This window comes from Nocardiopsis sp. CNS-639 (genome assembly GCF_000381685.1).
Taxonomy (GTDB): Bacteria; Actinomycetota; Actinomycetes; order Streptosporangiales; family Streptosporangiaceae; genus Nocardiopsis; species Nocardiopsis dassonvillei.
The window spans coordinates 285770-401112 of record NZ_KB906858.1 but is presented as its reverse complement, the minus strand read 5'-3'; the positions used below and the strand labels follow the sequence as shown (position 1 = coordinate 401112).

At 72.3% G+C, this 115343-nt stretch carries 97 protein-coding genes (2 of these 97 running past the window's edge); 47 read left to right on the top strand and 50 right to left on the bottom strand.

The features are described 5' to 3' along the window. Window positions 1-89, top strand: partial view of a hypothetical protein gene (locus G011_RS0111015; RefSeq protein ID WP_019608528.1) — the 3' portion only. 1474 nt of this gene lie to the left of the window's left edge; only the last 89 of its 1563 coding nucleotides appear in the window; its start codon lies off the left edge, out of view; the stop codon is at window positions 87-89. A 54-nt stretch (window positions 90-143) separates the two neighbouring features. Here the strand turns inward: G011_RS0111015 and G011_RS0111010 are convergent, their stop codons facing one another. Next, the gene (locus tag G011_RS0111010) at window positions 144-599 is read right to left on the bottom strand and encodes a GNAT family N-acetyltransferase (RefSeq protein ID WP_019608527.1); all 456 of its coding nucleotides are present in this window, start codon (window positions 597-599) and stop codon (window positions 144-146) included. Between the two features lie 230 nt (window positions 600-829). On the opposite strand from G011_RS0111010, the gene G011_RS30560 reads away from it, so the two are divergent. Further along, complete coding sequence (locus tag G011_RS30560; protein WP_019608526.1) at window positions 830-3022, top strand: hypothetical protein; 2193 nt, start codon at window positions 830-832, stop codon at window positions 3020-3022. Here the strand turns inward: G011_RS30560 and G011_RS31075 are convergent. From G011_RS31075 to G011_RS0110990, 3 genes are all read right to left on the bottom strand, one after another. Beyond that, on the bottom strand, window positions 2986-3324 hold the full coding sequence (locus tag G011_RS31075; RefSeq protein WP_231391425.1) for a hypothetical protein: 339 nt from the start codon (window positions 3322-3324) through the stop codon (window positions 2986-2988). The two genes, G011_RS30560 and G011_RS31075, sit on opposite strands and share 37 nt — an antisense overlap. Before the next feature lie 107 nt (window positions 3325-3431). After that, window positions 3432-4634 carry a CaiB/BaiF CoA-transferase family protein gene (locus G011_RS0110995; RefSeq protein ID WP_019608524.1) on the bottom strand — a complete coding sequence of 401 codons (1203 nt, stop codon included), beginning with the start codon at window positions 4632-4634 and terminating at the stop codon, window positions 3432-3434. A 57-nt stretch (window positions 4635-4691) separates the two neighbouring features. After that, on the bottom strand, window positions 4692-6185 hold the full coding sequence (locus G011_RS0110990) for a carboxyl transferase domain-containing protein (RefSeq protein WP_019608523.1): 1494 nt from the start codon (window positions 6183-6185) through the stop codon (window positions 4692-4694). Between the two features lie 197 nt (window positions 6186-6382). On the opposite strand from G011_RS0110990, the gene G011_RS0110985 reads away from it, so the two are divergent. Next, window positions 6383-7087, top strand: coding sequence for a FadR/GntR family transcriptional regulator (locus G011_RS0110985; protein ID WP_026338210.1), 705 nt, complete (start codon window positions 6383-6385; stop codon window positions 7085-7087). A gap of 169 nt (window positions 7088-7256) precedes the next feature. Here the strand turns inward: G011_RS0110985 and G011_RS0110980 are convergent, their stop codons facing one another. Both G011_RS0110980 and G011_RS0110975 read right to left on the bottom strand, forming a co-directional pair. Beyond that, window positions 7257-8630, bottom strand: coding sequence for an SLC13 family permease (locus G011_RS0110980; RefSeq protein WP_026338209.1), 1374 nt, complete (start codon window positions 8628-8630; stop codon window positions 7257-7259). Window positions 8631-8766: 136 nt separating this feature from the next. Continuing rightward, a complete protein-coding gene (locus G011_RS0110975) occupies window positions 8767-9363 on the bottom strand; it encodes a histidine phosphatase family protein (RefSeq protein WP_019608520.1) in 597 nt (198 codons plus the stop codon). A 116-nt stretch (window positions 9364-9479) separates the two neighbouring features. Between G011_RS0110975 and G011_RS0110970 the strand changes: the two genes are divergently transcribed. Beyond that, window positions 9480-10679, top strand: a complete 1200-nt coding sequence (locus G011_RS0110970; RefSeq protein ID WP_019608519.1) for a hypothetical protein — start codon at window positions 9480-9482, stop codon at window positions 10677-10679. Between the two features lie 48 nt (window positions 10680-10727). Here G011_RS0110970 and G011_RS0110965 read toward each other — a convergent pair whose 3' ends face one another. The 5 genes from G011_RS0110965 to G011_RS0110945 form a co-directional block, all read right to left on the bottom strand. Then, the gene (locus tag G011_RS0110965; RefSeq protein ID WP_019608518.1) at window positions 10728-11372 is read right to left on the bottom strand and encodes a M15 family metallopeptidase; all 645 of its coding nucleotides are present in this window, start codon (window positions 11370-11372) and stop codon (window positions 10728-10730) included. A gap of 140 nt (window positions 11373-11512) precedes the next feature. Further along, window positions 11513-15814, bottom strand: a complete 4302-nt coding sequence (locus G011_RS0110960) for a TIGR02680 family protein (RefSeq protein WP_019608517.1) — start codon at window positions 15812-15814, stop codon at window positions 11513-11515. Continuing rightward, window positions 15814-17256 (bottom strand): DUF2398 family protein, encoded by a 1443-nt coding sequence (locus G011_RS0110955; RefSeq protein ID WP_019608516.1) that lies wholly within the window; start codon window positions 17254-17256, stop codon window positions 15814-15816. The genes G011_RS0110960 and G011_RS0110955 overlap by 1 nt, the downstream gene beginning before the upstream one ends. Continuing rightward, a complete protein-coding gene (locus G011_RS0110950) occupies window positions 17256-18785 on the bottom strand; it encodes a TIGR02677 family protein (RefSeq protein ID WP_019608515.1) in 1530 nt (509 codons plus the stop codon). Before G011_RS0110950 ends, G011_RS0110955 begins: the two co-directional genes overlap by 1 nt. 251 nt (window positions 18786-19036) lie before the next feature. Further along, window positions 19037-20521: a sodium/glutamate symporter gene (locus G011_RS0110945; protein ID WP_019608514.1), complete on the bottom strand. Its 1485-nt coding sequence runs from the start codon at window positions 20519-20521 to the stop codon at window positions 19037-19039. Window positions 20522-21060: 539 nt separating this feature from the next. Here G011_RS0110945 and G011_RS0110940 point away from each other — a divergent pair. Together G011_RS0110940 and G011_RS0110935 are read left to right on the top strand one after the other, a co-directional pair. Next, entirely contained in the window at window positions 21061-21564 is a 504-nt protein-coding gene (locus G011_RS0110940; RefSeq protein ID WP_019608513.1) for a DoxX family membrane protein, read from the top strand. Between the two features lie 119 nt (window positions 21565-21683). Further along, entirely contained in the window at window positions 21684-22499 is an 816-nt protein-coding gene (locus G011_RS0110935; RefSeq protein WP_019608512.1) for a metallophosphoesterase, read from the top strand. 156 nt (window positions 22500-22655) lie between these two features. Here the strand turns inward: G011_RS0110935 and idi are convergent, their stop codons facing one another. From idi to G011_RS0110915, 4 genes are all read right to left on the bottom strand, one after another. Further along, the gene (gene idi, locus G011_RS0110930) at window positions 22656-23255 is read right to left on the bottom strand and encodes an isopentenyl-diphosphate Delta-isomerase (RefSeq protein WP_019608511.1); all 600 of its coding nucleotides are present in this window, start codon (window positions 23253-23255) and stop codon (window positions 22656-22658) included. Between the two features lie 82 nt (window positions 23256-23337). Then, on the bottom strand, window positions 23338-24198 hold the full coding sequence (locus tag G011_RS0110925) for a geranyl diphosphate 2-C-methyltransferase (protein WP_013153643.1): 861 nt from the start codon (window positions 24196-24198) through the stop codon (window positions 23338-23340). A gap of 104 nt (window positions 24199-24302) precedes the next feature. Then, complete coding sequence (locus G011_RS0110920) at window positions 24303-25631, bottom strand: family 2 encapsulin nanocompartment cargo protein terpene cyclase (protein WP_019608510.1); 1329 nt, start codon at window positions 25629-25631, stop codon at window positions 24303-24305. Between the two features lie 52 nt (window positions 25632-25683). Beyond that, on the bottom strand, window positions 25684-27087 hold the full coding sequence (locus G011_RS0110915) for a family 2B encapsulin nanocompartment shell protein (RefSeq protein ID WP_019608509.1): 1404 nt from the start codon (window positions 27085-27087) through the stop codon (window positions 25684-25686). Between the two features lie 758 nt (window positions 27088-27845). Between G011_RS0110915 and G011_RS0110910 the strand changes: the two genes are divergently transcribed. From G011_RS0110910 to G011_RS0110875, 8 genes are all read left to right on the top strand, one after another. After that, window positions 27846-28889, top strand: a complete 1044-nt coding sequence (locus G011_RS0110910) for a 2-keto-3-deoxygluconate permease (protein ID WP_019608508.1) — start codon at window positions 27846-27848, stop codon at window positions 28887-28889. Beyond that, window positions 28886-30085 (top strand): four-carbon acid sugar kinase family protein, encoded by a 1200-nt coding sequence (locus tag G011_RS0110905; RefSeq protein WP_019608507.1) that lies wholly within the window; start codon window positions 28886-28888, stop codon window positions 30083-30085. Before G011_RS0110910 ends, G011_RS0110905 begins: the two co-directional genes overlap by 4 nt. Before the next feature lie 336 nt (window positions 30086-30421). Continuing rightward, the gene (gene pdxA, locus G011_RS0110900) at window positions 30422-31450 is read left to right on the top strand and encodes a 4-hydroxythreonine-4-phosphate dehydrogenase PdxA (RefSeq protein ID WP_019608506.1); all 1029 of its coding nucleotides are present in this window, start codon (window positions 30422-30424) and stop codon (window positions 31448-31450) included. 327 nt (window positions 31451-31777) lie between these two features. Next, window positions 31778-32665, top strand: coding sequence for a GntR family transcriptional regulator (locus tag G011_RS0110895; RefSeq protein WP_013153649.1), 888 nt, complete (start codon window positions 31778-31780; stop codon window positions 32663-32665). A gap of 475 nt (window positions 32666-33140) precedes the next feature. Beyond that, on the top strand, window positions 33141-33437 hold the full coding sequence (locus tag G011_RS0110890) for a lactococcin 972 family bacteriocin (RefSeq protein ID WP_019608505.1): 297 nt from the start codon (window positions 33141-33143) through the stop codon (window positions 33435-33437). Window positions 33438-33510: 73 nt separating this feature from the next. Further along, window positions 33511-35580 carry a hypothetical protein gene (locus G011_RS0110885; protein WP_019608504.1) on the top strand — a complete coding sequence of 690 codons (2070 nt, stop codon included), beginning with the start codon at window positions 33511-33513 and terminating at the stop codon, window positions 35578-35580. Window positions 35581-35598: 18 nt separating this feature from the next. Beyond that, window positions 35599-36246 carry an ABC transporter ATP-binding protein gene (locus tag G011_RS0110880; protein WP_019608503.1) on the top strand — a complete coding sequence of 216 codons (648 nt, stop codon included), beginning with the start codon at window positions 35599-35601 and terminating at the stop codon, window positions 36244-36246. A 266-nt stretch (window positions 36247-36512) separates the two neighbouring features. Beyond that, entirely contained in the window at window positions 36513-41174 is a 4662-nt protein-coding gene (locus G011_RS0110875; RefSeq protein WP_019608502.1) for a hypothetical protein, read from the top strand. Between the two features lie 65 nt (window positions 41175-41239). On the opposite strand, the gene G011_RS0110870 is transcribed toward G011_RS0110875, so the two are convergent. Continuing rightward, window positions 41240-42490 (bottom strand): tetratricopeptide repeat protein, encoded by a 1251-nt coding sequence (locus G011_RS0110870; RefSeq protein WP_019608501.1) that lies wholly within the window; start codon window positions 42488-42490, stop codon window positions 41240-41242. Between the two features lie 192 nt (window positions 42491-42682). Between G011_RS0110870 and G011_RS0110865 the strand changes: the two genes are divergently transcribed. Further along, window positions 42683-42898: a hypothetical protein gene (locus tag G011_RS0110865; protein WP_019608500.1), complete on the top strand. Its 216-nt coding sequence runs from the start codon at window positions 42683-42685 to the stop codon at window positions 42896-42898. A gap of 88 nt (window positions 42899-42986) precedes the next feature. Here the strand turns inward: G011_RS0110865 and G011_RS0110860 are convergent, their stop codons facing one another. Beyond that, on the bottom strand, window positions 42987-43289 hold the full coding sequence (locus G011_RS0110860) for a hypothetical protein (RefSeq protein ID WP_231391418.1): 303 nt from the start codon (window positions 43287-43289) through the stop codon (window positions 42987-42989). Window positions 43290-43677: 388 nt separating this feature from the next. Between G011_RS0110860 and G011_RS0110855 the strand changes: the two genes are divergently transcribed. After that, window positions 43678-44019 (top strand): hypothetical protein, encoded by a 342-nt coding sequence (locus G011_RS0110855; protein ID WP_019608498.1) that lies wholly within the window; start codon window positions 43678-43680, stop codon window positions 44017-44019. 164 nt (window positions 44020-44183) lie between these two features. On the opposite strand, the gene G011_RS0110850 is transcribed toward G011_RS0110855, so the two are convergent. Next, complete coding sequence (locus G011_RS0110850) at window positions 44184-44579, bottom strand: hypothetical protein (RefSeq protein ID WP_019608497.1); 396 nt, start codon at window positions 44577-44579, stop codon at window positions 44184-44186. Window positions 44580-44883: 304 nt separating this feature from the next. Here G011_RS0110850 and G011_RS0110845 point away from each other — a divergent pair, with 304 nt between their 5' ends. Next, on the top strand, window positions 44884-45675 hold the full coding sequence (locus G011_RS0110845) for an SDR family NAD(P)-dependent oxidoreductase (RefSeq protein WP_051104350.1): 792 nt from the start codon (window positions 44884-44886) through the stop codon (window positions 45673-45675). Between the two features lie 159 nt (window positions 45676-45834). Then, on the top strand, window positions 45835-46128 hold the full coding sequence (locus tag G011_RS0110840) for a hypothetical protein (RefSeq protein ID WP_019608495.1): 294 nt from the start codon (window positions 45835-45837) through the stop codon (window positions 46126-46128). A 221-nt stretch (window positions 46129-46349) separates the two neighbouring features. Here the strand turns inward: G011_RS0110840 and G011_RS0110835 are convergent, their stop codons facing one another. Next, entirely contained in the window at window positions 46350-47630 is a 1281-nt protein-coding gene (locus G011_RS0110835) for a DUF5685 family protein (protein WP_026338206.1), read from the bottom strand. Between the two features lie 325 nt (window positions 47631-47955). On the opposite strand from G011_RS0110835, the gene G011_RS0110830 reads away from it, so the two are divergent. Together G011_RS0110830 and G011_RS0110825 are read left to right on the top strand one after the other, a co-directional pair. Further along, entirely contained in the window at window positions 47956-48924 is a 969-nt protein-coding gene (locus G011_RS0110830) for an NAD(P)-dependent alcohol dehydrogenase (protein ID WP_019608493.1), read from the top strand. A gap of 202 nt (window positions 48925-49126) precedes the next feature. Further along, window positions 49127-49615 carry a hypothetical protein gene (locus G011_RS0110825; protein ID WP_019608492.1) on the top strand — a complete coding sequence of 163 codons (489 nt, stop codon included), beginning with the start codon at window positions 49127-49129 and terminating at the stop codon, window positions 49613-49615. 72 nt (window positions 49616-49687) lie between these two features. On the opposite strand, the gene G011_RS0110820 is transcribed toward G011_RS0110825, so the two are convergent. Next, window positions 49688-50377, bottom strand: a complete 690-nt coding sequence (locus tag G011_RS0110820) for an SMI1/KNR4 family protein (RefSeq protein ID WP_036552485.1) — start codon at window positions 50375-50377, stop codon at window positions 49688-49690. A 148-nt stretch (window positions 50378-50525) separates the two neighbouring features. Here G011_RS0110820 and G011_RS0110815 point away from each other — a divergent pair, with 148 nt between their 5' ends. The 5 genes from G011_RS0110815 (at window position 50526) to G011_RS0110795 (ending at window position 55411) form a co-directional block, all read left to right on the top strand. Then, the gene (locus G011_RS0110815) at window positions 50526-51755 is read left to right on the top strand and encodes an AI-2E family transporter (protein ID WP_019608490.1); all 1230 of its coding nucleotides are present in this window, start codon (window positions 50526-50528) and stop codon (window positions 51753-51755) included. Window positions 51756-51953: 198 nt separating this feature from the next. Beyond that, on the top strand, window positions 51954-52766 hold the full coding sequence (locus G011_RS0110810) for an alpha/beta fold hydrolase (protein WP_019608489.1): 813 nt from the start codon (window positions 51954-51956) through the stop codon (window positions 52764-52766). Then, window positions 52763-54112 (top strand): PP2C family protein-serine/threonine phosphatase, encoded by a 1350-nt coding sequence (locus G011_RS0110805; RefSeq protein ID WP_019608488.1) that lies wholly within the window; start codon window positions 52763-52765, stop codon window positions 54110-54112. The genes G011_RS0110810 and G011_RS0110805 overlap by 4 nt, the downstream gene beginning before the upstream one ends. Beyond that, window positions 54109-54432 (top strand): STAS domain-containing protein, encoded by a 324-nt coding sequence (locus tag G011_RS0110800; RefSeq protein ID WP_019608487.1) that lies wholly within the window; start codon window positions 54109-54111, stop codon window positions 54430-54432. Before G011_RS0110805 ends, G011_RS0110800 begins: the two co-directional genes overlap by 4 nt. A 91-nt stretch (window positions 54433-54523) precedes the next feature. Then, the gene (locus tag G011_RS0110795; protein WP_019608486.1) at window positions 54524-55411 is read left to right on the top strand and encodes an isocitrate lyase/phosphoenolpyruvate mutase family protein; all 888 of its coding nucleotides are present in this window, start codon (window positions 54524-54526) and stop codon (window positions 55409-55411) included. A gap of 121 nt (window positions 55412-55532) precedes the next feature. Here G011_RS0110795 and G011_RS0110790 read toward each other — a convergent pair whose 3' ends face one another. Next, entirely contained in the window at window positions 55533-56225 is a 693-nt protein-coding gene (locus G011_RS0110790) for a DUF1028 domain-containing protein (RefSeq protein WP_019608485.1), read from the bottom strand. A 397-nt stretch (window positions 56226-56622) separates the two neighbouring features. Between G011_RS0110790 and G011_RS0110785 the strand changes: the two genes are divergently transcribed. Next, complete coding sequence (locus tag G011_RS0110785) at window positions 56623-58281, top strand: alpha/beta fold hydrolase (RefSeq protein WP_019608484.1); 1659 nt, start codon at window positions 56623-56625, stop codon at window positions 58279-58281. 176 nt (window positions 58282-58457) lie between these two features. On the opposite strand, the gene G011_RS0110780 is transcribed toward G011_RS0110785, so the two are convergent. Then, window positions 58458-59978 carry an SMI1/KNR4 family protein gene (locus G011_RS0110780; protein WP_019608483.1) on the bottom strand — a complete coding sequence of 507 codons (1521 nt, stop codon included), beginning with the start codon at window positions 59976-59978 and terminating at the stop codon, window positions 58458-58460. 355 nt (window positions 59979-60333) lie between these two features. On the opposite strand from G011_RS0110780, the gene G011_RS0110775 reads away from it, so the two are divergent. Further along, window positions 60334-60813, top strand: a complete 480-nt coding sequence (locus G011_RS0110775) for an NUDIX domain-containing protein (RefSeq protein ID WP_019608482.1) — start codon at window positions 60334-60336, stop codon at window positions 60811-60813. Between the two features lie 275 nt (window positions 60814-61088). Here the strand turns inward: G011_RS0110775 and G011_RS0110770 are convergent, their stop codons facing one another. The 7 genes from G011_RS0110770 to G011_RS0110740 all read right to left on the bottom strand — a co-directional run bounded on the left by G011_RS0110770 (window position 61089) and on the right by G011_RS0110740 (window position 69215). Continuing rightward, complete coding sequence (locus G011_RS0110770) at window positions 61089-61916, bottom strand: ABC transporter ATP-binding protein (RefSeq protein ID WP_019608481.1); 828 nt, start codon at window positions 61914-61916, stop codon at window positions 61089-61091. Next, window positions 61913-63061 (bottom strand): iron ABC transporter permease, encoded by a 1149-nt coding sequence (locus G011_RS0110765; protein WP_019608480.1) that lies wholly within the window; start codon window positions 63059-63061, stop codon window positions 61913-61915. The genes G011_RS0110770 and G011_RS0110765 overlap by 4 nt, the downstream gene beginning before the upstream one ends. Next, window positions 63058-63870: a trans-aconitate 2-methyltransferase gene (locus G011_RS0110760; RefSeq protein WP_019608479.1), complete on the bottom strand. Its 813-nt coding sequence runs from the start codon at window positions 63868-63870 to the stop codon at window positions 63058-63060. Before G011_RS0110760 ends, G011_RS0110765 begins: the two co-directional genes overlap by 4 nt. Further along, window positions 63870-64901: an ABC transporter substrate-binding protein gene (locus tag G011_RS0110755; protein WP_081642951.1), complete on the bottom strand. Its 1032-nt coding sequence runs from the start codon at window positions 64899-64901 to the stop codon at window positions 63870-63872. The genes G011_RS0110760 and G011_RS0110755 overlap by 1 nt, the downstream gene beginning before the upstream one ends. Before the next feature lie 196 nt (window positions 64902-65097). Beyond that, the gene (locus G011_RS0110750; RefSeq protein WP_019608477.1) at window positions 65098-65748 is read right to left on the bottom strand and encodes a bifunctional 2-polyprenyl-6-hydroxyphenol methylase/3-demethylubiquinol 3-O-methyltransferase UbiG; all 651 of its coding nucleotides are present in this window, start codon (window positions 65746-65748) and stop codon (window positions 65098-65100) included. Window positions 65749-66417: 669 nt separating this feature from the next. Continuing rightward, on the bottom strand, window positions 66418-68346 hold the full coding sequence (locus G011_RS0110745; RefSeq protein WP_019608476.1) for a S9 family peptidase: 1929 nt from the start codon (window positions 68344-68346) through the stop codon (window positions 66418-66420). A 128-nt stretch (window positions 68347-68474) separates the two neighbouring features. After that, on the bottom strand, window positions 68475-69215 hold the full coding sequence (locus G011_RS0110740; protein WP_019608475.1) for a MerR family transcriptional regulator: 741 nt from the start codon (window positions 69213-69215) through the stop codon (window positions 68475-68477). 265 nt (window positions 69216-69480) lie between these two features. On the opposite strand from G011_RS0110740, the gene G011_RS0110735 reads away from it, so the two are divergent. Both G011_RS0110735 and G011_RS0110730 read left to right on the top strand, forming a co-directional pair. After that, window positions 69481-69714, top strand: a complete 234-nt coding sequence (locus G011_RS0110735) for a (4Fe-4S)-binding protein (RefSeq protein ID WP_019608474.1) — start codon at window positions 69481-69483, stop codon at window positions 69712-69714. Between the two features lie 63 nt (window positions 69715-69777). After that, complete coding sequence (locus tag G011_RS0110730; RefSeq protein WP_019608473.1) at window positions 69778-70695, top strand: NADP-dependent oxidoreductase; 918 nt, start codon at window positions 69778-69780, stop codon at window positions 70693-70695. Between the two features lie 181 nt (window positions 70696-70876). On the opposite strand, the gene G011_RS0110725 is transcribed toward G011_RS0110730, so the two are convergent. Next, window positions 70877-73648, bottom strand: a complete 2772-nt coding sequence (locus tag G011_RS0110725; protein ID WP_019608472.1) for an AAA family ATPase — start codon at window positions 73646-73648, stop codon at window positions 70877-70879. Between the two features lie 202 nt (window positions 73649-73850). Between G011_RS0110725 and G011_RS0110720 the strand changes: the two genes are divergently transcribed. Then, complete coding sequence (locus tag G011_RS0110720) at window positions 73851-74264, top strand: helix-turn-helix domain-containing protein (RefSeq protein ID WP_019608471.1); 414 nt, start codon at window positions 73851-73853, stop codon at window positions 74262-74264. A gap of 78 nt (window positions 74265-74342) precedes the next feature. On the opposite strand, the gene G011_RS29705 is transcribed toward G011_RS0110720, so the two are convergent. Continuing rightward, window positions 74343-74954 carry a MarR family winged helix-turn-helix transcriptional regulator gene (locus G011_RS29705; RefSeq protein ID WP_019608470.1) on the bottom strand — a complete coding sequence of 204 codons (612 nt, stop codon included), beginning with the start codon at window positions 74952-74954 and terminating at the stop codon, window positions 74343-74345. 138 nt (window positions 74955-75092) lie between these two features. Here G011_RS29705 and G011_RS0110710 point away from each other — a divergent pair, with 138 nt between their 5' ends. The 4 genes from G011_RS0110710 to G011_RS0110695 all read left to right on the top strand — a co-directional run bounded on the left by G011_RS0110710 (window position 75093) and on the right by G011_RS0110695 (window position 79804). Then, window positions 75093-76064: an aldo/keto reductase gene (locus G011_RS0110710; protein ID WP_019608469.1), complete on the top strand. Its 972-nt coding sequence runs from the start codon at window positions 75093-75095 to the stop codon at window positions 76062-76064. 167 nt (window positions 76065-76231) lie between these two features. Further along, window positions 76232-77335: a Gfo/Idh/MocA family protein gene (locus G011_RS0110705; protein ID WP_019608468.1), complete on the top strand. Its 1104-nt coding sequence runs from the start codon at window positions 76232-76234 to the stop codon at window positions 77333-77335. Window positions 77336-77540: 205 nt separating this feature from the next. Next, entirely contained in the window at window positions 77541-78644 is a 1104-nt protein-coding gene (locus G011_RS32865; protein ID WP_019608467.1) for an NAD(P)-dependent alcohol dehydrogenase, read from the top strand. A 77-nt stretch (window positions 78645-78721) separates the two neighbouring features. Next, a complete protein-coding gene (locus G011_RS0110695) occupies window positions 78722-79804 on the top strand; it encodes an MBL fold metallo-hydrolase (RefSeq protein WP_019608466.1) in 1083 nt (360 codons plus the stop codon). A 134-nt stretch (window positions 79805-79938) separates the two neighbouring features. Here G011_RS0110695 and G011_RS0110690 read toward each other — a convergent pair whose 3' ends face one another. Beyond that, entirely contained in the window at window positions 79939-80265 is a 327-nt protein-coding gene (locus G011_RS0110690) for a co-chaperone YbbN (RefSeq protein ID WP_019608465.1), read from the bottom strand. Between the two features lie 338 nt (window positions 80266-80603). Here G011_RS0110690 and G011_RS32070 point away from each other — a divergent pair, with 338 nt between their 5' ends. Next, the gene (locus G011_RS32070; protein ID WP_196808505.1) at window positions 80604-80876 is read left to right on the top strand and encodes a hypothetical protein; all 273 of its coding nucleotides are present in this window, start codon (window positions 80604-80606) and stop codon (window positions 80874-80876) included. Between the two features lie 166 nt (window positions 80877-81042). On the opposite strand, the gene G011_RS32860 is transcribed toward G011_RS32070, so the two are convergent. Further along, complete coding sequence (locus G011_RS32860) at window positions 81043-82236, bottom strand: CdaR family transcriptional regulator (RefSeq protein ID WP_019608462.1); 1194 nt, start codon at window positions 82234-82236, stop codon at window positions 81043-81045. Between the two features lie 130 nt (window positions 82237-82366). Here G011_RS32860 and G011_RS0110670 point away from each other — a divergent pair, with 130 nt between their 5' ends. Next, the gene (locus tag G011_RS0110670; RefSeq protein WP_019608461.1) at window positions 82367-83707 is read left to right on the top strand and encodes an MFS transporter; all 1341 of its coding nucleotides are present in this window, start codon (window positions 82367-82369) and stop codon (window positions 83705-83707) included. Window positions 83708-83751: 44 nt separating this feature from the next. Next, a complete protein-coding gene (locus G011_RS0110665) occupies window positions 83752-85035 on the top strand; it encodes an ArgE/DapE family deacylase (protein ID WP_019608460.1) in 1284 nt (427 codons plus the stop codon). A gap of 117 nt (window positions 85036-85152) precedes the next feature. Here the strand turns inward: G011_RS0110665 and G011_RS0110660 are convergent, their stop codons facing one another. Continuing rightward, window positions 85153-85407, bottom strand: coding sequence for a glutaredoxin domain-containing protein (locus G011_RS0110660; RefSeq protein WP_019608459.1), 255 nt, complete (start codon window positions 85405-85407; stop codon window positions 85153-85155). Between the two features lie 195 nt (window positions 85408-85602). On the opposite strand from G011_RS0110660, the gene G011_RS0110655 reads away from it, so the two are divergent. Continuing rightward, the gene (locus tag G011_RS0110655; protein ID WP_019608458.1) at window positions 85603-86409 is read left to right on the top strand and encodes a DUF1684 domain-containing protein; all 807 of its coding nucleotides are present in this window, start codon (window positions 85603-85605) and stop codon (window positions 86407-86409) included. 55 nt (window positions 86410-86464) lie between these two features. Next, the gene (locus G011_RS0110650; RefSeq protein ID WP_019608457.1) at window positions 86465-86842 is read left to right on the top strand and encodes a nuclear transport factor 2 family protein; all 378 of its coding nucleotides are present in this window, start codon (window positions 86465-86467) and stop codon (window positions 86840-86842) included. 496 nt (window positions 86843-87338) lie between these two features. On the opposite strand, the gene G011_RS0110645 is transcribed toward G011_RS0110650, so the two are convergent. Together G011_RS0110645 and G011_RS0110640 are read right to left on the bottom strand one after the other, a co-directional pair. Further along, window positions 87339-89309: a hypothetical protein gene (locus G011_RS0110645; RefSeq protein WP_019608456.1), complete on the bottom strand. Its 1971-nt coding sequence runs from the start codon at window positions 89307-89309 to the stop codon at window positions 87339-87341. A gap of 259 nt (window positions 89310-89568) precedes the next feature. Continuing rightward, on the bottom strand, window positions 89569-90777 hold the full coding sequence (locus G011_RS0110640; protein ID WP_019608455.1) for a PLP-dependent cysteine synthase family protein: 1209 nt from the start codon (window positions 90775-90777) through the stop codon (window positions 89569-89571). Between the two features lie 342 nt (window positions 90778-91119). Between G011_RS0110640 and G011_RS0110635 the strand changes: the two genes are divergently transcribed. Both G011_RS0110635 and G011_RS0110630 read left to right on the top strand, forming a co-directional pair. Then, the gene (locus G011_RS0110635; RefSeq protein ID WP_026338204.1) at window positions 91120-91458 is read left to right on the top strand and encodes a hypothetical protein; all 339 of its coding nucleotides are present in this window, start codon (window positions 91120-91122) and stop codon (window positions 91456-91458) included. 14 nt (window positions 91459-91472) lie between these two features. Beyond that, window positions 91473-91973 (top strand): hypothetical protein, encoded by a 501-nt coding sequence (locus G011_RS0110630; RefSeq protein WP_019608453.1) that lies wholly within the window; start codon window positions 91473-91475, stop codon window positions 91971-91973. A 127-nt stretch (window positions 91974-92100) separates the two neighbouring features. Here the strand turns inward: G011_RS0110630 and G011_RS0110625 are convergent, their stop codons facing one another. Next, on the bottom strand, window positions 92101-92718 hold the full coding sequence (locus G011_RS0110625; protein WP_019608452.1) for a TetR/AcrR family transcriptional regulator: 618 nt from the start codon (window positions 92716-92718) through the stop codon (window positions 92101-92103). 84 nt (window positions 92719-92802) lie between these two features. Here G011_RS0110625 and G011_RS0110620 point away from each other — a divergent pair, with 84 nt between their 5' ends. Both G011_RS0110620 and G011_RS0110615 read left to right on the top strand, forming a co-directional pair. Beyond that, complete coding sequence (locus G011_RS0110620; protein ID WP_019608451.1) at window positions 92803-93552, top strand: SDR family NAD(P)-dependent oxidoreductase; 750 nt, start codon at window positions 92803-92805, stop codon at window positions 93550-93552. A 576-nt stretch (window positions 93553-94128) separates the two neighbouring features. Then, the gene (locus G011_RS0110615) at window positions 94129-95097 is read left to right on the top strand and encodes an HNH endonuclease (RefSeq protein WP_026338202.1); all 969 of its coding nucleotides are present in this window, start codon (window positions 94129-94131) and stop codon (window positions 95095-95097) included. A 175-nt stretch (window positions 95098-95272) separates the two neighbouring features. On the opposite strand, the gene G011_RS32065 is transcribed toward G011_RS0110615, so the two are convergent. The 4 genes from G011_RS32065 to G011_RS0110595 form a co-directional block, all read right to left on the bottom strand. Next, window positions 95273-95440 carry a hypothetical protein gene (locus G011_RS32065; RefSeq protein WP_196808504.1) on the bottom strand — a complete coding sequence of 56 codons (168 nt, stop codon included), beginning with the start codon at window positions 95438-95440 and terminating at the stop codon, window positions 95273-95275. Between the two features lie 216 nt (window positions 95441-95656). Beyond that, window positions 95657-97735, bottom strand: coding sequence for an Hsp70 family protein (locus G011_RS0110605; RefSeq protein WP_019608448.1), 2079 nt, complete (start codon window positions 97733-97735; stop codon window positions 95657-95659). Further along, a complete protein-coding gene (locus tag G011_RS0110600; RefSeq protein ID WP_019608447.1) occupies window positions 97732-98358 on the bottom strand; it encodes a hypothetical protein in 627 nt (208 codons plus the stop codon). Before G011_RS0110600 ends, G011_RS0110605 begins: the two co-directional genes overlap by 4 nt. Then, window positions 98355-99995 carry a hypothetical protein gene (locus G011_RS0110595; RefSeq protein WP_019608446.1) on the bottom strand — a complete coding sequence of 547 codons (1641 nt, stop codon included), beginning with the start codon at window positions 99993-99995 and terminating at the stop codon, window positions 98355-98357. The genes G011_RS0110600 and G011_RS0110595 overlap by 4 nt, the downstream gene beginning before the upstream one ends. A gap of 428 nt (window positions 99996-100423) precedes the next feature. Here G011_RS0110595 and G011_RS0110590 point away from each other — a divergent pair, with 428 nt between their 5' ends. Then, window positions 100424-100963, top strand: a complete 540-nt coding sequence (locus G011_RS0110590; RefSeq protein WP_019608445.1) for a hypothetical protein — start codon at window positions 100424-100426, stop codon at window positions 100961-100963. Between the two features lie 66 nt (window positions 100964-101029). Here the strand turns inward: G011_RS0110590 and G011_RS0110585 are convergent, their stop codons facing one another. Then, window positions 101030-102190, bottom strand: coding sequence for a hypothetical protein (locus G011_RS0110585; RefSeq protein ID WP_019608444.1), 1161 nt, complete (start codon window positions 102188-102190; stop codon window positions 101030-101032). 286 nt (window positions 102191-102476) lie between these two features. On the opposite strand from G011_RS0110585, the gene G011_RS0110580 reads away from it, so the two are divergent. Further along, on the top strand, window positions 102477-104522 hold the full coding sequence (locus G011_RS0110580; RefSeq protein ID WP_231391416.1) for an AIPR family protein: 2046 nt from the start codon (window positions 102477-102479) through the stop codon (window positions 104520-104522). Between the two features lie 50 nt (window positions 104523-104572). Here G011_RS0110580 and G011_RS0110575 read toward each other — a convergent pair whose 3' ends face one another. After that, window positions 104573-104932: a hypothetical protein gene (locus G011_RS0110575; RefSeq protein ID WP_019608442.1), complete on the bottom strand. Its 360-nt coding sequence runs from the start codon at window positions 104930-104932 to the stop codon at window positions 104573-104575. A gap of 115 nt (window positions 104933-105047) precedes the next feature. Continuing rightward, window positions 105048-105611, bottom strand: a complete 564-nt coding sequence (locus tag G011_RS0110570; protein WP_026338201.1) for an ATP-binding protein — start codon at window positions 105609-105611, stop codon at window positions 105048-105050. A gap of 228 nt (window positions 105612-105839) precedes the next feature. On the opposite strand from G011_RS0110570, the gene G011_RS0110565 reads away from it, so the two are divergent. Together G011_RS0110565 and G011_RS0110560 are read left to right on the top strand one after the other, a co-directional pair. Then, entirely contained in the window at window positions 105840-106700 is an 861-nt protein-coding gene (locus tag G011_RS0110565) for a helix-turn-helix transcriptional regulator (protein WP_026338200.1), read from the top strand. A gap of 3 nt (window positions 106701-106703) precedes the next feature. Next, window positions 106704-106943: a DUF397 domain-containing protein gene (locus G011_RS0110560; RefSeq protein ID WP_019608439.1), complete on the top strand. Its 240-nt coding sequence runs from the start codon at window positions 106704-106706 to the stop codon at window positions 106941-106943. A 67-nt stretch (window positions 106944-107010) separates the two neighbouring features. On the opposite strand, the gene G011_RS0110555 is transcribed toward G011_RS0110560, so the two are convergent. The 6 genes from G011_RS0110555 to G011_RS0110535 form a co-directional block, all read right to left on the bottom strand. After that, complete coding sequence (locus G011_RS0110555; protein ID WP_019608438.1) at window positions 107011-107544, bottom strand: hypothetical protein; 534 nt, start codon at window positions 107542-107544, stop codon at window positions 107011-107013. A 150-nt stretch (window positions 107545-107694) separates the two neighbouring features. Then, window positions 107695-108690, bottom strand: coding sequence for a tetratricopeptide repeat protein (locus tag G011_RS0110550; RefSeq protein ID WP_196808503.1), 996 nt, complete (start codon window positions 108688-108690; stop codon window positions 107695-107697). Next, window positions 108668-109450, bottom strand: coding sequence for an ATP-binding protein (locus tag G011_RS31065; protein WP_081642949.1), 783 nt, complete (start codon window positions 109448-109450; stop codon window positions 108668-108670). Before G011_RS31065 ends, G011_RS0110550 begins: the two co-directional genes overlap by 23 nt. 24 nt (window positions 109451-109474) lie before the next feature. Next, window positions 109475-111613, bottom strand: a complete 2139-nt coding sequence (locus tag G011_RS0110545; RefSeq protein WP_019608436.1) for a DEAD/DEAH box helicase — start codon at window positions 111611-111613, stop codon at window positions 109475-109477. Between the two features lie 54 nt (window positions 111614-111667). Then, window positions 111668-113254: a serine/threonine-protein kinase gene (locus tag G011_RS0110540; protein WP_019608435.1), complete on the bottom strand. Its 1587-nt coding sequence runs from the start codon at window positions 113252-113254 to the stop codon at window positions 111668-111670. A 154-nt stretch (window positions 113255-113408) separates the two neighbouring features. Further along, window positions 113409-115343 carry the 3' portion of a type I restriction endonuclease subunit R gene (locus tag G011_RS0110535; protein ID WP_019608434.1) on the bottom strand. It continues 1215 nt past the right edge of the window, so only the last 1935 of its 3150 coding nucleotides appear in the window; its start codon lies off the right edge, out of view; its stop codon occupies window positions 113409-113411.

The window sequence follows — 115343 nt, the reverse complement described above, 5'->3', positions numbered from 1 at the left end:
CGGTGCTGGACCTGCTGGCGGAGGGGGCGCTGGGCGCGCCCCTGGCCGAGGCCGCGCAGCGACTGCGCCCCGCCCCGGTCACCCCCTGAGCGGTGTCCCCTCCCCCGCCCCGGGCCGGGGCGGGAGGACGGGCGTGCGCCGGCTCAGGCCTTGACGACCAGTTCGTGGACGAGCGTCTCGACGCCGGGCAGCGGGACGCAGTCGCGCTCGGGCACCCGCTCGAAACCGCGGGCGCGGTAGACGTACTGGGTCGAGACCATCTCGGGCAGGGTGGCCACCAGCAGTCGGGAGACCCCCTCCTCACGGGCGCGGTCGACGAGCGCGTTGACCAGGTCGCGCCCCACGCCGCGCCCCCGTGCCTCGGGAGCGACGGCGAAGGCGCGGATCTCGGCCTCGTCGGCGTTGCGGGCGATCTCGCTCTCCGGAGACCAGGGCTCGAACACGGCCGTCCCCAGGAGCCGGTTCTCGTCGGCGGCGACCAGGATCTCGCCGCGGCCGTCCGTGCCCAGGAGCCGGAGCGTTTCGACGTAGGCCGGGTTCACGTCCATGAGGCCGTCGGCCGTGTAGGCCGTCAGGCGCAGCTCACTGACGGCGTTCATCTCATCAGGAAGTACTCGACGCACGATCATGGACGTCATTCAACATGATGGGAGGGCTCCCCGCCGTTGATCGCCGCACCACCCGGAGCGTCGAAAACGTCACCGTGAGTGACTCTTTACGGAGGTTTATCCCCCGCTCCGGACACGCCGGGCGCCCCGGGCGGAGTTGTCCACAGGCCTCCGGCGGCGCGGCCGCGATCGTGCCACCCTTCTGGTGAGGGGAGGTGCCCATGCCCGACCACACCAGCGGGGAACCCGTTCCGACACCGACCGTCCGCGTCTTCAGCGGCTCCGCGGCGCTGGCCGCTGGGGGATGCCCGGCGCACCGCCGGTTCAGCGCCGACCCGTCCCTCGGCGCGGACCCGCCTCCGCGCGACACTCCCGGGGCGGTTCTGGACGCCGTCCTGGACCTGGTCGAGCACGCGGGCATGGCGCTGGAGGAGGCCTGCGCACGCCTGTCCGCCCCGAAGGGGCCGGGTCGCGCCCTCCCGGGTGGGCGCCTCGCGCCGCCGCACCCGGGGCTGCTGGTCTGGGTCCGGCACGCCGCGCGGTGCTACCTGGAGGCCCTGGCCGGGGACGGCGGGCGCGACGGCCCGCACCGCGCGCCGGTGTTCGACTTCTGGGTCCGCCAGTACCTGCCCGTGCCCGGCTCCCCCAACTCCCGGCCCTACGAGCTGTGCGCCCGGGGCCGCAGGTACGCCTACGCACAGGGGTCGGAGCGGGTGCGGGAGCTGCGCATCCCGGTCGCGGGCGCGGCCGGTGGGCAGGCCCGACCACGGGCGGAGGTGGCGGTGGCCGCGTACGTGCTCGCCACCGGGACCCCGGTGGACCGCGACGCCTGCGCGGCACGGCCCGGGCGGTACCGGGGCGGCGCCCCCTACCCGATGCGCGGGCACCGCGGCGGCGCCGACGCCCGGCCTCCGGACCGGGTGCGCGTGGTGGAGACCTCCTGTCTGGACTCCTCCACCGCCGTCCTCTACGACGGTTCGGCCGCCGAGGCCGGGGAGGCCTTCGCCTCTACCGGCCGCGAGGGGCTGCGCTCGGCCCTGGTGGGCGGGGCCCGCTCCCCCGGCCGGGACTGCCTGGCCTGTGCGGGGCGCCCCGGATGCGGTCGGCTGCCGCGCGCGCCGGGGCTGCTCGGCACGGGCGGCGGACCGTGGCCCCGGCGCTCCTGGTCGGTCTCCCTGGGGCTGCGCCACCGGGACTGTCCCGCCCGGGCGCACTTCCACGCCCTGGGCCTGCCCGCGGACCCCGGTGCCGAACCGGCGCGGCTGCGGCGCGACCGCGCCGTGCGCGCCTGGCTGGAGCGACTGCACCGGCGCCTGCCCCGAAGGCCCTGCACGGCCGGGGACCTGCCCGGGGACCGTTCGTCCTGGTCCGCCGGGAGGTGGCGGTTGGAGGGCGGGCAGGCGCGTCTGGGGGCCGCCATGATCGCCGCGCACGTCGGGGTCTGTCCGCTGCGCGGGCTGGCCTCGGGCAGCCACGTGCGGGTGGGCCACAGGCTGGCCGCCGACGACACGCGGGCCGACGTCCTGGTTCTGGCCAGGGCCGAGGTGCTCCACCACCGGGGCCGGTCCTGGGTCCACCGCTCCGTCACCACCACCGACGACGACGTACCAGCCCCGGCGGGGGACGGATGCGCTCCGACGGGGGACGGGCCCGCTCCGGCGGAGGCCCGGCCTTCCCCGGGCGGGAACGCACTCCTCGGGGAGGAGGGCGCGCTCTCCCCAGGCGATCACGCACCCTCCCCGGGCGAAGGGCCACTGCCCCGGGACCACGGCACGTCCGGTCCGTGCGGGGGCGCCTCGCCCCCGCCGAACGGCGGCGCACCCGCTTCAGGCGAAGGCACGCCCTCCCCGGGCGATGACACGCTCCTCCCCGCCGGGGACACGCTGTTCGGAGACGGGGGTGCGGGCCCCGCGAGCGGCGGCAGGCCCCTCCCGGGCGGGAACGCTCCCTGCCGGAACGGGGGCGCTGCTCCCGCCCTCGCCGGAGGCGCGCTCTTCGGGGACGAGGAGGCGCTGCTGGCGGCGGAGCCCCGGCTGGCCCTGGCGGTGGGGCTCTTCGCCTGCGGCGCCCTGCCGGCGGGCCCGGACTCGGCCGTGGAACTGGAGGTCCTCAGTCCCCGGGGCGCGTCCGTACGGTCGCTGGACCCGGGGTCGGCACGGGTCCGGGCCCTGGCCCGGCGGGTGGTGCACGAACTCGCCGGACCCTGGCACGGCGACACCTCCCACCCGCCCGCTCCGGGCGGGGCCTGCCTGGACTGCCCCTACCGGCGCTGGTGCCCGGCGACCGGTGTTCCCGACTCCCTCCACACCCAGGGCGCACGGGCCCGGAACCCCCGAGACGGCGCCGGTCCCGGCCCCGTGCGCGACCCTCCGCCGGGTCAGGCCGCCGGTTCGCCCTCCTCGGCGAAGCGATAGGCGCTGGCCTGGAGCTCCCAGGGCTCACGGTAGAGCCCGTCGGCGGCCAGCAGGTCGGCGTGGCCGCCCTGTTCCACCACCCGGCCCCGGTCGAGCACGACGATGTGGTCGGCCGTGCGCAGGGTGACGAGGACGACGGCGGCACCGGTGCGTCCGGCGTGGGCGTGCGGGGAGGAGGAGAAGGCGTGCTCGGCGCGCGCGTCCAGCGCGACGGTGGGCTCGTCGGCGGTGTGCCGGACCGGCGCCGCGTCCAGCAGCACCAGGGAGGGCAGAGCGCCCAGGACACGTTCAGGGGTGGGCACGGCGGGAGAAGAGCGCGCCGAGGGGCCACGACGCCGGACGGCCGCGCCGGTGCCCGAGGGCTCCGGCTCGGCCGTCCGCATGGCTGTCGCGGTGGTCGGCGCGCGGTCTATCCGGCCGCTTGGGTCTCGACCTCGTCGAGCCAGGCCCGCACCGCGTCGTTGTGCTCGCCCAGGGCGGGCGGCGGCAGGTGGCCCGTGCCGGAGGGCTGCGGCGCCTCGTCGTCCACGGGGTCGAAGCGCAGCGCGGACCCGGGCAGCTCGATCGGGCCGAGCACCGGGTGCTCCACCTTCAGCAGCAGCCCCTGGGAGCGCGTCTGCTCCCACTCGTAGACCTGGTCGATGGTGCGCACCGCGCCGCAGGGCACCCCCACCTCACCGATCCGGCGCAGCCACTCGTCGCGCGTGCCCTGGCCCAGCACGGCCTCCACCTCGGCGATCAGCTCCTCGCGGTGCTCCACCCGGGAGGCGTTGTCGGCGAACCTGGGATCGCGGGGGTCCAGGCCGAGCAGTCCGGCGAAGCGCTCCCACTGCGCCTCGCCGCCCACCGCCACCTGGAGCATGCCGTCCATGCAGGCGAAGGCGCCGTAGGGGGCGATGGAGGGGTGCTGGTTGCCCAGGGCGGTGGGCACCTCGCGCCCGACCGTCCACCGGGTTCCCTGGAAGGCGTGCACGCCCACGATCGAGGACAGCAGCGAGGTGCGCACCACCCGGCCGCGCCCGGTGCGCTCGCGCTCCAGGAGCGCGGCGAGCACTCCCTGGGCACCGTTCATCCCCGCGAGCAGGTCGCCGATGGCCACGCCCGTCTTGGTCGGTTCCTTGGGCGAGGGGCCGGTCAGGCTCATCAGACCGGCCTCGCCCTGGGCGATCTGGTCGTAGCCCGCCCGTCCGCCCTCCGGGCCGTCGTGCCCGAACCCGCTGATGGAGCAGACCACCAGGCGGGGGTTGAGCTCCTCCAGGCGGCTGGCGGGGAACCCGAGCCGGTCCAGGACGCCGGGGCGGAAGTTCTCCACCAGGACGTCGGCGGCGCGCACGAGCCGGGTCAGCTGCTCCACGCCGTCCTCGGACTTCAGGTCCAGTTCGATGGACTCCTTGTTGCGGTTGCAGGACAGGAAGTAGGTGCTGACGCGCTCCTCCTCCGGCCCGACGAACGGCGGGCCCCACCCGCGCGTCTCGTCCCCCCTGCCGGGCTGCTCGACCTTGATCACCCGCGCGCCGAGGTCTCCCAGCAGCATGGCCGCGTGCGGTCCGGCCAGCGCCCGTGACAGGTCGATGACCACGATCCCCTTGAGCGGCCCTTGCGAGCGGTCCACGTTCCCTACCTCCTGGTGATTGGTACTGCTCCGGTGTTCGTGTCCTGGGCGGTGCGCTCAGGGCGCGGCGTACAGGCGGCGGTAGCGCGCGGCGCGTCCCGCGGGCGGTTCGGCGTCACCGCTCGGCTGCACCGCGGCGAGTTCGCGGGCGATCGCCTCCCCCATGCGCGCGCAGAACGCGCCGTCCTCGTCGGCCGCGTCGCCGAACTCGGGGACCACCCGGTCCACGAGTCCGCGGGCTCGCAGGTCGGCGGAGCCGATGCCCTGGGCCTCGGCCAGCTCCCCGGCGCGGTCGGGGGTGCGGTGGACGATCGCGCTGGCCCCCTCGGGCGGCAGCGGGGCGAGCCAGGCGTGCTGGGCGCACAGGACGCGGTCGGCGGGCAGGAGCGCGATCGCGCCTCCGCCGGTGCCCTCCCCCAGCAGGACCGAGACGGTGGGGGCGGCCAGGGAGGTCATCTCGGCCAGGCAGCGGGCGATCTGACCGGCCGTTCCCCGCTCCTCGGCGTCGGCGGAGAGCGCGGCGCCGGGGGTGTCGATGACGGTGACCAGGGGCAACCGCAGTTCGGCGGCCAGGCGCATGCCCCGGCGGGCCTCGCGCAGAGCGTCCGGTCCCATGGGCCGTTCGGCGCTCTGGCGGGAGCGGTCCTGGCCGACCAGGACGCAGGGCCTGCCGCCGAACCGGGCCAGCGCGGTGACCAGGGCGGGGGAGGACTCGCCCTCGCCGCTGCCGCGCAGGCGCACCACGTGGCTGGCCGCGTGCCGGAGGAGTTCGCGCACGCCGGGGCGCTCCTTGCGACGGGAGCGGGTCACCGAGTCCCAGACGGGGGCGGGGGAGTCGGGTTCGGCTGGCGGCGGCGGGGGCGTGGCGGGGGCCGGGCGGTCGAGCAGGACGTGGAGGGCGAGCCCGGCGGCGTCCCTGAGCTGGTCGGGGGGCAGGACGGCGTCGACGAGGCCGTGCCGCTGGAGGTTCTCCGCGCGCTGGACGCCCTCGGGGAACGGTGCGCCGTGCAGCGCCTCGTAGACGCGGGGGCCCAGGAAGCCGACGAGCGCTCCGGGTTCGGCGGCGGTGAGGTGGCCGAGCGACCCCCAGGAGGCCAGGACGCCTCCGGTGGTGGGGTGGCGCAGGTAGACAAGGTAGGGCAGTCCGGCGGCCTTGTGCGCGGTGACGGCGGCGGTGATCGCCGCCATGGCCACGAAGGCGGGGGTGCCCTCCTGCATGCGGGTGCCGCCCGAGGCCGGGGCGGCCAGCAGGGGGAGCCGCTCGGCGGTGGCGCGTTCGACGGCGGCGACGATGCGCGCGGCTGCGGCGAGCCCCACGGACCCGGCGAGGAAGCCGAACTCGCTGGCCACGACGGCGACCCGGCGGCCGTGCAGCCGCCCCTCCCCCGTCAGGGCCGCCTCGTCGCATCCGGTGGCGGCCCGCGCCCGGGTGAGCGCGTCGGCGTAGGCGGGGTCGGGGTCCACGTCCAGGGGCGCCTCGTCCCAGGAGACGTGGGATCCCGCGTCGAGCGTGCGGTCCAAAAGCTCCCGGGCGGTGTCGCGGGTCTCCACAGCAACCTCCAAATGGTTCAGTGGCTAGGCCACTAGGCCTCACGTCAGGGTGGCACGAAATCACACGTTTTGTGAAGCCCCCGTCGCACCCGATCGCGGGGAGGTCCGATGCGCCGATCCCGGGAGTCCGCCGACGGGATGCTCTAGCCTGGAAGTCCCTCAGCACAGTCAGATCCGAGGATCAGGAGCCAGCGAGCGTGCCTACCAAGCCCCGACCCCGGCCCCCGGCGCGCCCGCGCCTGTACGAGCAGCTCGTGGAGCGTCTCGTGGAACACATGCGGGACGCCGGTCTGGGCGTGGGCGACCGCCTCCCGCCCGAGCGCGAACTGGCCGTCGCGCTGGAGGTGAGCCGGGCCTCGGTGAGCCAGGCGCTGGTGGCGCTGGAGGTCCAGGGGGTCATCGAGGTGCGGCACGGGGACGGCGCGATCATCCGCCAGACCGTCTCCGAGCAGGGAGTCCTCGCCCTCCTGCGCGACCGGGCCAACCGGCGCGCGGAGATCATCGAGGCCCGTCAGGCGCTGGAGGTCAAGCTGACGGAGCTGGCCGCCGTACGCCGCACACCCGAGGACCTGGTCGCGATCGACGCCGCCCTGGAGCTGATGCGCCAGGAGGTGGCCAACGGCGACCGCGGTGTCACCGGCGACGAGCGCTTCCACGCGGCGATCACCACGGCCGCGCGCTCGCGCCTGCTGGCGCGGATGATGAACGAGATCGCCCCGATGATCCGGGAGACCCGCCTGGAGTCGCTGTCACAGCCGGACCGGCCCCGGGCCTCGCTCGACGGGCACGAGCGCATCGCCTCGGCCATCCGCTCGGGCGACCCCAAGGCGGCCGCCGACGCGATGCGCGACCACCTCCTGCTGGTCTCCGCCGTCAACGGGGCCGACCCGGTCACCCCCTGAACCGGCCCAGTGGCGCACAGGACAGGCCTTCGAGCCACCTGGGCGCCGCCGCCCCGGTCACGGGGTGACGGAGGCGGGCGCCGACGGGCGCGGAGGGGTCCGGCAGACCGGACCCCTCGCGTTCCCGGGGCCGCCGAGCGGCCCCAGCTGCCCTCGAAAGGCGCTGCCGTCACAGCAGTCCCGGCACCACCAGCACGCCCCAGGCGACCAGCGGGCCCACCACGACCACGATGCCGCTGTAGACGAGCATCTGGCGGTAGAAGCGGGACGGGTCCACCCCGGTCGCGTTGGCCAGCACCAGGGCGCCGTTGGTGGAGAAGGGGCTGACGTCGACGATGGTGGAGGAGATGGCCAGGGCCACGATCACGCCGGTCGCGCTGATGTCGCCCATGAGCAGGAACGGGATGGCCAGCGGGATGGTCGCGCCCAGGATCGCGGTCGAGGAGGCGAAGGCCGACACGACGGCGCCGATGTAGCACAGCAGCAGCGCCACCAGGAGCGGAGCGCCCAGGCTGGCCGCCCCGTCGCCGACGTACTCGATGGTCCCCGCGCTCTCCATGACGCCGACGAAGGTCAGCATGCCGGTGATCAGCAGGACCGTGGACCAGCTGATCTGGGAGAGTACGTTCTTCTGCGACTGCGGCGCGATCAGCGCCAGCACCACGCTGACGGTCAGGGCGACGAAGCCGACGTCCAGGCCCACGCCCAGGGCCAGGACGCCCAGCGCGACGATGCCCAGCAGGGTGGCGATCTGCTCGAACCGGACCGGGGTGCCCTCGGAGGCGGCCTCGCCGCTCCCGGCCGCCGCACTGCCGTCCGCCCCGCTCCCGGCGGAGGCGTCGGCGGGACCGCCGGTGGCCAGCGCGACCGATCCGGATCCCGAGCCGCCGGAGGTGCGGGCGGCCTCGGTGGCGGCCTCGGTCTCGTGCGCGCGGACGCCGAAGAGGCGGTTGCCGCCCAGCGAGACGAACAGGATCAACGCGATGCCCAGGTTGAAGACCAGGCTGCCGAGGAACAGCGTGATGGGGGATACCGAGAGCCCGCTGTCGGCGACGATCCCGTTCACCGTCACGCCGTAGACGCTGACCGGGGAGAAACCGCCCCCCTGGGCGCCGTGGACCACCATCATGCCCATCAGCAGCGGGTTGATCCGGTACCGGGCGGCGAAGCTCAGCGCGATCGGCGCGACGATCGCCACGGCCGCCGGACCGAGCGCGCCCACACCCGTCAGCACGGCGGAGATGCCGAACATGATCCACGGGATCGCGGCCACCCGGCCGCCGACCATGCGGGTGGCGCCGCGTACGAGCAGGTCGATCGTGCCGTTGTTCTTCGCGATGGCGAAGAGGTAGGTGACACCGACCAGGGTGAGGAAGAGGTCGGCGGGGAACCCGCCGAGGACCGCGTCGGCGTCCATCCCGAGGACCAGGAGCCCGACCATGAAGGCCGCGACGAAGGCCAGCGCGCCGATGTTGATCGGCAGGACGGTGGCGATGACGAACATCGCCAAAAGGACGAGGATGGTGAGAAGCTGAGGGGTCATGACATACCGATCAGAGGGACAGTTAGGACTGTGATCTGGGCCATAAGGCTAGTGGCCTAGCCAATAGGCCTTTAGGTCTCCTGTCAAGTCCTCCGGCCGTACGATCCCCGCTCCCGGCGCTGGAAACCCCCTCTATTCAGGTCGGCACGTTCCACGAGGTGAGCACCCGGCGGCCGTGCTCATGGCCCAGCGTGCTCACCGTGGCCGTCTCCAGCCGGAACAGCGCCCCCTCGGCGGGCGGCAGGCCCAGCCAGCGCGCGGTGAGCACCCGCAGGACGTGGCTGTGCGCCACCAGCACCACGTCGGCCCCTCCCCCGCCGTCGAGCAGGGGCGTCAGCCGGTCCAGGACCCGGTCGACGCGCTCCCCCACCTGTTCCACGCTCTCCCCCGGATGCCCCGGGCCGCCCGGCACGATCCCGTCGTGCCACAGGTACCAACCGGGTCGTCCGACCTGGATGTCGGCGGTGGTGATCCCCTCGTAGCCGCCGTAGTCCCACTCGGTCAGGTCGGGGTCGGTCTCGTCCACGCGCAGCCCGGCCAGTTCGGCGGTGCGCGCGGCCCGCCGCAGCGGGCTGGTCACCACCCGCCCGACCTCGCGCGCGGCCAGCAGTGGGCGCAGCGCCCGCGCCTGCCGCTCCCCCTCCTCGGTCAGGGGGATGTCGGTGAGTCCGGTGTGGCGCCGCGTACGGCTCCACTCGGTCTGTCCGTGCCTGATCAGCACCATGTCGCCCATGGCTCTCTTCCTGCCCCGGGAGGGGACGGCAAACTCCTGCGCCCCGGCCGTGAGCCCGGGGCGCGAATCCGCCGGACGCCGGACACGGCGGAGCTTTCGTCGCTACGCTCCTGACCATGACGCAGCACACCGCCACCAGCGACGTGCGGGATCCCCTTCCCGACGAGATCCCCCAGCCCCGTTTCCACCGGCCCAACGAGGACCTGGCCGCGGCCATGGAGTGCGCGCGCTGCAAGGAGCAGGGCATCAGCGTGCCGCCGGGGGGCGCGCCCGAGCGGCTGACCAACTCCGAGGCGAAGAAGGCCAAGAAGGCGAGGAAGCGCGCTCTGGAGGAGGCCAGGCGCAGGCCCCAGGAGAAGATCCCGGCCGACCGCAGGCGCGTGCCGCGGATGGGCCCCCACCACGCGGAGTTCTTCCGCGAGCTGTGGGAGCGCGTGGCCTCCGAGGGCGCGGGCTCCTCCCCCGACAGCCGCCTGCTCGCCCTCACCTTCACCCTGCGGGGCGCGCTGAAGGGCTGGGCGAACTTCACCGGCCAGGACCTGCGCATCCTGCGCCTGGAGGACGCCCACGCCGCCCTGAGCGACCTGACCTCCTCGGGGTGGCTGGGCACGACGCCGGAGACGGTGATCGAGTCCGACGCCGCGAACCCGGCCCGGTGCGCCCTGCCGAGCCTGGACGGCAACACCTGGAAGCTGGGCAACGGCGTCCGGTCGCGGGCCTCGGGCTGGCTCTCGCGCACCCTCGCCCACAAGAAGATGCGCAAGAAGCCCAACCGGCTCCGGCTCGTGGGGGCCTACCTGGCCCTGTGGGCCGAGCCCGACGGCCGGATCCGCGTCCCGGCCGCGGACATCGTGGACTCCTGCGCCCTGTCCGGCACCGACGAGCTGGCGGAGCTGCTGGCGTGGCTGACGGAGATCTCCTGGGTCGAGGGCCTGGGCGTGGACGGCGGCGCCGTGGTGGCCTCCCTCACCGAGGTCACCCTGCCGCTGGCCTACGTGCCCCTCCCGGAACCGACGCCGCCGGACACCGCACCGGCGACCACGCCGCTGGACGTGCCCGTGGCCGACCGCGCCCGTGAGCTGGTCTCGGGCCGCGGGGAGCGGGTGGCCCGCTGGGTGGACGGCTACCGGGAGGAGCACGGGCACGGCCCCAGCTGGTCGGCGGTGGCCGGGGCCTTCGGGTGGCCGCCGCGCCAGGCGCCCGACCACGACGTCACCCACGAGGCGTTCCGCCTGCTGGCCGAGGACGGCTGGCTGACCGGTTTCGGGGTGCCCTTCGGACTGCGCTCGGGGCCGGGCGGCCCGGCGGCGGGCTGATCCGGCGCGCGGGCGGGGCGTCGCGGGGCGCTCCGCCCGGGCCCGCCCCTAACCCGCGGCGTCGGACAGCAGGTCGGGGCAGTCGCCGCCGGGCTCGGTGAGCAGTTCGAAGTGCCACATCTCGTTGGCGTAGACCTGGCACAGCCCGTAGGCCGAACCGCGGCGGACGACCCAGTCGGCGGCGTCGGTGGGGCCGATGTCGATCGCCTCCCCGGTCACGTGCCTGGACTCCTCCGGGGTGCTGACCAGCCTCCTGGCCTCCTCGCGGGAGCCGTGGTCGAGGACGGCCTGGTCGAGCAGGTGCCGCTGGTACTCCCCGCTGCGCCAGCCCGACGTGACGTGGAGGACGATCCCGTCCTCCAGGGCGTCGCGGGACGCCTCCCGCACGGCCTCCAGCAGCGCGCCGTCCAGGCGGGCGATCGAGGGGTAGTGCGTGTCGAAGGCGGTGACCGACAGGTCGTCCGGAAGGGCGCCGTCCTCAGCGGTGAAGGCCGCCTCCTCCCGTTCCGGCACCAGCACGTTCACCGACCAGGCCGCCAGCGCGAGGGCCGCCGCGGCGCGCAGGGCCGCGGCCAGCCGGTACCGGGGCCGCCATCCGCGGCCGGGCGGACCGCCGCCGGGGGGCTCCCGGCCGGGTTCTCGGCGGGGAGGCCCTCCAGCGTCTCCCGTTTCGTCACTGCGCTCATCCTTCACCTTCCGGGCATCGCGTGCGCGATGTGTGGGGTCCTCGTCGCCCCCGAGTGAAGTACGAGCGGTGTTGCACGGATGTGTCGTTTTCCGGCACGGCCCCGGGGGCCTTCGGAAGAAGTCCACCGGGGCCGTGCCGGGGCCGCTCAGGCGTCGGCGTCCTCCAACAGGGTTCCGGCCGAGGACAGCGGGGCGAACCGGCTGGGGGTGATGCCCAGCAGTTGCGCGGCCAGCTCCTCGTTGCCGGAGAACCCGGCGTCGGCGTCGATGGTCTGGGCGCCGTCCCAGAGCATGAGCATCGCCGAGACGGTGTGCGCCCCCTTGTCGTGGTGCATGTCGTAGTGGGCGGCCATGGGCACGCTGTCGTAGTGCACCCACAGGTCGTGCCCGGTCATGAACATGTCCAGGTCGAAGGTGACCGTCAGCCCCATGAGCTCGGGCTTGTAGCGGTCGTCGATCCCGGCGAAGGCCTCGTCCAGGGCCACCATCCGGGGGCAGGTGGGCGCGGCCGAGGTGTACAGGGCGTTGGCGGCGGCGAACAGCGGCAGGTGGATCGCGGCGGACTTCTCGCCGCCCGACATCTGCTCGTGCTTGTTCCTGGTGAGCTTGACCTCCTCCTGGCCCGGCACGGCCAGACGCAGCTCGAACCGGTACCAGGTGCGGTAGTCCAGCACCGCCGACAGGACCTGCTTGTAGGTGGCGCGCGGGTGGGCGGCGTGGTGCTCGCGGATCATCTCCCGCAGGACCTCGCGCAACCGGGTCAGCCCCGAGGCGCCCAGCTCGTCGGTGTCGCGCCGGACCAGGCGGGCGGCGGTGGCCTGGTGCTCGGTGACGCGGTCGGAGCGGCTCCAGCGGATGCCGATCCGGGTGCCCGAGGACATGGGCCGCGAACGGGTGTCGCGGTCCATGCTGACGACCAGGTCGCGGGCCACCCGCACCCGCTCGTGGATCTGCTGGGCGATCCCGGTGAGCAGTTCGTCCTCCAGCACCCCGCGCTCCTCCTCGCGCAGGAGCGCGCCCTGCTCCTCGACGCGTTCGGCGATGACGCGGGCGAAGGCGGAGACGGGGTTGCGGCCGGTCTCGTCGTTGACGAACACGGTGATGACGCCGCTGACCCCGAGTTCGTGGTCGACCCGGTAGCCCTCGGCGTCGCCGCCCAGGGTGTCCTGGAAGGCGCGCAGGGCGTTGGAGATGCGCGTGGAGACGGACTTGAGGTCGCCGTCGGTGACCGCGGCCCCTGAGCCGACGGCGGCGGTGAACGCGTCGAGCAGCTCCGCGGCGCGGCCGGGCAGGACCGCGCGCACGGCGGCCTCCGGGTCGTCCGGGGCCGCGGCCAGGACCTGTTCGGCGGCCTCCTGGGGGGCGGGCCAGGAGCGCCGGTCCGGCCAGGCGTGCGCGGTGTCCACGCCCAGGGTGGCGCGCAGGTCGGGGTGGGTGAGGGCGGCGAAGGCGTCGGCCTGCTCGAACAGCGCGGCGAGGGAGTCGGTGAGGGCCCGCTGCCCGCCCTCCAGCTTCTCGTCGGCCCGGATCATGGCCTCGTGGGCGGCCGCGGCCTCCTTCTGGGCGCCCTGGTGCTCCTCACGGACCCGGTGCAGCTCCTCCTTGACCTGTTCGAGCTCGGCCATGAGCTCGCGGACCGGGGCGTCGATGCCCTCCTGCTTGGCGGCCAGCTCGGCCGCGGCGCGCTCGTGCTCGCGGGTGCGCTCCTCGTGGCGTTCGCGGTCCTCCTCCAGCCGTGCGCGCAGGCGGTCCAGGGTCTCCTTCCGGCCGTCCAGGTCGACGGTGTACCGGTCGACCTCTGCGCGGGCGGTGTGCAGGCGGCGCGCGGTCTCCAGGAAGTCGTCCACGGCGCGGGCGACCGCGTCCACCGCCTCGGGCTGGGCTGGCATGGCGCGTTCGGCGGCCACCGCGCGCACCTGGTGGCGGTGGGCGTCGACCTCGGCGACCGCGGCGTCCAGGTCGCGGCGGCGCTCCTCGCTCTCGGCCCGCGCCGAGGCCAGGAGGGTGGACTGCTGGTCGACCCGGCGCACGGCCCGGTCGATCGTGGCGGTCTCGGGCAGGGCGGCGCGGGCCCGGGTGAAGGCCTTGAGGAGTTCGCCCGCCCGGTCGAGCTGTTCGGCGACCCGGACACGCCGCTCGTCGAGTTCGGCGATGCGGGCGTCGCACTCGGCCAGGCGTTCGCGGCGGCGGTGGGCGCGGTTGGTGGCGCCGATGAACTCGGGGGCGGCCTTGGGGCTGACGCCCACCAGCATCCCCTGGGCGAACCGCGCGCCGGTGCCGACGGTGTGCACCGCCGCTCCCCCGGCCCCCGTGGCGTCGGCGGCGCCCCCGGCACCGGCCGCCCCGAGGAACTGGACGGTGTCCGCGGCCCCGGCCGAACCCTCGCTGTCGCGGACCAGGCGCACCGACGCCAGGACGCGGGCGATGACGTGCTCGGGGACCCGGTCCTGCCGCTCGGGCACCAGCACGTCGGCCAGGGTGGGCCCCTCGGGCGCGGCCGTGCCCTCGGCGGGCAGCAGGTAGGCGTCGGCCCCGCCCGAGGCGAGCGCGGCGCGGGTGGCGTCGGCGTCGGGGTGCACCCAGGCGGTGAGCAGGCCCGCACCGTACAGGGCGCCCTCGACGGCGGCGGCCTCGTCGTCGCCGACCGCGTCGGCGAAGCGGACCAGCTGCCACAGCGGGGCGCCGGGGCGCCCCTCGCGGGAGGCGGTGCGCAGCGCGTCGGCGGGCGGGGCGTCGTCGCGTTCGGCGGCGATGTCCGCGCGCTCGCGGGTGAGGCGGTCGATCTCGGCGCCGAGCCGGTCCCGGTCGGTCTCCAGGGTGCGCGTGTGCGCGGCGGCGTCCAAGCGCTGCTGGTCGGTGTGCTCGCCGTAGACCTCCGACACCGTGGGAGTGCCGGGGCGTCCCACGCCCTCCAGGGCCTCGGTCAGGGCCGCGACGCAGGCGGCGTCGGTGACCGGGGCGGGCCCCTCGACCCAGTGCGCGGCCCAGGCGGTGAGCGCGTCGGCGGCACCGGCGCGGGCCGCGGCCAGGTCGTCGGCCGCGCGGGCGCACTCCGCCTCGCCGCGTCCGAGCCTGTCCTCGGCCTGGGCGAAGGCCCGTTCGGCGGCGCCGCGCGCGGTCTCGGCGCGGGCGAGTTCGGCGAGGCGCTCGCGGACGGCGGCCACGTCGGCGCGGCGGGCGGTCGCGCGCGCCCGCGCGGTGGCGGACAGGTCGTCGCCGGTGTCGGCGGGACCCTCCCCGTCGTGGTCGAGCCCGGCCTGTGCGGCGTTCTCGGCCAGCTCCGCGGCCAGCTCACCGGTGCGCGCCCGCCCGTGTTCGAGGTCGGCGGCGACCCGGTCGGCCTCACGCTGGAGTGCGGTGACCTCCCCGGCCTGGTCGTCCAGTCTGGCCCGCTGTTCGGCCAGGGCGCGGGCGGTCTCGGCGCTGTGCGCGCGTTCGATCTCCAGGGCGGCGTGGCTGCGGAAGGCCTCGTGCGCCTCCAGACCGCCCCTGCGCGCGGCGAGCCGACGGATCCGGGCGTCGTGCTCCTCGGCCCGGCCGGTGGCGGCGGCGTGCGCGAGCGTGGCCCGCTCGCGGGTGTCGCGGGCCTCGGCGATGGCGCGGGCCTGCTCGGCGGTCTGCCCGGCGGCGGTGTGCACGCGGGCCAGGCGGTGGCGGGCGTGGGCGGTGAGGTAGGCGGCGTACTCCCCGACGAAGGCCGTGGTCGCGGCGTGCGCCGTGCTGGCCTGGTCGAAGCGGCGCTGGACGGCGGCCAGGTTGGTGAAGTCGCGGGCGGCCTGGTCGAGGAGTTCCTCGTCCAGGGGGCTCAGGCCGCTGGTGAGGGTCTCGGAGACCTTCTCGGGGTCCAGGTCCTTGGCCAGCAGCGGGCGGCGCAGCGCCAGGAGCAGGTCGAGCAGCTGGACGTAGCGCTCGCCCAGGCCGAACAGGCGCGCGTCCACGGCGCGGCGGTAGTCGGCCGCGGTGGAGCGGAAGGCGTCCTCGCCGAGCACCCCCTTGAGCTGCCGCTCGGTGAGCGGGCGGCCGTCGGTGGCGAGCAGGCCGAAGTCCACGCCCAGGCGCTGGTCGGTGACGAAGAAGGAGGGGGTCACGCCGTCGCGGTGGCGGTGCGCGCGCAGGCCGATGACCAGGGTGACCGTCTCGGTCCCCTCCCCCGGTCCGATGCGGGCGAACTCCATCCACACGTACCCGTACTCGGAGTCCTGGCCGCGGTAGAGCAGGTTGGACTTCATGGTGCGGTTCTGGCCGCTGAAGGGGTCCAGGCGGCGGGCGTCGGTGTACCCGTCCAGGATGAACGGGAAGAGCACCTCAAGCGCCTTGGTCTTGCCCGAGCCGTTGTGTCCGCGCAGGACGAGGCGCCCGTCGGCGAACACGAACTCCTCGTCGACGTAGTCCCAGACGTTGATCACGCCGGCGCGGCTGGGCCGGAATCGGTCGCTCCTGGGGGACATTACTTTCCTTCCGCGGAGGTGGAGGCGGCTACGGGGGCGGTGTCGGGCGAGGGGTCGGAGGAGACGGGTTCTCCCAGCAGGGGTCCGGGCAGCCCCAGGGGCAACTGCCCCCCGTCGGCGCGCTCGGGCAGCGCGCCCTGGATGTTGCGGTAGCGGGAGGCGGCGGGGAGCACCAGGGCGCCGCCGGGGACCGGTCTGATGAGGGAGAGTTCGGCGAGCAGGGTCAGGGCGGCGTCCAGCAGGCCGTAGGGGTCCTGCTGCCAGGCTCCGCCGAAGGAGGAGGCGCCGAACTCCGCGTAGAGCTCGTGGATCATGGTCTCCCACCGGCCGCGCTCGACCAGGGGGACCTCCAGCAGCGCCGCGGCCTCCTCCCGCTCCCCGGCGGGCTCCACGGTCCAGGCCAGGTCGGCCACGACGCCGTCGCGGGGCAGACCGGCGTCCACGAGCTGGACGAGTTCGGCCTGGTCGTCGGCGTGCGGGGGCACCTGGAGCCGGACCAGCGCGGCCAGGGAGGTCTCCAGCAGGTCGGCCACCTTGGCCAGCAGCAGCCCGGCGGTGCGGTTGACCGCCCCGCCCCGGCCCGGGAAGGGCCGGTCGGTGAAGGTGCCCGCCGGGTCGGCCAGCAGGACGCCCTCGGCGCGGCGCTCGACGCTGAGCCCGGTGGCGCGGACCAGGTCCTCGGCCACGCCCCGGCCGCGCAGGACCGCGGCCACGGCCGGTTCGACGTCGGCGTAGTACACGACCGGCCGTTCCACCAGGAGCCGCCGCGCCCGCCGGGCCGCCTGCTCGCGCGGCGAGGCCTCGGTGAGCGGGTCGGCGAGCAGCCCGGCGACGCTGCCCAGGTGCTGGACCGGGCGCGCCGGACGGAACAGCAGCTCGCACACCTCGTGGTCGATGTCGAACAGGGCGTCGCCCTGCTCGCCGCCCGCCGCCCACGCCTCCAGGGACCCGTCGGACAGGTGGAGCGCCCCGCGGTCCACCAGCCAGTGGGCGACGTCGACCAGCGCGGCCTTGTGGGCGCCGTCGGTGGGGTCGTAGCCCAGCCCGGCGACGGCGTTGGCCCCGGGGGTGAACCGGGCGACCAGATCGGCGAGGCTGATCTCGATCTGGGAGCGCTGGAAGGCGGCCAGGACCAGGCACAGGTAGGCGAGTCTGCGCCGGTCGAAGGGCTTGCCCCGGCGCGAGAAGGTCTGGCGCTGGGTGGGGTCCAGGGCGTCGAGTTCGCGGACCAGGCGCACGTGGTCGGTGGTGGCGACCAGGGTGTAGCCGAAGAGCCGCTCCAGGTCGGAGGCGAGTTCGTCGGCCCAGCGCAGCACCTGGTCCAGGACGCCGGGGCGCGGGCGCGCGGCGGTGATGAGGTCGCAGGTCAGGACGCGGCGCATGGCCTGCTGGTAGGAGCCCAGGTCGGCGGGTGCGACCGTGCGGGCGAAGAGTCGGGGCATCAGGTGTTCTTCGTTCGGGGCCGGTGGCCGGTGGCCTCCAGGCGCAGGCCCGGCAGGTGGATGCGGCCCTGGCTGGTGTGGACGGTGCTGCCCGCCGGGTCGGGGACCAGGCGGACCATGGTGCCGTCGCCCTCGCCGCTGGCCGAGGAAAGGCGTCCGGCGACGACGCTGCGCGACTCCAGGGCGCGGGTGACCAGGCGCAGCAGGACGCGGGTGTCGGTCTCGTCCAGGACCCGGCCGTGGGCGCCCAGGTCGACCAGGCGGGCCGCGGCCTCGCGTTCGGCGGTCCGGCCCGCGGCCTGCTGTCCGCGAAGGCGGGCCTGGGCGCCGGGGTTGCGCCGCACCGGCTTGGGCACGCCCGCGTTGGGGGCGTTGCCGCTGCGGAACAGGGTGACCGACACCTCCACGCCGGGGGCGTCCCACCAGGTCGTGTTGGGCGGGATCTGTTCCTCGTCGTCGTGGGCCGCGCCCAGGTGGCGGGCGGAGCGGACGTTGAAGGCGGCGCCCATGAGGGCGTGCGCGGCGCCGTCGTCGGGGGTGTGGAACACCCACTCGGCGAGGTGGCGCAGCTGGGTGGAGCGGTTGACCCCGCCGCGCTGGGCCTCGGTGATCTGGCGCAGCAGGGCGATGACGCCCGAGACGGCCGACCGGGTGGCCGCGTGGAGTTCGGCGGCCCGCGCGGGGATGGCGTCGTCGGAGGCGAACCAGGCGCGCAGGGCCCGCCAGCGGCGGCGCCAGTCGGCCAGGCGCTCGTCGCGCTCCATGAACAGGCGCTCGTCGGAGTCGGCGGCACGGGAGAGCAGCGTGGCCAGCCCGGTCTCCTCCACCTCGCGCACGGCGCGGTCCAGGCGGGGCAGGTAGCGGTCGAGTTCGGCCATGAAGTCGCTCATGTGCACCAGCAGGGCGTTCTTGTGGCGCAGGAAGATGTCCGGGGAGGTGTCGGTGGAGCGCAGGATCTCACCGAGGGTGACGTGGAACTGGGCGGAGCGGCGCCCCATGTCCTCCATGACCGCGTCCAGGCGCGCGAGCCTGCGGTAGACCTGTTCGGCCCGGCCGGTGCGGTTGGCCTCGGCCAGGGCGCGCAGGTCGTCCAGGACCTCGGAGAAGACCAGCCGGGACAGGTTGACGTCCTCGATGCGGGCGCCGAGCAGGTTCTCCACCGACTGGTAGGCGCGGTAGCCGAGTTCGCTGAACTGGTAGACCGACTGGCGGTTGCGGTAGCGCGCCAGGTTGCCCGCCCGCGAGGCGTCGTCGAAGCGGTGCACGACGCGGTCGGCGTGCAGCTCGTCCAGGCGGTCGCGCAGGCTCCGGTCGGGCACGGGCACCCCGTCGTGGGACCGGGCCAGCTCGCGCAGGGCCTCGGCGACGTCGTCGGGGGCCACCTGGACCTGGTGGACCTCGCGCAGGCGGTCCATGGCCCGCAGGATCCACAGGTAGGTGACGTGGTCGTCGCGACGGGTGAAGTTGAACAGACGGAACCGGTCGCTGACCGCGAGCGAGTCCATGTCGAGGGCTCTGCGTTCGACCACGGGCCGCCCCTTCGGTTGGTGTGCGCGTTGCCGGGGCGGACCTCGGACCGGTCGCGCCTCCCCCACTAACGCTAGGTGACCGAAGGGACGGTACACCCGTTTTCCACAGGCCCGGTTCGGGAGGAGGTCCGGTGCCCCGGCGAAAACCGCGTCCGGCGCCCGGACCGCCTCGCGTCACCGGAGCACCGGACCGGTCCCGGCCGCCGGGCCCCGCTCCGCCGCGGCCGGACCGGCGGGCGCGGTCGGCCGGGTCAGGACACCGTCTCGGCCTCCTCGGCCTCCCGTTCGGTGACGGCGTCCCCGCGCGACCTGCGACGGAGCACGAACAGGCCCGTGGCGAGGCTGGCCGCCAGGACCACGGCCATGATCGCCAGGAAGCCCACCGCTCCCACCTGCGGGCTGATGATCAGCGGGATGGCGGCCGCGGTGACCAGGCCGCCCCCGAAGAACGGTTCGAAGATCAGCTGCTTGTAGCCGAACGCCGGGTAGGCGGGCGACTTCATCTCCGGGTCGACGACGCGCATCAGCACCAGGCCCGTGGCGGTGACGCCGAGGGACTGGCCGAACTCGCCGATGCCCCGTTCGAACCAGTGGCTGGGCATCATCCGCGGCGCCAGGAACAGGAAGCCGCACAGCGACCACAGGATGCCCGCCACGGCGAGGACGGTGAAGGCGGCGAGGTTGTCGGCGATGGCCTGGAGCGAGAGGGTGGCCATCGCGGCGATGATGAGCACGTCCAGCGACAGGCCCTGGATCCGCTCGACGGTCCCGTGGTCCACCACGTCGTCGCGGTCGAAGCGGTCGATGAACACCTGGAGGACGATGCCGCCGATCATGGCCAGCGGGAACAGCGGCACGTAGGCCATGATCTCGATGGTGTCGGCCCACAGCATCCGCTCCAGCCACTGCAACCCCATGAGGATGAGCTGACCGATCAGCACGGCGAGGGCGACCAGCCCGAAGTGGAGCGTCATCGGGTCCATGGACGAGGGGTGGACGGTCATGGTCGAGCCCGCCGAGCGCTTGCCGGGTTCGACCAGCCCGGCCTGCTCGGTGTCGCTGCCGCGCGCGTCGTCGCTGATCACGTTGGACTTGCCGCGGCGCACGCCCCAGTTGATGAGGACGATGCCGACGATGATCCCCGACAGCAGTCCGACGGTGGCCATGCCCAGGGCCAGGTCCTGCCCCGCGGCCCAGCCCGCCTGCTCGAAGGTGTCGCCCAGCCCCGCCGCGGTCCCGTGCCCGCCGAGGAATCCGATCTCGATCAGGGCCCCGGAGACGACCGGCACGCCGAACAGGGGTGCGAGCACCAGCAGGGCGAGCACCAGGCCGATCACGTACTGGCCGCTGGCCATGGTGACGCCGAAGGCGAGGTTGGGGCCCGCCAGGGAGGCGGCCTCGCGCAAGCGCGGCAGGGGCTTGCCGAGGAAGAGGCTGGCGAAGACCACCGAGATCAGCAGGCCGGGCAGGGCCGACCAGACCGCCATCACGTCGGTGCCGAAGAGTCCGCCCTCGGCCGCGCGCTCGGCGAAGCCCCCACCGACGCCCCGGTCGGCCAGCCAGCCCATGAGGCGCCCGAACACGTCGGGGCCCAGGAGCAGTGCGACACCGCCGCCGATGATCGACGCGGGCAGGTAGAGCCTCTGCGTCAGCTTCCACCTGACCCGTACCAGCTTCGCTGTCAGCAGCAGCACTCCCAGCAGCAGGAGTGCGAGGCCGACGGTCTCAGGGCTCATCCTCTACCTCTCGTGTGTCGGTTCCGCGAGCGCGTGCGCACCCGGACACGAGCGGGTCGGGGGCGGCACGCCTCGGATCGGCGCCGTGGCGGGGAGGTAGGGGGCAGAGCGCCACGGCTCGGGTGACCGTGTCGTCACGATCACCCGCGGCATCCTACACACGCCGTAGTGGTGTCGAACACGGACTCAACGTGACCGAAGCGGACGCGGTACACGGGTGAGCTCACACCGCGCGGGCCGCGACGACCGGGGCCGCCGACGCTTTCCGCCTGCGACAGGACCCGAACACGGTTCACGGACGGCTCTGTGGCGGCCGCGGAGGCGGGGCGTCCACCGTCGGGGCCCGGTCCGCCCTATCCGAGCCGGCCCGCCCAGCGGTCCGCCGCCGGGATGGGAAGTGTCACCCGGAGTCCGCGGGCGGCCGCGAGCCCCGTCCGCCACCGCCCTTCCATCTTTCCATTGACAAGTTCCACCGGAAGGGGGAATATTGCCAGTGGAAAGATTGCGGGGACGGGAGAACACACCGGGAGGAAGCAACCATGGAACCGCTCATCGCCCTCGTCGGCGTCACGGCGCTGCTGCTCGCCCTCGGCGCGGCGGGCGTGCGTCCGCTGCGCTCCTGGCCGCTGGCCCTGCGGGGCGGGATCGCGGCCATGTTCACCCTGACCGGGGTGTCGCACTTCGTGGGCATGCGCGAGGACCTGATCGCGATGGTCCCGCCCGCGCTGCCCGCCCCCGCCCTGCTGGTCACCGTCACGGGCGTCCTCGAACTGGCCGGGGCGGCGGGGATCCTGTGGGCGCGCACCTCGCCCTGGGCCGCGGCCGGACTCAGCGCCCTGCTGGTGGTCATGTTCCCGGCCAACGTGTACGCGATCACCGCCGGGACGGTCGCCGGGACGACCGAGAGCCTGCCGGTGCGCACCGCCATGCAGGCGGTGTTCCTGGCGGCGACGCTCGCCGTGCTGGTCCACCACCTGCGCGCCCGGCGGCGCGCGGCGCCGGACGTCCCCGCGCGGGCGCCCCGCGCCGGGACCGCCGCGTGAGCCGCCCGGCGGCAGGGCACAGGTCGGCCCCCGCGTACGCCCCGGGGCGTACGCGGGGGCCCTCACGCGTTTGTGTGTAGGGTGGCCGCGGACCGGTGCCGACACGGGGAGACGGTGGGATGGGCCTGTTCGCCATCAGCGACCTGCACGTACGGCACGGTGACAACCGCGCCTTCACCGAGGGGCTGCGCCCGGAGTCCGACGACGACTGGCTCCTGGTGGCCGGGGACGTCGCCGACACCGGCGAGGAAGTCCTCTGGGCGATGGAAATGCTGGCCGACCGGTTCGCCACCGTGGTCTGGGTTCCGGGCAACCACGACCTGTGGACCACGCCCAAGGACCCCGTCCAGCTGCGCGGGGAGGCGCGCTACCGGCACCTGGTCGAGGGCCTGCGCGGACTGGGCGTGCACACCCCCGAGGACCCCTACCCGGTGTGGCCGGGGCCCCAGGGGCCGGTCGCGGTGGCCCCCCTGTTCGTGCTGTACGACCACACCTTCCGGCCCGAGGGGACGCACACCAAGGAGGAGGCGCTGGCGGTCGCCCACGAGGCGGGCGTGGTGTGCACCGACGAGTACCTGCTGCACCCCGACCCCCACACCGGGCGCGACGCCTGGTGCCGCGCCCGCCTGGAGTACACGCGCGAGCGGCTGGACGCGCTGGACGCCGACCTGCCCACCGTGCTGGTCAACCACTTCCCGCTGGTACGCGAACCCACCCGGATCCTGCGCCACCCCGAGTTCGCCCAGTGGTGCGGGACCGAGGCCACTGCGGACTGGCACGTGCGCTACCGGGCGCGCGCCGTGGTCTACGGGCACCTGCACATCCCGCGCACGATCGTGGTCGACGGCGTGCCCCACGTGGAGGTCTCGCTGGGCTATCCCCGCGAGTGGGGCGCCCGTCCGCACCCGCCCGAGGGGCCGCGCCGCATCCTGTAGGCCCCGGGCGCGACGGCGGGGCGCTCCGTCCGTCGGCCGTCGCCGCCCGACCGGGAGCCCCGTGCCGGTCCCGCCCGCCCGGCTCCGCGTCCGGACCCCCTGTCCGGCCCCCGCCCGGGTACGCGGGACGGAAGCACGGCCCGCGGCGGCCGGGGACTACCAGCCCGCGTCGGGCGCCAGCTCGCGCACCGCGGGCAGCGCGGCGTCGAACACGGTCGCGAACCACGCCGAGACCGGGTGCTCCCCGCGCAGCCGCGCGAGCCCGTCCGGGTCCACGAACGCGGTCCCGGCGATCTCCCCGGGGTCGGGACGCAGGTCGTCGCGCACCAGGCCGACGAAGAGGTGGTTGTACTCCTGCTCCACCAGCCCGGAGACCGGGTCGGGGTGGTTGTAGCGCACGGTCCCGGCCTCGCGCATCAGCACGGGGGCCGCGCCCAGCTCCTCGCCGGTGCGCCGGGCGGCGGCCGCGAAGGGCGTCTCGCCGGGGTAGGGGTGGCCGCAGCAGGTGTTGGACCACACGCCCGGAGAGTGGTACTTGCCCAGGGCGCGGCGCTGGAGCAGCAGGCGGCCCCGCCCGTCCAGCAGGAAGACCGAGAAGGCCCGGTGCAGCCGCCCGGGGGGCAGGTGGGCGGAGAGCTTCTCCGCGGTGCCGATCGTCGCCCCGTCCTCGTCGACCAGTTCGAGCATGACCGGCCGCGCGGCGGGGTCGTCCTGGTCGGCGGCGGAGCGGTGGTCGGTGTCCGTTCTGGCGGTCATCGGTGTCCTTCGTGTTCGACATCGGGGTGCGGACGCTCGGAGGGGCGGCGCGGACACTGGCCGCGCCGCCCCTCCGGGAGGTTCAGACGCGGTCGGCCGCGATGAGCAGGTAGTGGAAGCTGTTCTCCTTGTAGGCGGTGAGGAAGGGCTCCTCGATGCCGGTGGCCACGGAGGACTTCGCGCGCAGCTCCCAGTAGGGGATCGTGGCCGCGGTGAGGTCCACGACCTCCATGGGGACGAGGCCGTTGGCGGCCATCGCCCGGAAGTACTCGCTCCGGGGGTGGATGTTGCAGGTGTAGTGCTCGTCGATGCGGCTGACCGCCTTGGAGCGGCCGCCGGTGACGTCGTTGTAGCAGCCGGTGATGGTGACGTAGCGGCCGCCGTACTCCAGCAGGCGGGCGTGCTCGCGGAAGAGCTCGAACAGGTCCACGTACATGGTGGACTCGTTGTTCCAGCTGGCGCGCAGGGAGCCCGTCTCGAAGCCGGTGTCGAGCATGTTGCGGAAGTGGAAGCGCACGCGGTCGGACACGCCCCGCTCCTCGGCCTGGGCGTTGGCGAAGGCGACCTGCTGCTCGGAGATGCTGATCCCGTCCACGTGGCAGCCGAAGCGCTGGTTGGCCATGAAGCTGGTGCCGCCGCGGCCGGAGCCGGTGTCCATGATCCGGTCGCCGGGCGCGACCGGGCCCAGGTAGTCCAGCAGCACGTTGGCCTGCGCGGTCTCCAGGCGGTGCATCTCCTGGATGATGCGCTCGTCGCGGGTCTCCTCCGGCCCCTCCAGCACGGACGGGTCGTAGTCGCCGACCCCGTAGTGGTGGTGGTAGAGGCCGTCGACCTCGCCGAGGCGGATGTTGACGGGGTCCTTCTCGGCGTTCCAGTACGCCGCCACGGACTCCTGGTAGGCGGTGCGCAGGACGTCGGACGATCGGCTGAGGGTCTCGGTCATCGCGGAGGAACTCCTTGTCGTGGTGTGTCGGTCCGGACCGGCCCGTGCTCGGGGCCGGGCCGGTCCGCTGCGGAGGGAGGGGCCGCGCCGGGCGCGCGGCCCGTTCAGTCGGTGCCCGCCCCGTGGTAGCGGGGACTGCGGGCGTGCCATTCGCGGCTGCCGCCGAGCCAGGCCCACAGGCCCCACAGGAAGCGGCGCAGCTCCGGCGAGCCGGTGAGCGCCAGGGCGGCGGCCTCGGCCTCGAAGGCGTGCATCAGCTCGTCGTGGATGTCGACGGTGCGCCGCACCGCCTCACCCAGCGAGCAGCCGTCCTCGGTGGCGATCAGCCGGGGCAGGCTGAGGTCGGTGACGTCCTCCTTGCCCATGGAGTACAGGTCGTTGACGATCACGCTCGCGCTGCCCGCCAGGGTGAACACGCGGCGCACGCTGGGCTCGGAGAACACCTGGTGCGGCAGCTCGTACCCGGCGACCGCGTCGATGAGCGCCATGCACGGCACGAAGCTGTTCTCGTGCCGGTGCATGAGGAACTCCCAGACCGGCGGCCGGTGGCCGGTGGCCAGCCAGACGCCCTCCTGGTTGTAGGCCACGAACATGATCGCCAGCTCGTGGCGGAGCCTGCGCACCTGCGAGGCGGTGGCGTACAGGCCCAGGCCGTCCAGGCTGGAGCGCAGGGCCCGCATCACGGGGTCCGCGCGCACGACCTCCTCCAGCTGGGGCGCGTAGCGCAGCGGCAGGTGCGCCTGGTCGATGACCGAGTGGGCGATGGCCAGGCGCTGGCCGAGCAGCTCCGGCTGCGCCTCCTCGGCCTCGCCGTCGACGTAGTGGTCGTCCACGGACCACTCGGCCAGGGCGCACTTGGCCGCCGCCAGCAGCCGGTCGGGATCGTCGGTCTCGGGGTGGGCGAGCATGATGAGGCGTCCGAACCCGGCCGAGCGGACCCGGTCGAGCTGGCCGGGGTAGACCCCCATCTCCTCGGCCCACACCAGCAGCCGTTCGTCGACCTCGTCCCCCAGGGCGGGGTCGTCGCGGACGGCGGGCGGGCAGTACAGCGCCGGGATCCGCTCCCCGTCGACCTCGGGCCCCTCGGGTTCGGAGACGACGGTCGGCCCCTCGGGCGGGACACCGGTCCCCGGGCGCCCGGGCGCCGGGGCGGTGGGGCCCGGAGCGCCCAGGCCGCCGGGGTGGCCGGGGAGGCGGAGTCCGGTGCGCACGGCGAGGGCGCCGGGGCTCTGGTCGGCGACGTGGGAGTCGGGCAGCCGGAGCCGCAGCGCCGACGTGCCCACCTGGCGGGACCCCACGGGCAGCCGGGGCGCGGGAGGCGTCCGCGGTGCGGCCGGGGACGCCAGCAGGTCCGGTCTCCCGGGGCGCCGCGAATCACGGAGCAGGCGGTCCACCAGGGCCGCCACCTCGGGAGAGGCGGCGGAGGCGGACATCCTGGGCAGCGGTGGCACCGTCTAGACCTCCTTCCCTGACGGTGTCGGGTGCTCAGCCACGCGGGTGGACCTCGGCGTTCTCCAGGATTCCGATGGCGTCGGGGACGAGCACCGCGGCGGAGTAGTAGGTGCTGACGAGGTAGGAGATGACGGCCTTGTCGTCGATGCCCATGAAGCGCGCGTTGAGGCCGGGCTCGACCTCGTCGGGCAGGCCGGTCTGGTACAGGCCGATGACGCCCTCGTTGTCCTCGCCGGTGCGGACCGCGATGATCGAGGAGGTCTGGTGCTCGGTGACCGGGATCTTGCCGCAGGGCAGGAGGGGCACGCCGCGCCAGGCGGGCAGGTGGTGGCCGTTGACCTCGACGGTGCCGATGTTGAGGCCCCGGCTGTTGCACTCCTTGCCGAAGGCGGCGATGGCGCGGGGGTGGGCGAACATGTACTGGGTGTTGCGGCGCATGCTCAGCAGGTCGTCCAGGTCGTCGGGGGTGGGCGGCCCCGAGTGGGTCTGGATGCGCTGCTTGAACTCGGCGTTGTGGAGCAGGCCGAACTCGCGGTTGTTGACCAGTTCGTGCTCCTGGCGCTCGCGCAGGGCCTGGATGGTCAGCCGCAGCTGCTGCTCGGTCTGGTTCATCGGCTTGTTGTAGAGGTCGGCGACCCGGCTGTGCACCCGCAGCACGGTCTGGGCCACGCTCAGCTCGTACTCGCGCGGCCGCAGCTCGTAGTCCACGAAGGTGCTGGGCAGCTCGGCCTCGCCGACGTGGCCCGAGGACAGGGCGATCTCGGCCTCGCCGTGCTTGTTCTGCCGCTCGCCGGGCAGGGACAGGTACCGCTGGACGTGGGCCTGGAGGGCGGGCGAGTCGTCCAGGATCGCGATGAACTCGCGGCGGGGCAGCTCCAGCAGCGTGCCCGCCGTCGCGGCCTTGACGGTGTACTCCCACGCCGGTTCGGTGCCGAGCAGGTGCTGGTCGCCGAACCTGTCGCCGTCGGCCAGCACTCCCAGTCGGACGGCCTCGCCGTAGGGGCCGGTGCCGGTCTTGTGCACGCGCCCGTGCGCCAGCAGGAACAGGCTGTCGGCCGCCGTGCCCTCCTCCACCAGGACCTGGCCGTTCTCGAAGTCGCGCTGGACGAAGCGGTTGGCCAGGGCCGCCAGCACCTCCTCGTCGTCGAAGCCGCGCAGCAGGGCCAGCTCGCCGAGTTCGTGGGGGATGACCCGGACCCGGGCGCCGGTCTGCTCGAACTCGATCCGCCCGTCGCCGACGGTGTAGGTCAGCCGCCGGTTGACCCGGTAGGCGCCGCCGTCGGTGTGCACCCACGGCAGCATCCGGGTCAGCCAGCGGGAGCTGATGCCCTGCATCTGCGGCGTGGACTTGGTGGTGGTCGCCAGGTTCCGCGCGGCCGCGGTACCCAGGCTCTGCTGCTTGCTGCTCCGGACCTCAGGAGCCGAGTCGATCGACATCCGCCGTGTCTCTCCTCATGGTGGTGGCGAGCCCGTCCCGCGGGGCCGGGGGAGGTGGCCCCGCGGGCGGGAGCGCGCCGGGAAAGGTTGCGCGTATTCGGATACATGGCGTGACCCGGGCACGTCGGCGCACAGGCCAGCTTTCTCCGTAAACCGCTGATCACCCTAGGAGCACCCATTCGGGCTTCGCAGGGAAACGAGAATTTTTCTCGGAAGCGCCCGAGGGACCCCTGTCCCATATCCGTACCGCCTCGACCGGACCCGGGGGCGCACATCCCGACGAAAGGTACCTATCGATCACGCCACAAGCCCACGAACAGGGCGTACAACCCCAAAAACGCCCGCACTCCTCACGCCCGAGCACGAACAGATCTGCGAACAGAAACCACGAATTCATGACATTTCATGATGTGAATTTTCCATGAGGAAGGACCGGGCACACCGCCTCCCGGTCACCGAAGAGACGAATTACGGCCAACCGATGCCACGCCCGCACCGCGGCTCCGACGCGACCCGCGGGAGAACACCCGGACATTCAGTGGCACGGATCACACCGACCCGGCCGCACTCCCCCGCACACGCCCGCACACCGCCCCCGCGGCGCCTCCGCTCCCCGACCCGCCGACACCCCGGTGTGAATTCGTGTGCCCGGATCTGACATCATCCCAACTTGTACGTACACTCTGTACGGACAACATGTGTTCCGGCCTCCGACCTCCACGGGCCGCCCGCCGGGCCACCCCTGCGAACGGATACTTATGCGCGACGACCACGGGTCCCTGGTGCCCCTCTACCACTGGATGAACAAGATCCCCGGCGGGGCGATGCTGATCCCCCTGGTCCTGGGATCGGTCATCGGAACCTTCGCCCCCGGGGCGCTGGACATCGGCAGCTTCACCACCGCGCTGTTCAAGGACAGCGCGATGCCCCTGATCGCCCTGCTGATCTTCGCCACCGGCACCCAGGTCACGCTCCGCACGAGCGGACCCGTCCTGGCCACCACCGGTGTCGTGCTCCTGGGCAAGAGCATCGTCCCCGGCCTGCTGATCATCGCGCTCGCCGCGGTCACCGGCCCCGAGGGCCTCCTGGGCGTGTCGATCCTGGCGATGATCGCCGCCGCCACCAACGCCAACGGCGGACTGTGGCTGGCCATCACCGGCCAGTACGGGCGCGCCCGCGACCGCGGCGCCTACATCGCCGGAGCGGTCAACGACGGCCCCTTCTTCACGCTGCTGTTCATCGGCGCCTCGGGGCTGGGACAGATCCCGGTGACGACCCTGCTCGCCGCGATCATCCCGTTCGTGCTCGGCGTCGTCGTGGGCAACGTGGACTCCCAGTGGCGCGACGTGCTCAAGCCCGTGCCCGCCATCGTCATCCCGTTCTTCGCCTTCGCCCTCGGCGCGGGGATCAACCTGGCCGACGTGGCCCAGGGCGGGCTGACCGGCATCCTGCTGGGCGTGGTCATCACCCTGGTCACCGGCGGGTTCGTCTACCTCGGTTACCGGTTCCTGCTGCGGCGCGGCAAGGAGTCCGGCGTCGGCTTCGCCGCCGGCACCGCCTCCGGCAACGCCGTGGCCACCCCGGCCATCGTGGCCGCGGCCGACCCGTCGTTCGCCGCCTACGTGGGCACCGCGACCTCCCAGGTCGCCGCGAGCGTCCTGGTCACCGCCCTGCTGGCCCCGCTGGTGACCACGTGGGTCCTGCGCCGGGCCGGGGCCTCGCCCGCCGAGGCCGAGAAGGAGGAGCAGGCCCGCGCCGCCGCTTCGGCCGCGCCCGCCCAGGCCAAGGAGGACAACTCGTGAGCACACCCGAAGAGCCCCGCGTGGCCGTGGTCGCCGACGACCTGACCGGCGCGGGCGACACCGCCGTGCAGTTCCTGCGCGCGGGGTGGAGCACCGAGCTCCAGCTCTCCCCGGCCCCCTCCACCGCCGAGGTGGTGGCGGTCAGCACCGACTCCCGGGCACTGCCCGCGAAGCGGGCCGCCCTGGCCGCCGACGAGGCCGTCCGGCGCCTGCGCGGGGCGGGCGCGGCCCGCCTGTACAAGAAGGTCGACTCCACCCTGCGCGGCCCCATCCGCGCGGAGATCGACGCGACGCTCGCGGCCTGGTCGCCCGGCGCGGTCGCCGTGGTCTGCCCGGCCTTCCCGGCCACGGGGCGCACGGTCCGCGACGGGGTCCTCCTGGTCGACGGGGTCGAGGTGCACCGCACCGCGGTCGGCCGCGACCCGGTCACCCCGGTGACCGAGAGCCGGATCGCCGTCCTGCTGGGCGCCGAGCACGTCCGGCTCACCGGCGACGACGCCCGCGCCGACGCCGAACTGCTGCGCGCCGCCGGCCCGGTCGTGGTCGCGGACGCCGAGACCGAGGAGGACCTGGACCGCCTCGCGGCGGCCGTCACCGCCCTGGGGCCGGACGCCGTGCCGGTGGGCTCGGCCGGGCTCGCCTCCCGGCTGGCCCGCTCCTGGGCCGAGCAGGAGGCCCCGGCGCCCGCGCTGGTGGTCGTCACCTCGCTGCACCAGACCGCACGCGGCCAGGTGGAGGAGCTGGTGGCCGACCCGCGCACCCGCATCGAACAGCCCGCGCCGGGCGACCTCGCCGACGAGGAGGCGTGGCTCTCCTGGACCCGCGGGGCGCTGGAGCGCTTCGACCCCTCGACGGCCCACACGGCGCTGGTGGCGCCCGAGGACCGCGACGGGCAGCTCGACCCGGCCGCCGTGGCCCGCCGCATGGGCGAGTTCGCCGCCGCCCTGGCCGGACGGCACGAGCTGTCCGGGTTCGTCGTCACCGGCGGCGACGGGGCGCGCGCCCTGACCCGGGCGCTGGAGGCCCGCGCCATCGCCCTGACCGGCGAGGTCGCGCCCGGCATCCCGATCGGCACGCTGTCCGGCGGACCCCGGCACGGCCGCGCCATCGTCACCAAGGCCGGGGGATTCGGATCCCCCACCGCACTACTGGAGGCCGCCGAGGCGGTCCGCCACCCGAAAGGCAGGAACGCTTGACTTCTCTCCCATTTGAAGCAGGGAGATTCTTCCCTCGCGGGTTGAGCTTTCTGCTTCGCAGCCGGTTGCCGACCCGAACTAACGGCGGGGGGCGGGGTACCGCCCATCGGTCTTACACCAGCTCCACAGACATCACTTTCCGCCAGCCCGGCGGTAGGCCGACCCGGACTTGGTTCTCGTGCGAGCCGACGCGAGCCAGGTTAGCAGTGGTTCACGGGTTCGGTGAATCTGGTGGGACGTGATCCGCTCGAGGGCGAATTACCTTTTCCCGTTTTACTCCACAGAGGTCCGATTCCTCCCTGGCCTGAAGGCCAGAGTTTCCTCGAAAGGATTCAGATGAGCCGTCCCACACTGGCAGTCACCCTGGGCGACGTGGCGGGGATCGGCCCCGAGATCACGGCCAAGGCGCTGCTGCACCACCCCGAGGTCCGCGAGTACGCCAAGCCGGTCGTGGTCGGTGACGCCGACGCGCTGCGGGGCGCCGTCGCCGCCGTCGGCGGGGACCCGGAGGCGGTCAACACCGTCGCCTCCCCGGCCGAGGCCGCCGACGAGCCCGGCGTGATCGACGTCGTGCAGACCGGCCCCTCGCTGGGCCACGTCCCCCCGGGCGAGCTGAGCGCGGAGGCCGGCGACGGGGCGGCCCGGTTCGTCATCGCCGCCGTGGACCTGGCCAAGCGCGGTCTGGTGGAGGGCATCGTCACCCCGCCGCTGAACAAGGCCGCGATGCACCTGGGCGGCCACGCCTGGCCCGGGCACACCGAGCTGCTCGCGCACGAGTTCGGGGTGAAGGACTACAGCCTGGTGCTGTCGGCGGACGAGCTGTCCTTCTTCCACCTGACCACGCACGTGTCGCTGCGCCAGGCCATCGAGGGCGTCACCCAGGAGCGCACCCTCCAGGTGCTGCGCCTGATGAGCGCCTTCGCCCGCGCCCAGGGCAGCCCGGACGAGCCCATCGGGGTGGCGGGCCTGAACCCGCACGCGGGTGAGAACCGCCTGTTCGGCGACGAGGACGCCGACGTCCTGGCGCCCGCGATCGCCCGCGCCCGCGAGGAGGGCATCAACGCCCACGGTCCGCTCCCCGCCGACGCCCTGATCCCGGCGGCGGTCAAGGGCAAGTGGAAGCTGGTCGCGGTCTGCTACCACGACCAGGGGCACGCGCCCTTCAAGGCGGTCTACGGGGACGACGGGGTCAACATCACCGCGGGCCTGCCGGTGGTGCGCGTCTCGGTCGACCACGGCACGGCCTTCGACATCGCGGGCCGGGGCATCGCCCGCGAGGCCAGCCTCGTGCTGGCGATCCGCCGCGCGGCCGAACTGGCCCCCGGCTGGGGCCACGTCTGGCAGGCCACCCGCTCCGAGGGGTAGCCGGTCCGGGGGTGTGCGCGCCCGTGCGCGCACCCCGGACCCCGTGGTGCGCGGGGGACGCCCGCACGCCACCGCGGCCTCGACACCGACCGGCCTCCCGTGGGAAACCGGGGGCCGCATCCGCACACCGCCGTGTTCCCCCGGCAGACCCGCCTGTGGTGGGCGCCCCGCCCGTCCTGCGGGGCGCCCACCACAGGCGGGCCCGTTCCACGGGTCTCCCCCGCCCCGGACGACGTGTCCGCCGCGCGGTCCGGGGACCGGACGCGGGCGCGGCACACAAGGCCCCCGCTCCGGGGCGACCCTCCCTGGAGGAGGGACGACCCTAGAATGATCCGCATGCCCGTGGACCGCACCGACCCCCGACCGCTGCACGCGCAGATCGCCGGAGCGCTGCGCGCGGAGATCCGCGACCGCTCGATCGCCCCCGGCGACACCCTGCCCAGCGAGGCGGCCCTGCGCGAGCGGTTCGGGGTCTCGCGCAGCGTCGTGCGCCAGGCGCTGGCGACGCTGGAGGACGAGGGCGCGGTCCGCCGGACCCGGGGGCGCGCGGCGGTCGCCGCCGTGCCCACCGAGCACCACCGGTTCGTGCAGCGGGTGACCGGGCTGTTCGACCAGTTCTCCGCCGACGGCCTGCGCCTGTCCACCGCCGTGCTGTCCCTGGAGGCCACCCGTTCGGGCGTGCCCTCCGCGACGCGCCACCTGGGCACGCGCGAGCTGCTGCGCCTGGAGCGGATGCGCTCCCTGGACGGCGACCCCCTGTCCTACGTGCGCACCTGGCTGCCCGCCGAGCGCTTCGCCGCGCTGGACGCCGCGATGCTGCGCGACGCCTCCCTGCACCGGTTGATGGAGGAGCGCTTCGCGGCGGTGCCCACGAGCGGGCGCAGGCAGATCCGCGCCGTGCCCGCCGACCCGCGCATCGCCCGGGAGCTGGGCGTGGCCGCCGACGCGCCGCTGCTGCTGCTGGAGGGCGGGACCTTCGACCAGCAGGGCGCGCCCCTGGAGTGGTTCGAGAGCTGGCACCGCTCCGACCGGGTGGTCTTCGACATCGAGGCCGAGGGCGCCGCCGACCAGGTGCGCATCGCCCCGGACCCGTCGCTGACCGCCTCCCGGCCCGAGGCCCCGGCGGGCGCGGCCCGCGAACCGGGCCTGGACCGTGCCGTGCGGCTGGCCGAGGAGCTGCGCGCCGAACTGGACCGCCTGCGCCGGGAGGGCTGAGCGCTCGGGAGGGCCCGGCCCCGCGGCGGGGACGGCCTCGGGGACACCGCGTTCGCGGCGGGTCCACCGGTGCCGGACGCGTCGGCGGCCCCCTCTCCACCGCTGCGGCCGAGAGGGTTCGCCGGAGCGCGCCGCCCGGGGTGCGGGCGGCCCGCACGCCGCACCGGCCGTGTCCTCGGCCCGTTCGCTACCCGACCGGGCGGGGCCGTACAAGGGCCGTCCGTCATGCGCGCGCCCTCCCCCGGCCATGCGGGCGGCCAGGACACGGAACCGGCAGGTGATGACGGCGGGCCTGTCCGCAAGCGGTCAGCGGGCTTTCGGCCGGGACGGGGCGGGGTATCTCCATCTCCCGCGCACCTCCGGCGACCCGACGCGCGGGCGCGGCGGTGTCCCCCGCCCACCGACACGACCCCTCACAGCGAACCGCGAAGGACCTCCCCCGAGAACCCCGGCGAAGGCCAGGAGAGGAAACACCATGCCCCACACCCTCAAGCGGGCGGCCGCGACCCTGGCGCTCGCCGCCGGGCTCACCGCCGGGACCGCGGGCGTCGCCGCGGCCGCGGTCAGCTACGTCGGCGGCGGGACGTGGTACCACGGGCTCACCTCCTCGGTCGTGTACTCCGACTACTTCCACGGGTCGCGCTGCCACGGCTCCACGGCGGTGGGCAGGTACACCGTCACCTCCGCCGCGTACCTGCCGGGGTACACCTCCCGGGCGTCGGCCCCCCGCGCCCTGTCCAACAACGAGAGCTACTGGAGGCACTGCGGGTAACCGACCGCGACGGACCCGCTGACGTCCCCCCGTCAGCGGGTCGCCCCCGTGTCCGCGAGCGCTCCAGGAGACCATGCCCAACCGGACCATCGCCTTCGCCCACACCGCGTTCCCGCTGCTGGCCGCGCTCATCGCCGCGCTGCTGCTGGCCACGTGGGAGCTGACGATCCCCACCGCGCAGCACTCGGCGGTGGTGTGGATCGTCGAGGACGAGGGCACCTCCGACAGCGCCCGGGTCGCGGAGACCGTCGAGCGCGTCGCCGCCGAACAGGACGTGGCCATCGGCTTCACCGCCCCGGACGTGCGCACTCCCGAGTCGCTGTCGCACCTGTACCTGGCCGTGGGAGACCCCGACTCCCGGTACGCCGACTGGCTCACCGAGGGCTACCCGTCCTTCAACCCGGCCACGGAGCTGCGCGTCCATCCCGTCGAGGCGCTCGCCGAACGCAGCCCGCGCGGCTACTACCTGATCTTCGGCCCGCCCGAGAACGCGCGGGTGCTCACCGACGCGCTCGCCGAGCACGGCCTGCGCCCGGACGAGGGCGGCAGCCAGGCGCGGCTGTGGCAGTCCTTCCTCGGCGGCCCGCTGTTCAACGTCCTGGCCCTGGCGCTGCTGGCGGGTGTCACCGCGGTCGGCGCGGGGGTGCTGCTCGGTTCCCGGGACTACGCCGTCCAGCGGCTGCTGGGGCGCTCCTACGGGCGGATCCTGCTGCGCGACCTGGGTCGGGTCGCACGGCTGTGGGGCGCGGCCCTGCCCGGCGTCGCCCTGGTCACCCTGGCCTGCCTGGGCCTCTACAACGGCTGGAACCAGCTCGGTTTCTTCGCCCTGGTCGCCCTGGTGTTCGCGGGGGTCTTCGCCGCCGTGGCGGTGGCCGTGCACGCCGCGGTGCTCGGGTTGGTGCACACCACCGCGATCCTGCCCGCGCTCAAGGGCCGCATCCCCGTGCGCACCGCCCAGGCGGGCGCCTACCTGGTGCGCGTGCCCGTGCTGCTCCTGGTGCTCGCCGTCCTGGGGTCGGTCGTCCACCTGGCGCAGACCACCCGGGAGCAGCGGGCCTCGCTGGAGACCTTCGCCCGGACCGGCCAGACCTCGCACGCCACCCTCAACGGCAGCGTCGGCATGGAGGACTCCGAGGCCGCCAACGCCCTCCTCGGCCCCTGGCTGCGCCGGGCCGACCGGGAGGGCCGGGTCGTCATCGCCGACCAGCACGCGCCCGAGTCCGTCGTGCCGGTCGGGTCCGGGCGACCCGGGTTCGACGTGCTCGTGGTCAACGACACCTACCTGGAGAAGCAGGAGATCGTGTCCCCCTCGGGCGAGCGCTACGGCCCCGCCGTCTCCGAGGAGCGGGTCCGGGTCCTGCTCCCGCCGGCGCACGCCTCCCACCGCGAGGACATCGAGCGGGCGATGCCGGACTGGCTCCGCCTCCAGAACGGCGGCGGGGAGTCCGGGGCCGACGTCGAGGTCCTGCCCGCGGCCGACGGCCAGACGGTGTTCACCTACGGGTCGCGGGCCCCCTTCGCCCAGCAGAAACCACCCTTCCTGCGCGACCCGGTGGTCATCGCCCTGCCCAACGGTTCCGTGCTCTCCGACAGCGCCTACGTCACCTACATGACCCACGAGGCCGTGCTGTTCCCCGATCCGGGTGTGGTGGAACGGGCGAGGGAGGCCGATCCGCGGATGGCCGAGTACGTCAACGCGGTCCAGCCGATCCTCAACAAGGCGGCCGGGGCCTACGCCGCCGACCTGAACCTGCTGCGGATCGAGGCGTTCAACCTGGTCGCCGGGACCGCCCTGCTGCTGTTGACCGGCATCGCCTCGTGCGTCATCCACGCGCGCACCCGGGCCCAGACCGTCTTCGCCCGGCACATCAGCGGGTGGGGGTTCCTCGCCACGCACCGGCGGTTCCTGGCTGTCGAGGCGGGGATCTCGCTGGGCTTCGCGGGCTGGGCCGCGTGGGACTCGCTCACCACGCTGCGGGCGCTGCGCGACCCCGCCAGGATGCCGCCGCCCGAGCTGGTGCCGACCACCGGGTTCGAACCCCTCTACGCCGCGGCCATCGCGGCGGCCGGACTCGCCCTGACCCTGGGCGCGCTCGCCTTCTTCCACCGCCGTATCGTCCGCGAGGGCTCCTCGCAGGCCTGATGAACCCCGGGAGGCAGCATGATCACCGTCGAGAAGCTCACCAAGTCCTTCAGCTCCCGCGTGCTGTGGCAGGACCTGGACCTGACCGTGGAGGCCGGGCGGATGCTGGCCCTGGTGGGCGCCAGCGGATCGGGCAAGACCACCCTGCTCAACTGCATGGGGCTGCTGGAGAGGCCCAGCGCGGGCCGGATCCTCTTCGAGGGCACCGACATCACCCGTCTGGGACCGGGAGGGCAGCGGCGCTTCCGCGCCGACAGACTCGGCTACCTGTTCCAGAACTACGCCCTGGTGGAGAGCGTGTCCGTCCGGGCCAACCTCGACATCGTCAAGCGGCACGGCACCAGGTCGCGCCAGGCCGCGGCTCTGGAGCGGGTGGGCCTGGCGGGACGGGAGCAGGAGAGGGTGCACCGGTTGTCCGGAGGTGAGCAGCAGCGCGTGGCGCTGGCCCGCGTGCTGGTCAAGCAGCCCTCCCTGGTGCTGGCCGACGAACCCACCGGCGCGCTGGACCACGACAACGGCGCGATGGTCGTGGAGGTGCTGCGCCAGCTGAGCCGGGAGGGCTGCGCGGTGGTGATCGCCACGCACGACGACGCCGTCCGGAACGCGTGCGACGCCGCCTTCGACGTGGGCGCGGGGCGGGAGGCGGACGCGACCGGCGGCCGGTAGCGGCGAGGGCCCGGGGACAGGTCCGTCACCCGCCCGTCGGGCCGGGGGTCCGGGCGACGGCGGGGATCCCAGCGACCGGTGGCGGCGGGACCGGGGAGATCACGCGACCGGCGGCCGACAGCGGCGGGACCGAGGGCCGGTGGCAACGGGGTCACCCGGCGGCGAGCGTTCCCCGAACGGCGGCGGCGGGCGGTCCGGCACCCCGACGGACGCGGCCCCGCCTCGCGGCCCCACGACTGTCCGCGACCGCTGGAATACTGCTGCGCATGCCCCTTCCCCTTCCCCTCCCCCTCCCGGCGGACCCCTCCTCCTCGACGCTCCTGCTGGACCGGGCCCGGGCCCAGGATCCCGGCCTCCGGCAGCAGGCCCTCGACCTGCTCGACGCGGTCGAGGCGCGGCTGGCCCTGCGCCACCGCGCCCGGGGACGGCTCATGTCCGACCTGGCGGAGCACTTCGCCTCCTCCGGCCTGCCCGAGGCGTACCTGCCCTGGTTCTGGGACACGGTCGGCCACCGCCTGGCCGCACCGGACAGGAAGCGCGCGGGGTCGGCCTTCACCCGGGCGCGCGAGGCGGAGGCCGCGCACACGCTCCCCGTCGATCCCCACCACACCGTGGAGAACGCCCTGCTCTTCGCCCGGCACGGCGCCCTCCCCGCCAAGGAGTTGGGCGCTCACCGCGCCAGGCTCGCCGCACTCCTGCCACCGCGGGAGGCGCACCGGGAGTTCCTGCGCTTCCTGGACTCCTGGACGGCCGGTGGCGCACCGGTCCCCGCCGGGCTGCCCTCCCGGCTGCGCGCCTCGGCCGGGGCGGCGGAGCTGGGGAGGGCCGAGGAGGCGCGTGCCCTGGGCCGGGTGCTGGCGGCCTCCGGGGGGCGCGAGATCCCGGTGAGCGTGCTGGAGGCGGCGGACCGGGTCTTCGCCGAGGCACCGCCGTCCGAGGAGGACCGCCCCGGCCTGGCCGTCCTCTTCCCCGCCTCGATCACCGACGGCGCCCCGTGGCTGCGTCTTCTGGAGACCACCGGCGTCGCCGAGGACATGGCTCAAGGGCGCCTGCTCCCGGAGGGCGGCTACGGCGCCTGGCTGTCGCGCTACTTCTTCATGTACGGCTACCGGTGGGTGGGCCAGGGCGTGACCCGGCAGCGGATGCCCGGGGAACTGTACGCGCTGCTGGGGCGCATCGCCCCGCGGATCCGCGAGGAGAAGGCCCCCGTACGCCTCTACGAGGGCCGCTACCGGCACGGCCGCGTGGACGGCGAACTCGTGAGGGCCTGCGAGTCACACGGCATCGTGGTGGACCTGCCCGCGGGGGCCGGGCGCCCCCTCCGCGGCCCCCGGAACACCGAAGGCGGGACGAGGCCGCACCCGCGGTTCCTGGAGCAGATGAACGCCGAGGTCGAACGGGTCCGGGGCGGTCTGCTGGAGTCGGCGGACAGGGGGCTCACCGAACTCGACGCCTGCCTCTCCCACGATGTCATGCGCAACCTGGACGAGGTCGAGGAGATCCTGGACGGACTCGACCTGGCCGCGCCCCTGGCCCGCACCCTCCGGTTCGGGGTGCCCGGCGAGTACGGCTGGCGGGCCTTCGAGGAGGCCGTGGCCGAGATCGGCGCCCGCGACGGCGGCGTCCGGGGCATGACCTCCACGTGGCCGGTGCTGACCGTCTACGGCAGGGACGCGGCGGTGGCCGTGGACCACCGGGAGAGGCGCGGGTCCTGCTCCTTCACCCTGCCCGAGGACGCCGACAGGCACACCGTGCACTTCGTGGGCGGGGACTTCCAGGTGTCCTGGACCACCAGCGGGAAGACCGACGGCCACCGGTCGCAGCGGGCGCTGTGGTGTTCGGCGCCCGAGGACGTGTTCGACACGGCCTCCTCCCCGGCCCTCTTCGACCACGGCAGCGCCCACTGCTACGACCTCGGCCTCGTCCTGGCCTCTCCGGACGGGGGCCGCTACGACCAGGACGGAGTCCTGCGCCCCGGGGACCGCCGGGGCGTCACACAGGTCCACGACCACCTGGGCGACGGCGCACGCGTCTGGTCGAACATCCACAAGGGCGACAGCGGTTTTCCGGAGGTGGACGCGGCCACCGGCATCAGCGGAGGCCTCACCTGCCCCGACTTCCTCACCCCGGACCCCCGGCTGGATTACGTCGACTACCTGGACACGCGCCTGCACCTGGTCGGCCTGCCGGAGGGGGTGGACGGCTCCCCGCTGGGTTCGGCGGACGGGCTCGCGGGCTTCCGCGTCGTCTGGACCGGCCCCGGCGCGGAGGGGGTCCGGAAGGCCCAGCGGGCCCTGGAGGGCGCCGACGGGCGGCGCGCTCCGCTCCCCGACCACCCGGGCCTGACGTACTGGGGTGTGCTGCGCATGCCCGGCGGGACCGCGGAAGGGCTGCTGGCCTACCGCTGGAAGGAGGGCCACACGGTGATCCAGTGCCGGGACGCCGACGACCGTTCCCTGCTCTGGGAGACCTGGGCCTACCCCAAGGCCCGGCTGAGGAACCACGAGGGCAACGGCCTGATCCCCCTGATGCCGCCGCCCGCCTTCTGGCACTTCCTGTCCCCGCGCGACCCGGCCGCCTCCCGAGCCCTGCGCCGGGTGGACGAGGCCACCGCGCGCCGACTCATCGAGGCGGCCCTGCACGCGCCCGGCACCGAGGACCCCTCCTCCCCCGAGGCGCTGCTCGCATCCTCGGCCCGGACCTCGCCCGCGCGCGCGGCCGCCGTGCGCGAGGCCCTGTCCCGCCTGCTGCCCGAGGTCACCGACGAGGCACTGATCGACGGCACGGGCGGTCTGGTGTGGGCGGTGCTGTGGGCCGCCGAACTGCGCCTGCGCCGGGAGGAGGTGTCCCGGCGCACCGCGCTCGTGCGCGCCGGCGCCCTGCTGAGCCCCCTGGCGGAGGCCATCGACGCGGATCTGGAGAAGGCGCTGGCGGGACTGTTCGACTCCCCGGAGACAGCGTTCCGATCCTCCTCCCGCGACCTGGCGGCCACGGTCACCGCCCTGACCGCCGACGGCGCGCGGCTGCGCGGCCGCACCGACGAACACACCCGGAGGCTGAGCCCGCCCGGCGCGCCCGCGCGCTGGGACCCTCTGCTCGGCCGCACCGACGCGGTCCTGTGGCGTCTGGCCACCGGCGGCGCGGGCCCCCGCGAGCGCGAGGCGCTGGTGGCGCTGCTGCGCGTGTGGGCCGATCAGCCCTTCGCTGAACGGGGGACGGCGTGGGTGTGCGGCCTGGCCACCGGCGCCTCACTCGCGCACCTGCTGGCCGCCGGGCGGGCCGTCATCGTCGAACCGCCCTCCCCCCTGCTGCGCAGGCACGGCAGGGAGGCGCGGCACTGGTCGGGCCGCTACCTGCCGGAGCGGCGCTATGTCTACGTGCGCGCGGAGTCGGCCCCCGCACCGGAGGGGGCCGAGGAGCAGGACCCGGTGCGGATCGAACGCGACGAGGCCGCCCGGCTGCACCGCTTCCTGGAACTCCTCGACCAGCGGGGCCCGGTGGTGTTCGGTCCCGAGGCGGTCGCGGCCTTCCGCACGATCACACGGGTCGCCGGGGCCACCGCCGAGTTCGTCCTGTCCGGGGAGTTCGGCCGTCCCGGGGCAGCGCCGGAGAAGGGCGCCGCCCGCGCGGAGTACCGCAGGACGGGCGCGAGGCTGAGCACCGAGCAGCGCCGCCGCATGCTCGTGGCGGCCGTGCCCGACGACCCGGCCGACCTGTGGGAGCCCGGCGGCACCGTCGCCGCGGCCGAGCGCATGGCCCGGGTGTGGGTCGAGATCCTCGGGGCCCAGCCGACCAGGGCCGAACTGGCCGCCGCGAAGGCCGAGTCCGAGGTGCCGGACCTGTTCGCCGCGGACCTGGCCATGGACCCCTTCTGGACCGGCCTGCTCGCCGACCCCTCCGGGGAGGGCCACGCCGCCGCCGACCAGCCCCGCCACCTGGTCCAGAACTCCTGGGGAAGCCTGGAGGTCCGCCGCGACGACACCAGGGAGAGGATCCACGGCGTCGGCGCCCTCGCCCTGCCCTTCCGCGACCCGGCCACCGTGCTCTCCTGGGCCGCGCTCCAGCTGCCGGTGGGCCATCCCGCCGCCGCGGGAGCGGCCCAACTGCACGCGCGCCTCTCTGCGGGGCTGCGCCGCCCCGGGTCCTGCGTTCCGCTGTCCTGCGACGTGCCCGCCCCCGCGGTCCGGGCGTGGGCGGAGCGGGCCGGGGCCGTCCCCGTCCGGGTCGGTCCGGAGCGCTCCCTCGAACCCGGCTCCGCCGCGTGGCCGATGCACAGCGACGGCGTTCTCGTCCTCCACGAGCCCAGGATGGACCGCCCGGTCGTGCCCGTGCTGCTGACCGCGGGGCTGTTCGACCCCGCCGCCGTCGAGCGCACGGTGGAGGCGCTGGCCGGACTGGACCTGCACGACACCGCCCGGGAGGTCCGCAGGGCGGCGGCGCTGTACGGCGGGCTGGCCCGCACGGCCGCGCGCGCGTCCGACACCCCGGTTCCGGCGGGCGGTTTCGAGGCCGACCCGCGCCTGAGCGTCCCCGACCTGGTGGAGGAGGTCGCGGGCAGGCTGGACTCGGACGCCGACGCGGCGGCACTGTACCTGCAACTGCTCACCCTGTCCCGGCCCACCGACCGCAACGTGCGCCGGTGGAACGGCTGGGCGCCCGCGCACCACAGGAGGACCGCCGCCCGCCTCCTGGAGACCGGCGCGGTCGAACAGGGCAGGCGTTCACGGGCCGGGCGGACGCTCTTCGTCCCCGGTGACTGGACGGAGCTCAAGGCACCGCACCTGCCCCTGGAGACGGCCAAGCTCGAATCCCACCTGGTCCGGGCCAGGTTCGACAAGCAGATCGAGGGGCCCCTCAACGGGGTGTGGCCCGTGGCGCCCGCGCACGAGATGTTCGCCCGGGCGTGGAGGGAGCGCGGCCCGGCGTGAGGGCGGGGCCGGCCCGGGCCCATGGCGAGGCCACCGGGAGGCCCCCGGATTCGGCGTCCGCGAGTTCAGCGCCCGCGGCGCCGACCCGTCGCGGCCAACGCCCGCTGCCACCACCCCTGGGCCTCGCCGGGCCTGCCCCGCCCCTGGAGCAGCACGCCGAGGTTGTACATGGCGGCGGTGTGGCCGAACTCAGCGGCACGGCGGTACCAGGTCTCGGCCTCGTCCTTGTCCCCCTCTCGGTGAAGCAGAAACGCGAGGTTGTACATGGCCTGGGTGTTGCCGTTCTTGGCGGCGCGCCGGTACCACACATCGGCCCCGCCGAGCTCGCCCCGGTCCTCCAACAGGGACCCGAGGTTGTACATGGCGTGCGCGTTGCCGTTCTTGCCGACGGCGTTGCGGAACCAGGATTCAGCTTCGTCGAGCCGCCCCCGTCCCCGCAACAGGACGCCGAGGTCGTTCATGGCCTGGAGATGTCCGTCCTCGGCGGCACGGCGGAACCACCCCTCGGCCTCGTCCAGCTCACCCTGTCCCCGCAGCAGGACACCGAGGTTGTTCATGGCATCGGTGTGACCGTCCTCGACCGCGCGGCGGAGCCACCCCTCGGCCTCGTCCGGCTCGCCCCGGTCCCCCAACAGGCTCCCGAGGTTGTTCATGGCACCGGTGTGACCGTCCTCAGCAGCCCGGCGGAACCACTCCTCGGCCTCCCCCAGGTCACCCCGGTCCTCCAACAGTCTCCCGAGGTTGTCCATGGCCTCGGTACTGCCCGCCTCGACGGCACGGCGGTACCAGGTCTCCGCCTTGTCCTTCTCGCCCCAGACCCCGAACCTGAGGCCGATGCTGATCATGGCGTCGGGTTCACCGGCCTCGGCCCTGTCCCTCCACTCCCGCGGCACGTCTCCCCACTCGTAGGCCTGCTCGTCCCCACCCTGTCCGCCGCCGGTCGGAGGCCGGAGCGCCGGGGGCGGTGCTTCGGCCCGGGGTTCGCCGTGGGCCGCGGAAGAAGAGGACAGGGTGCCGTTGGAGGCGTCCTGCCACAGGCCCAGGAGGCGTTCGACCTCGGTGTCGGCGTCGGCGCCGCGGACCGCCTCCGCCAGGACCTCGGTGATCATCTCGACCGCGCCCTTGGGCGGCAGGTCCGGCTTGGTGAGGGTGTCGTGAACCTTGGTGTGGGACATGGGCACCCCCTTGGCGTCCAGGGCGCGCTGGATCTGTCGGGAGGAGGGCCAGCCGGCCCGGTGGTGCAACTCATGCAGCGCGCGGTTGAGCTCGTCGAGCCCACCCGGGGGCAGATCGGGACGCTTCCAGGGCCGGGGCACGCCAGTCCTTCCGGATCGGTGCGGTCCATGACAGAAACTGCCAGACATCCTGCCACCAGAGGCCTTACGGCGTCTTCCGCTGTCAATGATTGTCAGCTCTTGGCCGCTCGTGTACTGCCTTGTCAATACCGCCCCGGGCCCGGTTCAAGCTGATCGCATCCCGATTCGCTCACCCCCCGGTGGAGGAACCCGATGCCACTGCTCTCCGCTTCCGACACGGCCGTCGTGGACCTGACGGTCGCACTCCTGGGGACGGCCGACAGCTGGCCGCTCCTGCTGCTCGTGGTCCTGGTCGTCGTGCCGGCGGTGTGGTCCCGCGACACCCGCCGCCGGCGCCGTGCCCGTCAGGTCCTGCGCCTGCTGCGCCCCCAGCAGCGGCACTGCGGCGACGAGGAACCGCGCCCGTGACCGCCGGCGGGCTCCTCGGGCACCGGTGGCGCCCGAGGAGCCCGGGCGCCACCACTGCCGGGGGCCGAGGACGATGCGATCGGCCCCGTCACATCCCCTGCATGTACCGCGCGGTGGCGCCGAAGAGGTACGTCTCCAGCCGCTCCTCCGCCAGCCCCTCCTGCTTCGCGGTGTACAGGGCGAGCGTGGCCATGTCGCCGACCAGGTTCGGCCCCGTCAACAGGTAGGACTGCCCCGGGGGCGGTGCTTCGGGCCCGATCTGCTCCAGGACGAACACCGCCATGCGAACCGGTTCCAGCGAGTCCAGGGCGGAGGGGTAGCAGCGTTTGAGGTCCTCCAGGTATTCGCGGACCTGGATGCCCGGTTCGTGGCCGGTGAACGCATACTCCATAACATTTCTAAAGAAAGCGGACAAAACTCCTATAAAGGCCGCGCCCGCGGTCTCGATGTCCGCCCGGTGGTCCTCGATACGCCCGCCGCGGAACAGGCAAGACAACAGCACGCGGTGCGCCGCCATGATCTCCGGTGGCACTGATCCCCTCCTCGTACTCGCCGATACATCATGTCGCGGCGTTTCCCCGCGCAGGAGGGAAGCGGCCCAGGTGTCCGGAAGCGGCCACGGTGCGGTTCAGGGTCAGGCGTGACAGGAACAGCACGGCACAGTAGAACAGCGTCAAGGTCTTGGTACGACAGCTTTTTCGGTAACTAGCAGAAAGAGCCCCGAGGCGGTCACGTTCTCGTCCGGCTCATCCGGTGCGCGGGGAAAGGGGGTCCGGACTGTGAGCGGTGAGAAGCGCGAGGTCTGGGGGATTCTGGAGGTCAGGGCTATCGTGGAGGGGGAGGACCGCCATGCCGGGGCGCTGAGGTGGCGCGGCTTCCAGACCACATATCCGACCTACGATGAAGCGCTGTCGTGGGCCCACCACGGCTCGGCGGTGTTCGGGCACCCCTCCGACACGCGCTTCCCCCATCCGACGATCAGGAACGCACAGGTCATCGTCGACCAGGGCTCCCTGTTCATGGTGTTCCCGATCCCGGCCGGGGCCGACCGGCGGGAGCACTCCGAGAGGATCTACCGTGCGGCTCCTCAGGAGTGGCTGGGCAGTCTGCTCGGCGTCTGAGACACGGCGGCGGGGAGCCAGGGGTGATGGCCCCGACGGCGTGGCGGGCGGCCGAGCGGCAGCGTTGACGCCCTTCCCGTCGACCCGGTGAAGACCGAGGCCGGACTACCCCTTGCGATGCAGCTCTTCATGCACTGCCCGTTGCATCCGACCCATGGTTTCCCTCAGGTCGCGAGCCTCATCGCGCAGCCGCGTCCGCCATACGGGGTCGCGCTCTCTTTCGTAACGCATCGCGACTGAGTTGATTTCTTCAAAGTGTTCGATGAGGCACCTTGCCATGAGCAGGATTTCCTCGCTTTCCGGGCCTCGATCGCCATACGAGAATACAGGTCATCCATTTTCTCGATAGCGTCACGCTCTTCCCGGTGCCGGCCGTCCGTGTAAACGCCCTCTTGGATCCTCTGGCACTCCTTGGCCGCCAGCACGAAGCTTGTGAACAAATCTCGGCGCGACTCCCAAAGAACCTGGTCCCGCTGGGCTTTGCGCACCGACAAGGCCACGAATATCGAGGCCACGGCCGCGATGACCGCGGCGATCAGAACCGCTTCCGCCTCAGACATGCCCCAGATTCTTCCAGGCCGATCCGCCGCATAGGAAGCTACTGCGCGCCGCCGAGACAGGGGCCCGCGGTCCCGCTACGGCCCCGAGGAGCACGAAAAGCGACCGCACGGGTCGGGTGGGGACGAATACCGGCTACTCGACCACCGGCCTCCACCAGAACCGCCCCTGAATGGTCCCGGCGCTCCCGGAGCCCCGGCGACAGGACGCGTGACCGGCGGGTGGGGAGGTCGAGTCCGGCAAGGGCCGTGGACTCCACGGCACCGGAACCGGCGCACGGCCGGGCGAGGGGCTAGAGTGCCCCGCATGCCATCGGATGACCTCTCCCAGCCCGGCCGCCACGACCCCAGCCAGAGCCGGGCGGGCCGCGCCGTCCTGGTCACCGGTGCCGCCCGGGGCATCGGCCGGGCCGTGGCCACCGCGTTCGCGGAGCTGGGCGACCGGGTCGCCGTGCACTACGCGACCCGCCGCGCCGAGGCCGAGGCCACCCTGGCCGGGCTCCCCGGCGAGGGGCACGTCCTCCTCCGGGCCGACATCGCCGACCCCGACGCGGCCGCCGACCTGGTCGGGCGGGCGGTCGCCCGCCTGGGTGGGCTCGACGTCCTGGTCAACAACGCCGCGGTCAACACCGCCCACCCCCTGGCCACGACCTCCTACGAGCAGTGGCAGCGGGCCTGGCGGACCACCATGGACGTGAACGTGTTCGGCGCCGCCAACACCAGCTACCTGGCCGCACGGCACATGATCGACCACGGGGTGCGCGGCCGCATCGTCAACGTCGGATCGCGGGGCGCCTACCGGGGCGAGCCCGACCACCCGGCCTACGGCGCGAGCAAGGCCGCCCTGCACTCCCTGGGCCAGTCGTTGGCCGTCGCCCTGGCCCCGCACGGCATCACCGTGGCCTCCGTGGCGCCCGGGTTCGTGGAGACCGAACGCGTGACTGACCGCCTCACCGACCGGGTGCGCGCCGACAGCCCCTTCGGGCGCGTGGCCTCCCCCGAGGAGGTCGCGGCGGCCGTGCGCTACCTGGCCTCACCCGAGGCCGTGTGGTCCTCCGGCGCCGTCCTGGACGTCAACGGCGCCTCGTACCTGCGCTGACCGGCGCGGCCGAGACGGGAACCCTCCGAGGGGCCTCCACGCCCGCGAACGGATTCCGCGAAACACCTGACGGGGAGGCGGCGCGGGTCTAGTGTGCTGGGTGCCAGCCGCACGACCCGCTTCCGCAGCACGGTTCCCGGATCGCCCCCAGGTGAGGCCATGCCCGAACACACCGAACCCCGCACCTTCGACGCCGTGCTCCAGGAGTTCCAGCGGAGAAACCCCGGCTGGACCCTGCGCTGCAACCCCGGCGCCGTCCCCGGCCGCCGCTGGGCGGCGGACAGCATCGAGCTGCTGACCGCCGAGGAGATCAACTGGGGTTTCAGGAACACCATCCTCGGCCCCGAGATCGCCACGGTGCAAAAGCGCCTCACCCGGGAGCGGGAGGCCCTGGAGCGGTGGGAGCGGGCCCGGCGGGAGGAGCTGGAGGAGTGGAACGACTGGGAGGACTGAAGGGGCGGTAGGCCCGCCCCCTCGTCCGGTGACGCGCGTCCCCAGGAGACCCTCCCGGAGCCGCCGCACTCGTCCGGTGCACGCGCCTCCGGGAAGGGCCGTCCCCCGCGCCCGGCGACCCGCCTCCCCGCGGGGACCGTCCCCGGCTCGCCGTCCCCGCCCGGTGCCGCGCCGGACTGGAGGAGCCAGCCCCGGTTCCCCCGCCCCGCGCGGCCTGAACGTCAGTCGCAGCAGTTACAGCACTCACAGCAATTACAGCAGTTGCAGCACTCGCAGGCTTCACACCAGGAGTTTCGCGGTTTGCCCGACCACGGCCCGGGGTGGGGGTCGCGGCAGCAGAACTGGCACGTTCCGCACATGAACAGCGCCACCGCGCAACCCGCCAGGACGCCCCGCTGCTTGGGCGGGTGCCGGAGTTCGGGGGTGTCGCACGAACAGGAGTCGCAGCAGCCGCTCTTCTTCCGCGCCCCGCCCGAGCTGGAACCCTCACCACCGGAGCCGCCCCCGTGCCCGCCGCCGTGGTGACCGCCCCCGTGCCCGCCGCTGTGGTGGCCGCCGTGGGCCCCGCTGCCGCCCTCTCCCCACTGGTGGGGCGGCTGCTGGTGGTAGTGGTGCTGGTGGTTGTGGTGCTGACCAGGGTACGGATATCCGCCTTGAGCGAAGACGCGGTCGACGGCCCGGCGCAGCTCCACCACCAAGAGCGCGCGGACCAGACGGTCGTCGACGAACCCGGCCTCCTCCAACGCCAGCCGCACGCCCAGGACGGCGTCGTCGCACAGTTCACGGGCCCGGCCGAGTCCCGTGCCGGTGGCCGTGAGCGGGTTCCAGGCGCCCTTGCGCCCGTCCTCCTCGCGGTCCTCCACCGCGTCCAGCAGGTGGGCGACGCGGCCGAACAGGCGTCCCGCCTCACGCAGGGGCTCGGCGTTGGCGGGCCGTCCCGCCAGGACGGCGGTGTGCGCGAACGCCTCGCCGGTGGCCTCCTCGGTCGGCCGGGTCACCATCAGGACGTCGGTGCCCGGTCCCGCCGAGGACTCGGCCTCACGCTGCCGGTCGACCACCGCGACCAGCCCCGCGCCGTCGAACCCGAGCCCGGCGCCCGCCTCGCGCGCGTCGCGCCGCCAGCGCTCGGCCACCCGTCCGGCGAGCGCGCGCACGCCTCTGCGGGCGTAGGGCCCGTCGCCGTCCTCGATGTGGTCGGCGATCTTGGCCGAGGCCAGCATCAGCGACACCGCCGCCGCCAAGCGCGCGCCGGAGCCGTCGGCGACCTCGGCCCCGCGCATGCCGCGCAGGGGGCAGCGGCCCGCCCGGCGCGTGCCCGCGCACTCCTCGGACTGCGCCGCGGCCAGGACCGACACCACCAGGCCGTCGTAGTTGGTGGCGATCCGGGACGCCTGGCCGTGGTCGTCGCGCAGTGCCAGGCACAGCCCGCACATGTGTGACATCCACTCCTCGGCCAGCCCGTCGGACAACGTGTGCCGACAGGGACGCAGGATTCCGAACACGTGCTGACACCTCGTCTTCCGACGCCACGGCGGTGGCGGACTGTGCTGAACACCGGGGTTCGATGCCAGCGCCGCGCGGGAGGTTCCGGCCGTTCGGACTCCTTCGGCACGGCTCCGGCGGCACGGTTCCGTACGCGCGGCCGGACTCCGGTCGCCGGGGACCACGGCGGTCCGGCGGGGCGATCCGAGACGAATGAACGGCACTGTCTCTCACATCGGCCGTAAGTGGAGAATGGCGTCCGTTTAGGCCGTAGCGTGCACGACGAGGACCCCGCACGGACCCGTCGTGCGGCGGCTGACAAGGGGGACCAGAACAGTGAGTCAGATGCGCGCGGCCCTGTACGACCGGTACGGCGGCCCGGAGGTGCTGTACGAGGGCACGGTCGCCAAACCCGGCGCCGGTCCGGGAGAGGTGCTGGTGCGCGTGCACGCCGCCAGCGTGAACGGCGGCGAGCTGCTGGGCCGTGCGGGCAGGGTGCGCCCGGTGACCGGGCTGGCCGGGAGGGGCTTTCCGAAGCGGACCGGGATCGACTTCGCGGGCGAGGTGGTCGAGACGGGTTCCGGCGTCTCCGGGTACGCGCCGGGGGACCGGGTGTGGGGCGCGCTGCCCAGAACGTTCGGCAGCGCGGCCGAGTTCGTGGCCGTCGCGCCCCGGCAGCTGGCCCCGGCACCGGCCGGGATCGACCTGGTCGAGGCCGCGGCCCTGCCCGGCGTCGGCACGACGGCCGTGACCGCGCTGCGGGACAAGGCCCGTCTCGCCCCGGGAGAGCGGCTGCTGGTGCGGGGCGCGAGCGGCGGGGTGGGCAGCGTCGCCGTCCAGCTCGGCCGGGCCTACGGCGCCCACGTCACCGCGCTGGCCGGGGCCAAGAACCTGGACCTCGTGCGGGAGCTGGGCGCCGACGAGGCCTTCGACTACGCGAGCACCGAACCGGAGGACCTGCCGCCGTTCGACGTCGTCCTGAACACGGTGGGGACCGGGATGGGCGCCTACCGCAGGCGGCTGACCCGGAACGGGCGCATGGTCACGATCACCTTCGACATCGAGCGCGCGCTCGCCTCGCTCTCCTACGTCGCCGCCTCGGCCGTCTTCGGCCCGCGCCGGATCCGCGCGTTCAGCGGCGACCCCGGGCACGAGCTGTTCGCCGAGCTGACCCGCCTGACCGAGTCCGGAGCCGTGCGCCCCGTCGTGGACAGGGTCCTTCCCCTGGCCGAGATCGCCGAGGCCCACCGGGTGGTGGAGGCCGGAGGCATCCGGGGCAAGGTGGTGGTGCGCGTGCTCGGACCGCGGACCTGAGGCCGACGTCCACGACCGGTTCTCCGTGGTTTGTGAGCGTGCCGCCCGTTCGCGTGAGCGGCACGCACATCACTTCCCGGCGCACCGGCGTGCCCGCCGTACCTCCCGCGAAGGCGCGGGGTACCTCGACCACGCCCGCGAAAAGGTGGTGCGGAGCGGCCGCGCGGAGGGACACTGGGATCCCCGTCGTCAGGAGAGACACGTGTCCATCGACCACGAGCGCCCGCCACCGCTGCCGCGACCGGTCACCGGCGTCTACGTCCGCCACGTCGAACAGTCCGCGTGCCCCGGCTCCTTCGCCATGGTCTGGGTCGACGCCGAACCCCTACCGGAGGAGGCCGCCGGGGACTTCGCGTTCGTCGACGACCTTCCCCCCACCTGCCGGTACACCGGGGAACCGCTTCCGCGGGAGTTCGCCGAGGCGTTCGCGGAGGGCGCGCGCGAGGCGTGGCGGGAACGGGAGGAGGGCCTCCCCGCCTTCGCGGCCCGGGTGGTGCTGCGCGACGCCGTATGGCACTGGACCGACTCCAACGTCCGGAGTTTCCAGGTGGCGGGACGGCTCGCCGCGAGGGAGATCCTGAGCTGCGCCGCCGAGGGCCGCGAACCGCGGGCGGTCGGGCACAGCGCCCGGCGCGACCAGCCGCCCCCGCCCAGGACGCCGCCGCCCTCCGGCACGGCCCCGTCCGTCTGAGGCGGTCGGCGGCGCCCGACCCCGCCCGGGGAGAGCGCCGCCCGTGAGGACGGGCGGCGCACCGGGCCTTGGTCAGGACCGGACCGCCACGGCCCGGGAGGCCTCCTCCAGCCACCCCAGGTACCAGTCCGTGAAGGTCAGGGGCGCGCCGTCCCCGCCGGTGAGCGGTGCGAGGTCCTCGTCGTCGACACGGCCGTCGCTCCACATCCGCCCGGCCTCGGGGCCGGTCACGACGAGCCACTGCCGCAGCGCGCAGCCCAGGTGGCACAGGCACAGCGCGCCGACGGTACGCTCCTCTGCCCACAGCAGGTCGGCCATGCGCGCGTCCCAGGCCTCGTAGACCCGGTCGAACTCCTCGCCGTCCCCGAAGTCCTCCTCGACGGGCTCCTCGGCCCGCAGGGCGGCCAGGGACCGCGGGTCGGGACCGGTGGAGGGGAACGGCTCCGCCAGCCGCGCCGGGGCGACCAGGTCCGCGCCGTTGCCGTGCCACCGCCACCGGCCGTCCGCCCCTCTGACCAGGGGGAAGACACCGTGGGCGGGCCCCGCTCCGCCGGCGCCCACCCTGAGCAGGAACTCCCGGTACCCCGCCGGCAGGCGGATGCCCAGCTGCCCCTCCGCCTCGGCCAGTTCCTCCGGAGTCAGCGGTTCCAGCAGTTCGAAGCGGTGGGAACCGGCGCCGAAGACCTCCCGGGCACCGGGCGCCCGCGCCAGTTCCCGCACCCGTTCGCGGACTCCCGCCCACACATCCGTACTCGTGTCCATGGCGGCATCGTAGGAAGCCCCGCCGACAGTGCGGCGGCGACGGGACGGAGAGGCGGCCGGGAGGCGCTATCGTCCGGTGGGGCCGCAACCGTCCCGGCACGCCGCGGGAGCCCCGTCGCGCTGCCGCACACAGTGAGGAAGAACCGGCTTGCACACGAGCACCACACCGCCCGGGTCCGCGCGCCCCGACCGCGGCGGCGGCATGCCGCGCTGGCTCCCCCGGGCCATGCTGCTGGCCCTGTGGCTGGTCACCGCGTTCGGTCTCGCCCTGTGGCTGTTCGTCCGGTTGCAGAGCCTCATCATGCTGCTGCTGATCTCGCTGTTCCTCGCCCTGGCGCTGGAGCCCGCGGTCAACTGGCTCCACCGGCACCGCTGGCCGCGCGGGCCCGCCACGGGGCTGGTGATGTTTCTGGTGCTGGCGCTGACCGTGGTGTTCCTCAGTCTGCTCGGGTCGATGCTGGTCGGCCAGATCCTGGCCTTCGTCTCCGAGATCCCCGCGATGATCCGCGCCGCGCTGGCCTGGGTCAACACCACGTTCGACACCTCCTACTCCCCCACCACCCTGCTCAACGAGATCTCCAGCGCCAGCGGGCTGATCGAGCAGTACGCCTCCGGTATCGCCAACAACGTCTGGGGCGCCGGGACGACCGTCCTGGCGCTGCTGTTCAACGCGCTGACGATCGCGCTCTTCACCTTCTACCTGTGCGCCGACGGCCCGCGCTTCCGCCGCGTGATCTGCTCGGTCCTGCCGCCGCGCACCCAGCGCGAGGTGCTGCGGGCCTGGGAGATCGCGATCACCAAGACGGGCGGCTACCTCTACTCCCGGGCGCTGCTGGCCCTGGTCTGCTCGGGCGCGCACTACGTGGTGCTGGTCGCGCTGGACATCCCCTTCGCGTTCGCCCTGGCGCTGTGGGTGGGCGTGCTGTCGCAGTTCATCCCCACCGTGGGCACCTACATCGGCGGGGTCGTCCCGGTGCTCGTGGCGCTGACGGAGGGCATCTGGCCCGCCGTGTGGGTGCTGGTGTTCATCGTCGTCTACCAGCAGTTCGAGAACTACCTGCTCCAGCCGCGCATCACCGCCAAGACCCTGGACATGCACCCCGCGGTGGCGTTCGGCTCGGTCCTGGCGGGCGTGGCCATCCTGGGGGCGCCCGGCGCGCTGCTCGCGCTGCCGATGGGCGCGAGCATGCAGGCGTTCCTGGGGACCTACATCCGGCGCTACGAGGTGGCCGAGCACCACCTGCTCTCCGACGCCGAGGAGGGCGGGAAGGGCGGGAAGGGCGGGAAGCCGTCCCCGGCGTCCGAGGACGACGGGGACGACGGGGACGACGCGCGTCCCCCCGGTCCGCGTGGGCGGGACGGCGGGGAGGGGCCGTGACCGCCCGTTCCCCGGCCGTCCGGGCCGACGCGGGGCCGTGACCCGGAGACCCGGGGGAAGCGGGGACCGCTCCGTCCCGGCCGCCCCTGTCCGTGCCGCCTGAGGAGATGACGGACACGTCCGTTTCGGCACCGGAAACACCCCATGGGATCGAGTACCGTTCTCGTACGGGCCGACGTGAGGAAAAGGGCGGTCGACATGGACATCCTGCGCAGGAACAACGTCACCGTCACCGGTGCGGCCGACGGGCCGACGGTCGTGCTGGCCCACGGGTTCGGCTGTGACCAGAACTTGTGGCGCCTGGTCGTACCGGCCCTGGCCGAGCGGTACCGGGTGGTGCTGTTCGACTACGTCGGCTCCGGAGGGTCGGATTCCTCCGCCTGGAGCGAGGACAGGTACTCCTCCCTGGAGGGCTACGCCCAGGACGTGGTGGAGGTCTGCGAGGCCCTCGACCTGGAACGGGCGGTGTTCGTGGGGCACTCGGTCAGCGCCATGGTCGGCGTCCTGGCCGCGCGGGCGCTGCCGGAGCGGATCCGGGCGCTGGCGATGGTGACCCCCTCCCCCCGCTACATCGACGACGAGGGCTACCGCGGCGGCTTCAGCGCGGCCGACATCGACGAACTGCTGGCCTCGCTGGAGTCGAACTACCTGGGCTGGTCGTCGGCGATGGCACCGGTGATCATGGGCAACCCCGAGCGGCCCGAACTGGGGCAGGAGCTGACCAACAGCTTCTGCGCAACCGACCCCGACATCGCCCGGGTCTTCGCCCGCACCACCTTCCTGTCCGACAACCGCGAGGACCTGAAGGTCGTGGAGGTCCCCACCCTGGTCCTGGAGTGCGCCCAGGACGCCATCGCCCCGCCCGAGGTGGGAGCCTTCGTCCACGCCGCGATCCCCTCCTCCACGCTGGTCACCCTGGACGCCACCGGCCACTGCCCGCAGCTGAGCGCGCCGCGGGCCACCGCGGCGGCGCTGTTGGAGTTCCTGGAGTCCCTCCGAGACGCCGGATGAGCGGGGAGACCGGGCCTCCCGGGGCCGGCAACGGCTCCGCCACCGACGCGGCCTTCAGTGCGCTGCTGGAGGACAGCGCCGAGGAACTCTACGAGTCCGCGCCGTGCGGCTACCTGTCCACGCTCATGGACGGCACGGTCGCCAGGATCAACGCGACGCTGCTGAGGTGGCTCGGCCTGGAGCGCGCCGCCGTGGTGGGCCGCATGCGCTTCACCGACCTGCTCACCGTGGGCGGCAGGCTCTACCACGAGACGCACTTCGCCCCCCTGCTGCACCTGCGGGGCGAGGTCAACGGCATCGCCCTGGAGATGCGGGCCTCCGACGGCGGCCGCCTTCCCGTGCTGGTCTCCTCCACCGTCAAGCGCGACGACGGGGGACAGCCGCTGCTGGTCCGCACCACCGTCTTCGACGCCACCGACCGCCGCTCCTACGAGGAGGAGCTGCTGCGCCGCCGCAGGGAGGCGGAGCAGGCCCGCGCCGAGGCCGAACGGGCCCGCGAGGAGGCCGAGGAGGCGCACCGGCGGGCCGAGGCGGACCGGGCGCGCCTGGGAGAGGCGCTCGTCATCCTCCAGAGAGCCCTGCTGCCCGACACCCTGCCCGACGTTCCGGGCATGGAGGCCGCCGCCTACTACCACACCGCCTCCCCCTACCGGTTGGGCGGCGACTTCTACGACCTCTTCCCGCTCGGTGACGGGCGCTGGGCGTTCTTCCTCGGCGACGTGAGCGGCAAGGGGCCCGAGGCCGCGACCCTGACCTCCCAGGCCCGTTACGTCCTGCGCACCACCGCACTGCACTCCTCCGAACCCGCGGACGCCCTGGGCACGCTGAACACCGCCCTCCTGGAGCGCTACGCCGACAACGGCGACCCCCGCTACTGCACCGCCGTCTTCGGCGTCCTCGAACCCGACGGCGACGCCGGGCACGTCCGTGCCCGCCTGGCCTTCGGCGGCCACCCCCCGGCACTGGCCCTGCGCGGGGACGGCCGGGCCGAGTTCCTGTTCGCCCCCGGCGGGATGCTCGTCGGCGTGCTGCCCGACGCCCACTTCGCCACCGTCGAGACCGCCCTCGCCCCCGGCGACACCTTCGTGCTCTACACCGACGGCCTGACCGAGGCCCGCACCGGCGCCGGGCCCGACACGATGTACGGCGAGGAGGGCCTGCTCTCCTTCGCCGCGCGGCACGCCCCCTCCACGGCCCACGGCGTCGTCGGCGCGCTGACCGAACTGCTGGAGGGTTTCGGCGAGGGCCTGGAGGACGACACCGCCCTCCTCGCGCTCGGCGTCCCCGCCCAGCCCTCCACCGCCCCGTCCGAAACCGGACACCACACGATGAGCGGTCCACGATGAGCGCCCTGACCGTCACCCGTCGAGACAGCGCGACGGGTCCCGTCCTGGACGTGACCGGTTCGCTGGACTACGACCACGCCCCGACCCTGCGCCACGAGGTCGGGCTCCTGGCCCTGGACTCCGGCCAGTGCCTGTCCATCGACCTGTCCGGCCTGGACTTCTGCGACTCCAGCGGTATCAGCGCCCTGCTGGCCGCCCGTCAGCACGCCTTGGCGGCCGGGGCCGACATGGCCCTGCTCTCCGTCCCCGCCAACACCCTGCGCATCATGACCATGGTCGGTCTGAACCGGGTCTTCACCATCCACCCCGGCACCGCCTGACCCGCGGCGGGCCCTGCGGCCAGCAGGGTTCGGCCGGTGCCGCCCCGTCGCTTCGGCGGCGACCGAAACGACGCGGCCCTAGCGTCGCCGTATGGCTTCCCGAACAGAACCCGGCAGCGGATCCACCGACCACGACCGCCCGCCTCTGCCATCCGGCGCCGACCTCCCGACAGAACCGGAGAGCCCCGGCGAGCGGTTCCGTGCCCTGCACCTGCGGGGCGCTCCCCTGCTGCTGCCCAACGCCTGGGACCACGCGTCGGCCGCCGCCCTGGCCGCCGCGGGGTTCCGCGCCGTGGGGACCACCAGCCTGGGTGTGGCCGCGGCGGCCGGGCTGCCCGACGCCCGGGGGCTCGCGCGCGAGGAGACGCTGCGGCTCGCCCGCGGCCTGTCCCGACTGGACGTTCCGGTCAGCGTGGACGTCGAGGGCGGCTTCAGCGCGTCACCCGCACGGGTCGCCGCGCTGGCAGCCGAACTGGAGCGCACGGGGATCGCCGGGATCAACCTGGAGGACGGTCTTCCGGACGGCGGGCTCGCCGACACCGGACACCAGCGGGCGGTGATCCGCGCGGTCAGGGAGGCGGCGCCGACGCTGTTCCTCAACGCGCGCACCGACACCCGCTGGCTGCCCGGCCACGCGGAACAGACCGCCGACCGGGCCGCCGCCTACGAGGAGGCCGGAGCCGACGGGGTGTTCGTGCCCGGCCTGCGTGACGAGGAGGAGATCGCTGCGCTGGTCGCCGCCCTGCGTGTTCCGCTCAACATCCTCCACTCCCCCGACGGACCGCCGCTGCGGGTCCTCACAGACCTGGGCGTGCGGCGCGTGAGCTGCGGTTCACTGCTCTTCCGCGCCGCCCTGCACGGGGCCCTGGCGGCGGCCGAGGCGGTGGCGTCGGGCCTCCCCCTCCCCGAGGGCGTCCCGGACTACGGGGCGGTGCAGGGCCTCGCGCGGCGGTTCGCCCGGGGCTCGGCGGACGGATGAGCCGGAGACGGCCGCCGCTCCTGAAACCGTCACCGCCGCGGGGCGCCGCGCCGCTGCCGCCCCGGTCGGCCGCCGGCACGCTTCCCACGGCGGTGGAAGATCGTGGTCGCAGGCGGCGGACTCAGTGGTCGCCGGTGTCCAGCAGGCGTTCGAAGCGGCCCGCGGGGTGCGCGCGCGTGGGCATGGCCTCCACGAACGGCAGCAGCTCCCGCTCGGCGACCCCGTGGATCCGGCGCAGCTCGGCCACCGGGTCGGGGTGCTCGTCCACCCTCAGGTCCAGGTGGGGGTAGGGGTGGCCGGTGTGCATGTACACCGCGGCGCTCTGTCTGCCGCGCCGGTCGCCGCCGGCCGCCTGCCCCGCCTCCAGGGCGCCCAGCAGCCGCCGGTCCATCCGCTCCCCGGCACCGGCCTCGAACCGCTCGGCCATCGCGTCGAGCGTGTCGGCACCGGTCAGGATGTTTCCCGCCACCGCGTACCCGTCCCCCACCCTGTGGCCGCACCACGGGTGCGCCTGCGCGCCGGTGTGCGCGGCGGCGCGTCCCTCGCGGTCGACCACGGCGACCTGTCGCGAGTCGGCGTCGGGGTCGGCGTCCAGGACCCGGCGCAGCGCCTCCTCGGCGGAGTGGGACCGCAGCAGCTCCAGGGCGTCCGCGCCCAGCAGCGGGTTGATCAGCGCCTGTGTGGCGACCGCCCCCGCCTCCGCGTGCGCGAACACCGACAGCGCGCCGATCGCCGGGAAGCGGCTGCTGGTCGCGACACCGCACGTTCCGGTGGCGACGTCGTGGGCGACGATGGAGAAGGTGCCTGCGTACAACCGGTCTCGCTCTCGGATCTTCGGACGAACGGACGCCCGGCCGGTGCGGTGGGGCTTCGGCGCCGGGCGCCGGGGCGCTCGTGCGGGTCACGGGAAGGGTACCGGGCGTGCGTGCTGACGGCCGCGGGTGTGTCGGTGGAGAGGCGCCCGCGCCCGGGCCGCGCCGAGCGGCCTGCGCTGGTCGGGCCCGTGCCGGACGGCGGTGCGCCCGTCCGGGAGGGAACGCGGGGCGCGGGCACCGCGCAGGACCGGGAGGCTGGCCGTTTCCGGTCAGCACGGGCGGTTCGTGACCTTTGCCCGTGTCGTCGGCCACGGCGCGGTGCGTACGGTGACCGGGCCGATACACGCCCCGGCGCCGCCCCGCGGCCCGCCCGGAGAAGCGAAGGAACGACCCCCCGTGCGTACAGCACCCGTCCTCACCGCCGCGGTCACCCTGGTGCTCGCCCTGGTGACATCCCTGGCGGCGACCGCCCCGGCCGCCGCCGACGACCCCCTCCGGGCGTTCCACGAGCAGGAGGTCGCCTGGGCCCCCTGCGAGGAGCACCTCCTGCGCGACGTGGAGTGCGCCTGGATCGACGTCCCCCTGGACTACGCCGACCCCGGCGGCGAGCGCGCCTCCATCGCGGTCAGCCGCAACCGTGCCTCGGACCCCGAGCGGCGCCGCGGCATCCTGCTCACCAACCCCGGCGGACCCGGCGGCACGGGCCGCCAGATGGCCGTGGGCGACCGACCCGACCACGCCTTCTCCTCCCTGGGAGCGCAGCGCGTCGCCGAGGTCTACGACGTGATCGGGATGGACCCGCGCGGCAGCGGCGCCTCCACCCCCTACCTGGACTGCGGCACGAACTACCCGGCCACGGTCCCCCGGCCCACCGACGAGGCGGTCTCCGCCCACACCCGCACGGTGATCGCCACGCAGCGGGCCTGCGAGAGCGCCCACGGCGACCTGATCCCGCACATGACCACAGCGAACACCGCCCGGGACATGGACGTGATCCGCGCCGCCCTGGGCGAGGACGAGATCTCCTACCTCGGCCGCTCCTACGGCACCTACCTCGGCGCCGTGTACGGCAGCCTGTTCCCCGAACGCCTGGACCGCAGCGTCCTGGACTCCGCCGTCCCGCCCGAGGGCATGTGGCGCGACGTCTTCACCCTGCAGAGCGAGGGATACCGGGCCAACGTGGAGCGCTACACCGCCTGGGTGGCCGAGCACGACGACGTCTACGGTCTGGGGTCCACTCCCGAGGAGGTGCTGGCCGTCTTCGAGCGGACCCGGGCACGGCTGGTGGAGCACCCCCGTTACGACCAGTGGCCGGGCGAGCCGGAGCCGTGGATCTACACCGCGGACTACTTCGACCAGGACGTCGGCTACGCGGCGCGGTTCCAGGACCAGTGGGGCCAGTGGACCACCACCCTCTGGTACATCGTCAACGACCTGCCCCGCCCCGATGTCGAATTGCCCGAGGAACCGGAGTGGCCCGAGGAACCCGAGTGGCCCGACCCCGGGATCGAGTACGACAACGTCTCCCTGATGATGGCGGTGCTCTGCGAGGCCGAGTGGCCCACACGCCTGTCGGACTACTACGCGGGCGTCCGGGACGTCCGTGAGCGCAGCCCGTACGGTGTCGGGGCGGTCTGGCACGTACCCCAGCCCTGCACCTTCGCCTCGCACACACCCGCCCCGCTGGTGGAACTGGAGCGCGACGGCTACCCGCGCGGTCTGGTCATCGGCGCCGAGTACGACGCCAACACCGTCTACGAGGGGGCCGAACTCATGGCCGACAAGCTGGACAACTCCCTCATCACCGTCACCGACGAGGGGAACCACACCTTCTACGGGCGCGAGGGGATGGACTGCGTGACGGCGGCGGTGGACGCCTACCTGGTGGACGGCGCACCGCCCCGGGACACCGTGTGCGCCGGACGTCCCCGGTCCGAGGACCCCCGCGCCCCGGAGGAGGAGAGGGCGGGAGCAGCGGCCCGGGCCCTGGAGGCCGGACCGCACCGCGTCCCGCTGTGGGCCGATCCCCTAGCCGCGGAAGGCCCGCGGAGCTGACTCCGCGCGGTCGTCCTCCTCCGCGGCCCGACCGTGGAGGAGGACGGCCGCTCCCCCGTGCTCACACTGGACCTGGAGGCGCAGGCGGCGGTGTGGCGGCCGAGAACTCCGAGGCGCTGCGGACCCTGTTTCCGGCCAGCGCCTCACGGCGCCCCGGCTCCAGCGGTCCCTCCGCGTCACCGGACCCGAACGGGGCGCCCCTTGCCAGCGTTGAGCTCCTCGAAGGAGACGCGCTCGGCGTGGACGAGCGAGGCGAAGGAGCGGTGCCGGTCGCCCAGACCGGGGTACCAGCTCGCCCAGATGTAGGCCGCCCACTCCCCGTCCGGGGAGACATCGCCCGCGTCCAGGAACCAGAACTGGGCGTCGGTGTCGTAGGCCACACACATCAGCGGCCCGACCAGCCCCTCGTCCTCGTCCTCCAGGTCCTCCTCGCCCAGACCGATCATGTTCGCAAGGCTGTCCCACTCCAGTTCGGCGGTGGAGCTCATCCCGTAGACGAACGCCCCCATCCTCCCCCAGCCGTCGGACGCGGCGAGGAAGGAGCGGTAGCTCGGCGGCAGCCGACGGCCCAGGCGCTCCTCCGCAGCCGCGATCCGCTCCTCCGGGGCGCCCTCGTTGCCGAACCAGGACGAGGTCCGCTCCTCCCCACCCACCTCCTCCCCTTCGGCCTCGGCGACGCACAGCATGTCGGCGCTGTACTCGGTGAGGTAGGTCCGCCACTCCTCGACGGTCACCGGTAGCGCGGGCGCGTCCCCGCCCTCCGGGGCGACCGCCAGGCCCATGAACGTTTCCGGACCGCTCCGCGCCGTGTGGCGCAGCCCGTGGAAGGCCTCGTAGGCGCGGTCCTCGGCGAAGAACCGCACCCGGTTGAGCTGGGTCTGGTCCGCACCCGCGTTGCGGGTGACCTCCAGCCGCAGGTACCGCCAGGGCGTGTCCGCGCCGGGGCCGCTGACGGTGAAGTCGCGCGCCAGACGCCGGGCGGGGAAGGACTCACCGGACCGGGCGTCGAGAAGGGTCCACTCCTGGCCGTCCGAAGACCCGAGCAGGGACCAGTCCGCGGGGTCGCGGTCGGGGAAGTCGTCGGCGGGGTGCAGCACGTAGTGCCGGACGGTGACGGGTGCGGACATGGTGAAGTCCAGCCGGTCGGCGCGACGCCGTGACCGCCAGTTCTCGGCGTTGACTTCGAGCAGGTTGCGGGCCACGTGGCCCGCGTCGGTGTACTCGTCGCCCGCGCGCACCGAGCACACCATGGGCGTGAGGCCCTCCGCGCCGAGGCTCTGGGTCGGATCCAGTTCGATGGCGCGCAGCAGAACCGTCCCTCCTCCGCCCTCCCGGTCGGCCCAGTCGACCCGCGTGAGCGGGGGTCCTCCGTCCTCGACGAGCAGACGCAGCTCACGGTCGCCGCCCTGGATCCGGAACCGGTGGCCGGGACGTTCGGGGGGTTCGTCCAGACGGGTCCCCCGCCACTCGTACTGGACCCCGTCGAGGGTGACGCGTGTACCGGTGAACGCGTCCATACGGGGGTCGAACACGGCCACGGCCTCGCCGCCCTCGCAGTCGCGCCAGCCGATCCGGGCCGGTGCGACCGGCTCCCCCGGTTCGATGAGGACGTTGAACCGGGGGGTTCGCGTCCACTCCCGAGCGCCGACGCGTCGGCGCTCGGTGGAGAAGGCCAGAGGGGTCGTGTGTCCGGTCATCGGGTTCCCAGCGGTGAGGGGATGGGGGTCGGTCGGAGGGGAGGCGGGCGCCGCCGCCCGCGCGTCCGCAAGGAGGGTACGGGCGCCCACCGACGTTCCGGTCCCCGGACGGCCCCCGGTCTCCGTGACACCGCCCGGGTCCGGGAGGGCGCACAGATCACCGACATCGAGGCCCCCGACGCAGCGAGGGCTCCCCCGAACCCGGGGTTCGGGGCGGCCCCGACATCGAGGCCCCCGGCACAGCAAGGAATCCCCCGGCCCCGGAGTCCGGGGCGGCCCCGGACCGGGTCGCCTCCAGGACAGAGTTCTCTCGTCCACCGGGACAACCGGCTCCGACCACGGCAGGATCACGGACATGCCCGAGATCATCAAGCAGAAGGCCCGCGCGATCCTGTTCGACCGGCAGGGGCGGCTGGTGCTCATCAAGCGGACCCGTCCGGGCCGCGCCCCCTACTGGACCACGGCCGGGGGAGGCGTCGAACCGGAGGACGCCTCCGTGGAGGCGGCCCTGCGCCGCGAGGTCCTGGAGGAACTCGGCGGACGCGTCGACCGGGTGCGCGAGGTCGTGGTCCTCACCGACGAACGCCCCGAGGGGACCCTCGTCCAGCACGTGTTCGTCGCCCGGTTGACGGAGACGGACCCCTCCAGCCGTACCGGGCCGGAGTTCTCCGACCCCACGCGGGGAACCTACGAGACCGTCGTCCTCACCGGTACCGCCGAAGCCCTCAGGAGCATCCGTCTGCTTCCGGAACCGCTGGCGCGGTTCCTGGAGGACAACCTGCGCGACCTGCACGCCCTGGTGGCCGACCCCCACACGGAGACGCCCCGCGGGTGAATCCGCCAGCCCGGACCGACCGGACGACGGTGGAGAGCCGACCCGGGGAACACGGCTGGCGGATCGGGGACACCGTGCGCCGCGGAACGCGAACGGGGAAGGTCCCGTCGCCCCGTGTGCGCGGAGCCCGGGACCTTCCCGTTCTCTTCCGGTGTGCGCGGCTCAGGTCACGGAGCCGGGCCCCGGCCGGGGCCGCCCGCGCCGTCCCGCCGACGGTCGCTGCCCCGCCTGGCGGGCGAGGAGCAGACCCCGCACGCACGGCCGCGCGAAGCGGCTCACTCCGCCTGCCGCCGGCGGTGCGGCCCGGGAGCGGACACCGGTGATGACCCTTCGGGCACACCGCCCAGGTAGGTCACGACCGGCGCTCCCGTGTGCGGGGAGGTGTCGACGACGGCTTCGACCCCGTAGACGGAACGGACGAGCTCGGGTGTCAGCACGGCGGCGGGCGGTCCCGTCGCCGCGATCCTCCCGGCGTGCAGGACCGCGGCCCGGTCGCAGTAGCGTGCGGCCAGGTTGAGGTCGTGCAGGGCGGTCACCACCGTCATGCCGAGCGATCGCAGCAGGGTGAGGACGTCGAGCTGGTAGCCGATGTCGAGGTGGTTGGTCGGCTCGTCCAGCACGATCACCTCCGGCCGCTGCGCGAGCGCGCGGGCGAGCTGGGCACGCTGTCGCTCACCGCCGGAGAGCGTCCGCCACGACCGCGACCGGTAGGCGCGCATCCCGGTGAGGGCGAGCGCCTGCTCGATCGCGGCGCGGTCCTCGCCGTCCAGCCCGGCGAAGGTGCCGCGGTAGGGCGTCCTGCCGAGCGCCACGGCATCGTCGACGGTGATGTCGGTGTGCACCTCGGGTGACTGTTCCACGATCGCCACCCGCCGGGCGACCGCGCGCCGGGGCAGGGAGCGGACCGGCTCCCCGCCCAGGAGCACCGTTCCGGCGTCCGGCCGCCGGAGTCCCGCCAGGATGCGCAGCAGCGAGGTCTTGCCCGCCCCGTTGGGCCCGAGCACGGCGAGCACCTCGTTGGAGCGCGCCTGGATCGAGACCCCGTCGAGGATGCGTGTCCTGTCGACCGACCACGTGATGCCGTTCGCCTCCAGTGCCGTCATTGCCGGGCCGCCCTTCCCAGGACGACCGCGAACACCGGTGCGCCGAGCAGCGCCGTGATCACTCCCACCGGGATCTCGTGCGGCGAGAACGCCGAACGGGCGAAGGTGTCGACCCACACCAGGAAGATCGCGCCCCCGAGCCCGCTGAGGGGGAGCAGCAGGCGGTGCGCGGGCCCCGCCAGCAGACGCACGACGTGCGGTACGAGCAGCCCGATGAACCCGATCGCCCCGGAGGCCGCGACGGCCGCCGCCGTGACGAGCGCGGTGAGGACCATGAGCGTCACCCGTGCCAGGGTCACGTTGATCCCGAGCGAGGAGGCGGTGTCCCAGCCGAAGGTGAACGCGTCCAGGGCCGGGGTGAAGAACAGGCAGCCGACGGCGCCGAGCACGATGACGGCGGACGCCACGAGCAGCGGCTCCCAGCGTGCGCCTCCGAGCGATCCGAGCAGCCAGTACGTGAAGCCCCGGGTGGCGTCCGCGTCGCCGTCGAGCATCAGCACGAGCGAAGTGATCGCGGAGAAGAACTGCGACACCAGCACACCGGTGAGCACCACGCGGGCGGGGTTGGAGACGCGTCCGCCCCCGATGAGGACCAGCACGATCGCGAAGGCGGCCAGAGCCCCGGCGAAGGCGCCCGTGGAGAGGGTCACCGCGCCCGAGCCGAGCCCGAGCACCATGATCGCGACCGCCCCGGTGGACGCCCCCGAGGAGACCCCGAGCAGGTACGGTTCGGCGAGCGGGTTGCGGGTGATCGACTGCAGCACCGCGCCCGAGACCGAGAGCCCGAGCCCGACCACGGCGGCCAGGAGCACGCGCGGCAGACGCGACTCCCAGATGAGGGCGTCGATGAGCGGCGGTGCCGCCGGGACGGGGGCGAGGGCGCCCAGCCCGATGTTGCGCAGGATGATCCCGAGCACGTCGAGCGCCCCGATGTTCGCCGTGCCGACGAAGGCCGCGACGACGATCGTCACGCACAACGCGAGGACGAAGACGGCGACGACGAGGGACGAGCGCAGCCTGCCCGGTGCGCGTTTGGGAGGGACCTCGGCGCCGCCCGCCGCCGCCCCCGACGCCGGCGGGTCGGCGTCGGGGAGCGCGTCCGCGTCGGGCGGACCGGTCCGCGAAGGATCGGTGAGTCTGGTCATCTGCGCGCGAACACCACGACATCGTCGTAGTACCGCCAGATGACCCCGGTCTCGGCGAACCCGGCGGTACCGAGCGCTTGCAGGTGCAGTTCGAGCGGTGCGTGCGGTGTGGGCGGGCGGTCGGCGAAGCGGCGCTCGCGCTCGGCGTGGTGCTGTCCGAACGCGTCGTGCGCGACGGCGTCCGACCACCACTCGTCCCAGGTCCGCACACCCCGCGAGTGCGCGTCGCGCTGCGTGCGCTCGTCGTCGTCGGCCGCCGCTCCGGTGAGGAACGGCTGCGAGCGCGGGTCGTAGCGCAGGTGGTCGGCGTTCATGAAGACGCCGTCGGCGGGGAGCAGGGCGCCCAGGGCGCCGTAGACGGCGACGAGCTGGGCCGGCTCCAGCCAGTGCAGCGCGGTCGAGGAGACGGCGACGTGCACCGGTCCCTCGGGCAGCCGGGCGCTCCAGCCGGGCGCGGCGAGGTCGGCGTCGACCGGCGTGAAGCGTGAACCGTGGCGCTGACCGAGCCAGGAGCCCGCGATCGCGAGCAGCACCGGGTCGTAGTCGACCCCGACCACCCGGGCGCCCGGGAACCGGTCGAGGACGCGCTGGGAGAGGCTGCCGGGGCCGCACGCCAGGTCGAGAAGGGTCATGCCGGTCCCGTCGGCCCCGAACGCGTCCGAGGAGGCGCAGGTCCGCGCGATGACGTCGAGCATGATCTCGAACCTCTGCTCGCGGTGGGTGATGTAGGCCGCCTGCTGGGCGTCCCAGTCACCGATGAGCCGTTCGAGGGCGTTCCCTTCGAGGGTGTTCGTGGTCGTGGTCGTCATCACTCGATCTCCATGTCGATGAGGCCCTGCGCGATGGTCGGGACGGCCTGCACGCTGTGGACCGACGGGTCCATGTGCTGCCCGGGCACGATGATGAAGCGGTCGTTGACGACGGCGTCCATGGTCGAGGTCAGGGGGTCGTTCTTGAGGAACTCGATCTTCTCCTCGGCCGTGTCGCCGGGGTATCCGCGGCTCAGGTCGGCGAGCACGAGCACGTCGGGGTCGCGCTCGGCGACCTCGTCCCAGCTGACCTCCGGCCATTTGGTGGAGGCGTCGCTGAAGGCGTTCTCGGCGCCGAGCATCTCGGTCACGGTCTGCGGGAGCCCGCCGGGTCCGGCGACCGACGGGGTGGCGGAGGACGACGCGGTGGAGTAGAACCAGACCAGGCTGGGCGTGCCCTCGATCTGTTCGGCGGCCTGGAGTCCCTCGTCGACCACGGCCCGCTGCTCGGCGACGAGCTCTTCGCCCGCCTCGGGCACGTCGAAGATCCGGGCGATCGTCTCGATCTCGTCGAAGAGCATCTCGAAGGTCGCGCCGCCCTCGACGGCCTCGTGGTAGGTGCAGTCGAACTCGCTCAGGTAGGTCGGGACGCCGAGCTCGTGCAGTTCGGCGCGCTCACCGGCGTTCTCGGCAGTGAGGAACGAGGCGAAGGACGAGTAGACGAAGTCGGGCTGCGCTTCGAGCAGGGTCTCGTGCTTGAGCAGGCCGTCCGTGAGCAGGGGGATGCTCTCGTAGGCGTCGGCGATGTCGCTGGGGACGGGGTCGGTCTCGTACGAGGTACCCGCCATGCGGTCGGCGAGGCCGAGCTGGACCATGATCTCGGTGGCCGACTGGTTCAGCGAGACCGCGCGCTCGGGGGCCTGCTCGACGGTCACCTCGGTGTCGCAGTTCTGGATGTTGAGGGGGTAGGAGGTCGTGCCCTCGCCGGCGGCCGCCGCGGAGTCGGTCCCGGAGGCGGGCGCCGCCGCGCACCCGGCCAGGGTGAGAGCCGACACGACCCCCACGGTTCTGATAATGATTTTCAGATTCATGCCGGTAGGCTACAGCGCCTCCACCACCAGCCCGTACTCCGCTGCGTGACGGCCGAGGGGGCGCCCACGGCATCCCGCGGGCGCCCTCTCCAGGGCGCGGGGCCCCGGACGGAACCCGAAAACGCGACTCCGGAAGAAACGGGACAAACCATCCGGGAGGCCCGTTTCCCCACGGGCGCCCCGGATTGCGGGACCGTCAGGCGGAGTGGCGGCGGACCACGATCACGTTGTCCGTGACACCGGCCGTCGTGCCGTCGGGGCCGTTGGCCACCCGTTCGGCGCTCTCGCAGCGTTCGGTGGTCCAGCCGTCCCCGAGCATCAGTGTGACAAGGGTCTCCTCCGGCGTGGGGAACGTGGGCTCCTCGTCCCCGAAGCGCCAGGACCAGGGCGCGGTGGACGCGTGGTCGACGAGTATCAGGCGACCGCCGACCACCACCCGCTCGGCGGCGCGGCGCAGGACGTCCTCCCGGCCGAACGCCACCGGGCTGTGGAAGTAACAGGCGTAGACCAGGTCGAACGGTCCGGCGGGCAGCGAACGGGACAGGTCGTGCCGCTCGGCGCGCAGGCGGTCCAGGCCCTGCGCGGCGGCCATGTCGGCGATGCGCGCGACCGCCGTGGCCGAGACCTCGGTCGCGGTGACGTGCCAGCCCAGGGAGGCCAGCCACCGGGCGTCTCCGCCTCGGCCGGAGCCGAGATCGCAGGCGCGGCCCGGCGCCAGTTCGAGGTCGCGCACCAGTTCGGTGAGCCGGACGTTGGGCGGGGGCGCCGTGACGGTCTCGGCCGACCGGTGCAGCGGTTCCCAGAACTCGGCGCTGGGTGAGGTGGGGTCCTGAGCGTCATGTGTCATGGGGCGATGCTCACCGACGTCCGTGGTTCCGGACAAAGAGTTTTGCCATACCGGCAAACACGCAGGCCCCGGGCGGGCCGCCGAAACCGCCCCCGGACGCAGGCCCTGGGCGGGCCGCCGAAACCGCCCCCGAACGTCGGCGCCGCACGAACGGCCCTGTCGGCTCTGGCGGCGCGGAAGCGCGTCACGGTCGATGACAACGGCGACCTCCCCGGTGAGCCGAACCGTGTGGGATCAGGACGGCCCGCCGAGCGGGGACACCGCGACCGGCCCGCGGGCGCGGACCCTGCCGACCTCGGTGTTCCCACCCCCGGAACGGACGTCCCCGTACCCTCCACAGCCCTTCTTCGAGTGACCCAGGACACTCGCGTTTCTATAGAAAACGATTATCGTTTTCAAATAGCATCGCAAGCGACCGCGCGGGCCCGGGGCACGACGGACAGATCACACCCTGCCGCCTCGGGACGCGCGGTCACCACGCCCCCGACCGAACAGGTGGGCGCCCGGCCCAGCTCCCACCGGCCTCTCGCCCGGCCCCGGGAGCGGGTCGGCGCCCACCCGTTCACGATGGAGGGGGCTCCCCCGGGTCCGCCGCGACGCGTACACGTCTCCGCGCCCGGCGGCCTCGGGCGCCCGTGCGGCTGGACGCCGTCGGCAGGTCGCCGCGGGTCAGGACCCGGTCGCGGACCGCCCGCCCAGGTGGCGGGCCAGGAAGCGCTCCAGCCTCCCGTACAGCTCGATGTTGCTGTCCGGATTGGTGAACCAGTGGCCCTCGGTCTCGTTCAGCAGGTACTCGACCTCGGCGCCGCGGGAGCGGAGCGCGTCGAAGACCCGGTCGGAGTTGCGCCGGTGGACGCGCACGTCGTTGGCGCCGTGGATCAGCAGAACCGGCGCGGTGATGTCGTCGACCCGGCTGATGGGCGAGCGGGCGAGCATGTCGGCCCTCTGGCGGGGGTCGTCCGGGTCGCCGATGTAGCGCAGGTAGCTGTTCTCGACGGTACGGCGGGCGAACGGGACGACCGACTCGACGAGGTCGACCAGGTCGGACATTCCGGTGTAGCTGACCGCGGCGGCGAACCTGTCCGGGGTGAACGCCGCTCCGACCAGCGCCGCGTAACCGCCGTAGGAGCAGCCGTAGACCGCCACCCGGTCCGGGTCGGTGTAGCCCTGTTCGACCGCCCAGTCGAGGGCGTCGATCAGGTCGTCGTGCATGCGCCCGGCGAACTGGCCGATCGCGGCCTGTGTGTGGGCCTTGCCGTAGCCGGTGGAGCCGCGGAAGTCGACCTGCAGCACCGCGTAACCGCGGTTGGCCAGGAGTTGCACCTCCGGGTCGTAGCACCAGCTGTCGCGGTACCACGGTCCGCCGTGCACCAGCAGCACGGTCGGCAGGTCGCGCGGTTGGACCCCGACCGGCAGGGTGAGGTGGCAGGGCAGGGTCAGGCCGTCGCGGGCGCTGACTGTGACCGGGGTGACCGGGGCCAACTCGGCCGGGTCCAGGTGGGGGAAGGGCCGGAAGAGGCGGCGCGCCCGTCCCGTGGCGTGGTCGTAGAACCAGGTGACGCCGGGGTCGCGGTCGTGGGTGAAGTCCACCACCCAGCGCCGCGCCGCGGTGTCGCAGGAGACGTGGGCCAGGTCGCCGTCGGACAGCTCGGCCAGCCGCGGCAGGACCTCGGCGAAGTGCGGGTCGAGCGCGTGGATCTCCTGACGGGTGCCGAGGTAGCGGGCGCCGAGCAGGTCCCCGGTTCCCGGGTGCAGGATCAGCGAGGACGGGAAACGCGGGTCGGCCTCGGGGCGCGGGGTGTCCAGGTCGAACACGGGGTGGCTGTCCACGCCGGCCTGCTCGCCGGTCTCCAGGTCGAGCCGGACCAGGCGGGTGCGGTCGGAACCCCGCGACGAACCGATCCACAGTCCGTTCCCGTCCGGGGTGAGCACAGCCGGGAGGATGCCGAAGAGGGCGTCGGTGCCGGGGAACCGCGCGATCGTGCGCCGTGCGCCCTCGGTGTGCTCCGACAGCACGTGGTCGCCTCCCTCCTCCATGGTGAACACCAGCAGCCGGTCCGGGGTGCGCAGCCAGGAGAGGACGTCGCCGGGGTTCTCCGCGGCGGTGGTCATGCGGCCGGTCTCCAGGTCGAGCTCGAACAGGTCGGCCAGTTCGGGACGGCGCATGTTGAGCTGCACGAAAGCGGTGCCCGGGCGGTTCGGTGTGAGTTGCGCGCCGAGCAACCGCACGCCCTCGAAGGGGGTCAGGTCGACCGCGGGCTCGTCGGGCCGGTTCGGGTCCACGCGGTGCAGGTGCCAGTTCTCGTCGCCGTCGGTGTCCTGCTGGAAGAGCAGGTAGCGGCCGTCGGCGGTCCAGAAGAAGGCGTCGATGTTGCGCCGGATGTCGGAGGTGACGCGCCGGACGCCCGGGGCGTCGGCCTCGTGTACCTGGTCGGGGGCGGTCCAGTCCGAGTCCAGGTCGCGGACGAACACGTTGAGCCGACCGCGCCAGGGAGCCAGGTAGGCGACCCTCGTGCCGTCGGGTGACAGAAGGGCCCGGCTGCGGACGGGCGGGCCGAAGAACTCCTCGACGGTGATCAGCTTCGACGGAGCGGTCATATGGCGGTTCCTCGTGGTCGACGGGTTCGTGCACGCCCGAGTCCACTCCCCGACGTCGCGTCACACTCAAGACCGGAGGAAGTGACCCGTGCCACACCCGCTCGTCGGCCAAGCGCTCCGGAGCCCGGTCAGCCCCCGTCCGACAGGGCCAGCCGCCGCTGGACCCGGCGCAGGACGCGGTGCTGCACGGGTCGGAGGGTCCGCCCGTTCAGTTCGTCCATCAGGGTCGAGGCCCGCGCGTCGGACGGGAACAGGCCGGCCAGGCGCGCCACCACCGGTTCGAGGCGCGCGACCAGATCGTCGGTCAGTGCCGCCACCTCCTCCTCTGGGGTGTCGGGGCCCAGGGCGTAGAAGCGTTCCGTCAGCGGTGCGAGCGCGGCCGTGCCGTCGTTCACCTCGCCGAGCAGGGCGGCGAGTCCCGCCGGACCGTCCCCGCCGAGCAGATGTCCGACCAGGACGAGCTGTTCGTGCTCGTAGCGGGCCATGTCCTCGGGCATGTCCGGGTCGGGGGCGGAACGCAGCTCCGAGAGCTCAGGCGGCAGGTCGGGCGGGGCGCCGCTGCGGCGCAGCGCGGCGATGCTGGCGCGGCGGGCGAGGAGCCGTTCGACCTCGGCGGCGGCCCGGCGGTCGAGCTCGTCGAGCAGTTCCTCCGCGGCCGCCGGATCGTCCAGTACCGCGGGCAGCTCGGACAGCGGTACACCGAGGGCGGTCATCCTCGTGATGCGCAGGAGCCGGACGAGGTGGCCCACGTCGTAGCGCCGGTAGCCCCCGGCCGAGCGGGGCGGCTCGGGCAGCAGCCCGATCTGGTGGTAGTGGCGCAACGTGCGTACGGTGACGCCCGCCAGTTCGGCGAGCTCGCTGCTGAGCATCGGTCGGCTCCTTCGGCTCCGGTTCGCGCGGGTGGCCGGCGGCCCCGGACGGCGGTTCCGCCCCGTCGCGTCGACGACGGTAGCGCGGGCCCGGGGTTCTGTGGTCGACACGGCGACGGGGAAGGGTGCGCGGAGCCGCGCAGGGGCCCGCCCGTCGCGGGTTCGCGCGTTCTCGACATATGCCCTTGGAGCGGATAGCATACCCAACCTAGTTGATACATCATCTAGATTGAGCGGCTGTGAAGCCTGGGCGAAGGGGACCGCAGTGAGCGGCGGACACGGCAAGAAGGCGTACGAGGGTGAGTCGATCACGGTCACCTTCGAGGCGGAGCGCTGTCAGCACGCCGCCGTGTGCGTCAACGGCCTGCCCGAGGTGTTCGACACCCGGCGGCGCCCGTGGATCCAGCCGGACGGCGCCGCCGCCGACCGCCTGGCCGAGGTGATCCGGCGCTGCCCCTCCGGCGCGCTGCGGTACCGGCTCGCGGACGGCGGAAGGTAGGCCCCCGGCCGACCCCGCACGCCCACCGCGCGAGCACCCCTTCACGAGCTTGGAGCCCAGCAGATGCCACTCGCAGCGCAGTTCCACGAATACGGCAGCATCGAGTCCCTACGCGTGGTCGACGTCCCTCCGCCCACCGCGGGCCCCGGACAGGTACGGCTCGCGGTACGGGCGGCCGGTGTCGCTCCGGTCGACTGGAAGATCCTGCACGGCCACCTGGGCCGGGTGGCGCCCTCCCGCCTTCCTCTCGGTCTCGGCTTCGACGTGGCCGGGGTGGTCGACCAGGTCGGTACGGGAGTGGCCGACCTGAGGGTCGGTGACGAGGTGCTGGGGGCCGCCGCCACGGCCTCCTTCGCCCAGTCGGCGCTGGCCGACCCCGCGGTACTCGTCGCCAAACCGGCCTCGGTGCCCTGGGAGGTCGCCGGGACGCTGGCCGGTTCGGGCATCACCGCCTGGGAGGTGCTGAACGAGCTCCGGGTCACCGAGGGCGAGACCCTGCTCGTCCACGCCGCCGCCGGTGGCGTGGGCACGTTCGCCGTGCAGATGGCGGTGGCCCGCGGGGCCCGCGTCATCGGTACCGCGAGCGAGCGCAACCACGAGCGGCTCCGTTCGTTCGGCGCGGAGCCGGTCGCCTACGGCGCCGGACTGGTCGAGCGCGTACGGGCCCTCTCCCCCGGAGGCGTGGACGCCGTCCTCGACGCCTCCGGCCGAGGCGAGATCCCGGATTCGGTCGAACTCGCGGGCGGCCCGTCGCGCGTCCTGTCCGTCGTGGTCCAGGACCCCGCGGGGACGGGTATCCGCACCCATGTGACCCAGCCGGCCGTGGACGGACGCGAGGCCCTCCGCGACATCCTGGCCCTGATCGAGGCGGGTCGGCTGCGGGTGCCGATCGCCGGGACGCACCCGCTCGACGAGGCGGCCACCGCCCTGGAGGAGAGCCGGGCCGGGCACGTGAGCGGCAAGCTCGTGCTGCTCCCGTGACGGGCCCGCGGCCTCCGGCGGCCGGGGCGGCCGAGGACACCGCCCGCGGTCCGACGGAGACGGCAGCGCGCAGGCCCCCGCGGTGAGGTCCTGCGGTGGACGGATCCAGGAGAGGACCCGCCCACCGCGGGCCGGCGCGGCCCCGGCCCCGGACGTCAGCGGTCCCGCGCACCGGCACGGCTCAACCCGGCCCCGGGCCTCCGTAGGCGCGCCCCAGCTCGGACCGCGCGGTGATGCCCAGCTTGGCGAACACGTTGCCGAGGTGGTGGCCCACGGTGCGGTGACTGATCCGCAGCTTCGCGGCGATCTCGCGGTTCGTCATCCGCTGAGCGGCGAGCCGGGCGATCCTGTCCTCCTGGGCGGTGAGCCGGACGCCCTCTCCGGCGCCGGGGCTCCCCCGGCGGCCCGGGGGGCCGGTGAGGTCCCGTTCGCGCCGCGCCCGTCGGCTGAGCGGCTCGGCCCCCAGGCGGTCGAACGCCTCCAGGGCGCTCCCGAGGTGGACACGCGCGTCGGTCCGCCGACGGCCCCGCCGCAACCACTCGCCGTAGAACAGCTGGGTGCGGGCGCGTAGAAGGGGTTGCGACCGTGTGCCGGGCACGTCGAGCGCGGCCCGGAAGGCGTCCTCGGCGCGGGGGCCGTCCAACAGCGCCTCGGCGGCGTGCGCGGCGGAGCGCGCCCACGGCGCTCCGGTGCGCCGCGCCCAGGCGTGCAGCCGCCGCATCCGCTCCTCGGCGACGTCGAGCCTTCCCACGTGCACGGCGGCCTCGGCGGTGTCGAGCGCGGCCAGCAGCGCGAAGGTCGGATGCGCCGCACCGTGTGCGGGGTCGGCCAGGCGCAGCAGGGTGTCCAGAGCTTCCCCGGGACGCTCCTGGAACAGGCTGTTCATGCCGCTGATCCAGTAGGACGCCGCGCTCACCGCACGGCTTCCCCGCGGGAGCGCGGTGCGCAGCACGCGTTCGGCGGCCTCGGCCGCCCGGTGCTCGTCACCGCGCACGGCGGCGAGCCAGCCCAGGCAGTTGCGGCAGTGGGCGGCGATCTGGTCGGCGCCCACGTCCTCCGCCAGCCGCAGCCCCTCCTCGGCCGCGGACTCCGACTCCGCCCAGCGGCCGACGAAGCCGTCCAGCGTCGCGGTATGGGCCAGGACGTCGGCGAGTCGGGCCGGTTCGTAGCGCCGCCGCAGGTGCGGCGCCCGGCGGCGCAACGCGTCCCCCACCGCCGTGTCGATGCCCCAGACCACCGCGAGGGGAGCGGGCGGAAGCAACCGCAGCGGCGTCCTGCGAGCCCGGGCGAGGGCGTCGGCGAAACCGGTCGCGTCGGTCGGCGCGGCGTCGGTGGCCGGGTCGTCGCTCCACCAGGCCAGGAGGACGGGAAGCCCGTCCCGCTCCTCGACGTCGAGTTCCAGCAACGATTCCAGCGCCCCGGCCGCCAGGTCGCCGCGTCCGGCCGCCCAGCCGGCGCGCATGGCCGTGGTGCCCAGCTCCAGCGCCGTGCCCGGGTCCGCGACCAGCTCCATGTCGGTGGTCAGGTAGTGGTGGGCCAGTTCGGGGGCGCCGCGGGAGGACTCGATGACGCCGCGCAGGCCGTGGCTGCAGCGGGCGACGTGGGTGCCCGGGGCCAACCGCTCCGCGTCGTCGAGCAGGCGCTCCGCGGTGGTCGCCCACCCGGCGTCCCAGGCGGCCCGCGCCGCTCCGGCCAGCCGTCGGGAGGCGTCGATCGGCGCCGACGAGAGTTCGGCGGCCCGCCGCAGCGCCCGCGCCTCCGCCGCCATGGCACCGCGTAGCCGGGAGCGGGCCGCGGTCCGTTCGAGCAGTCCGGCGACGTCCTCGTCGTGGTCGTGTGCCGCGGAGGCGAGGTGCCAGGCGCGCTCCTCCGCCTCGTCGGGCAGCGCGGCGGCCAGGGCCCGGTGCGCCCGCCGCCTCTCCGCGGCACCGCAGCAGTCGTAGACGGCTCTGCGCACGACGGGGTGGCGAAACCCCACCCGGTCGCCCCTCACACGCAGCAGACCAGCGTCCTCCGCCTCGTCCCAGGCGGTGTCGTCGACGCCGAGGGCGCGGCCGGCCCGCCGCACCACGAGCAGGTCACCGTGGTCCTCGGCCGCCGCGAGTACGGTGAGCAGCCGCACCGGGGGGCTCAGCGCCTCGATCGCGGCGCGGAAGGCACGGCGCAGCCGCGGTCCGACGGGCGGCCGCAGCCGTCCGGGGAGGGGCTCGGCCTCGTCGGGGCGCCAGTCGGCCCCGACCGCCTCCAGCAGCGCCAGGGGGTTGCCCCCCGCCTCCTCGACCGCCGCCCGCACCAGGGCCTCGTCGGCGCGCGGGGCCGCGGTCGCGTGCAGGCGCCGCGCGCTCCCTTCGGTGAGGCCCTCGACCCGCACGTCGGGGACGCCCTCCCACGGCCGGGCGGCCGGGTCGCCGTGGTCGGCCACCAGCACCACCACGGGATGCGCCGCCGCACGCCGGGCGAGGATGCCCAGGCACCGCGCGCTGGCTCCGTCGAGCCACTGCGCGTCGTCCAGGGAGACGAGGACGGGCCGCTCCTCGGCGATCGCGCAGAGCAGCGACAGCACGGCCGCCCCCACCGGGAGCGGGTTCGCCGGGACCTCACCCGCTTCGAGCGCGGTGCGCAACACCGCTCCCCCGTCCGGCGGCGACTCCATCCGCGCGGCCACCGGTCGCAGCAGCCCGTGAAGCCCGGCGAAGGGCAGGTCCGACTCCGACCGGGCGGCCCGGTGGCCGAGCCGGACGAAGTCCGCGGCCCGGTCGTGGGCGTAGCGCAGCAGAGTGGACTTGCCGATGCCCGGTTCGCCCCACAGCGCGAGGGCACCGCCCCTGCCCTCGCGGGCCCCCGAGAGGAGCCCGTCGAGGGCCGCGGTCTCCTCCTGGCGGCCGATCGGCTCCGCCACCGCCGGGGGGAGCACGGCTCCGGCGGTGTGCGTGTCCGGATACGGCGGGTTCACGGCGCCCGCTCGGCGGTGAGGGGCCCGTGAGCGGCACCGGTGGGCGGGTGCGGTCCGCGTCCCGGCGAGCGTCCCCGGTTCACGGCGACTCCCGGCGGAGGAAATGTGTGTCCATGGCCCAAGGCTGCCCAACAACTCCCTTCAGCGACAAAACGACCCTGACCCGGTCAGGGGAAATGACCCCCTCCGGTACCCTGCGCGCATGGCCAGATCCCGACCGACCGACACGTCCGCGGCTTCCTCCGCCCGTAGTGGTGCGGACGACGACTTCGAGCGCATCGACGACGAGGCGTGCCGCAGCTTCCAGCGCTCGGTCGAGCTCGTCGGCGGGAAGTGGACCGCCTCGGTGCTGTTGGCGTCCGTGCGGGGCGCCCGCAGGTTCGTCGAGTACCGCGCGCACGTTCCCGGCATCTCGAACCAGCTGCTGTCCCAGCGCCTGCGGGAACTGCGGTCCCACGGGCTGATCGACCGGACGGTCGTGCCGACCACCCCGGTGCAGATCCTGTACCGGCCCACCGAACGCGGTGTCGGGCTGATGCGCGTCCTGCACCCGCTCGTCGAGTGGAGCGTCGAGAACGACCCGGAGCGGCGGACCGCGACCGACGACGACCGGTGAACCCGCGCCCCGGCCGTCCGGGACCGGGTGGCGGAGTCACCCGTACGGCGGTACGGGGCCGTCCGCCCGGGACGTCGCTCACTCCTCGGGAACCGGTGCCGCTGATCCGCTCCCGGACCGCCCCCGTTTGATGGCGGCCTCGACCGCGGTGCCGATACGGCGCAGCGCCGTGAGCTCCTGCGGCCCGAGGCCGTCGATCAGGTACTCGCGGACCGCCGCGACGTGCCCCGGCGCCGCCGCCGCCACCGCCTCGTAACCGGCCCCGGTCAGTACCGCGTCGGTGCGCCGACCGGCCCCCGGGACCCGGACCCGTGTGAGCAGTCCGCGCTTCTCCAGACGCCCCGCCACGTGCGACAACCGCGACAGCGACGCCGACGTGCGCGCGGCCAGCTCACTCATGCGCAGGGTGTGCTCCGGCTGCTCGGAGAGCACCGAGAGCACCATGTACTCGAAGAAGGTCATCCGGGCCTCGCGCTGCATCCGCGCGTCCAGGGCGGCCGGCAGGCTGATCATGAGCGCGGAGTTGGCCAGCCACGCCGCCAGCTCGTCGGGCTCCAGCCACCGCGTTCGCGCGGCCGAAGGCGCGGGCCCTTCAGCGTGGAGGCCCTCCCCGGCCTCCGTCCCCTCGGCCGCCGCCCCCTGGGACGCGTCCCGGTCCGGCCCGTGCCCACCCGCCGTGTTTGTCGCCATGGCCCCATCCTAACCACCGTTGTTGACGCATCAAGTTGAGTCGCGTAGAACTTGATGCGTCAAGTTCGAACGGCCCGGGGCGCACCGGCACAGGTGCGCCGCCGCGGACCGGCGACCCCCTCCAGGAAGGACCACGGCATGCGGACCACATCGCTCGGCGGACTCCAGGTCCCGCGCATCGGCCTCGGCGTCATGGGAATGTCCGCGTTCTACACCGGAGCGGGCCGTGACGACGCCGCCTCGGTCCGCACCATCCAGCGTGCCGTGGACCTCGGCGCCACCCACCTGGACACCGCCGAGGTCTACGGGCCCTACGTCAACGAGGAGCTGCTGGGCCGCGCGATCAGCGGGCGCCGCGACCGGGTCGTCATCGCCACCAAGTTCGGCCTCGTCTCCCACACCGGCCGACCGGGCCCCGACAGCACCCCCGCCAACATCCGCGCGGCGGTGGAGGGCTCCCTGCGGCGCCTCGGGACCGACCGCATCGACCTGTACTACCAGCACCGCGTCGACCCCGGCACCCCCATCGAGGACACGGTGGGCGCGCTGGGCGAACTGGTGGCCGCGGGCAAGGTACGCCACATCGGCCTCTCGGAGGCGGCCCCGGCGACGATCCGCCGGGCCCACGCGGTCCACCCCCTGGCCGCCGTCCAGACGGAGTACTCGCTGTGGACCCGCGACGTCGAGGCCGACGTGCTGCCCGCCCTGCGTGAACTGGGCATCGGCCTGGTCCCCTACTCGCCCCTCGGGCACGGTTTCCTCACCGGCGGCATCCGCTCGTTGGACGGCCTGGACGCCGCCGACTGGCGGCGCACCAACCCCCGGTTCACCGGCGGCAATCTCACGCGCAACCTGCGCATCGTCGACGAGGTGAGCGAGGTCGCCGCGGAGGCCGGGGCCACACCGGCGCAGGTCGCCCTGGCGTGGCTGCTCGCGCGGGGTGAGGGCATCGCTCCCATCCCGGGCACCAGGCGCACCGACCGCCTTGAGGAGAACACCGCCGCCGACGGCCTGCGGCTCACCAGCGCACAGATCACCCGGCTGGACGAACTGGCACCGGCCTCCGGCGAGCGCCACGCCGCCGCCGACATGGCCGTCGTCGACCGCTGAGAAGGCGGCGGGGCGAGCACCGCCCCGCCCGCCGACCGAACCGGTCGGCTCCCCGGCGGTGGCGTGACGCCTCCCGGGACGGCCCCACATCTTCCACGACCCCGCAGCGGACCGGACCTACGGACCAGCCGTACGCCGACCGCGCGTCAAGAACGGAACCGCACATCATGTCGAACAACCCGATCCGTGTCGGCGTCATCGGAGCCGACGCCAGGGCGAGCTGGGCGGGGGCCTCGCACATCCCCGCCCTGGCGGCGCAGCCGGAGTTCAGGTTGGCCGCCGTGGCGACCCGGCGCGAGGAGAGCGCACGCCGCGCGGCCGAGGTCTTCGGCGCCGAACGCTGGTTCGCCGACCCCTACGCACTGATCAGCGACCCCTCCGTCGACCTCGTCACCGTGGCCGTCAAGGTCCCGGCCCACCGCGAACTCGTGCTGGCGGCACTCGCGGCGGGCAAGGCCGTGTACTCGGAGTCCCCCCTGGGCGCGACCGTCGCCCAGACCGAGGAGATGGCCGCGGCGGCGGGTCGGCTGCACACGGCGATCGGCCTACAGGGGCGGCACAACCCCTCGGTGCGCCGCGCCGCGCAGATCGTGGCGCAGGGCCGACTGGGGCGACCGCTCTCGGCACGGGACACCGCGACGACGTTCGGCAACGGCCCGGAGTCGGTGAGCGCCTACGCCTACTTCGACAAGGCGGCGGCGGGAGCCGGTTTCCTGACCGTCGCGGTGGGCCACGTGCTCGACGTGGTCGAGGCGGTCCTCGGACGCGTCACCGAGATCGACGCGCGCACCGAACTCCTGTGGCCGCGGGTACGGCTGACCGACACCGGCGAACTATCGGCCCGGGAGACACCGGACCACCTCGACGCCGTCGTCAAAACCGCCTCGGGGGCACCGGTGGGAGTGCAGGTCCTGGCGGGCGTACCCGCGGCGGACGCCCGCTTCGGCCTGGAGGTCCGCGGAACGGACGGCTGGCTGGCGCTGACCGGCGACCACCCCGCGGGTGTCCAGGTCGGCGACCTCGCGCTGACCTCGAACGTGGAGTTCGAGGCGCCCGACGCCCCCGTCGCCACCGGCACCGGACCGGCCGCCGCGCAGGTCTGGGCGGGCGCCCCCGTCAACGTGGGAGAGGTGTACGCCTCCCTGGCCCGCGACATCGGGAACGGGACGTACGACACACCGGGATTCGAGCACGCCGTCCACAACAGCCGACTGGTCGCCCAGGTGGAACGGGCCGCGCGTACCGGCCTCCGGCAGCACCTGCGGCGGTGACCGGTCCGAAAGCGCGGGCCGTGACAGATACGGCGACCGATTCGCGGACCCGGACGGCTGCCGTAGGTTCAGTCCCGCTCGGGGCCCTTCGGCCCGGACCACACCGATTACGGGAGTCGTTGATGAATGCTGTCCTCGGTCGCTTCGGCGTCGGCGGGGCCCTGTGAGGGGGCCGCGCCGTACGACCACACCCGCGCGGGCCGCCGTGATCGAGAAGCGGGACGGGCCGTTCGAGTTCCGCGACGTCGAGGTCGAGGAACCCCGGCCGGACGAGGTCCTGGTCCGGATGGTCGCGACCGGGATATGCGCGACCGACGCCCACGTGCGGGCCCAGCGGATGGCGACACCACTGCCGGTGGTGCTGGGGCACGAGGGCGCGGGGGTCGTCGAGCGCACGGGAAGCGCCGTCACCTCCGTCGCGCCCGGCGACCACGTCGTGCTGTCCTACCACTCGTGCGGACGCTGCAAGCCGTGCGTCTCCGGGCACGCCGCCTACTGCGACGACGTCTGGGCGGCGAACTTCGCGGGTGCCCGCCTGGACGGGTCGAACGGGCTGCACGCCGTCGGCGGCCCCGGGAACGACCGCGAACCCCGCGGCCACTTCTTCGGGCAGTCCTCCTTCTCCACCTACGCCCTCACCCACCAGCGCAACACCATCAGGGTGCCCGCCGACCTGCCCCTGGAGGTCATGGCCCCGCTGGGCTGCGGTCTACAGACGGGCGCCGGAGCCGTGCTCAAGGCCCTCGCCGTTCCGGTGGGCGCGTCCCTCGCCGTGTTCGGCGTGGGCGCAGTGGGCCTGGCGGCGGTCATGGCGGCGCGCGTGGCGGGCGCGGCCACCATCGTGGCCGTCGACGTCGACGTCGACCGGCTCGGACTGGCACGCGAACTGGGAGCGACCCACACTATCGACCCACGGATGGTCGGGGACCTGGCGGCCGCGCTCCGCGCGGTCGAGGAGCGCGGCATGGAGTACGTCCTGGACACGAGCGGCCGAGCGGAGAACCTCGACGCGGGTGTCGGCGCGTTGGCGCCCATGGGGAGGTTCGGCTTCGTGGCCTTCCACGAGGGCGGGGGCGCGGTGGTCGACGCGGGCCGCCTCACGATGGGCCAGTCCCTGCAAGGCATCATCCAGGGCGACGCCGTCTCACCGCTGCTGGTCAACGAACTCGCCGAACTCTACCGGGCGGGCCGGTTCCCGATCGACCGGCTGCTGTCCTTCTACGACTTCACCGACATCAACACCGCGTTCGACGACGCGGTCTCGGGCCGGATCACCAAGGCGGTCCTGCGGTTCACGCCACCGGAATAACGCGGCCGTACGGACGTGCGCCTCGCCGAGGGCCGCACGTTCCACGAGAGCCGAGAACGAGGAAAGGTGTTCCACCGATGTGCTCCAGCAGTCAGAGAACCATCACCGCCGACGACGCCCCGGACTTCTACGGGATCGACCACTACGGCTTCCCCCGGGCCGGGGAGGACGACCCCTCCGACCCCGAGGGCTACTACCCCCCGTACCTGCGCAGTGAGCGCTTCCAGAAGTACGGCTACCACGTGGAGGAACTGCGCGACGGCTTCTACTGGGTCACCAGCGCCGGTTACGACGCCGCGTTCGTGGTGACCGGCGAGGGCGTGGTCGCCATCGACGCACCGCCGACACTGGGCGAGAACATGCTGGCGGCGATCGAGGAGGTCACCGACCAGCCGGTGACCCACGTGGTCTACAGCCACTGGCACGCCGACCACATCGGCGCCGCCTCCGTGTACGGCCCCGACGTCGAGATCGTCGCCCACCGCATCACCAAGGAGCTCCTGGAGCGGTTCCCCGACCCCAAGCGCCCGGTGCCGACGCTCACGTTCGAGAACGACCACGTCCTGGACGTGGGCGGCGTGGAGCTGCACCTGTCCTACAAGGGCGAGAACCACTGCCCGGGGAACATCTTCGTCTACGCCCCCCGGCAGAAGGTGCTCACCGCCGTGGACATCCTGAGCCCGGGCTCCGTGACGTTCATGCACTGCGACGCCTCGCAGAACATCTCCGGCTGGTACGAGGCGCACTCCCAGATCCTGGAGTACGACTTCGACTTCTTCGTCGGCGGGCACCACATGCACTACGGCACCCGTGAGCAGGTGGAGCTGTGCGTGGAGTACTTCGCCGACGTGCTCGAAGGGGCCACCGCGGCGGTCGATCGGTTCAGCGGCTCCGACGCGCTGGTCGGCATCCTGGCCGGCGCAGGCCAGGACAGGGTCTTCGTCGGCACGGAGAACTGGATCAACTCCATGGCGAACCACACCACCCGGCACGTCCTGGAGAAGCGGACCAGCAACGGGCAGCTGTGGTGGGAGCGTCTGGCGGGCGCCACCACCCAGACCAAGTACCACGCCTACACCGTGCTGGAGTCGATCCGGTTGGAACGGCCCCGCCCCGACTACCGCCTGCGCGGGACCAACCCCCCGCCCTTCCAGACCTGACCCGGCCGCCCGCGGAAGGCGTGCGGGGTTCGAGGAACGCGGGAACCCGGCGGGCGGGTCGGCGCGCCGCCGGGTCCCGCGCCCTTACGGGTGCGGGATCCGTGTCCCGGCCCTGGTCCGGGCCGGACCGGTGGTCACAGGTGCGGGGTGATCAGCTCGACGACGTTGTTCTTGGAGGAGGGCCCGATCCGGGTGGCGACGATGTTTCCGTCCTTGAAGACGTGCAGGGTGGGTATCGCCGTGATGTCGTACACGGGAGGCGTCTGGGGGCTCCGGTCGATGTCGAGCCGGGCGATGGTCACCCGGTCCGCGTACTCCTTGGCGACCTCGGCCAGGACCGGGTCCAGCGCCCTGCACACAGCGCTCCACTCGGCCCGGAAGACCGCCAGGACGGGTCCCTGTGCTCGGACGACCTTCGCTTCGAAGTCAGCGTCGGTGACGTCCAGGACGGTACCGCTCATGTGCTGTGCTCCTTCGTGGACAAGAGGCGGGAACGACACCACCCATCGTCCCCGTCCCGCGGTCGACTCCGTGGTGGAATGGCGCGAACACCGTCGTCCTGTGGGGGTTCGTGGTGGTACGCCCAGCCCCGGGGGCGGACATCCGGAACGCCGCAAGGCGGATTTCGGATACGCCGATGCGCGGGACCGGCAACTGAGCCCGCGCTCCGGCGCGCGGCGCTCCGGAAAGCCTCAGCTCCCGCGGCCGGGGAGCACGCCCAGCAGACCGGGTCGCGCTCCCCGGTCCGGGCGCGGTGCCGCCCGAGGCCCGTGGGCGGTTCCGGCCCTCGGTGGTACCGGTGGCCGCCCGTACGGGGTCGGGTCTCCGCCGCGTGGTCGGCGGTGGCGAGCCGACCGAGCCTGTCCCGGTTCCCGGAGACGAGCGCGACGGAGGACCCCTCGCGGCCGAACCCGCGATCGGCGTCAGCAACTTCGCCCCCGAGCACCTGGAGCGCCTGATCGACCAGACCGACGTCGTGCCCGCCCTCAACCAGAGCGAGCTGCACCCCTACTTCACCCAGCCCGACGTCCAGCGGGCCGACGCCGCCCACGGAGTGCTCACCCAGGCGTGATCGCCCATGGGCGGCATCACGTTCTATCCGGGCTGGGGCGAGGACCGCGTCAGCGTCATGGACGACCCCGCCATCGCGCGGATGACCGTTCACGGGAGCGGCCGCCGTGGGGCGGCCGCGCGGTCGAGGTGCGCGCGTCGGTGAGCGCGTCGGTGAGCGCCATCGCTCACCCTCTCACCGGGCCGGATGTCACGCCCTCCCCGGCCGACCGCTCGCGGGCGGAAAGGGTCTGGCGAAGGGTGGTCAGGGCCATGTGGGCCGCGGACGCGTCGACCGGTCTGGTGACGTCGAGCCCGGTGGCCTCGGCGAAGCGGCGCAGGCGGTTGATCACCGTGTTGCGGTGGCAGAACATCGCCTGCGCGACCTCGGTCACCGAACCGGTCCGGTAGTAGGCCTCGACCGTCTCGACCTGCAGATCGACCTCGCGTTCGGTGAACCCGCCGAGCGCCTCCCGCACGTCGCGGGCGAAGGCCCCGGCGGCCGGGCCCAGGCGCGCGCCCGCCAGCCGGGTCCAGTGGCCCTCGACCGTGGCCGCCGCGCCGGGCCGCGCCCACTCCGCCAGCTCGCGGGCGAGCCGCCACATCGGGGCGATCTCGCCGATGCCGTGGGCGCTCGGGGAGATCCCGACGGGTTTGCCCAGCAGCGTCCCCCGGGCGGCCCCGGCGGCGTCCCCCGCGGGGACGATGGCGAACTCCACCCCGTCCAGGCGGAGCAGGACGGCCCGGGGAAGCGTCTGGCCGACCCAGCCCCGGAAGTCGCGGGCGTGGTTGCCGTTGGCCACCAGGACGAGGTGGACGCCGTCGGGGCGCAGGCCCAGTGCCCGCGCCGCCTGCTCGTTCAGCCGCGTGTCCCCGCCGGAGCCGCTGAGCAGGTGCCGCAGGAGGAAGGCGTGCTCCAACTCCAGTTCCGCGCGCATCCGGGCGATCTCGTCGGTGTAGCCGGTCTGCACGTGGGTGGTGTGCACCTCCACCGCCTCCCAGATGGAGATGACCTCCTCGGAGAAGTCGCGGAAGTCGGCCTCGGCGACGTGGGCGCGCATCGCCTCCCATAGGAAGCGGAAGTCCATGCGCACGGCCCGCAGCAGCGACTCCAGGGGGATGCCGCGGCGGGCGCGGGAGCGTCCGACCTCGATCGAGTGGGCGCGCAGCTCGCCGTGGCGGTCCCGTCCCCGCAGGAGTTCCAGGAGGAGTTCGAGCGTGGCCCGGGCCGTGCCGTACAGCTCGGCGTCGTCGATGACGGTCTCGGCGTACCCGGTCAGCTCGCGGACCCTGCGCACGTAGGTCCAGGCGATGGACTCCAGCTCCTCCAGGCACGCCTGTGCGGCTCGGGGGATGACGTCCGACGGCGCTGTTTTGTGCATGTGCACATTCTAGGCGGCGTTCTCGTTGGGTTATGCGCTTGTGGGAGTGCGCTTTTTCCAAGACGATGATCGGCATCACACCTGGTCACCGACGTCCCGTCCGACCGGTGCACATCTCCCGGAGGATCACATGCCACAGCCCGACCCGGCCCCGGCCGGCGCGAGAGCGCCAAAGGTCAACGCGGCCGACGCCAGGCGCATCGCCTTCGCGGCCTTCGTCGGAACAGCCCTGGAGTGGTACGACTACTTCCTGTTCGGCACGGCCGCCGCGCTGGTCTTCAACCGCCTGTTCTTCACCGAACTCGACCCGGGCGCGGGCCTCATGGCGGCGCTGGCGACCTTCGGCGTGGGCTTCGCCGCCAGGCCCATCGGGTCCCTGATCTTCGGCACCATCGGGGACCGCTACGGGCGGCGTCCCGCGCTGCTGATGACGATCGTCATGATCGGCTGCGCGACCGGGCTCATCGGCGTGATCCCCGACTACATGGCCATCGGGATCGCCGCGCCGATCCTGCTCGCGGTCCTGCGGCTCCTGCAGGGGCTGGCCGTGGGCGGCGAATGGGGCGGCGCCATCACCATCGCCATCGAGCACGCCCCCGAACGCCAGCGCGCCCGCTACGCCGCCCTGGTCCAGATCGGCTCCCCGGTGGGCACGCTCATCTCCTCGGCCGCCTTCGCCGCGGTGCTGACGCTGCCCGCGGCCGACTTCGACGCCTGGGGGTGGCGCCTGCCGTTCCTGGCCGCGTTCCCGCTGCTGGGCATCGCCCTCTACATCCGCTTCAAGGTGGAGGAGTCCCCCGTCTTCCAGGAGCTGGTGCAGATGGAGGACCGCGCCAAGGTGCCCGCCCTGGCCCTGTTCCGCGAGGCCGGGGGCCGCCTGCTCGTGGCGGTGGCCGCGGCGCTGCTGGGGGTCGGCGGCTTCTACGTGATGACGACCTTCGTGGTCTCCTACGCCTCCACGGTGCTGGAGGTCGACCGCCAGGCGGTCGTGAACGCCACACTCGTCGCCGCCGTCTTCCAGATCGCCACGACCCTGGTCGCCGGGCGCGCGGCCGAGCGCTTCGGACCCGGCCGGATGACGGTGATCGGCGCCCTGGCCACCGCCGCGGCCGCGTTCCCCCTGTTCCGGCTCATCGACACCGCCGACCCGTGGGCGATCACCGCGGCGGTGACCATCGGCATCTGCCTCATCACCCTGGCCTACGCCGTCACCGGCACCCTGCTGGCCGACCTCTTCCCGCCCCGGCTGCGCTACAGCGGGGTGTCCCTGGGCTACAACCTCGCCGGAACCCTCAGCGGGTTCCTCCCGCTCATCGCCACCGCGCTCCTGGCCGTGGACGACGGCGCGTCCTGGCCCGCGGTGCTGGTCCTCATCGGCATCTGCGCCGTCACCGCGGTCGGCGGCCTGGCCGGCGAGCGGATCAGGGCCGCGGACACCCGCGCCGCCGCCGACGCCCGGGCCGCGGCGTGAACCGCCCGCCCGCACCGACCACAGCCCCGCAGGAGGAGAACCGCATGAACCTCGCACCCCACGTCGTCGCGCGCATCGAAGCGGCGGTCGACGACGCCTTCGACGCCCAGCTGGACTTCACCCGGGAACTCGTGCGCCACCCCTCCCTGCGCACCCGGGAGTCCTCGGCGCAGGACCTGATGCACGAGGCCATGGAGCGGCGGGGGCTGGCCGTGGACCGGTGGGAACTCGACCCGGAGGAGATCTCCGCCCACCCCGGCGCCGGGAAGATCACGGTCTCCTACGAGGGTGTGGAGAACGTGGTGGGCACCTACACCCCGGCTCAGGGCGGGGGCCGCTCGCTGATCCTCAACGGCCACATCGACGTGGTCCCCGAGGGCCCCGTCGGGGAGTGGTCCCGCTCCCCGTGGGACGCCCCCGTCATCGACGGCTGGCTGCACGGCCGGGGCAGCGGCGACATGAAGGCGGGACTGGCGGCCAACCTGTTCGCCTACGACGCCGTGCGCGCGGCCGGGTTCGCCCCCGCCGGGCGCATCCACTTCCAGTCCGTGGCGGAGGAGGAGTGCACCGGCAACGGCGCGCTGGCGACGGTCCAGCGCGGGTACACCGCCGACGCCGTGCTGATCCCCGAGCCCGAGGAGGACATGCTGGTCCGCGCCAACGTCGGCGTCATCTGGTTCACGGTGCGGGTCGCGGGTCACCCCACGCACCCCAGGGAGATGGCGTCGGGGTTCAACGCGATCGACGCGGCGCACCACGTGATGGGGCGGCTGCGCGTCCTCGAACAGCGCTGGAACGACGAGAGGGGCAGCCACCCCCACTTCGAGGACCTGGACCACCCCATCAACTTCAACCTCGGCGGCATCAGCGGCGGCGACTGGCCGTCGAGCGTCCCCGCCTGGTGCGAGCTCCAGGTCCGGGCGGCGATCTACCCGGGGGTGAGCGCCGACGACGCCTGGGAGCAGATCCAGGAGGTGCTGCGGGACACCACCACCGACGACGCGGGCAACCCCATCGAGGCCGTGGGCGAGCGGACCGGCTTCTACGCCGAGGGCTACGTGCTGCCCGAGGGCACAGAGGCCGAGAACGTGCTGCGCCAGGCCCACCGGACCGTCTTCAAGGACGAGCTGCGGACCTTCACCACCCCCGGCTACCTCGACGGCCGCGTGTACGCCCTGTACCAGGGGATCCCCGCGCTGGTCTACGGGCCGGTCTCGGAGGCCATCCACGGGTACGACGAGCGCGTCGACGTCGAGTCCGTGCGGCGGATCACCAAGTCCATCGCCCTGTTCATCGCGCAGTGGTGCGGGCTGGAGGAGGCCGCCTGAGGCCGAGCGCGTTCGGGGAGGCCGTCCCGGGTACCCGGAACGCGCACCAGGTGCGGACAGGGTCGGGGTCGGGCCGGGGCGCACACGATGCGCGCACGTGCGCGGGCGGCACCGCCGTCAGATCAGCGACAGCTCGCGGAGCTTGGCCTCGACCAGCGCGTTGTCCGGTTCGACGTGGTGGGACCCGTCCGGGTAGACGACCACAGGGATGTTCGTGCGCCCCGAGATCTCCCGGGCCAGTTCCGTGGCCGCCGGGTCGTGCTCGACGTCGACGTACTCGAAGGGCACCGCCAGCTCGGTCAGCTGCTTCTTGGTGCGTCGGCAGTCCCGGCACCAGTCGGCCCCGTAGACGCGGATCGCGGCCTCGTTCACTCGTCCTCCCCTGGGGTGGTCACCACGCCAGTGTGCCCGATGGCCCCGTCCGCCCGGGCCCGGGTGCTGTATGGCCGATCGCGGGGCCCGCACCGCGACGGGTGGTATTGCGCGGCGGGCAGCAGGCAAGGGCACCTTATTGCGCAATACGCAAGGATCTGTGCGCCCGGGGCATGGCGGGTCTACGGTGAAGCCATGACCACACCGAAGATGCCCGCAGAACACGAAGCCTGGCGCCGGAGCCGGTGGGAGGAGATCGCCGGAGCCGACGGCAAGGCCAAGGTCGTCGTCACCGCCAGGATCACCGGCCCGGGTCCCCACACGATCCCCGGCCTCCCCGGCCGATGGCGCACCACCGCGGCGGGAGCCCTGACCGTGACGGCCGAGGCCGCCGACGGCGTACGGGTGGCCGACGGCCCGGTCGACGGGACGAGCCCCGTCCCCTCCGGCAGCTCCCTGCGGTTCCCCGACGACCGCGTCGGCTTCGCCAGCGGCGCGGACGGCTCCTACGGCCTGGTCGTCATGGACCAGGGCCGCGTCGAGCGCACCGGACTCACCGGCATCGACACCTTTCCCTACGACCCCGCCTGGGTCCTCACGGGCCGGTACCGGGCAGCTCCCGAAGGACGCCGGATCGAGGTGCCCCGATTGACCAGTCCACGCAGCACCGAAGCCATCCTGGCCCCCGTCGACCTGGTCGTGACCATCGGCGGCACCGAACACGTCCTGGCCGTCCTCCAGGACTTCCCCGATCAACGGCTGATGATCTTCACCGACGAGACCAACGGCGATTCGACGCCGACGATCGGCCGCTGGCTGATGCTGCCGCTGCTGGAGCCCGGCAGCACCCTGACGGTCGACTTCAACAAGGCGACGCTCTCGTACCACCACCTGAATCCGGACGTGTTCGTCTGTCCGCTCTCACCGCCCGGCAACCACCTGCCGATGCGCGTCGAGGCCGGCGAGCGCGCCCTGGTTCACGCCGCCACCGGCCGGAACTGACACGACCCATCCCTGCCAGGACCCGTCAACCCATTCACACCGAAGGAAGACCCGTATGAGCCAGGACCTAAAGGACAGGGCTGTCACATACCTCCGCGCGCTGGAGAACCGCGACTGGAAGAGCGCCCGGGGCCTGTGCGCCGAGACGGCCACCGTCTGGCACAACGACGGCAAGGGCGAGCAGTCCATCGAGGAGAACATCGCCGGGATGGAAGGGCTGATGGCCTCCATCGAGTCGATGCGCTACGACGTCCTGCGCCAGCTCTCCCAGCCGGGCGAGGTCCTCCAGCAGCACGTGATCCACGTTGCCACCACCAGCGGCACGCGCGGCGAGGTCCACGCCGCGGTCTACTTCGGCTTCGACGACGCCGGTCGGATCAGGCGCATCGAGGAGTACGCCAACTTCGTCCCCGTCGGCGGCCAGGACGGCTGACGGCGGCAGGCAGGACACGCCCCTCAACGTCGCGGCGCACAGCTCGCGGCGCGGCGTTGGGGGGTGCCGTCGTCGCTGAGGACGGCAACCTGGTAGGACCATCCCCGCGTGCGCGGGGAGCACAGGATCGGGCGGTGCGCCTCGTACAGGCCGCCGGGACCATCCCCGCGTGTGCGGGGAGTACTCTTCGCCATCGGGCTCTTCCTCTCAGGTGTGGGGACCATCCCCGCGTGCGCGGGGAGCACGTCAACGACCTGCGAACTTCCCAGCGGCAAGCAGCCATTTTTCCAACTTCTTCAGAAAAAGACACAGGCACCACCAACCCCGAAATCGCCCGAAAACCACCAAAAACAAAAACCGCCTCTTCGAGAACTCACTCCAGCCACCCCGGGAAGCGGTTCGCCTTCGTACGCGCGGAATTCGGAACACCCACCCGCGTGGCCCCTGCCTTCCTGGTTCCATCCTCACACAACGCCGCGCGGGAGGGCCCCGCCGTTCAGCTGACGTGGACCACGGGGCGACGCCGCGTATCCGGCTCCACCACGCGCAGGACCTCCCGGGTGAACGCAGCGGTCTCCCCCTCCCCGTACACGAGGAAACGGAGCACCTGGCGGATCGGCTTCCCCTCCGACCAGGCGAAGTAGCAGTGGGGCACCGCCCCGGTCTCGTCGCGCAGGCACAGCAGCACCGCGGCCAGCGCGTTGGGGACCGCGGGGCTGCGCACCCGCAGCACCCGGTGTCCTCCCACCTCCACGCCGGTCACGTGCAGGACCTCCTCGAACTCCGAGGGGTGGTGGATCCGGACCTCGACGAAGAGCGGCGGTGTGGTCAGCGGGATCGGGTTCAGGCGCAACTGCCTGCGCGCGGTGTCGCGGTACTCGTCCTCCTCCCCGCTCCGGGGACGGTTGGCGAACAGGTGGAGACCGTTCCGCAGGACGGCCTCGTGGGCGAAGCGCACCGCCGCGGCGTCCAGGTGGACGCTGCTGGTGCGCAGCTCCGTACTGCGCAGCGCCCGGGAGACCAGGGAGACGATCAGGACCCCGACCACGAAGGCCAGGGCGATGAGCAGCCCGTCCGGGCGGGAGACGGCGTTGTCGGCGAGGGCGTAGCCGAACACGACGGTCAGGAACGCGAACCCGGCGGTCGCCCACCGCCGTCGGCCGCGATGCGCGAGGACGGTCACCGCCACTGCGGACGTGACCAGCATGGCCAGGATGCCGGTGGCGTAGGCGCCCGACTGGGCGGTCACGTCGGCGTCGAAGGCGACGGTGACCGCCATGGCCACGGCCGTGTAGACCAGCACCACGGGCCGCACGGCCGCGCCCCACGTGGGCGCCATTCCGTACCGGGGCAGGTAGCGCGGCACGATGTTGATCAGTCCCGCCATCGCGGACGCCCCCGCGAACCACAGGATGAGCACCGTGCTGAGGTCGTAGACGGCACCGAATCCGCTACCCAGCAGCTCGTGGGCCAGGTAGGCGAGCACGCGGTCGGCCGCCGGGCCACCCGGCAGCACGTCCTCCCTGGGCACCAGGACCCCGCTGACGAAGGTCGTGGCCACCAGGTACACGCTCATGACGGCGGCGGCGGTGGTGAGCAGCCTTCGGGTGTCGGCGACGCGTGCCGCCGTGCGCTCCTGTTCGGTGGCTCCGGAGGCCCGCACGAGCGGCATCATGCTGACCCCCGTCTCGAAGCCCGACAGCCCCAGGACCAGGAGCGGGAAGGCGACGAGCACGGTGACTGTCGCGGACGGCAGCCCGTCCCCCACCACCGTGCCCCGCCAGTCGGCGAGCAGGGACGGGTTCTGCGCGATGTGCGCCAGGGCGGCCGCGACCACGACCGCGTTCAGCAGCAGGAACACCGCGACCAGCGGGATGGCGATCCTGACCGCCTCACGGAACCCCGTGAGGAACACCGCGCCCAGGAGCGCGAGGAGCAGGAGGGTAACCAGCACCGGATGGTCGGCCAGGGCGGCCGGGGTGTGGGCGTTGGCCGCCAGGTGGGCCGTGGCGTCGGCGGTGGACAGGGTGATGGTGACGATCCACGAGGTGGCCACGAAACCCAGCAGGCACAGGACCAGGAACTTGCCGCGCCACTCGGGGAGCAGATGCTCCAGCATCGCCACCGACCCGTGCCCGTGCGGGCTGTGCCGAGCCACCCGGCGGTAGATCGGCAGCATCCCGAACAGGGTGAGGGCGACGATCAGCAGCGTGGCGAGCGGGGAGAGCGCACCGGCGGTGAGGACGGCTATGGCGGGCAGGTAGCTGAGCGTGGAGAAGTAGTCCACTCCGGTCAGGCACATGACCTGCCACCAGGGATGCTGGCGTTCGGCGTGCGGCCGGGCCCCGGGGCCGCCGATGTCCTCCACCCTCTCGCGCAGGAGCCAGCGGCCGAAGGCCCCGCCGCGCCGCCCCGCGGGTCGAGGAGCCTGCCACCAGCGCGCCTCGTAGCCGCCGTCCCCTCGCATCGAGCCTCCTCCAGGGCGGACCCGGCGGACCGCGTCCGCGGGCGCCTTCAGGTGACCAGTCTGCTGTCCGCGGGCTCCGCCGACGCTGACCGCGACGGGCGCGTGTCGGTCCCCTCGCGCGGGGCGGCCGCACAGGCGGCCCGTGTCCCCGCGCATCGGCGCACCCGGTGTGCTGGCGGGCTCCATCCGCGAGCCCGGCGTCCGCGCACCCGAATCACCGGTGCCGCACAGGCGCCACCGCGCCCCGGTACTGGAGATCTCAGGCCTTCCTCGCCTCGGGAACACCGGGGGCCGCGGGCTCCTTCCAGCGGCCGGTCGAGAGGAAGTCCTCCAGCACCCTGGTGTACGGCTTCAAGTCGAGCTTGAGCTCCTTCTCGACCCACGTGTCGTCGTAGTAGTTGTGCATGTACCGCTCGCCCTGGTCGCACATGAGCATGACGACGCTGCCCTTCTCCCCGTCGGAGAGCATCTCGGCGACGATCCGCAGCGCACCCCACAGGTTGGTACCGGTCGAGGGTCCCGCGCGGTGGCGCAGCCGGGAGAGGAGCAGGCGCATGGCCGCGATCGAGGCGGCGTCGGGCACCGAGATCATCCGGTCCACGACGGCGGGCAGGAACGAGGGCTCCACCGTCGGACGCCCGATCCCCTCGATGTGGGAGGGCTTTCCCTTGATCCAGGCCGAGGGATCCTTGGGCCACTGGCTCTTGGGGCGGCCCTCGTTGACCGTCCAGTTGGGGAAGAACGCCGAGTTCTGCGGGTCGACCACGCACACCCGGGTGTCGCGGCGGCTGAAGCGGATGTGGCGGCCGATGGTCGCGCTCGTACCTCCGGTGCCCGCTCCCACCACGATCCACTTGGGGTCGGGGTGCCGTTCCTCGGCGATCTGCCGGAAGGTCGTCGCCGCCACGTTGTGGTCGTCGCGGTAGTCGTAGGCGCGCTCGGCGTAGGTGAACTGGTCCATGAAGTGGCCCTTGGGGGACTCCGCGGCCAGGCGGGCGGCCTCCTTCTCGATGTCGCCGTCGGGTCCGGGGTTCCTGACCTCTCCCCCGTAGGACCTGATGAGCTCCACCTTCTCCCGGCTGGTGCTCTCGGGCACCACGGCCGTGAACTTCAGCCCCAGGAGCTTAGCGAAGTAGGCCTCTGAGACCGCCGTGGAACCGCTGGAGGCCTCGAACACGTGCGTGCCGGGTTCGATCCACCCGGTGCACAACGCGTGCAGGAACAGCGCGCGGGCCATGCGGTGCTTCAGGCTGCCGGAGGGGTGGACGGACTCGTCCTTGACGTAGAGGTCGATGCCCCACTCGACGGGGAGCGGAAACTGGAAGACGTGCGTGTCCGCCGAGCGCGTGGCGTCGGCGTGCAGCAGCCGGACCGCCTCCTTCACCCAGGCCCGTTTGCGGCCGTCGTAGTGGTCGACGACGCGCGTGGCGACGGCGGCGGTGTCCTGCTGGCTCTGTGTCGTGGTCATGAGCCGGAGCTACCCCCGCGCCGGTCACGGGGACCGGCGTGGAGGAGAAATCGCTGCTCAGGCTTCCGGTTCCGTCCTGTTTCCCAGTCTTGGTCCCCGGCTTCGGGCGCGGTTTCGGCTCCTCCACTTCGAGCAATCCGGGAGGGCCGCCACACGGCAGCGCAGGCCGGGCCCTCCCGTCCGGAAGAGCGGCGATCGTGTCCGTCCACCGCCGGCGGACGCCGGGTGGGGTGTGGCCGTTTCCGGCCACACCCCACCCGAACTGGCGGAACGGTCGCACGGAGCTGGCCCGGCACGCGCCGTGGAGCCCGTTCGTCACCGGGCCCGTGCATGATCGGGGCCATGGAACGCTGTGACTTCTGTGAACTCCCCATCGGTGGCGGCTGCGCGTGCTCGCTCGTGCGCGAGAACAGGAGCAGCGCCTCCGGGCAGGGCGGCAACCCCTCCCTGGGCGACGCGCACTTCCCCGGGAAGACCATCCTCATCTCGCCGCGCGGCGTGGCCCACCGCCCGGGCTGCCTGCACCAGTCCGACTCCGAGATCAAGGCACCGCTCTGGGGCTGGATCCCCGAGCCCGACCCGCAGCTGTGGCGCCGCCTCAGCGAGGGCTCCCCCGCCCAGGCGACGCACGGCAACACCGAGCGGGTCGCCACACGCCGCTGCCAGAGCTGCGACAGCTGAGGGAAGAGGTGCCCGTGACCGCCGGTCACCGGAGCCCGCCCGTCCTGCCCCGTCCGATCACCGGTGTGTTCGTCCGCCAGATCGTCCATACCGCGTGCCCCGGCCACTTCGCCGTCGTGTGGCTGGACGCGCTGCCACCCGCGGAGGACGTGCTGCCGGTGGAGGGTGTGGAGTTCGTGGACGACCTGCCCGCCGTGTACCACCGACCGGGGGAGCCGCTGCCCGCGGAGTTCACCGAAGCGTTCGCGAACGGGTTCCGTCAGGGTTGGCGGTCACGGGGGCGGGGTGTGCCTCCCTACACCGTGCGCGTCGTCCTGCGGGACGCGGTCTGGCACGAGAGCGACTCCAACCACTGGAGTTTCGAGCAGGCGGGGCGCGTGGCCGCCCGCGAGGTCCTGGACTGCGTGCGCGAGGGCCGTTCCCCCCGACCGGCCGGACGCCCCGTCCGGCCCGGCTCCTCCATCCCGCCGATGCCCAGGACCCTGCCGTCCTCCACCGGTTCCGCGTCCGCCTGAACCGTTCGAACCGTCAGGGCCGGCCCTCCGCGACGCGGGAGACCCTCCGTGATCGCCGCCGCCCCGTCCGGCGGGGCACCACCACCCCGCCAATGGGCTCGGTCGGGAAGAAGGGGCCAGCAAGGGCTCAGAGGGGTGGCCAGGTCCGCAGGGCGGCGTCGGCCATCCGCTGGAGTTCGTCCCGGCCGGCGCCGCTGATGGCCTGGACGGAGATGCCGTTCGCCATGGTCATGAGGTAGCGGGCGAGCACTTCCGGATCGGCGTTCGGGGGCAGGTCGCCTTCGTCGACGGCCCGACGGAACCGCTCGCGAAGGCGTGAGAGGTTCTCGACGCGCCAGGCGCTCAGGGTGTCGCGGGCGGGCGGCCCGAGGTGGCTGGCAGCCAGGAAGCCCTGGACACCCAGACATCCGGCGGGGCAGTCCGGCCGGGTGGCCACCTCGATCGAGCCGTTGAGGTAGGCCGTGGCCACCCCCCGGGCGGTCGGCTCCTCCAGCGCCCGGGTGCCGTAGGAGGCCGGTCCCTCGGCGTAGCGTTCCAGGGCCTTGCGGAACAGCTCCTCCTTGTTGCCGAAGGCCGCGTACATGCTCGTCTTCGTGATGCCCATGGCGCGGGTCAGGTCGGTCAGACTGACGCCGGCGTAGCCGTGCTCCCAGAACATCGCCATGGCCCGTTCCAGGGCCTCTTCGGCGTCGAATCCCCTCGGCCGGCCCACCGGCGCTCTCTTGATGCCCTCCACGTCCGGCATCCTACCACTTCTGTACCGATCGGACTGGAAGTGATGTAGCCTCATTCTGTTCCGATCGGAACAGAATTCTGTGGAGGACAGATCATGCAGAGACTGAAGGACAAGACCGCCGTCGTCACCGGTGGAGGCACGCGGGGAATCGGCCGGGCCACGGCCGCGCGACTGGCGGCCGAGGGCGCGCACGTGTTCATCACCGGGCGGCGCAAGACCGAACTGGACGAAGCCGCCGAGGTCATCGGCTCCGCGGTCACCGCGGTGCCGGGCGACATCACCGACCCGACCGACCTGGACCGGTTGTACGCCATGGTGCGCGAGCGCGGTCAGGGCCTGGACGTGCTGTTCGCCAACGCGGCCGCCGCCTCGTTCGCGACGCTGGAACAGACCGCCGAGGAGGAGTACGACCGCATCTTCGACGTCAACGTCAAGGGCACGCTCCGCACCGTGCAGAAGGCGCTGCCGCTGCTCAACGACGGCGCCTCGGTGATCCTGAACGCCTCCACCACCGTCGACCGCGGCACAGCGGCCTTCGGCGCGTACGCGGCCTCCAAGGCCGCGATCCGCTCCTTCGCGCGGACCTGGGCCAACGAGCTGAAGGACCGGGGGATCCGGGTCAACGCGATCTCACCGGGGCCGATCGACACCTCCGGCATCACCGAACTCGCCGGCGAGCAGAACGCCGCGGCCTTCCGGGAGGGCCTGGTCGCCGAGGTGCCGATCGGCCGGATGGGCCGCCCCGAGGAGGTCGCCGCCGCCGTGGCCTTCCTCGCCTCCTCGGACAGCAGCTTCCTGCTGGGCACCAACCTGTACGTCGACGGCGGAGCGAACCAGATCTGACAGGGCTGTGTGGCGCGGTGATGGCTCGCACCGGCCTGCGGCTCCCCCTGCACGAGTCGTGACGAGCTTGTCGTCACACGTGACCAGAGCCCGGTACCGCTTACAGAGGTCCGTCAACCGCTCCATCCTGTTACATCGGCGGTAGACCTCCCGATCGAAGTCGGGTGGTCTACCGCCAGCCGTTTGAAGGTTTCAGGGGTCGGACTCTTGAACCTCGCACCCAGGAATGATGGATGGTGCACCGGGGGCGTGTGGTGTGCAGGATCTGTCTGTGGGCCCTGGAGATGTAGGCCTTGTCCAGGGCCAAGTCGGCGCCGTCGCCGTGCCACCGCCACCGGCCGTCCGGTCTTTTGACCGTGGGGAAGACGCCGTACGCGGGACCGGAGCGGCCCGTCAACTCAGCCTCGGCCCCTCCTCGCCGCGGCGAATTTCTCAGATCTGCTGTCTTGGCCGGATGTGGACACACGTGAACGCGACCCTTCCCACCAGGTTCTTCGTCAGCACGGCTTCGCCGACGCCTGTGGGCTCTTGGGTCACAGACGAACACTGGTGAATACATACTTCACAATGTCGGACATGAAGGCATTTGTCGGCATCACTGACAAGGCCTGGGCCGACTTCCTCGCTCAGCGCCCCCACCTGGATGAGATCAACTTCTGGCGCCCCTCCGGGAAGAGCTTCCGAAGGCTCTCGCCCGGAGACCCCTTCCTGTTCAAGACCAAGAAACCGCACGACCGGATCGTGGGCGGCGCGGCCTTCAGCGGGTTCGTGCTCGCCCCGCTGTCCGAGGCCTGGGCGGCCTTCGAGGAGGGCAACGGAAGGAAGGACCTCGCCGAGCTGCGCGAGGCGATCAACGGGTACCGCGCGAAGAACGGGATTCCCCGCATCGGCCCCGGTGAGGACCCGCTGATCGGCTGCGTCATGCTGCGCGACCCGGTGTTCTTTCCCGAGGAGGAGGCCTTCGGTCCTCCCCCTGGCTGGGCCTACAGCCTCGTTCAGGGCAGGAGCTACGAGGACGTCACCGCCCCCGAGCACGCCGACTACTTCACTCCCATCGTCAAGCGTGTACTCGGCCGGAAACCCGCGGCGGCCCTCGCCGAGGACGAGCACGCCGTGGCGGCCACCTGGGAACACCACGGCCCGATGTTCGGCGAGGCCCGCCCCACCCGTCGCCGCATGGGACAGGAAGCCTTCAAACTGGCGTTGCTGGACGCCTACGAGGGCCGGTGCGCGATCACAGGGGTCGATGCGCGGCCGGCCTTGGACGCCGCGCACATCCACCCGGTGGCCTCGGGCGGCCTGCACCGGCTCGACAACGGCATGCTGCTGCGCGCTGACGTGCACAGGCTCTTCGACGAGGGCTACCTGTCGGTGTCACCGAGTTGGGAGGTCCGGCTCAGCCCCCGCCTGCACAAGGACTTCCCCGAAGCCGGGGAGTACACCGCCCTGGAGGGCAAACCGGTGACCGTCCCCCGGAACAAGGCCGACCGCCCGTCCCCGGGTGCCCTGGAGTGGCACCTGGGCGAAGTCTTCAAGGCAGGGTGATCCCTGATCACAGCGGGGACGCACTCAGGCCTTCCTGGCCCCTGTGTAATGCCGGGAGAGTGATGCCCTGCATCCCTGGTCGTCCCTCCGGGATGCTCCCGGTGGAGTCCAATATGTCAGGTCCATACCGACACGGAGCTGGGACGGGACCGAAGACCCGCCCCAATGCTGTACGTCAGATAGCCGCGATGAGGCTACCGAACGCGGAGAGCGCCCCGAGAAGGGATCCTCCAGCGATGAGGAGGGCCAGAGGCCAGCTCTTCTTGGCTTCGCGGGCGAGTAGAAGGGTGATGCAGAAGGTACCGAAGGAGGCCCCGCACACCAGGGCGATGGTCGTGGACACGCAAGCTCCCATTCCGCCTCTTGGGCAGGATGCACCGGCTGTGCAACTCCTGACCAGGTCCCAAGAGTTTCTTCAGAAAGGGGGCTACGTGGGTCGACTCATGTACTCCGCACTTCTCTCTTCGGCGTCCACAACCTTTACAGGATTGCAGAACTTCTACTTCCCTGCAACCGGTTCCACTCCAGACCAACCATGCTCAGGGGGAGTCTCCACTGGTCATCGAATGAGACGCCTCTCCTTGAAGGCCCACATGCCGGCGACCTCGGTCCCTCCGAAAAGCCTCCCCTTTCCGGCCAGCCAGGAGTGGTACTCGGTGTGCTGGGAGAAATTGTCGTTGCTGACCACGACCCCGTCCTTCTTCCGGGCGATGTCCAGGAGGTAGACGTCAGCTCCGCCGACCGTCCCCGCGGGCACGCGGTGCAGACGCCCTGAGGCGACCTCTCGGTCCACCTGTGCCTTCTCCTCCTCAGGCACCACGTGCCGGAAGTTGGCGTCGACGAAGACGATCAGCTCTGTTCCCGGGTGCTGCTCCCGCAGTTCCTCCAGCGCGGAGTGCAGCCTGGCCAGAGTGGGTCGTCCGCCCATGTTCCGGTTCTGGGACCCCCAGGCGAGGTTGGAGCCGTCGACCACCAAGGTGCGCCGGGCCGAAGAGTCGCCCTCCACCACTTGGGCGACCATGGCCGGAGAGGGACGGAGCTCCTGTCCGCCAGCTGCCTTGGCAGGCGCGTCCACGTGTCCCGCCGGACGGAAGGCGGGGCCAGGCAGGTTTGGCCGTGTCGTCAGGAACTCGCGCAGGCTGGCGGCGCTGACCCCGACACCGGTCGTGGACAGGCCGAAGGCGTTGATCTCCCGGTCGACGAGCACCTCCTGTGTTCGGTCCATAACCGCACGGACCTGCAGGAGACCGTTGACGTCGTAGGTGTAGGTGAGGGTGAAGGAGGCCTCGTCCGGATCCGCGAAGGCGGGCAGGTCGATCCTGAGCTCGGTCAGGCAGATGTTGGAGCCGTTGTCGGCACCGGTGTTCCTGACAACCGGGTCCGCGGGATCCCCTTCCCAGATCTCCACGCTGAGCCGCTTCTGACCTCGGTGGTTGGGCCGGTAGTTCTTCTCCTGCGACCGGGGAAGGGTCGCGTTGCGCGGGATGATCTGACTGAACGACCGGATCTCGGCATCGCCGTTCATCCTGGTGGACGCCGTGCCCAACGCGTGGGTCGTGCCGACCGCCAGATCGATGTCCAGGTCTCCGCTGTTGACGGCCGCTGCGATCGCGGCCCCCTGGGCGACCGCGGTCATGGGATCACACAGGTCGGCGGACACCAGCCGGTCCCCCATGATCTCGCCGACCATCCGACGCACGAGGGGGATCTGACTGCTGCCACCGATCATCAGTACCGAGTCGATGTCCTCGGAAATCAGACCCAGGTCGGCGAGGCAACGGTTGAGGGGTTCGATCGCCCTCGTCACGATGGGACGGATCGCGTTCTCGAACTCCTCCCGTGTGATCTCCACGCTGCTTCTGCCACCTGGTGTGGGAACGGCGACGATGCTCTCGGTGGACAAGCGGATCTTGGCAAGCTCCACATCCCGCGCGAAGGCGGCCTCCTCCGCGAATCCTCGTGGTTCGTGTTTGGAGTTGGCCAGAACCAGTTTCCGCAAGGCCTGGTCGACCTCCAGGCCGCCGAGCTGCGCTACTCCCCGAGCCGCCCGCTCCTCGAACAACCCGTCCTCGGCTTCCAGGACGGTGACGTCGATGGTCCCCCCGCCCCAGTCGAAGGTCACGACGTTCTCCAGAGCATCGTCGCCGAGCTGCTGCTTGTAGTACAGGGCGGCGGCGGTGGGTTCGTTGATAAGGGAGTCCACCCGGATACCAGCTTCCCGCGCAGCGGCACGAGTGCGAAAGCGAGCAGCACCGGCGGAGTTGGCCGGAACAGTAACGACGGCGGTGTCCACGTCCATGAGCTGTTCACTGCTCGCCCGTTCTCGGATAGCCCGGAAGATCCCGGCCGACACAGTTGAAGCTGGCCAGGAACGAGCTCCCACCGGAATGTCGGTGTCTCCCGCGAGCAGCCGCTTGGCTGCGGGGACGGCCTGCTCGGAACGGAGCTTGGCTTCCCAACCGAAGAGCACGCGGTCCCGAACCGAGCTCACACCGACCATCGAGGGAAAGAGCGAGGCGAAGCCGGGATAGTTCCAGTCGTCGAGGTTGGTGGCGTCCAGGGCGAGAACCTCGGCGTCCTCACCGTTCCAGTGAGCGAGGACCGAGTTGGTCGTCCCGAAGTCGATACCGAAACTCACGAGTGCTTGCCTTTCCTCTTCCCCCTGGCCCCTCTGCCTCTGCCCTTCATCGGGTTACCGCAGGTCGTACAGACGGCCTTCTCCTCGTCCCGCCCCCGGTCCTTGACGGGCGGCACATCGCTGAACTCGACTTCCCCGGCCACGACCAGCCGACCGTCCGCCTCGTCCACGAACGCCGGTTTGAGGACCGCGGCGTGTTCTCCGGTCTCGGGGCTCCCCGAGACGACCCGGAAAAGGGACAGGTCCTCGGTACCCATGACCTTCTTCAGTCCCGTGCTCCGGCGAAAGTCGGCGAGCTTCCTGGCCAGAACGTCATGGCGCCCCTGCTCCTCCGCCAGCTGGGCCAGTTGGGCGAGCTGGGCCAGATGGGTACGTCGGGCCTGCATATTCTCGATCAGAGCCCGGCGCACTGCGTCCTTGACCTCGGCCCTGGTGAGTTCCTCGCCCGGGCTTCCCTCCAGGGCCTCGGCGACCCCCTCGGTCAGCGGGCCGATGAGCGCCTTGGGCTCCAGACGGGTCGCGACCAAGGTGAGCAGCTGCCGCCTCTCACTGTTGGACAGCTCCAGGAGAAAGCTGGTCAGGTCGTCGTCCGTGGTCTGCTCACGATGGTCGTACGTGCTCATGGTGTCCTTTCTCGAACGGCCAACCTCATGACCGACGCCATCGCGGCCTCGCGTATCCGTTCCGCTTCCTCCGGGCCCAGCGCCTCCGTACGGCGTTCCAGGGGACGTGCCGTGGGGATGACGAGCTCCGGAACACGCGGGTTCGGAAAGAGCTTCTCCTCGTGCACCGGGAGCACGTACGGAGGACCACTCGACGAACCGTCGCCGGTCTCGATGTCGCGAAGCCGGTCATGGGCCTGGTTGACGTCGGAGAGCTCCTCGGTCCTCCCCCTCAAATCCCTGCGGAGACTCCGCCAGGCCTCTTTCCACTCCTCGGCCGGGGCACCGTGGGGCACGCCGAGTTCCAGATAGGGGTTGAAGAGCGGCCCCCGGTTGTTGCGGTCCGTTTCCAGGTGGCGGCGCACCCAGGCGATGTTGTCGCGGATCACGGGGTGGTCGGAACCCAGTGCCGACAGTCGGCGCAGGGCGTCGTGCAACGGTTGGGAGTCACCGGGATCAGCGAAGCGCAGGTCGAGGTAGACCTCCGTGGCCACGGCCTCTTCACGCACCCACGTGTCAGCGGAATCCACATACGGCGCCAACGTCTCGTAAGCCTTCGCGCTCACGTTCATCAGCTCGCGGTGCGCGGCGCGCAGATCGCGCCAGGCAGTGAAGTCCGCCAGTGGACCTGGACCGCTCTCGGACAGGTCGGCTCCTCCGCACAGTTCCTCCAGAACCGGCCACAGGGCCGGGTCGGTGAACATCGCCTTGGGCCACCCAGCAGGCTTGTCGGGGTTGGCGAGCACGTGCTGCACCAGCTGTTTGGACTTACCCTCCAGGAAACCCACCACCAGTTCCAGTGCCCGGGGGTCGCCGTCGGCCACTCCCTGGAGGATCCGCACGGACTCGGGGGCCTCGTCGGGAACCCGCTGGCGGGGATCGGCCACGACTCGCCGCCGCCAGACCTCCTCAGGCCAGCCGAGCGCCTCAACCTGTTCGTCGGTCAGCTTCACCGGGTCACTCCGTGCCAGGAGGTAGAGGTTCTCCCTCTCGTCAGCCCGTCCCCCGGCCGACGGGGAGACCGACGGATCACCGTCGAGAAGGTCATCGGCGAGGGCGAGGGAAGCATGGGCGAGGAAGCGGTCCGGGGTTTTGGGCTTCGCACCGAGCCTGACCAGTTCGGCATCCCGCCACAGGTTCAAACTGGGGGAGGTGTCCCGGATCTTGTGGAGTACCTGAGGGGTCGGTTCGGCCTGTCCGCTGATGAGCGCCGCCACACGGCCGCTTTCGGCCACCCGCGGAACACCGATCTCGTGCAACCTCGCCAAGTGCAGGACGCCGATCTTGGGCGGGAGCTTCCCCAACAGTTCGAGCAACAGCCGCGGAGCCTCCGGGCAGAGTCTGCCGTCGAGCAGGACGGACAGGTTCTCGGCTGTCTCCCCGCCGGAGGACCCCGCCGCCAGGATCGCGGCCTCGACCGCGCTCTTCAGGTCGGGTAGCCGGTCGGAGGCTACCTGGAATTCCTGCCAGATGCTGTCCCGTCGTCCCTGCTCCCTCTCCTGGCGCACCCTGGCCAGGCGCTCGCGCTCGGCGGCCAGCGCGGCGGCCTTACGCTCCCGGGCATCGCTGATTCCCACGTTGACGAGCCCTATCCACATGCAGTTTTTCGAGATGGCACGACCCGAGGGGTGGAGTCCGTGCGGGTCGGAGTTCCACGAGTCTGCCCGGATCCTACCGACATCGGCTTCCAGCTGGAAAGAGGTTCGCAAAGCGGAAGTTCCACGTCTCGGCCTGGCTCCGGCCAACGACCCAGCACCAACCGAAGGTACTTGAGGCCAAAAGTGTCACAAGTACTCTGGCCACAGACCACAGCCATCAACTTCAGGCTTCTTGCAGCGGCACATCGGAAGCCTCATCCGACGCTTTGAAGTGGAAAAACACAGGAGAGGGCTCCTGGCACCACTCACACGGGAGCGCACAAGCCATGGGATCCTCTAGTACTTATCAAGTACTTGTGTTAACTTCTCCATGAGTACTTCGGCTGCCCCGGAACACCATCCGGACTCCACACAGAAACGAGCACCCCGTGAACACGCCCCCGAAGCGCACCACCGTGGTCGTCGTCAACATCAACAAGACATGGCCTGAGGTGGAGCAGGGCAAACGCACCGCCGCAGAGGTCACCTTGGGCGACTGGAACCCCTACAAGTCGAACTCCAAGACCATTCGCGCCTTCGAACCCGACGAGGTCGGACTCGTCCTGGGTTACCGCAGGGGCGTCATCATGACTGCGTTCGACATCGGGGAGAACGCGGTCCAGTGGTTGGAGAGCTACGACCCCCACCGTGTCCGCTGGGAGGGCTCCCCCTCCGTCGAATGGACACATCTGGTGGAGAAGGCCTCACCTGTCACATGGAAGCAGGGTGAGGGCGTCGCCTACAAAACCCTCACCCTGGACGAACTCACCCGGATGACAGCCGGCACCGCGCCCACCCCAGGGGAAGGTGGAGGCGTATTCCCCGAGGTGACCGTTTCCCTGGGCGCGGTGAAGGTCTCCCTGAAGGGCCCTCGGACCGTGGTGGTCACCGCCCCCGACAGCATGGACGTCGTGGTCCGCCGAGGCTGATCCAGAAGGACTCGTCGGAGCGCTCACCAGTCGGTGCCATGCGCACGTCCCATCGCTTACCAGGGGTCAGACCTCTTCGAACATCGCCTCCTGGGTGAGCTGGTTCCCACCGAAGACGTGTCCCCTGCGCGGGTCGAACCGGAACGCGAAAGAGCGGGACCGGTCGGCGAACTCCTGCGCAGGGCCGGTGAGACCGGGTTCGCTGAGGACCAGGAGGCCTTTCCCCTCGACGGAAGCGTCCGCGTAGAGCCTCTTCAGATCCGGCAGGCCGAGGAGCCGTGAACGCCGCCACCAGGTGATGTGGAACGCCTCCGAAGCGAGCTCGACGCCGTCCCCGGACGCGCGCACGTCACCGAAACCGAGGGCGTTCAACTGGGCCGCCACCACGACGCACGGACTGTCAGGGCCAACGGGTGCACCGGCCGCTCCGGGCGGCAGCATCTGGTCGGCCCTGCCGTGCAGACTTCCGTCGCCGGGGTCGAGGACCGTCGTCGGCGGTTCGGCCACCTCCAGCCCTTTCAGGACGGGCACCAGGGCATCGGCCAGCTCCACGGCGCTCACACGATCAGCGGGCAGGCCAGGAGCCGTTCCGGGTTCCCCGAAGAGGTGCTCGCCGAGGTCGACGCGCCACATGAGCTGGCGCCCCTGGTCGTGAACATCCACCAGCCAGCCGAGCCCGGGCCGGAGGAAGGCCCACACCCGTTTGCCCGGCACGCGCACGCGCAGAACCTCTCCCTGTCCCGGATGACGGGGGAACTCGTACCCGCCCTCACCGAACACGACTCTGTGCCGGTTCGCGGCCACGGCGTACTCGACGGTCACCCCACGGGCGTCCAGAGCGTCCGCGAGACGGGTGATGGCGGACTCATCGGCTTCGTCCCAGCGCCAGGGACTCGCCTGCGGGCGCCCCTCAGCCACGGCCAGGGCCCGCTCGCGCAGGGCCGCCGCCATGGTCTCGGGTGGAGTCCGCATATCCCAGAGGCTTCCGGTGGTGTCGGACTCGCGGACCGCGAGGTACCAGCACAGCCATCGCGTACCCGGATAGTCGACGCGGGTGAGACCGAGGACCGCTTCCGGGTGGTCGCCGATTCCCAAGGTCAGCCTGACGGGCTGCTCGCCTCCGGCCAGTCCTCTGTGCACCAGCTGACCGGCCAGTTCCGGGAACCTCTTCCGAAAGGCGGCCATGACATGTTCGTAGGCGAAGAACTCACCCATGGCGGTACGCATGTTCGAACTCTCGAAGATGACCTCACGCCCTTTTCGTTCTGGTGGTGGCTCCGACACGTCCACGTCACCAGGACAGTCAAGCAGAACGGTGCGACGTTCCCTCACCTCGGAGGCGGCGATCAGAACGGCTGACCGCCGAAGGGGAACGCAATACCATTACCCCGGTCACACCCCCTGAACAGAGAAGGCGCCGATGCCAGGCCCACGGCGGACTGCCCCGCACACCGAGCACGCGATTCGCCAGATCAAGCACGTTCTCGACCAGGACTTCCCTCACTTGGTCGACATGAGTGATTACGAGAGGAAACAACCGGACGAGCGCCAGAAGGCCCTGCACTCCCGTTCTCTGGCAGCCCTGGCCGTACGCGGGCTCACCGGGTTGGACGACGAGGAGGCAGCTAAGTGCCTCATCGACGGCCGTGACGACCACGGTATCGACGCGATCGCCGTGTCAGAGACGGCCAGCAAGATCTGGTTGGTCCAGTCGAAGTGGAATAAGCAGGGACGGGCCAGCCTGAACCAGGGTGAGGCCCTGAAGTTCCTTCGCGGCTGGCGCCTGCTCGAGAACCGGAAGTTCGACCGGTTCAACAAGCGGATCCAGGACATGGCGGACAAGATCAACGCCGTCCTGCTCGATCCCCACACCCGCGTGCACTTCGTGGTCGCCCTGACCGGGGACGGCGAGTTGCACCCTGATGTCTCGGGTGTCTTCGACGAGGTGTTCGCCGAGACCAACGGCTTCGGGTTGACCCTCGATCTCCAGGTCGTGGGGACACAGACACTGTGGGAGCAGATCCGGGCCGAGCAGGCTCCCGAGGACGTCCCCATCACCGCGACCATGCGGCAGTGGATCTACGTCAAGACGCCGGTGGAGATGTACCAGGGCATCGTCTCCGCGGAGCAGGTCGCCAGGTGGGTCGGGGAGGCCGGAAGCGACCTGTTCCACCGCAACATCCGCGCCTCGCTCGGGACCACCGACATCAACGCTGGCATCCTGGAGAGCCTGGCGTCGGACCCTGAGCACTTCCTGTTCTTCCACAACGGCATCACGGTGATCTGTCGGTCTCTCAAGACCGAGTTCCCCGGTCCGCGTCGACCCAGCGAACCCGTGATACTCACCATGAACGGGGCCAGCGTGGTCAATGGCGCCCAGAGCGTGAGCACGTTGCACCGGGCGTTGCAGGATCACCCCGACGCCCTGTCCGAGGCCGACATCAGCGTGCACGTCATCTGTGTCGACGACCCCTCCTCGGAGCTGCCGTCACAGATCACCGACACCCGTAATCGCCAGAACCAGGTGGAGGAGCGCGACTTCGTCGCCCTCGATGAGACACAGGCGCTCATCAGGGAGGACTTCGGGAACATCGACAAGTTCTACAGCTACAAACGAGGGGAACCCGACCCCGTCCCGGAGCAGGGGTGCTCGGTGGTGGAGGCTTCCCTCGCTCTGGCCTGCGCACACCCGAACGTGAAATTGGCCGTCCGGGCGAAGCAGAACGTCAACACCCTGTGGGAACGGGGCGCCGAGGGTGCCTATCCCATGCTGTTCGGCGAGCAGCCGAGCGCTTCACAGATCTGGGGGTCGGTCCGTCTCCGGCGAGCTGTGGGCGACCGGCTGCACGAAATCGGCAAGGGGCTCAAGGGGCGTGGTTCCGACGTGGCGGACCGCGGCGACCTGCTCGTCACGCACCTGGTGTTCCAGTCCATCGACCGCAAGGACATGGGCGCGGAGGAGTACGACTGGGAGGGAACCCTCAAGAAGGCGAAGGGCCTCGTGGACTCCGTGTTCCCCAGGCTTCTTCAGCACATCGACGCAGAGTACGGGGCCGACTCCAAAGCCTCGCTGACCCGTACCCTGTCGGATCCCACCCGGTGTCGCAAGCTGACCGACCTGGTTCTGCGCGACGTCAGGTCAGATGCTCCGGCGCCCCCCATCGACGACGACTATCGCCTGAAGAAGGGGCAGCGCAAGCGCAAGCAGCGCCGCCCCAACAGTGTGGCGATCCTGTTGGGCGCCGGTGTACTGCGCAGCGGCACCCGATTGGAGTTCCGGCCCACCACCTCCACCGAGGAGGAGGCGTTGAAGGGCTGGCTGGCGGAGGACCCGCGTCGGGCGCAGGCGACCTGGACGACCGACCGCAAGCAGACGTTGTTGTGGGAGGCGGACGGGAAGCACTACTCCCCCAGCGGTCTGGTGATGCGCATGTACGAACTGGCCGGTTGGGAGAACTCCCCGGTGGCCGTCCAGGGCCCTGCCAAGTGGCACATCGAGGGAAGGTCGATGGCGGCGCACGCGGAACGGCTCTTCGCCGAGCTGGGTGACGCGGAATGACCCGTACCGGGGCGGAGCGGCCGAAGCCGTTCCGCCCCGGGCTGCACGGGTCAGCGCCAGGCGGGGACCCGCGTAGGCGCCGGGTCCAGGAGGAGGAGCAGATCACCGGAGTCGCGGGCCTCGGTCAGGCCGGTGTGTGAGGCGACCCAGTAGGACAGAGTCTGCTCACCGAACCAGATGAGCAGGTGCGGGTTGTAGCGCTGGAGGTCGGCGGCACGGGCGTGCTCACGGGCGAACTCGGAGCGGTGACCGCCCAGGCGGGGCAGGCGAGCGGCTCGGCGCCGACGGCACGAGGGATGCTCGCAGGCCGAGCAGAACGGACCGACCAGCGGGTGCCGCCGGGGCAGCGGCGGAAGCGGTCGGTGCAGCGGGTCGCTGACGGGCCGGGGTACGGGGATAGGATGCGTCACTGATCCTGCTTTCTGAACATGTGGAAGTGTGCGGAATTCGGGGTTGCTGTGGGCCCGGGAAGAGCGTTGCCGCGCTCTCCTGGGCCCTTCTGCGTGCGTGCAGCGGTGTGGACGGCTACGCGGTGGTGTTCCAGAGGCTGTCGGTCAGGTCGTAGGCCAGGAAGAACCAGACCTGGCGGTAGTTCGGGACGCCGTTGTCGCCCCAGGAGGAGGCGAAGGCGTCGATCATGGCCAGGCCGCGCCCGGACTCGGCGGCCGGGTCCAGTCCGTTGGGGTCGGGCGCCAGATACGAGCGCTGCCCGAGAACAGTCTTCCTTTCGTCGCGGGAACCCTGGTCGCGACAGGCGAGGCGCAGGCCGGTGCGGGTGCGCTGGCAGGTCAGGGTGTAGACGCCGAAGGGCTGGCCCGAGCGGGAGTGGCGCAGGGCGTTGTTGGCGAGTTCGCTGCCCAGCAGGGAGAACAGGTAGCGGTAGTCGCGGTCGCGTTCGGCGGCGCAGGTACTCAGGAACGCGCGCACCAGCGGCATGTACTGGACCGAGCCGCCGAAGTCGTAGCGGCGCGTCCTGTAGTGGGCGCGGTCGGATCGGCCGGTGAAGTAGTGGCGGCACCGGGGCGGAACCAGCTCAGCGAGGGGCACGGTCACCTCTGGCAGCGCGGGCATGGGTGCGGTTGCGGGCATGACGAACAGACTCCTTGCACGTGTGGAGCGACAACAGGGGTTCGGTGTGCCCGCAGGCGTGAGACCTTCGCGTTTCCCTGCCAGCGGGAAGGGGCACGGCGTAGCCTGACCAGCAGAGACTCTGTGTGAACTCCCGATCACTGACTACATGCTTATAGTGACTCGCGCATCCACGCATGTCAACGAGAAAAAGTGGTTTCCACAAAAAATCTCAGCTAGGCTACCCGCATGCCAACGCCATACAGCCCCAGCATCCGACGGCGTCGCCTGTCGTCCGAGCTTCGGCGGCTTCGCACCGAAGCAGGTTTCACCTTGGCTGAAGCCGCCAAGCAGGCTGGCCTAGGACGATCAAACCTCGGCAAGATGGAGCAGGCTGAGTCCAAGACCGTCCCCTCAGTGGCTTTGGACAAGCTGTTGGACCTCTACAACGTTCGTGAACCGCAGACGCGAGACGCCATGCACGCGCTCGCCCAGGACGCCAAGCAGCGTGGCTGGTGGTCGAAGTACAAGGGACTCTTCGACGACGACCGTGCGCTTCCTGATTTCGAAGCGGAGGCCTCCACTATCCGGACCTTCGAGGCTCTGTGCATCCCGGGTCTACTACAGACACCCGAGTACGCTCATGCGCTGTTCGAGGGTGGGCGGTACACCTCTCTGCCCGCGATCGAACAGAGAGTCGCCTTCCGGATGGCTCGAAGGGAGATCCTGAACCGAGTACGACCTGCGCACTTCCGTGCCGTACTCGATGAGGCAGCCCTGCGACGGGTCATCGGCGGACCGGATGTCATGCATGCGCAACTCATGCACCTGTTGCACATGGCAGAGATGCCACACGTCGACGTGCAGGTCATTCCGTTCCAAGATGGCTCCCACGCAGGCCTCACGGCTCCATTCGCAATCCTGGACTTCCCAGATCCACGAGACAGCTCCATCGTCTACGTTGGGACGATCGCCGGTTCTGTCTTCTTCGAGCAAGAAGACGAAGTAGAGCGCTATAACGTGACCTACGGGGACCTACAGGGGTCCGCATTGAGCACCAAACAATCTGCCGCTCTCATCAAAACGGCAGCGGACTCACTGAGAGAGTGACCATTGACTTACCTGAAGTTCCGGAAGAGCAGCTACAGCGGCCACGATCAGAACTGTGTAGAGGTGGCCCACATCCCCACAGGCTTCCGAAAGAGCAGCTACAGCGGTGTCAACGGCAACTGCGTCGAGGTCGCCGACCTACCCTGCGGCGCGGCTGTCCGGGACTCGAAGAACCCCGCCAAGGGTCACCTCCCCTTCCCCGCCGCTGAGTGGGACGCCTTCCTCAGCGTCGCCCGTCGCTGACAACTACCCCGTAGGTAAACGTAGGCCCCGACTTCTCTCCGAAGCCGGGGCCATATGCGTCACCTCGTCATCCCGAGACGGCCAGACGCACTTTCTCCACGTACTCCGGCACGTGGTCCTCCGGCACACCAGCGATCTTGCCGAGCTCGCGAGTGAGAAGCTCCACGTCCGCCGGACCAAGCTGCACCAAGGGCCTACGAATCCGCACCGCCCACGCGCCCGGACGGGTGTCGGGGAAGACCTCCAGCTCCGGCACCAGTGGGGCGAGTTCCACACCGGTCCGGTAGGGGGCGACCGACTCCAACCGCAGACCACAACCACGGGTGAAGTCCCGCCCGGCTATGGTGACCGGCTCGTCGTAGGGGCGCACGGATGAGGTGACCTCCGCGAGACCGACCACCCTCGTCCGATCCCGCGTCGGGTTGTGCCAACAGCCCCGCGTCGTGAGCAGGAGCAGCCGGTCCCCGACCCTGAGCCGCTCCACCTCCGCGCGTCGCGTCGCGGGAAAGGCCATCCGCGAGGTGCGCAGCACCCACGCCACGGCCTCTCGCTCGCTGAGGATCAGCAGGTACGTGCTGACGGGATCAGTTTCTGTGGTCATATCCGGGCCAGGATCCCACACCGGCGCTGACAAGGGTTCCGAGCATGGCCTCCGGTGCTCCCCGCTGGTGGCAGTGGTCATCCTGGCCCATGTAGCCGGAACGGAGCCCGACGAGGGTGGTGCGGGCACGAGCCGGTATCGCACCCTCTCTCACTCACCGGTCTCATCCAGTAGAGCGGCGCATTCGGCCATCAACTCCCGAACCTGCTCAGCCGACTCGTCGTCACCTACCTCGGTGAACAACCGGGCCGCTTCCCGGAAGGCCTCCACGGCCATCCCGAACCTGTCTGTCTCCACGAGTTTGAAGCCCATCGTCCGTGAGATCTGAGCGGCTCTCCCCAGATCCCCCTGGGCGACGCGCGTGTCCCGAGATCTGCGCAGCGCCGGGATCGCCTCCTCCGCCCGGCCCAGTTCACTCAGGATGAAACCCAGGTTGTTCCAGGACGTGGCCGCGCATTCGCTCGCAGCCAGACCCTCATGGCATTCGGTGGAACGGCGCGCGGCGGGCAGGGCATCCTCGTACTGGCCCCTGCTGATCAGGGTCCCACTGATGCCGTTCCAGCAGTCACCCTCACCGCAGGGGTCTCCGCACTCGGCGAAGGCGTCCAGTCCCTTGCGGAAGACCCGCTCGGCTTCCTTGAGTTGCCCCTCATCGCGGAGGACGACTCCGAAGTTACGCCATGTTCGAGCCTCGTCGTAGAGGTCTCCCAGTTCCCGGAAGAGGCGTATCGCTTCCTCGAAAGCGCGGCTCCCCTCGTCCGACAAACCTGTTCGATACAGGCTGACGGCCAGGCCAGCGGTGGCCATGGCGAGGACCCTCGGCTCTCCGCCGTCCCGGGAGTGATCGCATGCCCGCTGAAAGGAGGTGACAGCGAGGACGTGCGTTCCGAGTGCTGAGTAGGAGTTACCCATGTTCAGGCAGGAGTGGGCGAACCCCTGGCCGTCACCGCGCTTCGCGTAGATCTCCATCGCGACCCGCTGGTGGACGACCGCTTCGTCCGGACGCCCCGTCGCCAAGAACACGTTCGCCTTGTTGTTCGACGCCTTGGCGACTCCCGTCTGGTCCCCCAGACGCTCGAATATGAGCACGGCCTCGGTATGCCTGCTGAGGGCTTCCTCGTAGTTACCGAGGCAACGCAGAGCCACCCCACCACCGTTCAACGCACCCGCTGTCGAATGCCAGTCCTCCGCGGCTACGGCATGCGCGAAGGCCTTGTCGTGGGCTTCTGCCGCCTGCCTGAAACGCCGCATCAGGACCAGGGTCTCTCCTACCGTCGCCCACAGTTTGGCCGCGTCGTCCCGACGCCCGGACTCCTCGCCGCGAGGTCACCAGGGCACCGGAGCGGCCATCGCCGGGAAGAAGCGGTTCGGCCTGTTCCACCGAGGAGGCGTTGTCGACGATCACCAGGACGGGACGGCCGCGTTCCGCACGTGAGCTGAGCTCGGCGCGGTACATCTGTTCCCTTGCCTGGGCATCGGCGGGGATGTCCTGTGCGTCGATGCCCAGATTGAGCAGCCACCCGCCCAGCGCACGGCCCGGGTCGACCCGACGCTGGGAGTCGTAGCCGAACAGGTCGACGTACAGCACGCCGTCACACCATCGTCGCTGGTCCAGAGCCTGTTTCGCGGTGTGGAGAGCGAGCTCGGTCTTTCCGGAGCCCGGCATTCCGGAGATGACGACTGCGGGCGAACGGCGTTGCCCCGCCGAAGCCGGGTTGAGCGACTCCAGAAGGGCTTCGACATCAGCGTCACGCCCGGTGAACACCGGAGACAACCGGGGAAGACCCCGCAAGGACTCAGGCTTTGGCCTCGGCGCGTGGTAGGTGATGTCCCGTCCTTGGATGACGGTCCCGCCGTGTACACCGCCATGGATCTCGTTGTGGACGCGGCTCTGCTCAGCAGACATCCGCTGTGTTCCCTCTCGACGGGTTCAGGCGATACCGGCCTCGGTCAGGAACGGACTCGGCTTCCCGTGCCAGGAAACGTGCAGGTGGTCGCGCGCCCGGGTGCAGACCACGAAGAGCAGGCACCGCTCCGCCATGAGGTCCGCCCCGTGCTGGATCTCGTCCACGTCTTCGGCGGTGATCGCCTTGGGATTGGGCACCGCGCCGTCGGAGACGCCCACCGCGGCGACGCACCGGAACTCCAGCCCCTTGAGCGAGTGCATCGTGCCCACTCGCACACCCGGGACCTCGTCGTCGGCCCCGCGCAGCTCGCACGCGTCGATCCCGGCGTCGGTGAGCGCGGAGACCACCCTCTTGATCACCCATCGGAACCGCACGGCGACCGCCACCGACGACGGCTCCACCCCGGTGTCGGTCCACTCGCGCACCCGCTCCACGAGCGCGTCCAGTTCCTCCTCCAGGGTGGCGGCGGCGTGCGTGGTGGGCCGGGGCCCCTGGAGCGCCGAGCGGTACCCGGCCAGGGACTCGGTGCCGCCGTCGGCCAGGGACTCCACCTTCTCCCCGTCCAGCAGCGGACGGGACCAGGTGAGGATCTGCTGGGTGCTGCGGTAGTTGCGGCGCAGCCGCTGCGAGCGGCCCACCACGTTGATCCCCAGCGCCTTCAGGGAGACCTTGGCATCGTAGATGCGCTGGTGGGGGTCGCCGCCGATGAACAGGTCGTCTGGTGCGGGCGCCACGGCGGCGCGCAGGAAGCGCCACTGGGCGGGGTGCAGGTCCTGGGCCTCGTCCACCACCACGTGCCGGAAGCGGGGCCCCTGTTCCTCCAGGACCCGGGCGGCCAGGTCGCAGCCGCGCAGGTGCGTCTGCACACCGTCGGCGTCCAGGCCCTCCGTGAAGGCCGTCATGGCCTTCCACACCCGCTCGCGCTGGGCGGCGGCCAGCCGGTTCCCGCGGCCGCTGCGGGTGGCCGCCTGGTACTCCTCCAGCGTGTCCAAGCGCTGGGCGAGGACGACGTGCCGGTACTCCTGCTGGAGGAACTCCGCGGTCCACTCCAGCCCCTGCTCCTGAACGATCCCGCGCCAGCGGTCGAGCTCCTGGGAGTCGCTGACGAAGCGGGAGGCGCGTCCGCCGTTGGCCTCGGTCAGCACCTGACTGGCCTGGGTGTTGACGGTGGAGATGGTGAGCCGCTCCGTCCGGGCCGGGTCGTCCACGAGCTGGCGGATGCCCGTTCCCAGCGCCGCGGCGAGGGTGTTGGTGAAGGTGGTGAGCAGGATGCGCTCATCCGGGCGCAGGAAGGACAGCAGGTGCTTGACCCGGTGCATGGCCACGACGGTTTTCCCGGTGCCGGGACCGCCGGTGATCTGGTAGCTGCCGGGATAGCTGGCCTTGTAGGCGACCTTGCGCTGCGCGGGGTGCAGGAAGGTTCGCCAGACGGAGAAGGGCTGGGAGAGTATCTCCTCCAACTCGTCCAGACCGGAGACGAGCTTGACCCGGGTGGGGGTGTTGCGGATGGCGGTGTCCATGTCGCCGCTGACCGCACCGGAGGGCCGGTGGGCGACGACGTCCCGCCAGATCTCCTCCACCGGGAACCCGGCGGACAGGTACTGGAGCACCTCGGCCTGGTCCTCGGGCAGGAAGGGGACGACGTCGACGAGGGCGTCGGCGTCCACGACGGTGCGCGCCGCCCGCAGCACCTTGTCCTCGATGCCCAGGGTCCTCAGGTCCCCGTCCGAGACGTTGGCGAACAGCCGCTTGTCGGGATCGGTCGGAGCCGCGCGCTCCTCCAGGTCCGGGGTCATGCGGTCGAGCCTGTCCGCGTCCCAGATCTCCACCGCGCCGGTCAGCCGGTTGACGCCCGCGTCCTGCTTGATCGCCCACTCATAGGCCGGGTCGTGGTTCATGACCTTGAGCAGCAGGTAGCTGTCACCGCTCTCGGGGGCCAGGACGACGCCCCGGTAGAAGTTGTCCACCCTGAAGGTGAAGATGCTGCGGCTGCGCCTGCCCGAGGGCGGTTTGAAGTTGAGGCCCTTGTCGACCTTGAGTTCGGCGTGGGTGAGGAGGCTGAACTTCTCCATGGCGAGCCGGACGTTCCTCCGTGCGCTCGGGGGGAGTTCGTCGTACTCACCGCTCTCGAAGAACTGCTTTCCCAGGGCGAGCTGAGGCATGGGGGCGGGGACTCCTTCTGGCTGGGCGGCTCGGGATCGGGCAGGTGGCTGGGCTCAGCCCCGGCGGTGTCCCAGTCTGTCCAGGAGGTCGGCGGCCCGGAGGGTCTCGGGGGCGCCGGGGCCGTAGGCCGCGCGCAGGTCAGAGTACAGCGCGAGGAGCTCGGACGAGGCGTGTTCGACATCCCCCGAGCTCAGCCGCCACATGGCGATCGCCTGGCGCAGGTCCAGGGTGTCGTCGGCGCGTTCTCCGAAGACACGGCGGAATCGTTCCAGGACGTGTTCGGCCTCCCGCAGGGCCCGGGTGGTCTCCCCCAACTGCGCCATGCAGTACACGGCCTGCTGGCGGCACAGCAGGGCCCGCGTGTCCTCCGGCCCCGCCTGTCGCTCCAGGGTGTCGGCCAGATCGGTGAACTCGGGCAGGGCGCGACCGGCGTTGTCGATGAGCATCAGGGCCGTGGCACGCAGCAGACGCAGCTCGACCACCTGGGCGGATTCGGCTCCCAGGGCCGCGGACGCCGGATCGATGACGTCGTCCAGAACTCCCACGGCCTGGGCGAAGCGTCCTTCGTCGATGAGTGCCTGGGCGTGCTGGTCGGCCTCCACCAGTTCCCCGGGTGCCAGGCCGACGATCTGCGGGGTGGGAACGGTGGTCTCCACCAGTGTGGGCGGCAGCGGCTTGGTCGGAGCGAGGACGGCCTCCCTGGGACGGGGTGGGATCGGCCGCCGGTAGGGGCGGGTGGGGTCGGGCAGGGCCCCGGGCGGAAGGGGTTTGTCGGGAGCGAGCGGTTCGGGCTGGGGAAGATACGGGACAAGCCGGTCGTAGACGTCCTGTGCCGTGGCGGGCCGGTCCTCGGGGTCCTTGGCCAGCAGGTCCAGCACGAGCCGTTCCAGGTCCTCGGGCAGGCCGTCCACGTGGGCGGAGGGCGGCAGGGGCGGGTCCTGCACGTGCGCGACCTGTAGCCGGAAGGAGGTGTAGTCGGCGGGGAACACCGGCTTTCCGGTGAGCATCTGGTAGAGGACGCAGCCCAGGGAGTACAGGTCACTGCCGGGGGTGGCGGGGGCGCCGCGTACCTGCTCGGGAGGCATGTAGGCGTAGGTCCCCAGAGGGATTCCGGTCTGGGTGAGACGGGTGACGTCGGTGCGCAGTACGGCGGCGATGCCGAAGTCCAGGACCTTCACCGTGCCGTCGTCGGCCACCATGATGTTGCCGGGCTTGAGGTCGCGGTGGACGACGGGGACCGCGTGCGCGTCGGACAGGACCGCGCACACCTGGGCGGCGACGGCGGCGGCGGTGGGGACCGGAAGCGGGGCGCTCTCGTCGATGGTGTCGGCGAGCGAGACCCCGCGCACCAGCTGCATCACCAGGTACAGGGAGCCCTCGTCCTTGTCCACGGCGGCGTCGTAGACGGAGGGCACCCCGGGGTTCTCGATCCGGGCGGTGACGCGCGCCTCCCGCTTGAACCGGTTGGCGTACTCGTCGTACAGCCGGGGGTCGGCGACCTTGTCGGGGCGGATCACCTTGACCGCGACGGGCCGGTCGAGCACAGTGTCGTAGCCGCGCCAGACCTGACCCATGCCTCCGGTGCTGATGCTGGCGACGAGTTCGTACCGGTCGGCGATCCGCTCGGGTGTGGCGCGCACCGGGCCCCAATCCGCCTCGGGCGCGGCCGGGCCCCGGCCCGACCACGCGGTTGATGTGACGTGTCCGGTGGTGATCCTACGGCCCCGAGACCGGAGCGGCCGATGGACTTTCGTCCCTTGACGGCTGCCCCGAACGTTCGTGACACGGGCCCGGTCAGGCAGTGGTGCCGCGCTGGCGGATGAGACGGTAGGCGGCCCGGCTCATGAAACCGTTCAGGCTGTTCTGAACCTCCTGGTCACCGAGGTAGACCTCGGTGAGTTCGACGTTGCTCTCATACCGCTGGATCATGGTCTCCTTCATCACCGGGTCGAACTTGTGGCGGAACGCCTCCTCGCTGTTGACGAAGGCCGCCTGCTGGAGGTCGGGCTTCGCCGCAGCGTCGAACACGCGTTCCTGGATCATGCTCATGTCCGCCTCGGTCGGAGGGCGGCCGAAGTGCCGGTTGAAGAATTCGATGATCTCCGACAGGAACATCATCTTGGGGTCGGAGGGACCACCCCCGCCATCGGAGAAACCGGGGAGTTCCTGGGCTCCTTCGGCGGTCAGGGAAAGGTCGTGTTCCCCCGTCTTGGACACGTTGACGTCGACGAGGTCGACCTTGCCGATGTCCACGCCTCCGTCCCGCCGAGGCGGAAGCTTGCGCAGCAGGAAGCGGCCGTACAGGTAGAGGCACTCCAGTTCCGGATCGGGGTAGCGCATGACCTGGGCGAGGAAGGCGTACTTGGTGACGAAGTTGTTCAGGTCGGCACGAAACTCCTCGGCCTTGGCACGCTCCTCGTCCCCGCCTTCGGCGAGCTCGGCGAACCTCTCCGCCGCCGGGGTGATGCAGCGGTTGAGCTCGGGGTGGTTCTGGATCCGGTCCGCGGTGGCGTGTTCGGTCTCCACCTCGTGAAAGGCTGCGGCGAACCCCTCCAACTCCTCCTTGACGAGGATGTTCGCCCCCTTCATGAGACGGTTCATGAGGGTGTTCAACAGGTCTGGATCGGCCTCCCCCGTCACCGCCTCCTCGTAGTAGTCCACGTAGGAGCCCTTGACGTCCTCCGCGTCGTTGACGAAGTCGAGGACGAACAGGTCGCTCTGGTTCTTGAGCCGGTGGGTGCGGTTGAGCCGTGACAGGGTCTGGACGGCCGCCACACCCTTGAGGGACTTCGCCACGAACATGGTGGTCAGGAGCGGCTGGTCGAATCCGGTCTGGTACTTCTCCGCGACGACGAGGATGCGGTACTCCTTTTTGCCGCTCCTCCCGGCGTGGGGGTCGTCCGCCCTGGTGTAGGCGAAGTTCTCCGGCAGTTCCCCCTCGGAGAACCCGTTGATGTCCTTCTCGGTCTCCTCGGTCTCACCGTCCAGTTTGAGGGAGCCGGAGAAGGCGACGAGGACTCCGGGATCAGGTGCCCCGCTGTCCTTCAGGTAGCTCTTGATCGCCTTGTGCATCCGGACCGCGGCCTCACGGGAGCTGGTGACCACCATCGCCTTGGCCCGGCCGCCCATCTGGGGGCGGGTGACGGTGTTGAAGTTCTCGATGATCACTTCGGCGTGCTGGGCCAGGGTGGAGTCGTGCAGTTGGACGAACCGGGCGAGCTGGGACCTGGCCTTGTCCGCGTCCACCTCCTGGTCGTCGGGGTTGCCGTTGAGGAGTTCGTACCAGGTCCTGTAGGTCGTGTAGTTGCGAAGCGGGTCGAGGATGAAACCCTCCTCGATGGCCTGCCGCATGGAGTAGGTGTGGAAGGGCTCGTACTTGTCGGTGGCCTGGTCGAACACACCGAACAGGTTGAGGGTCTTGTGCTTGGGGGTGGCGGTGAAGGCGAAGTAGGACAGGTTCGCGCTACGGCCCCGGTAGGCGGCCGACTTCCTCAAGGCCTCGTCGGCGCTCTCAGGGGTGTCGGGTTCATCGTCGTCGGCGTCCAGGCCCAGGTCTCGCAGGGCCTTCTTGACGTCCTTGGCCGCCTCACCGCTCTGGGAGGAGTGGGCCTCGTCGACGACGATGGCGAACCTCGCGCCCTTGATCTCGGTGGGTTCCTTGCGGAGGTAGTCCAGGAGGGCGGGGAAGGTCTGGAGAGTGACGAGGACGATGCGTTCAGAGGAGGTGGA

Bases quoted from the DNA above. Each gene is read 5' to 3' on its own strand.
- G011_RS0110545 (WP_019608436.1), bottom strand. From the start codon at position 111,613: ATGCCTCAGCTCGCCCTGGGAAAGCAGTTCTTCGAGAGCGGTGAGTAC.
- G011_RS0110820 (WP_036552485.1), bottom strand. From the start codon at position 50,377: ATGGACACGAGTACGGATGTGTGGGCGGGAGTCCGCGAACGGGTGCGG.
- G011_RS0110710 (WP_019608469.1), top strand. From the start codon at position 75,093: ATGCGGACCACATCGCTCGGCGGACTCCAGGTCCCGCGCATCGGCCTC.
- G011_RS0110615 (WP_026338202.1), top strand. From the start codon at position 94,129: ATGAAGGCATTTGTCGGCATCACTGACAAGGCCTGGGCCGACTTCCTC.
- G011_RS0110730 (WP_019608473.1), top strand. From the start codon at position 69,778: ATGCCACTCGCAGCGCAGTTCCACGAATACGGCAGCATCGAGTCCCTA.
- G011_RS0110565 (WP_026338200.1), top strand. From the start codon at position 105,840: ATGCCAACGCCATACAGCCCCAGCATCCGACGGCGTCGCCTGTCGTCC.
- G011_RS0110800 (WP_019608487.1), top strand. From the start codon at position 54,109: ATGAGCGCCCTGACCGTCACCCGTCGAGACAGCGCGACGGGTCCCGTC.
- G011_RS0110960 (WP_019608517.1), bottom strand. From the start codon at position 15,814: ATGTCCCCCAGGAGCGACCGATTCCGGCCCAGCCGCGCCGGCGTGATC.
- G011_RS0110895 (WP_013153649.1), top strand. From the start codon at position 31,778: ATGATCCGCATGCCCGTGGACCGCACCGACCCCCGACCGCTGCACGCG.
- G011_RS0110645 (WP_019608456.1), bottom strand. From the start codon at position 89,309: ATGCGAGGGGACGGCGGCTACGAGGCGCGCTGGTGGCAGGCTCCTCGA.
- G011_RS0110570 (WP_026338201.1), bottom strand. From the start codon at position 105,611: ATGCCCGCAACCGCACCCATGCCCGCGCTGCCAGAGGTGACCGTGCCC.
- G011_RS32860 (WP_019608462.1), bottom strand. From the start codon at position 82,236: ATGCACAAAACAGCGCCGTCGGACGTCATCCCCCGAGCCGCACAGGCG.
- G011_RS29705 (WP_019608470.1), bottom strand. From the start codon at position 74,954: ATGGCGACAAACACGGCGGGTGGGCACGGGCCGGACCGGGACGCGTCC.
- G011_RS0110810 (WP_019608489.1), top strand. From the start codon at position 51,954: ATGGACATCCTGCGCAGGAACAACGTCACCGTCACCGGTGCGGCCGAC.
- G011_RS0110940 (WP_019608513.1), top strand. From the start codon at position 21,061: ATGGAACCGCTCATCGCCCTCGTCGGCGTCACGGCGCTGCTGCTCGCC.
- G011_RS30560 (WP_019608526.1), top strand. From the start codon at position 830: ATGCCCGACCACACCAGCGGGGAACCCGTTCCGACACCGACCGTCCGC.
- G011_RS0110935 (WP_019608512.1), top strand. From the start codon at position 21,684: ATGGGCCTGTTCGCCATCAGCGACCTGCACGTACGGCACGGTGACAAC.
- G011_RS0110635 (WP_026338204.1), top strand. From the start codon at position 91,120: ATGGAACGCTGTGACTTCTGTGAACTCCCCATCGGTGGCGGCTGCGCG.
- pdxA (WP_019608506.1), top strand. From the start codon at position 30,422: ATGAGCCGTCCCACACTGGCAGTCACCCTGGGCGACGTGGCGGGGATC.
- G011_RS0110890 (WP_019608505.1), top strand. From the start codon at position 33,141: ATGCCCCACACCCTCAAGCGGGCGGCCGCGACCCTGGCGCTCGCCGCC.
- G011_RS0110955 (WP_019608516.1), bottom strand. From the start codon at position 17,256: ATGCCCCGACTCTTCGCCCGCACGGTCGCACCCGCCGACCTGGGCTCC.
- idi (WP_019608511.1), bottom strand. From the start codon at position 23,255: ATGACCGCCAGAACGGACACCGACCACCGCTCCGCCGCCGACCAGGAC.
- G011_RS0110830 (WP_019608493.1), top strand. From the start codon at position 47,956: ATGCGCGCGGCCCTGTACGACCGGTACGGCGGCCCGGAGGTGCTGTAC.
- G011_RS0110945 (WP_019608514.1), bottom strand. From the start codon at position 20,521: ATGAGCCCTGAGACCGTCGGCCTCGCACTCCTGCTGCTGGGAGTGCTG.
- G011_RS0110760 (WP_019608479.1), bottom strand. From the start codon at position 63,870: ATGACGACCACGACCACGAACACCCTCGAAGGGAACGCCCTCGAACGG.
- G011_RS0110775 (WP_019608482.1), top strand. From the start codon at position 60,334: ATGCCCGAGATCATCAAGCAGAAGGCCCGCGCGATCCTGTTCGACCGG.
- G011_RS0110910 (WP_019608508.1), top strand. From the start codon at position 27,846: ATGCGCGACGACCACGGGTCCCTGGTGCCCCTCTACCACTGGATGAAC.
- G011_RS0110885 (WP_019608504.1), top strand. From the start codon at position 33,511: ATGCCCAACCGGACCATCGCCTTCGCCCACACCGCGTTCCCGCTGCTG.
- G011_RS0110695 (WP_019608466.1), top strand. From the start codon at position 78,722: ATGTGCTCCAGCAGTCAGAGAACCATCACCGCCGACGACGCCCCGGAC.
- G011_RS0110705 (WP_019608468.1), top strand. From the start codon at position 76,232: ATGTCGAACAACCCGATCCGTGTCGGCGTCATCGGAGCCGACGCCAGG.
- G011_RS0110765 (WP_019608480.1), bottom strand. From the start codon at position 63,061: ATGACCAGACTCACCGATCCTTCGCGGACCGGTCCGCCCGACGCGGAC.
- G011_RS0110670 (WP_019608461.1), top strand. From the start codon at position 82,367: ATGCCACAGCCCGACCCGGCCCCGGCCGGCGCGAGAGCGCCAAAGGTC.
- G011_RS0110770 (WP_019608481.1), bottom strand. From the start codon at position 61,916: ATGACGGCACTGGAGGCGAACGGCATCACGTGGTCGGTCGACAGGACA.
- G011_RS31065 (WP_081642949.1), bottom strand. From the start codon at position 109,450: ATGTCTGCTGAGCAGAGCCGCGTCCACAACGAGATCCATGGCGGTGTA.
- G011_RS0110975 (WP_019608520.1), bottom strand. From the start codon at position 9,363: ATGGGCGACATGGTGCTGATCAGGCACGGACAGACCGAGTGGAGCCGT.
- G011_RS0110780 (WP_019608483.1), bottom strand. From the start codon at position 59,978: ATGACCGGACACACGACCCCTCTGGCCTTCTCCACCGAGCGCCGACGC.
- G011_RS0110865 (WP_019608500.1), top strand. From the start codon at position 42,683: ATGCCACTGCTCTCCGCTTCCGACACGGCCGTCGTGGACCTGACGGTC.
- G011_RS0110920 (WP_019608510.1), bottom strand. From the start codon at position 25,631: ATGTCCGCCTCCGCCGCCTCTCCCGAGGTGGCGGCCCTGGTGGACCGC.
- G011_RS0110555 (WP_019608438.1), bottom strand. From the start codon at position 107,544: ATGACCACAGAAACTGATCCCGTCAGCACGTACCTGCTGATCCTCAGC.
- G011_RS0110970 (WP_019608519.1), top strand. From the start codon at position 9,480: ATGACGCAGCACACCGCCACCAGCGACGTGCGGGATCCCCTTCCCGAC.
- G011_RS0110585 (WP_019608444.1), bottom strand. From the start codon at position 102,190: ATGCGTACCGCCATGGGTGAGTTCTTCGCCTACGAACATGTCATGGCC.
- G011_RS0111010 (WP_019608527.1), bottom strand. From the start codon at position 599: ATGAACGCCGTCAGTGAGCTGCGCCTGACGGCCTACACGGCCGACGGC.
- G011_RS0110690 (WP_019608465.1), bottom strand. From the start codon at position 80,265: ATGAGCGGTACCGTCCTGGACGTCACCGACGCTGACTTCGAAGCGAAG.
- G011_RS0110795 (WP_019608486.1), top strand. From the start codon at position 54,524: ATGGCTTCCCGAACAGAACCCGGCAGCGGATCCACCGACCACGACCGC.
- G011_RS0110650 (WP_019608457.1), top strand. From the start codon at position 86,465: ATGAGCCAGGACCTAAAGGACAGGGCTGTCACATACCTCCGCGCGCTG.
- G011_RS0110860 (WP_231391418.1), bottom strand. From the start codon at position 43,289: ATGGAGTATGCGTTCACCGGCCACGAACCGGGCATCCAGGTCCGCGAA.
- G011_RS0110600 (WP_019608447.1), bottom strand. From the start codon at position 98,358: ATGAGCACGTACGACCATCGTGAGCAGACCACGGACGACGACCTGACC.
- G011_RS0110740 (WP_019608475.1), bottom strand. From the start codon at position 69,215: ATGCTCAGCAGCGAGCTCGCCGAACTGGCGGGCGTCACCGTACGCACG.
- G011_RS0110595 (WP_019608446.1), bottom strand. From the start codon at position 99,995: ATGTGGATAGGGCTCGTCAACGTGGGAATCAGCGATGCCCGGGAGCGT.
- G011_RS0110805 (WP_019608488.1), top strand. From the start codon at position 52,763: ATGAGCGGGGAGACCGGGCCTCCCGGGGCCGGCAACGGCTCCGCCACC.
- G011_RS0110640 (WP_019608455.1), bottom strand. From the start codon at position 90,777: ATGACCACGACACAGAGCCAGCAGGACACCGCCGCCGTCGCCACGCGC.
- G011_RS0110625 (WP_019608452.1), bottom strand. From the start codon at position 92,718: ATGCCGGACGTGGAGGGCATCAAGAGAGCGCCGGTGGGCCGGCCGAGG.
- G011_RS0110755 (WP_081642951.1), bottom strand. From the start codon at position 64,901: ATGAATCTGAAAATCATTATCAGAACCGTGGGGGTCGTGTCGGCTCTC.
- G011_RS0110620 (WP_019608451.1), top strand. From the start codon at position 92,803: ATGCAGAGACTGAAGGACAAGACCGCCGTCGTCACCGGTGGAGGCACG.
- G011_RS0110745 (WP_019608476.1), bottom strand. From the start codon at position 68,346: ATGACCGCTCCGTCGAAGCTGATCACCGTCGAGGAGTTCTTCGGCCCG.
- G011_RS0110655 (WP_019608458.1), top strand. From the start codon at position 85,603: ATGACCACACCGAAGATGCCCGCAGAACACGAAGCCTGGCGCCGGAGC.
- G011_RS0110980 (WP_026338209.1), bottom strand. From the start codon at position 8,630: ATGACCCCTCAGCTTCTCACCATCCTCGTCCTTTTGGCGATGTTCGTC.
- G011_RS0110915 (WP_019608509.1), bottom strand. From the start codon at position 27,087: ATGTCGATCGACTCGGCTCCTGAGGTCCGGAGCAGCAAGCAGCAGAGC.
- G011_RS0110845 (WP_051104350.1), top strand. From the start codon at position 44,884: ATGCCATCGGATGACCTCTCCCAGCCCGGCCGCCACGACCCCAGCCAG.
- G011_RS0110840 (WP_019608495.1), top strand. From the start codon at position 45,835: ATGCCCGAACACACCGAACCCCGCACCTTCGACGCCGTGCTCCAGGAG.
- G011_RS0110665 (WP_019608460.1), top strand. From the start codon at position 83,752: ATGAACCTCGCACCCCACGTCGTCGCGCGCATCGAAGCGGCGGTCGAC.
- G011_RS0110880 (WP_019608503.1), top strand. From the start codon at position 35,599: ATGATCACCGTCGAGAAGCTCACCAAGTCCTTCAGCTCCCGCGTGCTG.
- G011_RS0110850 (WP_019608497.1), bottom strand. From the start codon at position 44,579: ATGTCTGAGGCGGAAGCGGTTCTGATCGCCGCGGTCATCGCGGCCGTG.
- G011_RS0110580 (WP_231391416.1), top strand. From the start codon at position 102,477: ATGAGTGATTACGAGAGGAAACAACCGGACGAGCGCCAGAAGGCCCTG.
- G011_RS0110750 (WP_019608477.1), bottom strand. From the start codon at position 65,748: ATGACACATGACGCTCAGGACCCCACCTCACCCAGCGCCGAGTTCTGG.
- G011_RS0110875 (WP_019608502.1), top strand. From the start codon at position 36,513: ATGCCCCTTCCCCTTCCCCTCCCCCTCCCGGCGGACCCCTCCTCCTCG.
- G011_RS0110720 (WP_019608471.1), top strand. From the start codon at position 73,851: ATGGCCAGATCCCGACCGACCGACACGTCCGCGGCTTCCTCCGCCCGT.
- G011_RS0110925 (WP_013153643.1), bottom strand. From the start codon at position 24,198: ATGACCGAGACCCTCAGCCGATCGTCCGACGTCCTGCGCACCGCCTAC.